This window comes from Paracoccus tibetensis (assembly GCF_900102505.1).
Taxonomy (GTDB): Bacteria; Pseudomonadota; Alphaproteobacteria; order Rhodobacterales; family Rhodobacteraceae; genus Paracoccus; species Paracoccus tibetensis.
The window spans coordinates 278,978-367,925 of sequence record NZ_FMVT01000003.1; the positions used below are offsets into that span (position 1 = coordinate 278,978).

Below are 88,948 nucleotides of genomic sequence, written 5' to 3' on the forward strand. Positions count from 1 at the left end.
GAATATCCTGGACGAGCGCCAGTTCCCGGTGGACGAGATCGCCGTTCTGGCCTCGCGCCGCAGCCAGGGAACCGAGGTCAGCTTCGGCGACAGAACGCTGAAGATCCAGGACATCGAGCAGTTCGACTTTGCCGAATGGGACATCGCCCTCTTCGCCATCGGCTCGGACGCGACCAAGATCCACGCCCCCCGCGCCGCCAAGGCCGGCTGCGTCGTGATCGACAACTCGTCGCTCTACCGCTACGACCCGCAGATCCCGCTGATCGTGCCCGAGGTGAACCCCGAGGCGATCCACGACTACAAGAACAAGATGATCATCGCGAACCCCAACTGCTCGACCGCGCAGATGGTGGTGGCGCTGAAGCCGCTGCACGACCGTGCCCGCATCAAGCGCGTGGTTGTCTCAACCTATCAATCGGTTAGCGGCGCCGGCAAGGAAGGCATGGACGAGCTTTGGGACCAGACCAAGGGCATGTATGTCCCCGGTCAGGAGAAGCCGGCCAAGAAGTTCCAGAAGCAAATCGCCTTCAACGTCATTCCCCAGATCGACGTCTTCATGGAAGACGGCACGACCAAGGAGGAATGGAAGATGGTGGTCGAAACCAAGAAAATCATCGACCCCTCGATCAAGGTCACCGCGACCTGCGTGCGCGTGCCGGTCTTCGTCGGCCATTCCGAGTCGATCAACATCGAGTTCGAGGATTTCCTCGACGAGGACGAGGCCCGCGACATCCTGCGCGAGGCGCCGGGCGTCATGGTCGTCGACAAGCGCGAGCCCGGCGGCTACACGACGCCCGTCGAATGCGTGGGCGATTTCGCGACCTTCATCAGCCGCATCCGCCAGGATTCCACGGTCGAGAACGGGTTGAACCTGTGGTGCGTCAGCGACAACCTGCGCAAAGGCGCGGCCCTCAACGCCGTCCAGATCGCCGAGCTTCTGGGCAACCGCGTCCTCAAGAAAGGCTGATCGGCCAGAGACTTGCTAAAAGGCGGCCCTCGGGCCGCCTTTTTTCATGGCCCTACAGCGTCACCCACCGCGCGCCGCGTTCCTCGGCCTGCAGCAGCGTGCCCTCGGTGATGTCATGGACCACCCCGTGCAGCGACAGATCACCCGACTCGACCGCCTTCTCGACGAAGGGAAAGGTCATCAGGTTGCGGATCGAGACCAGCACCGCCTCGCGCTCGAGCGCGCTCACCTGCTCTTCCACGGGCAGGTCCTTCACCCGCTCGTAGCCCGGCCGCAGGATGTCCATCCAGCGCCCGACGAAGCTGGTCTGCTCCTCCAGTTCGGGCGCATGGCCCGAACACATCGCGTGGCAGCCCTGCACCCCGCCGCAGAGCGTGTGGCCCATCACGATCAGATGCGCGACCTTCAGCGCCGTGACCGCGAACTCGATCGCGGCCGAGGTCCCGTGCTGCAGCCCGTCCGGCGCGTAGGGCGGCACGAGGCTCGCGATGTTGCGATGGATGAAGAACTCGCCCGAATCCGCTCCGAAGAGGCTGGTCACATGCACCCGGCTGTCGCAGCACGAGATCACCATCGCCCGCGGCCGCTGTCCCTCCAGCGCCAAGCGGCGGTACCAGGCGCGGTTCTCGGAATGCGAGGTCGCCTTCCAGCCCTGGTAGCGCTTGACCAGGTATTGCGGCAGCGGAGCCAGTTCGTACATGCGTATACCTCCTGTTGCCGCAGGTGTTAGGCCGTCATTGCCGCAAATTCGAGCCTTTTCTTCACCCCGCCCTCAAGCCTTTTTTCACCCGCCTCGCGCATCTTCGCCCTCGTGTGGGGACACAAATGTTGGAGGTGCAAATGGCACAAGTCACGGCCCTGGCCGTATCCGAGCCCGTTCGCGTCGATGGTCGACGCGTGGGGGACATCATTTCCGAACTGGGCGAGGGGCCGGCGCAGCACGTCATCGGCCTGGCGCTCGAACAGCTGGCGGCGGCCCTGGGCGCGGTCGAGCAGGCGCTGCGCGAGAATGACCGCGCCGCCGCCTGCGGCCATGCCGAGCGGATGTCGCGGCTCGCCTGGCAGATCGGGCTCCTGTCGCTGGCCGGCGTCGCCATGGACCTCGGCAGCTGCATCGAGCGTGGGGACGAGCCCGCCATCGCGGCGATCCGGGCCCGGCTGATGCGCGTCGGCAACCGCTCGCTGACCGAGATCTGGGAAGGGCCCGGCATCAACTGAGCCCGGCCGGGCTTGCGGGCGCCGTCGCAGCTTGTAGGCTGCGCGGGCATCTGACGGAGCCCGGACATGACGCCTGAATTCGCCGCAGCCTCGGACAGCGCCCGCCCGCTCTGGCTGGTCTGGAAGGACGACGCGCTGCCGCCCGAGGCCGGCGACTGGCCCGCGCAATGCGGCTTTTCGGCCAAGCCGGGCGAGATCTGCCTGCTGCCGGACGGGGCGGGCGCGCTGTCGGGCGCGATCATGGGCCTTGGTGCGCGCAGCGAGGCTGGGCGCAGCCGCTTCGCGCTCGCCCGCGCGCAGGCGCTGCCGAAGGGCGATTGGCGCCTCGCCGCCCTTCCGGAGGGGCTCGATCCGGACGAGGCCGCGCTCGGCTGGCTCTTCGGCCAGTACCGCTTCACCCGCTACAAGGGCGGGCCGAGCGACGGCCCGCACCTCGTCTGCCCCGAGGGGGCGGATGCGGACCGCCTGCTGGCCATCGCCCGCGCCGAGTTCCTGACCCGCGACCTGATCAACACGCCGGCCAGCGACATGGGCCCCGCGCAGCTGGAAGCGGCCGCCCGGACGCTGGCGGACCGCATCGGCGCCCGGATCGAGGTCACGACCGGCGAGGCGCTGCTCCAGCAGAACCTGCCGCTGATCCACGCGGTCGGCCGCGCCGCGGCCGAGGCTCCGCGCCTGATCGACATCCGCCTCGGGGACGAGGGCGCGCTGCTGGCGATCGTCGGCAAGGGGGTCTGCTTCGACACAGGCGGGCTGAACCTCAAGCCTGGCGCATCGATGGCGCTGATGAAGAAGGACATGGGCGGCGCCGCGACCGCGCTCGGGCTTCTGGCGATGCTGGCGGACACCGGCGCGGCCAAGGGGCTGCGCCTCCGCGTCCTGATCCCGGCGGTCGAGAACAGCGTGGCCGGCAACGCCTTCCGGCCGGGCGACGTGTTGACCAGCCGCAAGGGCTTGAGCGTCGAGGTGAACAACACCGATGCCGAGGGGCGGCTGGTCCTGGCCGACGCGATGGCCTTGGCCGCCGAGGAGGCGCCTGAGCTGATGATCTCGCTGGCGACGCTGACCGGCGCGGCCCGCGTGGCGCTCGGCCCCGACATCCCGCCCTTCTACTGCGACGACGAGCCGACCGCGGCCGCCCTGCAGGAGGCCGCAATGCGCGTCGCCGACCCGCTCTGGCGGATGCCCTTCTGGCAGCCCTACGAGCCGCAGATCGAACCCGCCATCGCCGATCTCGACAACGCCCCCGCGGGCGGCATGGCAGGCTCCATTACCGCCGCCCTCTTCCTGCGCCGCTTTGCCCAGGGCGCCGCGCGCTACGCCCATCTCGACATCTACGGCTGGCAGCCGGCCGCCGCGCCCGGCCGGCCCAAGGGCGGCGTCGGGCAGGGCGCCCGCGCGATCCTGGCCGCGCTGCCGCGGATCCTGCCTTGACGATGGACCGCCGCCTCACCCCCGCCACCGACCGCGTCGCGCACGAGCGCCTGCGCGGCCTGATCGACCGCCCCGCCTTCACCGCCGGCCATCTCGCGCGGCTCGCGGTGCCGCTGGCCGATCTCCTGACCGCGCCCGACGGCCGCCGCGACCGCCAGCTGCTCTTCGGCGCCGAGGTCACCGTGATCGAGACGCGCGGCGCCCACAGCTTCATCGAGGCCGCCCCCGACGGCTATTGCGGATGGGTGCAAAGCGCCGCGCTGAGCGCCGAGCGCCCCGCCATCACCCACCGCGTCAGCGCCCCGGCGACGCATCTCTACCCCGCGCCGGACATGAAGCAGCCCGAGATCGCCAGCCTCTCGCTCGGCGCGCGCCTCGCCGTCACGGCCATCTCGGGCCGCTTCGCCAGCCTGGCGACCGGCGGCCATGTGCCGCTCCAGCACATCTCGGACGCGCCCGCCACGGACCCGGTCGCCGTGGCGGAAAGCCTGCTCGGCACGCCCTATCTCTGGGGCGGCAACAGCCGGTCCGGCATCGACTGCTCGGGCCTCGTGCAGGCGGCGCTCACCGCCTGCGGCAAGGCCTGCCCCGGCGACAGCGATCTGCAGCGCGCCGCCTTCCCCGCGACCCCGACGATCCGGCGCGGCGATCTGCTGTTCTGGCCCGGCCATGTCGCGCTCGCCGCCTCGGAAACGCTGATGATCCACGCCACCGCCTTCGCCATGGCGGTCATCTGGGAGCCGATCCCGGACGCCATCGCGCGCATCGAGGCCGCCGGCGAGGGGCCGTTCCTCGGCGCGCACCGCCCCTGACATCTTCTGTGCCCAAATATCCCGGGGGAGTCGCCGTCAGGCGGCGGGGGCAGCGCCCCTTCTGCTAGAGGTTGAAGACCCGCTCCGGCTGGACCGTTCCGCCCTGGTAACGGCCGATGCAGACCGGCCCCGCCGCGTCCGCGACCCAGACCAGCTCGCCCCAATCGGCGCCGGTGGTCACCTCGCCCGGATTGCCGTTGCGGATGCGGATCGCCCCTTCCGGCGTCGCGCGCAGCATCGGCAGGTCGGCAAGCCCCGTCTCCAGCGGCTTCAGCTGCGCCTCCAGCCAGTCCTGCGCCTCCCGATCCACGCGGGCGAACTCGACCCCGTCGGCCGCCTCGAAGGGCCCGGACCAGGTCCGGCGCAGATGCGCGACATGGCCGAGGCAGCCCAGCTCGCGCCCGAGATCCCGCGCGATCGAGCGCACGTAGCCGCCCTTGCCGCAGACCATCTCCAGCCGCGCCCATCCCTCGCCCGTCTCGAGCAGCTTCAGGCTGTCGACCCAGAGCGGGCGGGCCGCCAGCTCCATCTCGACCCCCTCGCGCGCCAGGTCATAGGCGCGCTCGCCGTCGACCTTGACGGCCGAGAAGGCGGGCGGCACCTGCATGATCTCGCCGGTGAAGCCCGCCAGCGCCGCTTCGATGGCGGCGGCGGTCGGGCGCAGCTCGGAGGTCCGGACGACCTCGCCCGAGGCGTCGTCGGTGCTCGTCTCGGCGCCCCAGGTCACCTTGAAGTCGTAGCATTTCAGCGCGTTGGTCACGATCGGCACGGTCTTCGTCGCCTCGCCGAGCGCCACGGCCAGCACCCCCGTCGCATCCGGGTCCAGCGTGCCGGCATGGCCGGCCTTCTTCGCGTCCAGCGCCCACCGGACCTTGGCGACCACGGCCGTCGAGGTGACGCCCGCCGGCTTGTCGACGATCAGCCAGCCGTTGATGTCGCGACCCTTCTTGCGGCCCATGTCGCACCTTTATCTTCAGGAAAGCGGCGGCATAGCGGCGCCGCCCGGCCGGGTCAACACTCAGCCGCCCTGGCCGACCAGCCCGATGATCGGGCCCATGCTGCGGCCGAAATCCGCCCGCCCGACCGACGGCGCGTAGAGCCGCGAGATCGAGCCGTCGAAATAGAGCGCCTCGCGCACGCCCAGACCGTCGCGGAAGAAGCGGCCGAACTCGTGGAAGGTCACCGGCCGGTCCGAGATGGCGAACCAGGCCGTCTGCCCGTCCGGCGAGACGCCGACGCCGTTACGGATGTAGCGGCTGGTCGAATCGGGCAGGAAGCGCGGATGCAGCTCGCCCTCGATCACCAGCATGGGGCCGGACTGCGTCGCAAGGCGGCAATCCGGGCGCGTCGCCGCGAAGCTGCGGCTCTCGACCACCTGGAAGGGCCGGTCGCCGCCGGTGCAGAAGACGCCGTTCGGCAGCATCCCGAAATTGTCGCGGCTGCCGCCGGTGACGATGGGCGACAGCTCCTGCCCGTCGATGACCAGAAGGCCGACCGGCCGGAAGCCCGGATGGAACATGCCTGCGTTCATCGCGAAGCCCAGAGCCTCGCCCTCGTCCAGCATCCGGCGCACGTTGTTGAAGTTCCGCAGGGGCACGCCGTCGCTGCCGTCCATCCACAGCCGCAGCGCCGGCTCCTGCGCGGCCTCGACCTCGCAGAGGACATAGCCCTGCCCGTCATGCTGGACCCGCTCGCAGGCGGCGGCAGCGGCGGGCAGGGCCAGCGCCACCAGCGCGCCCAGGATCACCCCGAGCCGGCAGCCCCAGTCACCTGCCATCGTCGTCACCGGCCATCGTCGTCCCGGTCCTCGCGCTGCGCCCCGTCTTGCGCGCCGTCCTCGGCATCCTCGCCCGCTGCAACGTCGCGGCGGACCTGCTCGTTCTCGAACAGGCGGCGGGTGTGGTCCAGCCGGTCGAAGGTCTCGTCCAGCTGGAAGCGCAGCTGCGGCGCGTATTTCAGCGTCATCGCCTTGGCGACATGGTGGCGCAGCTCGGGCGTGTTGCGGCGCAGCGCTGCCAGCGCCTCTTCCGCGCCTTGACCGCCGAGCGGCAGGACGAAGGCCGTGGCCACCTTCAGGTCGGTCGAGGTCCGCACCTCGCCCACCGTGATCGAGTGGCGGTTCAGCTCGGGGTCGTGGACGTCGCCGCGCAGCAGCACGTCGGACAGGGTGCGGCGGATCAGCTCGCCCACGCGAAGCTGGCGCTGCGAGGGGCCGGAGCCTTGGGAATTGCGGTTCTGTGCCATGTCGCCCGATGTAGGGGGTCGCGGCCCGCGCCGCAACGGGATATGACGCGGCAAGGCCAGCAGGGGTGGGTGATGAGCGATCTTCAAAGCAGCGACATGCCGCAGCGGCCGGGTGTGGTCATCGCCGGCGCCTCCGGGCGCATGGGCCAGATGCTGATCCGCCTGGTGCTGGAGGAGGGCGGGCTGCGCCTCGTGGGCGCGCTGGAGCGGCCGGGCCATCTTTGGATCGGCCGCGACGCCGGGGCCTGCGTCGGCGCGCCCGAGGCGGGCGTTCCGGTGACGGACGACGCGGTGACGGCCATCGCGCAGGCGCAGGCGGTGATCGACTTCACCGCGCCCGAGGCGACGCTGGCCCTGGCCGAGCTGACCGCCCAGGCCCGCGCCGTCCATGTCATCGGCACGACCGGCCTTGACGAGACGCATCTGGCCGCGCTCAAGGCCGCCGCGCGCCACGCCCCGATCATCCGGGCCGGGAACATGAGCCTCGGCGTCAATCTTCTTGTCGGCCTGACCCGCCGCGTCGCCGCCGCGCTCGGCGAGGACTGGGACATCGAGGTGGTCGAGGCCCATCACCGCCACAAGGTCGACGCCCCCTCGGGCACCGCGCTGATGCTGGGCGAGGCCGCCGCCGAGGGCCGGGGCGCGACGCTCGCGGACCTGCGGACGCCGGCCCGCGAGGGGATCACAGGCGCGCGGCAAGCCGGCAGCATCGGCTTCTCGGCCATCCGCGGCGGCGACGTGGTGGGCGAGCATGACGTGATCTTTGCAGGCGCGGGCGAGCGGATCGTGCTGCGCCACCTCGCCACCGACCGCGCGATCTTCGCCCGCGGCGCCCTGCGCGCCGCCCTCTGGGGCCAGGACAAGGGGCCGGGCGAATACGACATGGCCGACGTGCTGGGACTTTGAGACAAGGCCGGGCGCGACGCCCGGCCTTCTTCCTTACTCGGCGGCCTCGGCATAGGCCTCGAGCGGCGGGCAGGTGCAGACGAGGTTCCGGTCGCCGTAGGCATTGTCCACCCGCCCGACCGGCGGCCAGTACTTGTCGACCCGGAAGGCGCCTGCCGGGAAACAGCCCTGCTCGCGCGTGTAGGGGCGGTCCCAATCGCGCACCAGGTCCTCGACGGTGTGCGGGGCGTGGCGCAGCGGGCTCTGCTCGGCCGCGATCCGCCCCTCGGCGACGTCGGTGATCTCGTCCCGGATCGCCAGCAGCGCGGTGATGAAGCGGTCGATCTCGGCCTTGGTCTCGCTTTCCGTCGGCTCGACCATCAAGGTGCCGCTGACCGGCCAACTCATCGTCGGCGCGTGGAAGCCGTTGTCGATCAGCCGCTTGGCAATGTCGTCAACCGTCACCCCATGCTCGGCGAAGGGGCGTGTGTCGATGATGCATTCATGCGCCACCCGGCCGCGGTTCCCCATGAAGAGGATCGGATAAGCCCCCGCCAGACGCGCCGCGATGTAGTTGGCGTTCAGGATCGCGACCCGCGTCGCCTGCGTCAGCCCCTCGCCACCCATCATCAGGCAATAGGCCCACGAGATCAGCAGGATCGAGGCCGACCCGTAGGGCGCCGCCGACACGGCCCCCTCGCCGCCCTCCTGCGGCACCCCCGGCAAGAACGGCGCCAGATGCGCCTTGACCCCGATCGGCCCCATGCCCGGCCCGCCGCCGCCATGCGGGATGGCGAAGGTCTTGTGCAGGTTCAGGTGGCTGACATCGCCCCCGATCTCTCCCGGCTTCACGAGGCCGACCAGCGCGTTCATGTTCGCGCCGTCGATATAGACCTGCCCGCCATGCTCATGCGTGATCTCGCAGACCTGCCGCACAGTGTCCTCGAAGACGCCATGCGTCGAGGGATAGGTGATCATCGCCGCAGCCAGCCGGTCGCCGGCCTTCGCCGCCTTGTCCGCGAAATCCTCAAGATCGATGTCCCCGTTCGGCGCCGACTTCACCACCACGACCTTCATCCCGCACATCTGCGCGGTGGCCGGGTTCGTGCCATGCGCGCTGACCGGGATCAGGCAGACGTCCCGCTCCTCCCCGCGCGAGCGGTGATAGGCGGCAATCGTCATCAGCCCGGCATACTCCCCCTGCGCCCCGCTGTTCGGCTGCATCGAGAAGGCGTCATAGCCGGTGATCCGGCAGAGCTTCTGGGTCAGGTCCGCGATCGCCTCATGATAACCCGCCGCCTGGTCGGCCGGCGCGAAAGGATGCAGCGCGCCGAACTCTGGCCAGGTGATCGGCATCATCTCGGCCGCCGCGTTCAGCTTCATCGTGCAGGAGCCGAGCGGGATCATCGCGCGGTCCAGCGCCAAATCCCGGTCCGAAAGCCGCCGCATGTAGCGCATCATCTCGGATTCGGCGCGGTTCATGTGGAAGACCGGATGGGTCAGGTAGTCGCTCTCGCGCAGCAGATCGTCGGGGATGGCGGGCGTGGTGGCCGCCTCGGCTCCCTCGGTGATGCCGAACGCCTCCAGCAGCCGCGTGATGACGCCCGCATCGGTCGTCTCGTCCACGCTGATCCCCACGCGGTCGCGCCCCACGGGCCGCAGGTTGATCCCCTGATGCCGCGCGGCCGCCAGAATGCCCTTCTGACCGACTCCGACCTTCACCGTGATCGTGTCGAAGAAGGCCTCGGGCGCCACTTCGGCCCCCGCCGCCCGCAAGGCGTCCGCGGTGGTCACCGCGTGCAGATGCACCCGCTGCGCGATGGCCCGCAGCCCCACCGGGCCATGAAAGACGGCATAGAACGACGCCATCACCGCCAGCAACGCCTGCGCCGTGCAGACGTTCGAGGTCGCCTTTTCGCGCCGGATATGCTGCTCGCGCGTCTGAAGCGCGAGGCGATAAGCCTGGTTTCCCGCCGCATCCACCGAGACGCCCACGATCCGCCCCGGCATCGCCCGCTTCAGCGCATCGCGGCAGGACATGAAGGCCGCGTGCGGGCCGCCATAGCCCATCGGCACGCCGAAGCGCTGCGCCGAACCCACGGCGATGTCCGCCCCCATCGCCCCCGGCTCCTTCAGAAGGCACAAGGCCAGCAGGTCCGTCGCCACCACGGCCAGCGCGCCCGAGGCATGCAGCGCCTCGATCTCGGGCGTCAGGTCGCGGACATGGCCGTAGGTGCCCGGATACTGGAAGATCGCCCCGAAGACCTCCTCCGCCTTCAGCGTGTCGATGGACCCCTTCACGATCCGGATGCCCAGGGGCGCCGCCCGCGTCTCGATCACCGCGATGGTCTGCGGGTGCAGGTCATGGGCGACGAAGAACGCATCGGCCTTCGACTTCGCCTGCCGCCGCGCCATGGCCATCGCCTCGGCCGCCGCCGTCGCCTCGTCCAGAAGCGAGGCGTTCGCCACCGGCAGCCCGGTCAGGTCCGCCACCATCGTCTGGTAGTTCAGCAAGGCCTCCAGCCGTCCCTGCGCGATCTCGGGCTGGTAGGGGGTATAGGCCGTATACCAGGCCGGGTTCTCCAGGATGTTGCGCTGGATCGCCGGCGGCGTGACGGTTCCGTAGTAACCCTGCCCGATCAGCGAGATCATCACCCGGTTCTTCGCCGCGACCTCGCCCATCCGCGCCAGCAGCCCCGCCTCGGACAGGGCCGGCCAGTCCAGCCGGTCCGCCTGCCGGATCGCCGCCGGCACCGTCTGCTCGATCAGCGCCTCGAGGCTGTCCGCCCCCACCGCCCTCAGCATCTCCTCCATCTCGGCCGGAGACGGGCCGATATGGCGCCGGTTGGCGAAGTCGTCGGGGTTGTAGTCGGTCGGGTTCCAGCGGCCCATCGCGCCTCCTCGCGGGGCGCATCCGGCCCCATCTTCTGTGCAGAAATATCCTCGGGGGGTCCGGGGGGCGAAGCGCCCCCGGCTTCCGCCGGGCCGACAAGGCCCGGCATCACATCAGCCGATCAGCGCCTTGTAGGCATCCTCGTCCATGAAGCCCTCCACCGCCCCGGCATCCGCCGGCTTCAGCTTGAAGAACCAGGCCGCCATGGGATCGCCGTTCACGTCGCCCGGCGCATCGGCCAAGGCGCTGTTCACCGCCGTGATCGTCCCCGCCACCGGCGCCACGATGTCCGAGGCCGCCTTGACCGATTCGATCACCACGACTTCCTCGCCCGCCGCGACCTCGCGCCCCTCCTCGGGCAGTTCGATGAAGACCACGTCGCCCAGCTGCTCGCTCGCGTGCTTGGTGATGCCGACGGCGATCTCGTCGCCGTCAGCGCGCAGCCACTCGTGATCCTCGGTGTATTTCAGCATGGTGATGCTCCTCAGCGTTTGAAGTTCGGGGAAACGAAGGGCAGGGCGGTCACGCGGACCGGCAGGCGCTTGCCGCGCAGCTCGGCATGCAGCACCGCGCCCTCGGGGATCTCGGCGGGGATCAGCGCCATGGCGACCGGCCCGCCCACGGACGGGCCGAACCCGCCCGAGCGGACGGTCGCCACCGGCTCGCCGCCCGCGGCTTCGGCATAAAGCGCGACGCCCTCGCGGATCGGCGCCCGCCCCTCGGGGCGCAGCCCGCGGCGGATTGCCGAGGCGCCCGCGGCAAGCTCGTCCAGCACCCGCTCGGCGCCCGGAAAGCCGCCCGCGCGGGCGCCGCCCGTCCGGCGGACCTTGGGGATCGACCACCCGAGCGCGGCCTCGACCGGTGTCACCTCGGCGTCCATGTCATGCCCGTAGAGCGGCATCCCCGCCTCCAGCCGCAGGCTGTCCCGCGCGCCGAGGCCGATGGGCGCCACGTCCGGCCGGTCCAGCAGCGCGCGGGCGAAATCCTCCAGCCGCGCGGCGGGAACCGAGATCTCGAACCCGTCCTCGCCCGTATAGCCCGAGCGCGAGATCCAGAGGCTCTCGCCCTCCCAGCCATGCGCAAGGCTGTCCATGAAGCGCATGCCGGCCGCGCCCGGCACCAGCGCGGCCAGCGCCGCCTCGGCCAGCGGCCCCTGCAGCGCCAGAAGGCCGCGATCGGTCACCTGCTCGACCCGCACGCCCGAGAGCGTGTGCAGCAGGTCGATGTCCTGCGCCGCGCAGGCCGCGTTCACCACCAGCAGGTAGTGATCGCCGCGATTGGCGAACATCAGATCGTCCAGCACCCCGCCGCGGTCGTTGGTGAAGAGCCCGTAGCGTTGCCGCCCCTCGGGAAGGCCCAGCACGTCGGCGGGTATCAGGCTTTCCAGCGCCAGCGCCGCCGTTTCCAGCCGCCCGTCCTCGGGCCAGACCAGCACCTGTCCCATGTGGCTGACATCGAACAGACCCGCCTTCTCGCGCGTGTGCAGATGCTCGGCCATCACGCCCATCGGGTATTGCACCGGCATCTGCCAGCCGGCGAAGGGCACCATGCGCGCGCCCAACTCCAGATGCAGGTCATATAGCCCGGTTCGGCGGGTTTCGGTGCGGCGGTCTTCGGCGGTCGTTTCGGCCATCGGGCCTCCTCGGGCATCTGCCGGGCAGCCGGCATCGGTTGGGCGGGGGGAGACCCCGCGTCCTGATGCCCCCTCTGTCCCTGCCTTCCCCCGCGGGATGGCGCCTGAGATCGTTATCCCTTCGGCGGGCGCGGCGCGCCACTCTCCAGAGTTTCGTGCGGAAAGCGGTCCTTTCGCCTGAGAGCTTGCCGGGGCGGCTTCTCCTTCGGCCCCGGCGCTGCGCCGGTGTCTCCCGAATTCCTGCCTCCACCGCTAGCCGCCCGCCGCGCCCGAGGCAAGACCTTTGTCGCAGGACGCACCCGAAGTGCCGCTTTCTGCCCGTGGGCCCGGCAGGGTCCGGCAGGACCGCCTCAGCGGCGCGGGAAGACGAAGCAGCGGTCGCGCCGCAGCATCAGCCACATGGGCGTACCCGGCGGCGGCAGGAAGACGCCCGGAACCGTGGCGTTCAGCCCGATGCCGCCTTCCATCGTGGCGAACTCGATCAGCGATTCGCGCCCGAGGTAGCGGGCGCGGACCACGCGAGCGCGGGCGGCGGTGCCGTTCTCGGCCGTGGGCGCGGGGCCCTGCCCGGCGCGGTCGAAATCGATCTTCAGGTGCTGCGGGCGGATGACGATGTCCACCTCGCTGCCATCCGGCACGCCGGGCGCGAGGAACTGCCCGAAGGGCGTTCCGGTCAGCGCCCCCTCGACCCGCGCGGTCAGCACGTTCACGTCGCTGAAGAAGGCCGCCGCCTGCCGGTCCACCGGCGCATTGTAGAGGTTGTAGGGCGCGCCCTGCTGCACGATGCGCCCGTCGCGCATCAACAGGATCAGGTCGGCCATCCGCATCGCCTCGTGCGGCTCGTGGGTGACCAGCAGGACGGCGGTGCCCTCGTCCTTCAGCAGGGCCAGCGTCTCGTCGCGGATGCCGTCGCGCAGCCGCTCGTCGAGGCCCGAGAACGGCTCGTCCATCAGCAGCACGCGCGGGCGGGGCGCCAGCGCGCGGGCCAGGGCGACGCGCTGCTGCTCGCCGCCCGACAGCTCGTGCGGGTAGCTCTCCAGATGCGGCGACATCTTCACCCGGTCCAGAAGCTCGGCCACCCGCGTACGGTTGGCGCGCCAGCCGCCCGTCAGGCCGAAGGCCACGTTCTCGGCGACCGGCAGATGCGGAAAAAGGGCGAAGTCCTGGAACATCAGCCCGATGGCGCGCCGCTCGGGCGGGATGCGGAACTGGGTGTCGCAGATCAGCTGCCCGTCCACTAGGATGCGTCCGGCGTCCTGCATGTCGACGCCCGCCACGATCCGCAGCGTCGTCGACTTGCCGCAGCCCGAGGGGCCCAGCAGGCAGGCCACCTGGCCCGCCTCGATGGCGAAGGAGACGTCGTCGACGACGCGGCGGCCCTCGAAGGCGCGGGTCAGGTTCTGGACTTCCAGGCGCGGCGGCTGCTTCACGGACAATCTAGTCTTTCGCTCGGGCTTTGCCTCGCCTAGCAAAGCCGCGCCGAGGCCGCAACCGGCCGGGTCAGATGGTCATGTTCGTCGCACCGCCGTCCAGAAGGATGTTCTGGCCGATGATGAACCGCGCATGCTGGCTGCAGAGGAAGGCGCAGGTGGCGCCGAAATCCTCGGCGGTGCCGTAGCTACCCGTGGGGATCGTCGCCTGCCGGCGCCGCCGCGCCTCGTCGATGTCGATGCCCTGCTGCTGCGATACCCCCCGGTCGAGGCTGTCCGCACGGTCCGTCGCATGAATGCCCGGCAGGATGTTGTTCACGCAGACGCCGCTGCCCGCGACCTGTCGCGACATGCCGGCGACGAAGCCCGTCAGCCCGGTCCGCGCCGTGTTCGACAGGCCGAGCGCGGGGATGGGCGCGCGCACCGATTGCGAGGTGATGTTGACGACGCGGCCCCAGCCCCGCTCCATCATGCCCGGCACCAGCGCCTGCATCAGCGCGACCGCGCTCAGCATGTTCGCGTCCAGCGCGCGGATGAAGTCCTCGCGGCTCCACGCGCGCCAGTCGCCCGGGGGCGGGCCGCCGGCATTGTTGACCAGGATGTCCGCCTGGCCCACCGCCGCCAGCACCTTGGCGCGCCCGTCCTCGGTGGTGATGTCGGCCGCGACGGGCGTGACGCTGACGCCGTGCCGGGCCGCGATCTCCTCGGCGGCGGCGGTGATGTCGGCCTCGGTGCGGCTGTTGATGACCAGATCGACGCCGGCCGCCGCCAGCGCCTCGGCGCAGCCCCGCCCCAGCCCCTTGGAGGCCGCGCAGACCAGCCCCCGCTTGCCCCTGATGCCCAGATCCATGTGCGTCCTCCTGCAATTCCCGCGCAGAAGACGCGGCGCCTGCGGCAATGTCAAACGTCGAGGCAGGCGGCGGGGCGTGCCCCGCGGCGCGCGAGGAGCCTCGACGGCCCCGATCGCGCCTGCCGCTCAAGGCTCTTTTCGTGCAGACCGAGGTCGTCCGCCGACATGTCCCAACTGCCTCTGCGCTACGGGCGGTACGCGAGGCCGCAAGCGCGTGGCGCCAGGATGAAACCTCGACTTGAGCGGCCTACCGCACTTCATGGCGTTGATGGAGACGCTTGCGACTGCGCCTCAACCGCCGTTGCCTTGGCACCATCGGTGGAGACGACTTACCGGATGCAAGCACTTCAGACTCTCTGCGAACGCAGGCTCGGGAACTGCCCGGAGCTACAAGGTCACGGCAGCTTCGCTGATCTATCGACAACCAACTTGCGCGTGCAATCTAATCAACGGTCACCGGGCAGATGCACCTGCCTCGCAGAGCGCAAGGGTGATCAGCTTGGGGCGGGATGCGCATATGGGTCGGGCGGCTGGGGGCGTGGGCTGCGCCTGGCAATCAGGACAAAGCCTCTCCTGAGCGCGTCAGCCGCTCGATGACCGGGCCTGAGGATACGCTTTTCGTTGCAATGCAAGATCCTGATTGCGCCTGCGGCGAGTTCCACTCTGCCTGCCGCAGCAAGAAGCCCTGCACCATGCTCACCTGGCCGCCGACACAGACCGTCCGCAGTCAGGTCAACTGTCCTGACGACGCTCCGCGCTCAGGCAGCGACGGCTTTGCGGATCGCGGCCATGTTCGCGCCATAGACCTGCGGTGAGGCCACGCTTCCGCCCCGGAAGACCGCCGAGCCTGCGACCAGCACGTCCGCGCCCGCCGTGACGACCAGAGGCGCGGTCGCCGCATCGACGCCGCCGTCCACCTGGATGTGGATGGGGCGGTCGCCGATCATCCCGCGCAGGCGAGCGATCTTGTCCAGTTGGCTGTGGATGAACTTCTGCCCGCCGAAGCCGGGGTTCACGGTCATCACCACCACCATGTCGCACAGGTCCAGCAGGTACTCGACCGCCTCGACCGGCGTGCCCGGGTTCAGCGCGATCCCGGCCTGCCTCCCCGTCGCCCGGATTGCCTGGAGCGTCCGGTGCGGGTGCGGGCCGGCCTCGACATGGGCGGTGATCATGTCGGCGCCGGCCTCGGCATAGGCCTCGATGAAGGGGTCGACAGGCGCGATCATCAGATGCACGTCCATGAAGGTCGTCACATGAGGGCGGAAGGCCTTCACCGCCGGCGGGCCGAAGGTCAGGTTCGGCACGAAATGCCCGTCCATGACGTCCACATGCACCCAGTCCGCGCCCTGATCCTCGATCGCCCGGATCTCGGCGCCGAAATCGGCGAAATCTGCGGAAAGGATCGACGGGGCGATCCTGATCTTGCGGTCGAACTCCATCGGCGCCCTCCTGCTGGCCACGCGCCTGCGCCCTGCCTTCTCGCGCCCGCCGCGTCAAGCCCGTAGCCGCGCCGCCCAGGTCGAGGCTTGCCGCGGCCACCTTGCTCATCGCCGTCTTCCGGACGCGGTCAGCGTGGATCCCGGATCGCCGTGATCTCGCGGGCAGGGGCCGCGCCGCCACCCTGGAAGATCAGGACCATGCCGTCATCCGCAAGCTCGGCCTCCACGATCCGGGCATAGACGCCGACCTTGCCTGTCGCGACTTTCGTGCCGTTGCTGTAGCTTTCGATGGTGAAGCTGTACTGCCCGTCCGGCAGCTTCTCGTCGAAGGAGTCGCGCCCGTACCACTCGATCTGCCCCGTCCCCGGTCCGATCTCCTCGCGGCCGATCTCTCGCCCGCGAGCGTCATGCGCGATCAGCTGCACGCTGTCCGCCATCCGGTCGGGCGCGATGTCGAGCGTCAGCGGCACGTTGCCGAACCAGACCGGCGCCGTCGTGCGCGCCTCCTTGCCGATGAACGAGGCCGCGCCGGCAAGACCCGCGCCCGACTGCCCCGCCATCTGCGTCAGCAGCTTGTTGGTCATGGCCTGCTGCTCGACCCCTGCGAACGTGGCAAGCTGCACCGCGAAATCCGTGCTCTGCATCGGATTTAGCGGGTCCTGGTTGCGCAGCTGCGCGGTCAGCATCCGCAGGAAGGTTTCGAAATCTGCTCCGGCGCCCGGGCCCGAGAAGCCGCCTTTCGCCTGGACGGCCGGCGCGGCCGCGTTTCCGATGGCGTTCACCATGTCCTTGGTCCTCACACTCTGATGTCGATGCGGCGCTGCGGGTCGATGTAGCGCCGGGCGGCGGCCAGCGGCGGCACGACCGCGAAATCTGTGTCGCCCGTCGCGGCGGCCTCGAACCGGACGGGCGCCTGCCATTCGCCGCCCTGCCGGAACTCCATCGAGGCCGAAGCCAGGCCCGCCTCCGCCAGATCGGCGGACAGAAGATCGGCGTTGCGCCGCAGCAGCTCCAGCGTCTCGGGGCGCTCGGCCCAGATCACCAACTGCGAGCGGTCGCTTCCCGTGACCACCATCCGCAGTCGGCCAAGCTCCTCGGGCGCCAGCAGGATTTCGGTCGCCTCGCCGCGGCTGACAAGCACCGCCTCGGCGATCTGCCGGCCGGGCGGAGGCGCCGCATGGGCACCCGGCCCGTGCTGCGCACCGAGGGGCGTGGGCAGCCGGATCTCGCGATCGAAAGCCGGTAGCGCAGGAAGAACCGCAAGCGCGTCAGCAGGCGCCGGAGGCGCGTTGCTCGCCGCGGCCTCGAAACCCGCGGGCAAGGCCGCTGCGCCGCGCGGGACGACTGCGGCCGGAGCCTCGGCCAGCGCCCGGGCGGCCTTCAAGATGCGGCGCTCGTCGCCCGCAGGCGTCTCGCCGGCAGTCGCCACGATGTCTGTCGTGCTTCCCGAAGATGATGACGGTGCCTTGCGCACCGCGTCCTGCAGGCTCTGCGGCACAGCAGCCGGCGCGGCCTGCAGCGGCTGATTCGCCATTGCGGCACTCGGCGCATCGGGTTGCGGTGCCGCGGCGGCCTCGAGCGGAGGCTGGGCGGGCAGCGAGGGCGCCGCCTGCGCGACGACGGGATGCGCCTGACGCTGCTCGGCCGGCATCTGCGGGATCGAGGCGTCCTCCGCCAGATGAGCCCCCTCCTCGACGGCAAGCTCCTTCACGACCTCTCGAGCCGGATCATTCTGAGGCTCCGGCTCCGGCGCGACGGTCCCGCCGTCGGACGCGTAGGCTGCTTCCGCAGGCGCAGCCTCCACGGAAACCTGCGGCGCGGCCTCGGCCGTTCGCGCGGGCGACGAAGCGGCGGCGCCAAGACCCTCGACCTCCGCCGTCTCGACGGGCGCCCGCGTGGATCCTGCCTCCTGCGCCAGCGCGGCCTCGCCCTGCGAATCATCCGAGGCAACCTCTGGTTCCGCGAGCTGCGCCGTCACCCCCGAGCGTGCCGCCAGCCAATCCTCCAGCGCATCCTCCACCGCGGCGGCTGGCGCAGGCGCGGCCCCATCCGCAAGCGGATCAAGCGTGAAGCCCGTACTTTCCGCCCGCTCGGCTTCACCCGGCTCGGCCGGCGCCACGGTGGCTGGCAGGACCGACAGGATCTGTGAAATCTCGCTCATGACAGGTACCCCTTTGGCAGCCGGGATAGCGCAAAAGGCTTACCAATTATTTACCTCGCCCCGCTATTTCTGCGCCATTCCCCCTGTCGCGGAGACCTGAATGGACCCCCTGCACCTTGCCGCCGCTCCCGTCGCGCGACCCGCGCCTCAATCAATGGCCAGCACCAGCCTCGCTGACCAGGTCGAGCAGATGTTCCTCGAGGAGATGCTGAAGCATTGCGGCCCCGGCGCCCTTGGCGGCAGCTTCGGCGGCGGCGCCGGAGAGGAGCAGTTCTCCAGCTTCCTGACGCGCGAGCACGCGGCGCTGCTGGCGCGCCGCCTCGACCTCGGCCTCGGCAACCTCGAGGCCAAGGCATGAGCCGCGCGGTGACCCGGCGGATCGAGGCCGTGCGCCAGGCGCTCCTCTCGGGCAATGCCGAGCAGGCGCTGGCGCGGCTGGACGACCTGACCGCGACGCTCGCGCGCGGCAAGATCGACGAGGCCGCCCGCGAATCGCTGGAGCCCGCGCTGGCCGACCTGCGCCAGCTGGCCGAGGCCTCGCTGCAGGGCGCCCGCGGCGCCGCCGAGGAGGTGCGCGCCATCGTCCTCGCCGCGCAGTCGCTGGCCACCTATGACAGCTTCGGCCGCCGCCAGCTGAAGCCGGTGGCCGCGCCGGCGCCGCGCCGGTTTTGATAAAATCCGACGCAAGCCGTGTTTGAGCGGAGGGGGGAAATTCACTACCCGTAAAGCACCGGCGGCCTAGACATCAGGCATGCCGCGAAAGGCAGGGCAGACGCCCGAACCGGTCAGAAGGCCATCAATGCGAACCGGGGCCAAAGCGCCCCTCTCATGGAGGACAACATGTCCAGCATTCTGACCAACCAAAGCGCCATCGTCGCGCTTCAGACCCTGAAATCGGTCAACAGCAACCTGAGCAAAGCTCAGTCCGAGATCTCGACCGGCAAGTCGGTCGCCAACGCCAAGGACAACGCGGCGGTTTGGGCGATCTCGAAGGTGATGGAAACCGACCAGTCCGCAAACAAGACCATGCAGAGCATGCTTAACGTGGCAGGACAGGCGATCTCCACAGCGCGCCTTGGTGCCGAGCGGATCACAGATGTCCTCGGGGAGATCAAGAACCTCGCGTTGGGCGCAAACAACAGCGTTACGGAGAGCGAGCGCGCGAAAATCCGCACGGACATCGAACTGAAGTTTAAGGAAATTGCGTCCGTAATCAACGGCACGCAAATGAACGGCGTGAACCTGCTGAAAGGACCTGCGGCAGAATTTGGTTCCGCCACCCCCAGCGACACGGAGGTGGCGGCGGTCAACGCGGTTAGCCTAACCGTTGTCGGTTCGCTTGATCGTGCCGCGGGCTCCGCTACGACTACCGTCAACAAGATCAACGTCGCCAATACCAGGCTACAGCATGTGCTGGGGATCAACCTTGGGACCGGTGTCGCCTCGATGTTTGGTGCCAACGCGCTGAACCTCGCGGATCCGACGGCTGCCTCGGCCGCGCCTACTGCTGTTAGCCGTGTCGGCCCTTACGGGGTTGCGAACAGCGCGAATGAGTTCATTGCCAACATTGAGGCTGCCATTAGCGTGGTCGTGGCAAAGACTGCCGAACTGGGTTCTGCAGGCAAGCGTATCTCTGACCAAACAGAGTTCATCGGTAAAATGGCCGACTCGCTAAAGGTCGGCATTGGCTCGCTTGTTGACGCCGACATGGAAGAAGCCTCTGCCCGCCTGCAGGCGCTGCAGACCCAGCAGCAGCTGGGCATCCAGTCGCTGTCGATCGCCAACCAGGCGCCCTCGGCGATCCTGTCGCTCTTCCGCTGATGACGAAGCGGGGCGCCCTACGCGGCGCCCCGTCCTTCGCCTGATGATCCAAATCCAGAACGGGACGCATGATCTTGAACGCGGTTACGCCACTCAAAACCCACGCCTACGGCTCGGCTGCTGTCCGCACCGCGCGCGACACCGAATACGACGCCTTCTCGCGCATCACCCGCCAGCTGCGCCAGACCGACCGCCGCTGCGCCACCATCGAAGCGATCCAGGCCGTCCACCTGAACAACGAACTCTGGACCGCCCTCGCCGCCGACCTCGCCGCGCCCGGCAACGCGCTGCCCGACGAGGTGAAGGCGGGCCTTCTCTCGCTTGCCGGCTTCAGCATCCGCCGCGGCCATGCCTGCCTGCAGGGCGAGGCGACGACCGACGCCCTCATCGACATCAATCTCAGCATCATGAAGGGCCTGCGCGGCGAGGTGCCGGCATGAGCGGCCTCGTCCTCAAGCTCGCCCCGAACGAGCGCATCCTGATCAACGGCGCGGTGATCGAGAACGGCGACCGACGCTCGCGAATCTCGATCAAGACGCCCAACGTCAATGTCCTGCGCCTGCGCGACGCGATCCACCCCGACGCGGCCAACACGCCCGTCGCCCGCGCCTGCTACATCGCGCAGCTGATCCTGTCGGGCGATGCCGATCCGGCCCAAGGCAGGCGGCAGCTGCTCAGCGCCATCGAGCAGCTGAGCCAGGTCTTCGACGACCGCGACAGCCGCATCCTCCTGGCCGACGCCACCAACTTCGCCATCGAGGACAACCCCTACCAGGCGATGCGCCGCCTGCGCGAGCTGCTCCCGCGCGAGGCCCGGCTCTTCGCCGCCACCCGCCAGTGAGGGGGCGATGACGCCGGCGATCAACCTCGGCCTCGGCGGCCTTCCGGGCTGGAAGATCCTGCAGCGGACCGAGGCCCGCCAGATCGAGGCGCTGCGCAAGGACAGCATCGTCCAGCGCAGCACCACCTACCTGCGCGAGAACATCGACAAGGTCCGCTCGCCCGAGGCGCTGGTGAAGGACTACCGGCTGCTCTCGGGCGTGCTCTCCGCCTTCGGCCTCGAGAACGACATCTCGAACAAGGCCTTCATCCGCAAAATCCTGGAATCCGATCCCGCGGACCAGAAGGCCTTGGTCAACCGCCTCAGCGACAAGCGCTATCTGCGGATGGCGCAGACGATCGGGACCGGCGGGACGCCCGCCGAGCTTGCCGATCGCCTGACCGAGGCCTTCGTCACGCGCGAGCATGAACGTCGCGTCGGCGGCGCCCATGAGGAGCTGCGTCTCGCGATGAACGGCCGGCGCGAGCTGCAGCAGTTCGCCGGCCGCACCGCGACCGACCGGACTCTGTGGTACGAGGTGATGGGCAACCCGCCGCTGCGCAAGCTGATGGAAGGCGCGCTCGGCCTCAGCCGCTCGCTGGGCAAGCTGCCGGTCGAGCGGCAGAACCAAGAGTTCATGGCCGCCGCGCAACGGACCTTTGGAACCACTTCCTTGGCAGCGCTCGCCGAGCCGGCCCAGACCGAGCGGGTGATCCAGAATTACCTCGCGCGCTCGCAGCTGACCGAGAGCCCCGTCGCGAACCGCTACAGCGCAGCGATGTCGCTTCTCGCGCCCCGCTGATGACGGGCCGTCAGCACGATCACCAGAGTGGCCGCGAACCCTGCTGGGCTTGCCAGGCTGCGCAGCGTCGTTCGGCCTGAAACTCCGCTCTCTGCCCGTCACAAACGCGGAGCAAGCCCGGATGCCACGGTCGCAGCGTCGCGCCAGGTCGCCGCTTTGTAGAGGCTCCTAGACGGAACGCACGCCCGCGAGCCACCGGGCGCCTCGCCCTTTTCGCCCTGCCGCTGTCCGGCGCACCTTGCGCCCAAGTCCCGCTTGACTATAACCCCGGTCGATTTGCGCACATCCAAGACAGCCGGGGCCCGACCATGCCGAAGAGAACCGATATCAAGTCCATCCTGATCATCGGCGCCGGCCCCATCGTCATCGGGCAGGCCTGCGAGTTCGACTATTCCGGCGCCCAGGCCTGCAAGGCGCTGCGCGAGGAAGGCTACCGGGTCATCCTGGTCAACTCGAACCCTGCCACGATCATGACCGATCCCGAGATGGCCGACGCCACCTATATCGAGCCGATCACCCCCGAGATCGTCGAGAAGATCATCGCGAAAGAGCGTCCCGACGCGCTGCTGCCCACGATGGGCGGGCAGACCGGCCTCAACACCGCGCTGGCGCTGGCCGACAGCGGGGCGCTCAACCGCTACGGGGTCGAGCTGATCGGCGCGCAGCGCGCCGCGATCGAGATGGCCGAGGACCGCAAGCTCTTCCGCGAGGCGATGGACCGGATCGGCCTCGAGAATCCAAAGGCCACCATTGTCGCCGCGCCGAAGCTGGCCAGCGGCAAGTACGACATCAATGCCGGCGTTCGCGAAGCGATGGATGCGCTGGAAGAGATCGGCCTGCCCGCCATCATCCGCCCCGCCTTCACGCTCGGCGGCACCGGCGGCGGCGTCGCATACAACCGCGACGACTACGAGCGGATCGTCCGCTCGGGCCTCGACGCCTCGCCCATGGCGCAGGTGCTGATCGACGAGAGCCTGCTCGGCTGGAAGGAATACGAGATGGAGGTCGTGCGGGATCGCAACGACAACGCCATCATCGTCTGCGCCATCGAGAACGTCGATCCGATGGGCGTGCATACGGGCGACAGCATCACCGTCGCCCCTGCGCTGACCCTGACCGACCGCGAGTACCAGATCATGCGCACCGCCAGCATCGCGGTCCTGCGCGAGATCGGGGTCGAGACCGGCGGCTCGAACGTGCAATGGGCGGTGAACCCTGCCGACGGTCGCATGGTCGTGATCGAGATGAACCCGCGCGTGTCGCGCAGCTCGGCGCTGGCCTCCAAGGCCACCGGCTTCCCCATCGCCAAGATCGCCGCGAAGCTGGCTGTCGGCTACACGCTGGACGAGCTGGACAACGACATCACCAAGGTCACCCCGGCCAGCTTCGAGCCCTCCATCGACTACGTCGTGACCAAGATCCCGCGCTTTGCGTTCGAGAAGTTCCCCGGTTCCAAGCCTGAACTCACCACCGCGATGAAATCGGTGGGAGAGGTCATGGCCATCGGCCGCTCCTTCCACGAATCGCTGCAAAAAGCGCTGGCCTCGATGGAGAACGGCCTGACCGGCCTCGACGAGATCGCCATCGAGGGCGCGTCCGAGCAGGGCAAGCCCGCCTTCATCGCCGCCCTCTCGCGCGCCACCCCCGACCGCATCCGCGTCATCGCCGAGGCCATGCGCTTCGGCATGACCGATGACGAGATCGGCCGCATCACCAGCTTCGACCCGTGGTTCCTCGCCCGCATCCGCGAGATCGTGGACGCCGAGCACAAGATCCGCCACGAGGGCCTGCCCCAGGACGAGGACGGCCTGCGCGCCCTCAAGATGATGGGCTTCACCGATGCCCGCCTCGCCCACCTGACCGGCCAAAGCGAAACCGAGATCCGCCGCGCCCGCCGCGCCAAGGGCATCCGCCCCGTCTTCAAGCGCATCGACACCTGCGCGGCCGAGTTCGAAGCCCAGACCCCCTACATGTATTCCACCTACGAATCCCCCGCGATGGGCGACGTGGAATGCGAATCCCGCCCGACGGACGCCAAGAAGGTCGTCATCCTCGGCGGCGGCCCCAACCGCATCGGCCAGGGGATCGAGTTCGACTACTGCTGCTGCCACGCCTGCTACGCGCTGACCGATGCCGGCTACGAGACCATCATGGTCAACTGCAACCCCGAGACCGTCTCGACCGACTACGACACCTCGGACCGCCTTTATTTCGAGCCGCTCACCCTCGAGCACGTCCTCGAGATCCTGCACACCGAGCAGCAGAACGGCACCCTCCACGGCGTCATCGTCCAGTTCGGCGGCCAGACCCCCCTCAAGCTCGCCAACGCGCTGGAGGCCGAGGGCATCCCCATCCTCGGCACCACCCCCGACGCCATCGACCTGGCCGAGGACCGCGAGCGCTTCCAGCACCTCTTGAACGACCTCGGCCTCAAGCAGCCCATCAACGGCATCGCCCACTCGGGCGACGAAGCCATCCAGATCGCCGGCCGCATCGGCTTCCCCCTCGTGATCCGCCCCTCCTACGTCCTCGGCGGCCGCGCGATGGAGATCGTGCGCGACATGGACCACCTGCGCCGCTACATCACCGAGGCCGTCTCCGTCTCGGGCAAGAACCCCGTCCTCCTCGACAGCTACCTCTCCGGCGCGATCGAGGTCGATATCGACGCCCTCTGCGACGGCGAAAATGTCCACGTCGCCGGCATCATGGAGCATATCGAGGAAGCGGGCGTCCATTCCGGCGACAGCGCCTGCTCGCTGCCCCCCCACACCCTCGACGCCGCCACCATCGCCGAGCTGAAGACCCAGACCGCCGCCATGGCCCGCGCGCTCAAGGTCAAGGGCCTCATGAACGTGCAGTTCGCCCTCAAGGACGGCGAGATCTTCGTGCTCGAGGTGAACCCCCGCGCCAGCCGCACCGTCCCCTTCGTCGCCAAGGCCACCGACAGCGCCATCGCCTCAATCGCCGCGCGCCTCATGGCCGGCGAGCCGATGTCAAACTTCCCCCTCCGCGCGCCCTATCCCGAAGGCGTCGGCCCGGAAGCCGACCTGCCCTTCGCCGACCCGCTGACCCTCGCCGACCCGATCACGCCGTGGTTCTCGGTCAAAGAGGCCGTGCTGCCCTTCGCCCGCTTCCCCGGCGTCGACACGCTGCTCGGCCCGGAAATGCGCTCCACCGGCGAGGTGATGGGCTGGGACCGCAACTTCGCCCGCGCCTTCCTCAAGGCGCAGATGGGCGCCGGCACCCACCTGCCGCACGAGGGCCGCGTCTTCCTGTCCGTCAAGGACGCCGACAAGACCCCCGCCCTGGCGCAGGCCGCCCGCGATCTGGTCGACATGGGCTTCTCGCTCGTCGCCACCGCCGGCACCGCCGATTTCCTTGACGCGCAGGGCGTGGCTTCGACCCGCGTGAACAAGGTCTACGAGGGGCGCCCGAACATCGTCGACCGCCTGAAGAACGACGACATCGCGATGGTCCTGAACACGACCGAGGGCGTCCAGGCCATCGCCGACAGCCGCGAGATCCGCGCCGTCGCCCTCTACGACAAGATCCCCTATTTCACCACGGCCGCGGGCAGCATCGCGGCGGTGGCGGCGATCAAGTCGCGCGAGGAGGGGGAAGTCGGGGTGAGGTCGCTGCAGGCTTAGCCGGAACCTCTTGCAAAGCGTTAAGCTTGCAGTTTTCTAGGTCGCTTAAACGCGGAGACTGTCGCTTTGAACGTCTTGATCTTTGACTTATATCCTGAAGCCCCTTCCGATAATCGACATAGCGAATTTGAAGATATCGTTTGCACCACTCTCAGATGCACCGTGCATCGACTTAAGAGGTTCCAGAATGGCGAGTCGTTTGACGTCTGGCTGGAGAGCGCGAGGAGCGCGATAAGGGATGCAAATCTAATCGTTCTGCTCACGCCTTGGCGAATGCTGCGTTATCTTTCAGAGCATGCAGATGAGCTATCGGGCATTATATGCGATAAACTCCGCGCTGGAACTCCTGCTATAGTCGAGTTAGGTAGGAACGATGCCATAGCTTTGCACCCGGCCTCGGTTGCCGAAAAAGCCGCAGAGCGGATCTATAGCGCATTAGGGATCAAGTTGTTTCCGATTCGCGTGTCGCTCCCAAGGGCTATCAACGAAAATGCAAATGAGTATTGCATCACCATCTCACCAGAGGACAGCGTTCTTCGGCCTGAGTACATCGATCCGGACGAAAAGCTGTATGTAAATCAGCCAATGTTGCTAAGCTGCAATGCTGGTACATATCCAATGGTAGAGGCTCCGCTTGGAGCAAAATTCATTACAGACCTAGACTTGCTTACTTCTAGTATTCCAGGAGTTCGCCCGACGATTATGGCATATAAGAAGTCCCGGAGCACATTCCAGTTCATTAGCTCGGCGGGAATTTTACACGATGGCTATGAGGCTCTCGGAGGTTTCTATGTTCGCGGCGCCGCGGAGAACAGGAATTTTATTGCCGCCATAGCATTGGAAGCTGGAAGAAGTGCAGACACGCTCGAAAACAGGGCGTTGCGAGCTTACGAACCATTCATACGCTGTGAAAGAGCCGCTGGACGCATCCTGTTGGCGATATCTAACGGTGATGTTGAAAAGGTGTTGGTAGGTAAGGTGAAAGTAAAGCTTAAAGAGATATATAAAGGCGACTTGGGTCGATTGACGCTTTTGGAAATGCTTGAAAGTTTCCGGGCCAAGTCGCAAGGACCCTGTTCAGTCAACTGTTCGACGGCGAAGGTGGCGTCTCGAGACAGGATCTTGCAAATCTCATAGAAACGGTCAACGGCGGGGCGAGGAATATTCTTGCCCACCCAGCCAAGACAGTATTAGGAAAATCCACTATCTCAGATGCCGATATAGAAAACCTAGAGGCGCTTGACCGAACTCTATGGAGAGCAGAAACGCGCGTGACGCTTTGATTCCGTATTGAGATACTGCACTTTGCGGTTTTACTCTGGCGGTAGCCTCACATCCCATTCCGCCTCATCATCTCCTCCAGCAGCGCCTTCTTCCCCCTCTCGCTGATCCGGCGGGGTCCCTCCATGGGCACCCCCGCCCCGAGGCCCAAAGGGGAACGCAGCGGCTCCTCGCCCATGCCCGCCAGCGCCGCATCCTCCTCGCGCTGCAGATCGCCGAATTCGGGGCGGCGGCCCTCCAGCCCCTCGGCCTCGCGGCGCCTCAGGTAGTCCATCGTCTCGGCCCCCTCGATCAGCCCCGCCAGCCGAGCATGCATCCAGCCCGCCACGATCCGGTTGACCCGCGCCTGCTAGTCCGGCCCCATCGACCGGAAGAACTTGACCACATCCGCATCCAGCCGCAGCGTGACGCGCGTCTTCGCGCACCGCCCCCGCTCAAGCGCGATCTGGTGCCATTCCTCGGGGATGCGCATCCGGGACAGGACCGTGCTGTGCAGGTCCCATTCCAGCATCCGCATCGCGTCCGCCATGTAGTGGTAATTCGCCCGCCGCACCTCGGCCGTCTTGCCCGCGCCCATGCCCGCACCCCGTTTCTGACCGGCTCCAGACTGGCGGCGGGTGGTTAACGGCGGCTTAAGGGGGCGTGCGTTGTCGGTGTACGTTCGGTGCACGCGCGGTGCACGCCCGGTGCCTACGCTGTGCGGGCCAGAAGATAGCAGTCCATGATCCACCCATGCGCTGCCCGCGCCCTTGCCCGAGCCTCGAAAATTCGCGCCCCCGCCTCGGCCAGAGGCCCCATGTCCAGCATTTCCTCGCCCATCCCCAGGTAAGCGCCCCACCAGATGAACAGCCCCTCCGGCGCCAGCGCCCGAAAGCTGCATTCCCCGTCCAGCATCACCACCACCCGGTCCGCATCAGCGGGAAACCCGCCCTCGCGCAGCCGCCGCCCGGTTGTGATAAGCACCTCATTTCCAACGGAGTTCAGAGGGATGACATGCGCCGCACACAGCGCCTGCACCGCTGTGATCCCCGGCACGACCTTGGCCGGCCAGCCCACCCGCGCCGCGATCCTGAGGCTGCTGTCATAGAGCGAAGGGTCCCCCCAGACCAGCATCGCCACCGTCCCGCCCTCCGGCAGCGCCGCCCGCACCGCGGCCTCCCACGCCGCCGCGATGGCGTCGTGCCAAAGCTCAACCCCCTGAAGATAGGGCAGATCCTGGTCCCGCACCGGCAGATCGACCTCGGCCACGAGGCCGCCCGGCCGGTGCCGCGCCAGCATGGCAAGGCGCAGATGCGCCAGGTCCTCCTTGCCCGCGCCCTTGCGGGGAAGCAGAACAAGATCAGCCTCTTGCAGGGCGCGGACGCCCTGCAGGGTCAGGTGGTCGGGATGGCCCGTGCCCGCCCCGACCAGAACCAGGTCGATCACGCGTAGAGCCGCGGCGTCACCAGCGCGCTGCCGCGCAGACCCCGCGCCGCCTTGGCGCCCGCAAGAACGGCCAGGTCCACCAGCGGCTCGATGGCGATGACCAGAAGGTACGCCGCGCCGAAGGTCAGGATCCCGCCCGTCGCTTCGACGCCTTGACCCCAGAGCGCCCAGAAGGCGACCCAAGCCACCACGCCCCCTTGGAAGGCCGTCGACAGCGCCAGCGCCTGGCCGTAGCGCAGGTCCACATAGGCCGTCCCCGGCGCGATCACCCGCCGCGCCAGCGCCGCCACCGCGAACAGCGGCACCAGCAGCGTGGTCACGTTCATCGCGTATTGCGGCAGGTCCGACGGCGCGAAGAGAAGGCTCTGCACCAGAAGCCCGAGCGCCAGCCCGAACGCCGCCGGCGCCGCGCCGAACAGCAGGAACAGAGTCGAGCCAAGGATCAGGTGCACCTCGGACACGCCCACGGGCGCGGTCGGCAGGACCTCGAAGAAGACGAAGGTCGCGGCCGTGGCGAGGCCCGTGCGCGCCAGCAGCGAGGTCGCGCCGCGCTCGCGCAGGGCGTCCCAGCCCAGCTTCAGCGCGTAAAGGCCGGCGGTGGCGGCGGTGGCGTAGCTCAGGATCAGTTTGGCACCGTTCACGATGCCGGGCTCGATATGCATATGCTCTCTCCTTGCCGTCACACCCGACGGCTTCCATGGGTTTCGCGCATGGCCGGTCTCCTGGCTCGCGGGTCAGGGCGCGGCGTCGGCCTTCCCGGGTCTCCCCAGTGGCATCACGTGACGCGCGCTCGCCGCATACAGTCGCGGGGGCGGCTGAGGCTTCGGGCGCCGCGATTGGGTCCGCCCTTCCTCATTCCCGATGAAGCCCGACGCTGCGCGTCTGGTGGGCACCATGCCGGATCACCTAAGGGTGAAGCGGGCCGCCGGGTCAAGTCGCCGCAGGCGCGATGAGGTGAAAGAAGGTGCCCGTAACGCTCCCGCCACCCGGCATCACCCGGTGGCTGCCGGTCTCGGGGACGGGCGCGCCGGTGGCGTCCGTCACCTCGGCCAGCGGCGCGTCAGGCTGGGCGGTGATCGAGGCGTAGTGGAACTCGTGCCCCCGCAGCGCCTGCCAGCCGAGGCCCGGCAGCGGCGCCAGCAGCGCCGCGCGGCGGTAGCCCAAATGCATCCGGCGCTTGGCGTAGCTGGTTTCCAGCCGCAGAAGGCCCAGCATCGGGTGGCGCACCCCCTCGGCATCCACCAGCCCCGCCCCGAGCGTCATGTAGCCGCCGCATTCGCCATGGACCGGCCGCGTCTCGGCGAAGCGGTGCATCGCGCGGCGGAAGCGGTCCGCGGCGGCGAGGCGGGGGGCGTGCAGCTCGGGATAGCCGCCGGGCAGCCAGCAGCAATCGGCGCTGTCGTCGGGGGCTTCGTCGGCCAGCGGCGAGAAGGGCAGGATGGTGGCGCCCGCGCGCCGCCAGGCGTCCAGCACATGCGGATAGGTGAAGCTGAAGGCCGCGTCGCGGGCCAGAGCGATGCGTCCGCCGGGCGGGGGCAGGGGGCGCGGCGCGGCGGCCTCGGGCAAAGGGCGTGCGGCGGCGGCGGCGATGATCGCGTCCAGGTCGCAATGGGCCGCGATGAAGGCGCCGGCATGGTCGAGGATGGCCTGCAGCCCCTCGGTCTCCTCCGCCTGGACAAGGCCCAGATGCCGCTCGGGCAGGGTGATGTTGCCCTGCCGCGGCAGCGCGCCGAGGACGGGGATGCCGGCCGCCGCCATGCCCTCGCGGATCAGCGCGTCATGCCGGGGCGAGGCGACGCGGTTCAGCACCACGCCGGCGAAGGGCAGGTCCGGGCGCAGGCTGGCAAAGCCCCGCGCGGTCGCGGCGGCCGATTGCGCCTGCCCGGAGACGTCGATGATCAGCACAACCGGCCAGCCCATCATCGCCGCGACCTCGGCGCTGGAGCCGATGCCGGTCTCGCCGGGCTTCGCCACCCCGTCGAAAAGGCCCATCGAGCCCTCGGCCAGGATCAGGTCGGCGGGCGGCTGGCTGGCGACGTGATGGATCAGGCGTCCCGGCTCCATCGCCCAGGCATCGAGGTTGAAGCTGGCCCGGCCGGAGGCGGCGCGGTGAAAGCCGGGGTCGATATAGTCGGGGCCGGACTTGAAGGGCTGCACGCTCAGCCCGCGCTGGCGCAGCGCCGCCAGCAGGCCCAGCATCAGGACGGTCTTGCCCGTCCCGGATGCGGGGGCCGAGATCATCAGGCCCGGGGTGAGTGGCGGGGTCATTCGGGAAACCTCGGCTCGTCGCCGACAGGGCGGTAGCGGCGGTCGTAATCGGCGGCGTAGAGGCGGCTGTCGTCGAAGCCCTCGGCAGCGAGCGCACGTCCGACGAGGATCAGCGCAGTGCGGTCGATGTCCCCGGCCTCGAGGCTGCCAAGCGTGCCCCGGATGACGCGCTGGTCGGGCCAGCTGGCGCGGAAGACGATCGCGGCGGGACAATCCGCGCCGTAATGGGGGATCAGCTCGGCGCGGACGGTCTCCAGCGCGTGGATCGACAGGTGGATCGCCAGCGTGGCGCCGGTGGCGGCGAAGGCGGCGAGGCGCTCGGTCTCGGGCATGGAGGAGGCGCGGCCGGGGGTGCGGGTCAGCACGACGGATTGCGCGAGGCCGGGCAGGGTCAACTCGACCTCCAGCGCGGCGGCGGCGGCGGCGAAGCTGGGCACGCCGGGGACGACGTTCACCGGGATCTGAAGCGCGCGCAGGCGGCGCAGCTGCTCGCCCATCGCGGACCAGATCGACAGATCGCCGGAATGGAGGCGCGCGACGTCATGGCCCGCCTCATGCGCGGCGGCGATGTCGGCGATGATCTGATCGAGGCTCAGCGGCGCCGTGTTCACGATGCGCGCGCCGGGGGGGCAATGGGTCAGCAGCGCGGGCGGCACCAAGCTGCCGGCATAGAGGCAGACCGGGCAGGCCGCGATCAGGTCGCGGCCGCGGAGGGTGATGAGGTCGGCCGCGCCCGGACCGGCGCCGATGAAATGGACGGTCATGGGACCTCTGCAATGGCGATGGTGACGGTGCCGAAGGCTTGGCGGGCCTGGATCAGGCGCCCGCCCGCGGCGATGGCGGCGGCCTCGGCGACCGAGCCGGTGCCGAAGGCGGCCGTGATGCGGGGCGATTGCGTGGGGGTCACGACGCCGGCGACCTCGACGAGGCGCAGGGGCAGGTTCAGCAGGGCCGCCACAGGGCGCAGCTCGGCCTCGCGCGCAGGGATGGTGGCGATCGCGTCGGGCTTGGCGCCCATGATGACGGCGGCCAGGATCTCGGGCGGGGTGCCGGGGCGGCAGCCGATGCCGGCTATGCGCATGTCAGGCTCCATTGCACCAGCGGCCGGGCGGGCTGCCAGCCGCGCATGGTGCCCAGGGGGGCGGCGCGGGCCAGCTCGATCCGCAGCAGCTCGCCGCCGTGGCGGGCGTGAAGCTGGGTCAGCAGCGCCTCGGTTTCCAGCGTGACGGCATTGGCGACGAGGCGTGTGCCAGGGGGCAGGGGCAGCAATGCGTTAAACAGCGCCGGGCTGGCGCCGCCGCCTATGAAGATGGCATCGGGTTCGGGGAGGCCGGTGAGTGCCTCGGGGGCGGTGCCATGGCGCGGCTCGATCCGGTGGGCGAGGCCGAAGCGGGCGCGGTTCTCCTCGATCAGGGCCAGGCGGTCCGCGCGCGGCTCGATGCAGATGGCGCGCCCGCCGGCCAGCGCCCATTCGACCGAGATCGCCCCCGAGCCGCCGCCGATGTCCCAGAGCAGCGCGCCGGGCCGGGGTTGCAGGGCGGCCAAGGTCAGGGCGCGGACAGGGGCCTTGGTAATCTGGCCCTCATGGGCGAACAGATCGTCGGGACGGCCAGGCGTGGCGGGCAGGCCATAGCCGCGCGGCAGGTCCGCGCCGTCGATGGCGACGGCGACGGGGGCGGCGCAGGTCATCTGGAACGCGTCGGCGCGGCTCTCGCGGAGCCGCTCGGCGGGGCCGCCGAGGCGTTCCAGCACGATCAGGCGCGCGGCCTCCGCGCCCTCGGCCAACAGCCACTCGGCCAGCGCGGCGGGGGCGTCCCCGTCCCGCAGCGTCGCGATGATCCGGCAGCCGCGCGCCAGGTGGGGGCGCAGCCGCTCGAACGGGGCGGCGTGGAGGCCGAGGGCCGTCACCTCCTCGATCCGCCAGCCGAGGCGGGCCGCCGCCAGCGACAGCGTGCCGGGGGTGGGCAGGGCGCGCCATTCCCCCGGCGCCAGCGCCGCGGTCAGCGTCCCGCCGGCGCCGAACCAGAAGGGATCGCCCGAAGCCAGCACCACCACGCGCCGGCCGCCAAGCGCCAGCACCGGGGCAATGTCGAAAGGGACGGGCCAGGCGCGGCCCCGTGCGCCGGCCTCGGCCAGCGTCAGGTGGCGGGGGGCGCCGAAGATGGTCTCGGCCCCGGCCAGCGCGCTGCGGCTTGCATCGGTCAGGCCGGCGAGGCCATCTTCGCCCAGACCGATGATGGTGAGCCAGGGATCAGCCATGACGCGCGTGCTTCTGCTGGGCGGCACGACCGAAGCGAGCCGCCTCGCCGCCCTTCTGGCGCGCGAGAAGGTGGCGGCCGTCTTTTCCTATGCCGGCCGGACGGCGGCGCCGGTTCCGCAGCCTTTGCCGACGCGGATCGGCGGCTTCGGCGGGCCCGAGGGGCTGGCGGCGTGGCTGCGGGCCGAGCGGATCACGCATGTGGTGGATGCCACCCATCCCTTCGCCGCGCAGATGAGCCAAAACGCCCATGCCGCCTGCGCCGCGCTGAACCTGCCGCTGCTGGCGCTCCAGCGGCCCGCCTGGCAGGCGGGGCCGGGCGATGACTGGCTCCACGTCCCCGACATCGCGGCGGCCGCGCGGGCGCTGCCCGAGGCTCCGGCGCGGGTCTTTCTGGCCATCGGCAAGCAGAACCTGCCGGCCTTCGCGCATCTGCCGCATCGCTGGCTGCTGCGCCTCGTCGATCCGCCCGAGGTGCCGCCCCTGCCGAACGCTGACATCGTCATCGCGCGCGGCCCCTTCACCAGCGAGGGCGACCGGGCGCTGATGGCGGCGCATAGGATCACGCATCTGGTCGCCAAGAACAGCGGGGGGGCGGGGGCCGAGGGAAAGCTGGCCGCCGCCCGCGCGCTCGGGGTCCGCGTCGTGATGATCGACCGCCCGGCGCTGCCGCCGCGCGCCGAGGTGGCGCGCCCCAAGGAGGCACTGGACTGGCTGCATCACACCGCCTCCGCGCTGCGGGGGGTGTAGACCCACCGGCCGACCCGGCGCGTCGCCGCGTTACCGACCAGCACGACGGTCCGCATGTCGGCCATCTCGGGAAGGGCCTCGTTGAGCGTGACCACCGTCAGCCGCTCGTCCGGCGTGGTGACGGCGCGGGCGAAGATCATCAGGCGCTGCGGGGCGCATTCCTCGCGCAGGATCTCCAGCACGCGGGCGAAGCCTTCGGGGCGGCTCGCCGAGCGGGGGTTGTAGAAGGCCATGGCGAAGTCGCCGCGCGCGGCGTGGCGCAGGCGATGCTCGATCAGGGCGAAGGGCTTGAGATTGTCCGACAGGTTGATCGCGCAGAAATCATGGCCCAAGGGCGCCCCGGCGCGGGCTGCTGCCGCCAGCATCGCGGTGATGCCGGGCAGGATGCGGATCTCGGGGTCCGCGTCCGGCCCAAGCGCCTCGAAGAGGGCCGAGGCCATCGCGAAGACGCCCGGATCGCCCGAGGAGACGACGATCACCCGCCGCCCCTCGGCTGCCAGCCGCAGGGCGAGGCGGGCGCGGTCCATCTCCACCCGATTGTCGGACGGGTGCAGGGTCAGCCCCTCCCGCGCCGCCACGCGGGCCACATAGGGGATGTAGCCGATCACGTCGGTCGCCTGCGCCAGCGCCTCGGTCACCTCCGGGGTCACCAGCGCGTCGGCGCCGGGGCCGAGGCCCGCGACGGCGATCCAGCCGCTCATTCGGCCACCGAGAGGGCGCGGGCGGGGCGGCGGCCCTGGCCGTGGACCAGCACGATGGCGAAATAGGGGCAGTCGGCGTCGTCGACCTCGGCCAGGCGGGCGATGCGCTGGCCGGGCATGGTGCCGCGCTCGATCAGCCACGCGTCCGGCAGGCGTCCAGCGGCAGCCAAGGCGCGGCGCACGCGGGGCAGGTTGCGGCCGGTCTTCATGATGACCAGCGCGTCGCTGCCGGCCATGTGGCGTGCCAACTCGGCCTCGGGCAGGGTGCCCATGAGGACCGTCATCACGTCGTCGCCCCAGGTGATCGGGGTCCCGCTGGCGTGCCAGCAGCCGGCCATGCCGGGGATGCCGGGGATCACATCGACCTGCGCCCGGTCCTTCAGGCGCACGTAGAGATGCATGAACGAGCCGTAGAAGAACGGGTCCCCCTCGCAGAGGACCACCACGTCGCCGCCCTCGGCCAGCACCGCGAGCCGCGCGGCCCAGTCATCGTAGAAGGCCGAGAGCAGGTCGTTGTAGAGCGGGCTGTCGAAGGGCAGCTCGGTCGTGACGGGGTACTCCATCGGGTGCTCGACGGCACCTTCGGCGAGCATCCCCTCGACGATGCGCCGCGCCTGGCCGGGGCGGCCGGGCTTGCGGAAATAGGCGATCTGGCGGGCGGTGCGCACCGCCCGATCGGCCCTGACCGAGATGAGGTCGGGGTCCCCCGGCCCGAGGCCCGCGCAGATGATGCGTCCCATGCGCTACTCCTTCCGGCTGGCAAGCGCGTTGATGGCCGCCACGGTGATCGCCGAGCCGCCAAGCCGGCCGCGCACGATCAGCGACGGGGCGGGCGGGGCTTCCATCAGCGCGTCCTTCGATTCGGCCGCGCCGACGAAGCCCACGGGGCAGCCGATGATGGCGGCGGGGCGCGGGCAGGCGGGGTCCTCGAGCATGTTCAGCAGATGGAACAGCGCGGTCGGCGCGTTGCCGATGGCAACGACGGCGCCGTCCAGATGCGGGCGCCACAGCTCCAGCGCGGCGGCGCTGCGGGTGTTGCCCATCTCGCGCGCGATCTCGGGGGTGCGGGGATCGTTCAGGGTGCAGACGACCGCGTTCGCGGCGGGCAGGCGCGGGCGGGTGATCCCCTCGCTGACCATGCGCGCATCGCAGAGGATCGGGGCGCCCGCCGCCAGCGCCACGCGGGCGGCCGTCGCCATGCCGGGGGTGAAGGCGATGTGACGCTCCAGCCCCACCAGCCCGGCGGCATGGATCATGCGAACGGCGACGGGCTCTTCGTCGGCATCGAAGCGCGCCAGATCGGCCTCGGCCCGGATGGTGGCGAAGGACTGGCGATAGATCGCGGCACCGTCCTTTTCGTAAACATGGGGCATCAGAGAACCTTGGGCAGCTGGTCGGGGTGCAGGCCCCGCAGGGTCGGAGCATCGGCGGCGCGGCCGTGGCGGATCAGGTCGAACCCGGCGGCCGTGGCGGTCAGGGTCAGGTCGGCGGGGCGTGGCCAGGCACAGCCCTTGGCGCAGCCCGACACATGCAGCACCGCGCCCTTTGGGACAAGCGGCGCCAGGCTGCGGGCGAGGTTTCGCGTCTCGGCCAGCGCGCTGGCGCAGGCCGGCGCACCGGGGCAGGCGCGCAGGGCAAGGCGCGGATCGGCCGGGTCGAGGATCAGCCCCGGCAGGTCCGGCAGCGCTTGGGCGCCGCTCGCCAGGATCATCCGCCACGGCGTCAGGCGCAGGGGCGCGAGGCGGGCAAGGCGGCGCAGCGTGTCCGGCGCGATCTGCCCGAATTCCAGCGCGGCGAGGATGCCGCTGGCATGGGCGCCCGGCGCGGCGGGCGGGGCGGGCGGATGGGGGGCGAGGCGGGTGCCGCACGGCACGCAGCCGCGCAGGATGAGCGCCCGCATGCGCCCGCGGCCATTCGTGGCGCCTCCCTGCCCGAGGAACCATCGCGCAAGATCCAGCGCGTCCTGCGGGCCGGAATAGGCTGTCCCGGCTTCCATCCTGTCGGCGCGGAGGATTGGGCCAGCCGGCCCACGCTCGATGCGGATATCGGCGGGGTCCTCGGACAGGACCGGGCCCGCGCCCGTGTCCACGGCAAAGCCGAACTTCGACGGCAGCTCGAGGTCGGAGGTCTCCAGCGCGGCCTCCAGCGCCTCGGCCAGGGCGTCGGCCTCGGGGTCGGCGAAGGGCGTCACCATCACGTTCCGCCGCCGCTCGACCGCGGCGTCCACGTCGAGCAGCCCTGCCGCCCGCAGGTCCATGAGCAGCGCCGGGTGGCCGGCCGTCGTCACGCCCCGAAGCTGCAGGTTCGCCCGGCCGGTCAGCTCGATCACCCTGTTTCCATGCGCCTCGGCGGCATCCGCGATGGCGCCCGCCTGCGCGGCATCCAGCCGCCCTCCCCGCGGCCGGACTCGAACCACCAGCCCGTCGCCGGATTCCATCGGCGCCAATGCGCCGGGGCACCAGCCGCGGACGGTCACAGGGCCACCGCGATGGAGTTGCGCCGCGTCGCCCACAGCCCCGCCTCGGCCAGCCGCCGGAAGAGGTCCCGCATGGCCGCCAGCGCGCCGGGATTGGCGCCTTCCATGAAGTCCACGATCTCGGGCCGGCCGAGCGTCGCGTCGTGATAGAGATCGAACAGATGCGTCGGCACGGCCCCCGCCAGATGGGCGAAGGCGGCCAGATGGTCCAGCGTCGCCGCGATCTCGGCCGCGCCGCGAAATCCGTGCCGGGTCATCCCGTCGGCCCAGGCCGGATCGGCGGCGCGGGCGCGGACGGTGCGCGCGATCTCCTCGGTCAGGCTGCGGGCGCGGGGGCGGTCCGGCTGCGTCGCGTCCAGATGATAGAGGCTCGCCTGCCCGCCAAGCCGCGCCATCGCGGCGGCAAAGCCCGCCTCGTGGGCGGCATAGTCGGCGGCCAGCAGCAGGTCGCTCTCGGGCAGGTCCTGGGCATGAACGAAGCTGTCCGCCCGGACCATCCGCGCCTTCAGCCCCGCGCGATCCTCGCGGCTGGCGCCGTCTGCGCCGATGGCCCAGCTGGAGGCGGCAAGCCAGGCCTCGCCCGCCGCCGCCCGCGCCTCGTCGGTGAAGGTATCGGCGGCGACGCCCATTCCCAGCCCGTACTGGCCGGGCCGCGGCCCGAAGACCCGCGGCCCGGCGCCGGCATAGGGGTTCATGTCGGCCGCCTCCTCCCGCCCGGCCAGCAGCGCCGCCCCGGTCTCGAACAGCTGCGCCAGCACCGGGAAGACGTCGCGAAAGAGGCCCGAGACCCGCAGCGTCACGTCGATGCGCGGCCGGTCCAGCAGCGCCAGTGGCACCGCCTCGACCCCCGAGACACGGCCCGAGCCAGCGTCCCAGACCGGCTTCAGCCCCGCCAGATGCAGCGCCATCGCGAACTCCTCGCCCGCCGTCCGCATCGTCGCGCTGCCCCACAGATCGACGACCAGCCCCTTAGGCCAGTCGCCGTGATCCTGCAGATGGCGGCGCAAAAGCTCCTCGGCCAGCTTCACCCCCTGCGCATAAGCGGCGGGCGTCGGCACGGCGCGCGGATCGACGGCAAAGAGGTTCCGCCCCGTCGGCAGTACATCGGACCGCCCCCGGTTCGGCGAGCCCGAAGGGCCGGGCGCCACGAACCGCCCCGCCAGCGCGCGCATCAGCCCCGCCCGCTCCTCGGCCCCGCAGGCGCCTTGCCCAAAGACATGCAGCCCGTCGCCGAACTGGCTCTCCTTGATGTCGCAGACGAAGCGGTCGATGCGGGTGATCGCCTCGGCCGCGCTGGCATCCGCTGGCAGACCCAGGTCATCCTCGACCCCAAGCGCCCGCGCCTCCGCCCGGATGCCGGCAATCAGCCGGTCGCGCCGCGCCGGGTCCAGCCCGTCGGCGGTGGAGTACTCGTCCAGAAGCCGCTCCAGCCCCGCCATGCCTTCGGGCAGGATTGAGGCCCGCATCGGCGGCGGCAGATGGCCAAGCGTCACCGCCCCGATCCGCCGCTTGGCCTGCGCAGCCTCGCCCGGATCGTTGACAATGAAGGGGTAGATAACCGGCAGATCGCCCACCAGCGCCTCGGGCCAGCAGTCCTCGGACAGGGCGACGGCCTTGCCCGGCAGCCATTCCAGCGTCCCATGCGCGCCCATGTGGACCAGCGCATCCGCCTGATCCCGCAGCCACAGGTAGAAGGCGATATAGGCGTGCCGCGGCACGCGGGTCAGGTCGTGATAGGCGTCCTCGCGACCGGCCCGATGCGCCCGCTCGGGCTGCAGCGCCAGCAGCAACTTCCCCCGCCGCAGCGCCCGGAAGCGGAAGACGCCGCCGGCGCAATCCGGGTCCGCCTCGGGCGCGCCCCAGGCCGCCGCCAGATCGTCCCGCAGCGCCTGCGGCAACCGCTCCAGCGCGGCACGATACGCCTCGAGCGGCCACGCCTCGCAAGCCTTGGCCAATCCTGCCGCATCGCCGGGAGCAACGTCATGACCCGCCTCCGCCAGCATCCGCATCATCGCCTCGGCCGAGGCCAGGGAATCCAGCCCCACCGCATGGGCCATCTGCCAATCCCGCCCCGGATAGGTCGACAGCACCAGCGCCACCCGCCGCGCCTCCGCCGGCATCCGCGCCAAACGGGCCCAACCCGCGATCCGCCGCACCGCCGCCCTCACGCGGTCCATGTCCGGCCGGTGCACGAAACGGCTGTATTGCAGCGCCGGATCGCGCGGCGCCACGCCCTTGAAGCTGACCACGCCCACGAAGATCCGCCCGTCCACCTCCGGCAGGACGACATTCATCGCCAGGTCCGAAGGCGACAGCCCCCGCTCCGCCTCCGCCCAATCCCGCCGCCGGTTGGTGGAGAAGGCCACCTGGAAGACCAAACAGGCCCAGCTGAACGGCGCAACGCCCCCATCTTCTGTGCGCAAATATCCCGGGGGGTCCGGGGGGCTGGCCCCCCGTCCGGCCTTGGCCACGATACCTCCGCCCGAGGAGAAGCCCGTCGCGTTCACCACGAAGGCCGGCTCGGGCAGCGAGGCCAGCAACGCCTCCACCCCCTCGGCCTTCAGCGAGGGCACGAAGACCCCGACGGCGGCGAAGCCATCGTCCCGCAGCGCCCGGATCAGCGCATCGACCGGGGCCACATCCGCCGCCGCCAGCCAGCTTCGGTAGAAGACCACGACGGCCTCGGCAGTCTCGGGCGGGGCGGCCAGAACGCCTGCGTCCGGGTCGTAGAACCCCATCTGCGGCAGCAGCTTCACGCCCGGCACCGGCGCCGCCTCCAGCCCCGCCGCCAGCGCCAGCTGCGCCAGGGCGGCTTGCGCGGCCACCGCGCCGCCTTGGTCGCAATGCCGCCGCAACACGCGCAGGACCGAGGCCGGCACCGTCGAGACCTCGTCCAGCCGCGGATCGTCCCGCCCGTCCGCCGGCAGCACCGCCAGCGCAATTCCGCGCCGCCGGGCCAGGTCCTGGACCGAGGCCAGCCCATAGGGCCAATAGGCCTCGCCCCCGATCAGCCGGATCAGGATGCCCTTCGCCCCGCTCAGCGTCTGCTCGAGATAGGTGTCGACCGAAACCGGGTGCCGCAGCGCCACAAGGTTGCACAGGCGCAGCGAGGGCAGCCCGCCCGCCGCCCGATGCCATCCTGCCGCGAACGCGCCGAGGTCGCTGTCCGAGAAGGACAGCACCACCAGATCCGCCGGCGTCTGGCCGGGGTCATAGGGGGCGTCCGTCTGGTCCAGACCGGCGCGTTCGCGGAAGATGACATGCATCAGGCGGGGACACCCTCAAGGACCGCTCGGATCGCGGCCTCGTTCACGTCGTCATGCTCGGCGATGACCACGAGGCGCGAGCGGCGCGGCGCCGTCCCCCAGGGCCGGTCGTACTGGTGCCGCACCCGCGCGCCGACCGCCTGCACCAGCAGGCGCATCGGCTTTCCGGCGACCGCGACATGGCCCTTTACGCGCAGGATGTTCTGCTCGGCGGCCAGCAGGGCGATGCGGTCGGCCAGATCGGCGGGGTCGGTGATCTCGGGCAGTTCGATCACCAGCGTGTCGAAATCCTCGTGCTCGTGATCGTCCGCGCCGTCGTGATGGCTGGGGCGGGCGTCGAGGTCATCCTCGGCCGCCTTGCCGAGGCCGAGGATCAGACGCGGGTCCACCGCCCCCTCGGTGATCGTCAGGATGGGCAGGGGACGCGGCGCCTCGGCCTCGATCACGCGGCGGGCGGCGGCGACGCCGGTCTCGCCCGCGAGGTCCGCCTTGGTCAGCAGCACCACGTCGGCGCAGGCGATCTGGTCCTCGAAGACCTCGGACAGCGGCGTCTCGTGGTCCAGGCTGTCGTCGGCGGCGCGCTGCGCGTCCACGGCCGCGACATCGGGGGCGAAGCGGCCGGCCGCCACGGCCTCGGCATCGGCCAGGGCGATCACCCCGTCCACCGTGATGCGCGAGCGGATCGCCGGCCAGTCGAAGGCCTTCAGCAGCGGCTTCGGCAGCGCGAGGCCCGACGTCTCGATCAGGATGTGGTCGGGCTTTTGCGGCAGCGCCATCAGCGCCTCGAGCGTCGGGATGAAGTCGTCGGCGACGGTGCAGCAGATGCAACCGTTCGACAGCTCCATGATGTTCTCGGCCGGGCAGCTTTCATCCGCGCAGCCCTTCAGGATGTCGCCGTCCACGCCCATCGTGCCGAATTCGTTGACGATGACCGCCAGCCGCAACCCCTGCGGATTCTGCATCAGGTGGCGGATCAGCGTTGTCTTGCCCGAGCCCAGAAAGCCGGTGATGACGGTGACGGGTGTCTTGACCAGATCGGACATGGCTTACTCCTGGGGGATCGTCAGAGGGGGAATGCGGGCAAGGCTCTGCTTGCGGAAGATGGCGGGACGCTCGCGCCAGGGGACGATCCCGTCGGCGCTGGCGGCATAGGCGGCCGCGCCCGACAGGATATCGGCGGCGTCCTCGAGGGTCAGGCGGCCGTAGACATAGGACCACTTGCCCGGACCCGTCAGCGCGACCGAGCAGCCCTGCGAGCAGGCCGAGAGGCATTCGACCCCCCGAAGCTCGACCGCGTCGGGAACGGCGCCGGCCAGCGCCTCCAGCAGCAGCGCGCCGGGGCGGCGGTCGTCGCCCGTCGGATCGTCGGGCCCGGGTTCGATCCCGCGGCAGGTGGTGCAGACATGCAAGACGGCGCGCATCGCGGCCCTTTCCGTAACGCTGAGGCGCATGGGGCTGGCCGAAGACACCGGCAGGCGCATTGCGCCCCGCCGCCATCTGCCGGTCGCGGAACACCCCGTCCGCCCGTTCAACTTCCGCGCTGGCAGGTCTCCCGGCTTGCGGATCAGACGGTCGGCCCGCCTTCCCGGCCTGCCCTTGCGGGCGGCGGCCAGTGGCATCGGGCGACCTCTCCGGTTACGGTCGCGGGGGCGGCTGCGTCGCGGGCCGAGACCCGTCGCATTCCCTCTTCGCCCGCCTTGCAGCGGGCACCAGCACGCGGCTACCAAAGGCCCCGCCGGCCGGATTTGTCAACCTCAAGGAGCCCCCGCCATGACCGAGCCCGACGCGACCCTGCCCGAGGACGAGGCCCGCCACGCCGCGAAGATGGCCAAGAAGAAGGCCGCCCGCGACCGGATGATGGATGCGAAGACGGGCGAGAAGGGGCTGATCATCGTCCATACCGGGCCGGGAAAGGGCAAGTCCTCCAGCGGCTTCGGGATGATCATGCGCTGCATCGCCCATCAGATGCCCTGCGCGGTCGTCCAGTTCATCAAGGGCGCGTGGGACACCGGCGAGCGGCGGCTGCTGACGACGCATTTTTCTGACCTCTGCCAGTTCCATTCCATGGGCGAGGGCTTCACCTGGGAGACGCAGGACAAGGCCCGCGACATCGCCGCGGCCGAGGCCGGCTGGCGCAAGGCGCAGGAGCTGATCCGCGACCCCTCGATTCGCATGGTGCTGCTGGACGAGATCAACATCGCCTTCCGCTACGGCTATCTGGATGCGGCCGAGGTGCTGGCCTTTCTTCAGGCCGAGAAGCCGCCCATGACCCACGTCGTCCTGACCGGCCGCGGCGCGCCCGAGGCGCTGGTCGAGGCGGCCGATCTGGTCACCGAGATGACGCAGGTCAAGCACCCGTTTCGCGCCGGAATCAAGGCGCAACCGGGAGTTGAGTTTTGATATGACGCGGAAAAAACTCGACGCGGGGTGAACCTGCCCCGCCGCTCGGGGGTTGAGCAGTCACGTCTTGGTGACGAAGGAGAGACGCTGCTCATGACCCCGCCGCCCCTTCCGCAGGATGCCGCCCTGTTCCTCGACTTCGACGGCTGTCTCGTGGACATCGCGCCGACGCCCGATTCCGTGACGGTCAGCCCCGAGCTGGCGGCGCGGCTCGACCGGCTTCATGCGCGGCTGGACGGGGCGCTGGCCCTGATCTCGGGCCGCAACGTCGAGGACCTGCGCGGCCGCTTCCCCGGCTTTCCCGGCGTCATCGCCGGCAGCCACGGCGCCGAGATGTCGCTGAAGCCCGGCCGGATCGACGCGGCGCATGGCATCGACTTCGACCTGCTGGCGCTGCACCGGCAGGCACGCGAGCTGGCCGCGCCCCATCCCGCCATCCTCGTCGAGGACAAGCCCCACGGCGTCGCGCTGCATTACCGGGCCGACCCTTCGCTGCGCGACGTGGTCGAGGACGCGATGCGCCAGCTGGCCGGGGCCTTCCCGGGGCTGGAGCTGCAACCGGCCAAGATGGCCGTCGAGCTGCGGCCCGCCGGCGTTCGCAAGGACGACGCCCTGGCCCGGCTGATGACCATGCCGCCCTTCGTCGGCCGCATGCCCGTCTATGCCGGGGACGATTTGACCGACGAGCCCGCGATGGCCGCGGCGCAGGACCAGGGCGGCTTCGCCATCAAGGTGGGCGAGGGGGACAGCGTGGCCCGTCACCGCCTGCCCGACCCGGCCGCGCTGTCGCGCTGGCTCGATGAAGCGCTGGCATAGGATGACCGCATGTCGCGCCTGATCGCCGTCTCGAACCGCCTGCCGCTTGGGGTCAACCCGTCCGGCGGCCTCGTCGTCGCGCTGGAGGATGCGCTGAAATCCTCGGGCGGCGTCTGGATCGGCTTTTCGGGCGAGCCGTCCGAATATCCGGCGGACCATCTTCACGAACATCCCGGCGCCGCCTTCCAGCGGCTGTCCTTCGACCTGAACGTCGAGGATTACGAGGCCTACTATCTCGGCTACTCCAACTCGATTCTCTGGCCGCTCTGCCATGGGCGGCCGAACCTGATGGAGATCCGGCCTGAATATCTCGAGGGATACCGGCGCGTGTCGGCGCGCGTCGCGGACCTGATGCTGCCCCATCTGCGCGAGGGCGACCGGATCTGGGTGCAGGACTACCAGCTCTTCCCCCTTGCGGCCGAGCTGCGCCAGCGCGGCGTGACGGTTCCGATCGGGTATTTCCTGCACATCCCCTTTCCCGGCCCGGCCGACTGCGCCGCGCTGCCGAACCCGGGCGAGCTGTTCGACTGGCTGTCCCATTACGACCTTCTGGGCTTTCAGGCGCAGCGCGACCTTGGCAACTTCGCCGAAAGCGCGCGGCAGCTGGCCGACCTGAAGCCGCTGTCCGACTCGCGCTTCCGCCTGTCCGGGCGCGAGGTGCAGGCGCAGGTCTTTCCCATCGGCATCGACGCCTCGGCCTTCATCGAGGAGGCCCGGCAGGCCCCGGACGAGGACCGGATGCGCAGCCTGACCGGGGCGCGGATGATGATCGGCGTGGACCGGCTGGACTACAGCAAGGGCCTGCCGCAGCGCTTCCGCGCCTTCCAGCTGCTGCTCGAGAGCAATCCCGACCTGATCGAGCAGATCTCGTTCCTGCAGATCGCCCCGCCGACCCGCGAATCGGTCGCCGCTTACCAAGACATTCGAGAAGAGACCGAGCATCTGTCGGGCCGCGTGAACGGGCAGTTCGCCACGCTGAACTGGACGCCGATCCGCTTCATCCACCGGCCCTTCCCGCGCAACGTGCTGGCCGGCCTCTACCGCCAGGCGCGGATCGGGCTGGTGACGCCGCTGGCGGACGGGATGAACCTCGTGGCCAAGGAATATGTCGCCGCGCAGGACGTGGTCGATCCGGGCGTGCTGATCCTGTCGCGATTCGCGGGCGCGGCCGAGACAATGACCGACGCGCTGATCATCAATCCCCACGATCCGCACGAGATGGCCGAGGCGATGGCCGAAGCCGTCCACATGACCCCGAAAGAGCGCCGCCGACGCCACTCGGCGCTGCTTCAGGGCGTGGTCGAGCAGGATGTCGGCTGGTGGTCCTCGACCTATCTCGCGGCGCTCGAGAAGGCCGCGCAAAGGCCGGTGGCGACGTCGGACGGATGAAATATGCCCGCCCGGTGATCATAGCTGGCAATCATCTGCACGGTTTCTGATCATTTCGCTGCGCCGCAGCACGATTGCGGCCGGAAGGGCTGCGAAAGGCCGTCGGGCTTGCTAGATTGAGGATGTGGACACTGGGTTGCGCCCTCCTCGACCCGCTCTGGTCCCAAGGCAGAAGACGAAGCCGCCGGACGCTGCCGCCCCTCCTCCCTGGCAGCGGGTCCGGCGGCTTTTTCTAGTCGACAAGGCCTTCAGGCTCCTCGCCGATCAACGCGGCGATCCGGCGGATGGCGGCAGCGTAGCCTTCAGGGCCGAGGCCCGCGATCACCCCGTCCGCGCGCATCGAGACATAGGAATGGTGCCGGAAGGCTTCCCGCTTGTGGACCTGGCTCAGATGGACCTCGATCACCGGCCCCTCGAAGGCGTTCAGCGCGTCCAGCACCGCGACAGAAGTGTGGGTCAGCGCCGCCGGGTTGATGACGATCCCCGCCGCCTCGTGCCGGGCCTCGTGGATCCAGTCGACGATCTGCCCCTCCCAGTTCGATTGCAGGAAGCGGATGGCGTGCGGGGCGGCGACGGCACGGCAGAGCGCCTCGACATCGGCCAGGGTCTCGCGGCCGTAGACCTCGGGCTGGCGCTGGCCCAGCAGGTTCAGGTTGGGGCCGTTCAGGACATGGATCAGGGGCATCGCGCTCTCCGGTGGCTCGGCCCGTCCTAGCGCAGGGGCGGGTCGCTGTCAGCAGGGCAGGGCGAGGATCGGGGCTTCGCGGTGGCTCGGATCGACCAGCATCAGGCCGGCGGCCGTCAGCACCGGCAGCGGCGCCTGGCCCGGCCCCGTCGCCAGCTCGGTCGCCGCGCCGTCCGGCGCCACCAGCACGAGGTGCGCGCCGCGCATCTCCAGCCGCCCCGGCCCCGGCGCCTGCCAGCCGGCAAGCCGCGGGCCGCTGTCCGGATCGTTCACCAGCTCGGCCGCCGCGTCCGCCGCCTGAAGCCGCATGCCGGGCAGAAGCGGCGCCTCCATGCGGTCCAGCGCCGCGCGCTCGCCAACGAGACTTCGGGTCATCAGGGCGGCAAGCGTCGCCAGGTCCCATCCGTGATGCGGCGCGGCGGCCGTCAGGACCAGCAGCTTCGCCACCGCCGCCACCGGGGTCATGTCGCCCGCACCGATGGCGCCGGTCTGCGCGATCCATGCGCCGGCGGCATAGTGGAAGGCGCCAGTTCGCCCGCCGACCGGCCGCGACGCGATCACCACGAGGACCGATGCCGCCCGCAAGGCCGCCTCCATCGCGCCGAGGCCTGCGGGGATGTTCCCCTCCCCAAATCCCTCCAGCACAAGGCCCGCGGCGCCGTCCAGCGCCGCCTCCACCAGCCGTGCCATCAGCGGCGCATCCGCCCGATGATCCGCCGGCACGGCCGAGATCAGCGGCACGCGCAGCGCGTCGATCCGCGCGGCCACCGCCTCCAGCTGCGCCCGCACCAGCGCGCGCGCATCCGGGTGATCCAGCGCCAGTTTCGGCGCGGCGGGACTGGGCAGGGGGCGCGCCGCGCCATGCCAGATGCCGATGCCGCTTTCCGCCAATGGCGGCAGGTGCGGGCTGTCGAAGGCGGCGAAGCGGCGGGTCGAGACCTTCAGCGCCCGGCTGCCGCGCAGGAGCCTGCCGTCGAAGAACACCCCCACCTCGGGCAGGCGCAGCGTCGCTGCCTGCAGCGCGCCCGAAAGGTTCGCAAAGGCGTCGCTGCCGGCGTTGAGGACCAGCCCCTCGGGCGCCTGCCGGAACAGGGGCAGCTGGGCGCCTGTCAGGATCAGGGGCTTGGACAGGGTCGCGCGCGGCAGGCCGAAAGGGCCGGGCACGTTCAGCAGCAGCGCCAGACCGGTGCCGCTGTAATCCATCGTGTCGGTGCCGTGCAGGATCACGAAGCCATCAAAGCTGTCATAAAGGTCCAGCACCCGCCCGGCGATCCGGCACCAGTCTGAGGGGCGCAGGTCGGTGCTGTCCAGCGCCGCCGCGCCTCCGGCGAAGCTCAGCGCGCCGTCATAGCACGCCTCCACCCCCGGCAGCGCCGCGCGCAGGGCGGGCCCGAGAAGCTCCTCGGCCGCGCGGGCGAAATCCGCGGGCGGCATCGGCGCCAGCGGCGCGCCAACCGACGAAATCGTGCCACCCGTGTTGATGATGCAGACCTTCATGCGCGCCCCCTTTTGGCCGAGCCATAGCCCGGCGAGGCGCGCATGATCCAGTCAGAAGCCGGAATGGGTCTTCAGGAACTCGGTTTCCTCGGGCGTGCTGTCGCGGCCGAGGATGGCGTTACGATGCGGGAAGCGGCCGAAGCGGGCAACGATGTCGCGATGCTCGCGCGCGAATTTTAGGCTGTTCTCGTCGCCGAGCGCCTCGTACAGCGCCACCGAACGCTCCTGATCGGCCAGATCTTCGCTGTGCATCAGCGGCAGGTAGAAGAACTGCCGCTCCTCCGCCGTGACCTTGGCGTCATGGCCGCGGTCCAGCGCGGTGTAGGCCACCCGCAGCGCCAGGTCGTTGCTTTCGAAGCTGCGGGCGTTGCCGCGGAAGATGTTGCGCGGGAACTGGTCCAGCACGATCGCCAGCGCCAGCGCGTCCCGCGGCCGGTCCATCCAGTGGTTCAGCTCGCCCGCATGGGCGGCCTCGTAGGTGGGGGTGAAGTCCTGCCGGATCGCGGCGTCGATCTCGTCGGATTTTGCGAACCAGCTGGGCCGCATCCGCTCCGAGAACCAGAAGTCCAGCACCTCGGCGGGGGTCTTGATCTGCATGACGTCCTCCTTTGCTGGCGTCAGGGTGGCCGCGCGGGCGGGGCAGGGCAAGGCCCGCGTCGTTCGGCCGCGCCGAACGCGGGGTTGGCGCGCGCGGCCGTGGCGCGAACGGGCGCGGCGCGTCATCTTGAGGCGCGAAAGGAGGGCGGATCATGACCCACGGATTGCACCACGTCACCGCCATCACCCGCGACGTCCAGAGCAACGTCGATTTCTGGATGGGCTTTCTGGGCCTGTCGCTGGTCAAGCAGACGGCCGGCTTCGAGGATGCGCAGCAGCTGCACCTGTTCTACGGCGATGCCGCCGGCAGCCCCGGCTCGCTGGTCAGCTTCCTCGTGTGGCAGGGCGGCGCGCCCGGCCGGGTCGGCCATGGGCAGGTCGCCGAAATCGCGCTGGAGATCCCGCGCGGCCGGATCGGCGACTGGCTGACCCGCGCGATGCAGCACGGGCTGCGGATCGAGGGCCCCTCGCGCGAGTTCGGCGCCCCGGTGCTGCGCCTGAAGGACCCCGACGGGATCATCGTCAAGCTGGTCGGCACGGACCTGCCCGACACCGGCTGGCCGGCCGCGCCTGCGCGGATGCACGGCGTCACCATCTGGTCCGAGGACGCGCCGGCCACCGCAGCCTTCCTCGGCCGCTTCGGCTTCACGCCTGCCGCGGCCGAGGGGAGCGTGCAGCGCCTGACGGCCGCGGCCGGGATCATCGACATCCGCGCGGCCGGGGGCTTCGTGCCGGGCATTCCGGGGACGGGGACGATCGACCATGTCGCCCTGCGCATGCCGGATGCCGCCGCCCTTGCGCCCTTCGCGGACGAGGGCACCCTGCACGACCGGCTCTACTTCACCTCGCTCTATCTGCGCGAGCCGGCTGGCATGCTGATCGAGCTGGCGACAGACGGCCCGGGCATGGCGGTGGACGAGCCTGCGAATGCACTCGGCCGCCGCCTGAAGGTGCCCCCGCATTTCACCGACGACATCGAGCTGCGGCTGCGCCTGCCGCAATTCGCCCGACCGGGCGAGGAAAGGAGACCCATGCGCGATCTGCCCTTCACCCACCGCCTCCACACCCCCGAGGAGCCGGACGGCAGCGTCATGCTGCTGCTCCACGGCACCGGCGGGAACGAGGCCGACCTGATGCCCCTGGCCCACCGCATCGCGCCCCGCGCGACGCTGCTGGGCGTGCGCGGTCGCTCGACGGGCGAGGGGGTGACCCGCTTCTTCCGCCGCCTGTCGATGACCGAGTTCGACCAGGACGACATCCGCGCCGAGGCCGAGGCTTTCGCCGCCTTCTGGGACGGCGCGGTGGCGGCCTATGATCTGGAACCGGCGCGAATCACGGTGCTGGGCTATTCCAACGGCGCCAACTTCGCCGGCGCGGTGATGGCGCTGCATCCGGCGCTGATGCGTCGCGCGATCCTGATGCGCCCGATGCTGGCGCTGAAGGCGCCAGCGCCGGCAGACCTCGCGGGCGTGTCCGTGCTGACGCTGCAGGGCGCGCGCGACCCCTATGGCGCCCACGCCCCGGCACTGAACGACTGGCTCGCGGTCTCCGGCGCGGCGCTGGATGCACGGGTGATCCCGGCCGGGCACGAGCTGGCGGCCGAGGATCTGGCGGCGGCGCAGGGTTGGCTGGCGGCGCAGTAGCGCCGCCGCCTCAGGCGAAGCGGAAGCGCGTGCCCCAGGGGTCGGTCAGCGACTGGCCGCTGCGGGCCGCGTCCGCCAGCGCCACCTCGGCCAGCCCGGCCATGTCCGGGTTCCGAGGGCCGGCGCCGCGGCTGTTCCAGATGTTGCCGGCCAGATGGTGGTGATAGCCGTTCCAGCCATACCAAGCCCCGCCCGGCGCGTCGAAGGTGCGCGTCATCCCCAGCCTGCCGCCGAAGAAGGCGTCCGCCGCGGCAAGATCGCCAACCTGCAGGTGGACATGACCGATCACCGTGCCCGGCGGCGCCCCGTGCCACGGCGCGTCCGCGCTGGCCGCCAGCGCGGCCAGGTCCAGCCGCTCGGTGGTCATGGCGATGCGGTCGCCTTCGCGCGGCCAAAGGGCGGGGTCGCGGTCGTGGTAGATCTCGATCCCGTTGCCCTCGGGGTCGTCGAGATAGAGCGCCTCGCTGACCCCGTGATCCGCCGCGCCGGACAGGCGGATGCCGCGCGCGGGCGCGTGGCGCAGCCAGCGACCCAAGGCGGCACGGTCCGGAAGCAGAAAGGCAGTGTGGAAGAGGCCCGCCTGCCGCGGATCGTGCGGCGCGGCGCCGGGCGCGGGGCGCAGTTCCAGCAGCAGCTTGTTTCCCGCGCCGAGGCGCGTCTCGTCCCCTGCCAGCGGGCGCAGGCCGAGCGCCGTCTGGTAGAACGCGCTGAGGCCCGGCAGGTGCCGGGCCAGAAGCGCCACATGGCTGATCGCGGTCATCTCGTCCTCATGGAAAAGCGGCGGCCGGGTGGTCCGGCCGCCGCGTGGGGTCATTTGAGGGGCTTCAAGCCCGCCTCGATCTGGGCGCGCTTGCCTTCAAGGAAGGGGGGCAGGGACAGGCCCTCGCCCATGCTCTCGGTCGGCTCGTCGACGTCGAAGCCCGGCCCGTCGGTCGCCAGCTCGAACAGCACCCCGCCCGGCTCGCGGAAATAGAGCGAGCGGAAGTAGTAGCGTTCCACCTCGCCCGAACTGGGGACGCGGAAGCCCTTCACGCGCTCGGTCCAGGCGGTCAGCGCCGCCGTGTCGGGCACGCGGAAGGCGACGTGATGGACGCCGCCGCGGCCTTGGCGGGCCTGCGGCAGGTCGGGCTGGACGGCGACGTGCAGTTCGGCCGCGGGGCCGCCCTCGCCCATCTCGAAGACATGGACATGGCCCTGCCCGTCGGGGCTGGCATAGTCGCGGACCTTCCGCATGTTCATGACCTGCGTGAGGACCGCCTCGGTCGGGGCCAGTTCGGGGACCGAGATGGTGATCGGGCCGAGGCCCTGGATCTGGTGCTCGGCCGGCACGTCCGTCCGCTCCCAGGGCTGGCCCTTGGGGTCCGGGCCGGCGATGAGGCGCAGGCGCTGGCCCTCGGGGTCCTCGACATCGAGGCCGAGGCGGATGTCCTGCGTGTCGATCTCGCCGACCGTGGCGCCGTGCTCGCGCAGGCGCGCGGCCCAGAAGTCGAGGCTTTCCTCGCGGACGCGCAGGCCGGTGCGGATGATCGAGTTCGTCCCGCGTTTCTCGGGGGCGGCGGGCCAGTCGAAGAAGGTGATGTCGGTGCCGGGGCTGCCGGCGCCGTCCGCGAAGAAGAGGTGATAGGCCGAGGTGTCGTCCTGGTTCACGGTCTTCTTCACCCGGCGCAGGCCGAGCGCCTGGGTGTAGAAGCGGTTGTTGGCCGCCGCGTTGGCGGTGATGGCGGTCAGGTGGTGGATTCCGGTCAGCTGCATGGCAGGCTCCTTTCCTCTGTCCCGCTCAATATGGCGCAGGCGGGTCGTTCGCGGCAGACGCGCGGGTGGGAATGCGGCGTTCGGTTCTTGCGAACGGCGGCCGTGGCGGTAGGGTGACGCCATGTGGACCATCGCCGACATTCGCACCTTTTTGGACGTCATGGATGCGGGCAGCATCTCGGGCGCGGCGGCGCGGGCGGATCTGTCCAAATCGGTCGTCAGCAAGCGGATCAGCGACTTCGAGGCGGCCATCGGCGTGCCCCTCTTCACCCGCCATGCCGGCCGCATCGCGCCCACCGAGAGCGCGCTGGCCTTGGCCGAGCGGCTGCGCCCGGCGCTGGCTGAGCTGGTCGCCGCGACCGAAAGCGTCGCCAGCCCCGAGGCGGGGCTGCGCGGACGGCTGTCCATCGCGGCGCCGATGAGCTTCGGCATCCGGCATCTGGGGCCGGTGATTGCCGGATTCGCGCGGGCGCATCCGGGGCTGGAGATCGTGCTGGATTACGACGACCGGCAGACGGACCTGGCGCGGACGGGCTTTGACCTGGGGCTGCGGATCGGGCATCTGAAGGACAGCAGCCTGATGGCGCGGCGGCTCTGCGAAGACCCGCGTGTGCTGGTCGCCTCGCCCGATTACCTGGCCGTGGCGGGGGATGTGGCGGCGCCCGAGGATCTGAAGCGGCACGAGGTCATCGGCTACCTGAACGCCCGGCTCGGCGAGACCTGGCCCTTTGCGGGCGAGGCGCCTCGGCCGGGGCGGATCATGGCGAACAATGGCGAGGCGATGCGGGACATGGCCATCGGCGGGCTGGGGCTGGCGCTGCTGCCGCTGTTCATCGTCCATGACGCGATCCGCGACGGGCGGCTCAGGCGGCTGCTGCCGGATCTGCCGCAGGAGCCGCTGCCGATCAGCCTCGTCTGGCCGCCGATCCGGCCGATGCCGCTGAAGACGCGGCTGCTGATCGATCATGTCGCGGGGGCGTTCAGCGGGGCGCCGCCGTGGCAGCGGGGGCTTTAGCCGGCGGGTCCGCCGGCGGTGGCCGAGGGGCTTTGCCCCCCGGACCCCCCAGGATATTTGAGGACCAAAGCAGGGGCAGGGGTGCCGCTGGCGAGGAGGGGTTTATGCTTGTCGATCCGAATGCACCGTTCTTCCGGCATCTTTGGGTGCGGGTGCTCTGCGTAGTGCTGCCGCTGGCCTGGGCGGGGATGGAGCTGGCGAACGGCAGCCCGTTCTGGGCGATCCTCTTCGGGGCGGCGGGCGTCTATCTGGCCGTCGCGCTGTTCGTGTGGCGGCGGCCCGAGTGAGCCGCCGCCCTTGCCTCAGGCGCTGAGCGCGGGGGCGCCCTGGAGCCAGGCGAAGCCGTGGCCCCGGAGGGTGAGGGTGCCGTGGCTCGCCTCTGCATCGGATGGGTCGAGAAGCTCGGCGCTGTCCGCCTGCAGCGTCACCGGGGTCTCGCCGAGGTTGAAGACGCAGGTCAGCACCTCGTCGCCCTTGCGGCGGCGGAAGGCGAGGATCGGCTCGGACAGGTCGAGGAACTCGGTCGTGCCGTGGCCGAGCGGTTCTTGGGCCTTGCGGAAGGCGATCAGGCGGCGATAGGCGGCGAGGGTGCTGTCCTCGCCCCCTTGCGTCGAGACGGCCCGGTCCAGCTGCGGCGCCTTGACGGGCAGCCAGGGGGCGGCGTCGGTGAAGCCGCCCTGCGGGGCCTGCGCGTCCCAGGGCATGGGAGTGCGGCAGCCGTCGCGGCCCTTGATCTCGGGCCAGTAGCGCAGGGCCGGGGGGTCGGTCAGCTCATGCCGCTCCATCACCGTTTCCGGCAAGGCCAGCTCCTCGCCCTGGTAGAGGCAGATCGTGCCGGGGAAGGACAGCAGCATCGCCGCCGAGAGGCGCGCGAGGCGGTCAGGGTCCGAGGTCTCGGTCTGCCAGCGGGTGACATGGCGCACGACGTCGTGGTTGGAGAAGCTCCAGCAGCTGTGCCCGTCGGCGGCGCTGTTCTGGACCTCTTCGATGCAGCGACGGAAATGGGCGGCGGTGAAGGTCCGGCCCAGCATCTCGAAGCTGTAGCACATGTGCAGCTTGTCGCCGCCCGAGGTGTATTCGGCCATGATGCGGATGCCGGTCTCGCCCTGGTCGCCGACCTCGCCGACCATCATGCGCCCCTCGTACTCGTCCGTCAGCGCCCGCATGCGCTTGAGGAAGGCGATGTTGTCCGGCTGGTTGCGCGATTCCACATGGCGCTGCCAGCTGTAGGCGTCCGGGCCGCGATAGTCGGGGTTGGGCGGGTTGTCGCGCAGATCGCCGTGGTGGAAGTAGTAGTTCACCGTGTCGAGGCGGAAGCCGTCCACGCCGCGCTCCAGCCAGAAGCGCATCGTGTCCAGAAGCGCGTCCTGCACGGCCGGGTTCCACAGGTTCAGGTCCGGCTGCTCGGTCAGGAAGTTGTGGAGGTAGTACTGCCTGCGCCGCGGCTCCCATTCCCAAGCCGGGCCGCCGAAGACCGAGAGCCAGTTGTTCGGGGGCGTGCCGTCGGGCTTAGGGTCGGCCCAGACATACCAGTCGGCCTTGTCGCCCTCGCGGCTGGCGCGGCTTTCGGCGAACCACGGGTGCTGGTCCGAGCTGTGCGAGAGGACCTGGTCGATGATGACCTTCAGCCCCAACTCATGCGCCCGCGCCACCATGGCGTCGAAATCCTCCATCGTGCCGAAGAGCGGGTCGATGCCGGTGTAGTCGGCGACGTCGTAGCCCATGTCCTTCATCGGCGAGGTGAAGATCGGCGACAGCCAGATCGCGTCCACCCCGAGGCTGGCGACATGGTCGAGCCGCCGGGTGATGCCGATCAGGTCGCCAATGCCGTCGCCGTTCGAATCCTGAAAGCTGCGGGGGTAGATCTGGTAGATCACCGCGTCGCGCCACCATTCCTGCATTCTGCGTCCTTTCCTTCGTGTCGGGGTCAATCAATCCCAGGTCGCGCCGGGATGAAAGGCCGACCCGGTGACAGGGGCGTGAGGATCAGCCAAGCCCGATCCGGCGCGCGGCCATCCGCTCGAGCGTCTGGAAGGTCTGGTGGATCAGGATGGCGATGATCCCGACGACCATGCCGCCCTGCAGGACGAAGGCGGTGTTGGAGGACAGGAGGCCGGCGATGATGACCTCGCCCAGGGTGCGGGCGGCGACGGTCGAGCCGATCGTCGCCGTGCCGAGCGAGATGACGGCGGTCAGGCGCATGCCCGTCAGGATCACCGGCAGGGCCAGCGGCAGATCGACCTGCCACAGGCGCTGGCGCGCGGTCAGGCCCATGCCGCGCGCGGCCTCGGCCACCTGCGCGGGCTGGCGGGTCAGGCCGGCCAGCGCGTTCTCGAAGACCGGCAGCAGTCCGTAGAGGAACAGCGCGACCAGCGTCGGACCCGCGCCGAAGCCCATCACCGGCACGGCCAGCGCCAGGACGGCGACCGGGGGCAGCGTCTGGCCGACGGCGGTGATCGTGCGCGCCAGCGGCAGGAACTCGCGCCCGGCGGGGCGGGTCACCAGCACGGCGAGGATCAGCGCCACGAGCGTCGAGGCGGAGACGGCCAGCGCGACCAGCGTCAGGTGCGACAGGGTCAGCGACCAGAGCGGGGTCTGCGTGTAGATCGCCGGCTGGTTCGGCCGGATCAGCGGCTGGAAGAGCCCGGCAAAGCTGTGCGGGCTGGCCAGGAAGGCCAGCAGGAACAGCAGCGCCGCGGCCAGCAGCAGCCGTCCCGTCACTCGGCCGCCCGTGCGGTGGGGGCGGCCTCGGCGCGCAGGGCGGCCAAGGTGACGATGCCCCCGCCCTCGACCGGGACCGCGTCGCGGCCGGACCAGAGGCACTCGGCCAGCGCGTCGCGCAAGGACGCCGTGCGCGGGATCGGCGCGCCATCGGCCTGCCCGGCGCGCGCGACGGCGCTGGCCGGGGTGAGCGAGAGCAGCCGGAACGGCCGCTCGGCCTGACCGACGAGATCGCGCACGAAGGGCGTGGCGGGCGCCGTCAGCACCTCGGCCGGCGGGGCGTATTGCACGAGCCGCCCCTTGTCCATGACCGCGATCCGGTCGCCCAGGGTCACGGCCTCTTCCATGTCGTGGGTCACGAGGATCAGCGTCGTGCCCAGCTGGCGCTGGATGTCGCGCAAATCGTGCTGCGCCTTGGCGCGGATCACGGGGTCCAGCGCGCCGAAGGGCTCGTCCATCAGCAGCAGGTCCGGGCGCGCAGCGAGGGCGCGGGCGACGCCGACGCGCTGCTGCTGGCCGCCCGACAGCTCTTGCGGCATCCGGTCGCGGAAGGCGGCGGGGTCCAGCTGGAACAGCTCGAGCAGCTCGTCCACGCGGGCGCGGATCGCCTCGGGCTTCCAGCCGAGCAGCTTCGGCACGGTGCCGATGTTGCGGGCGACGCTGTGATGGGGAAAGAGACCGTGGCCCTGGATCGCGTAGCCGATCCGGCGGCGCAGCAGGTGCGGGGCAATGTCCTGCGTGTCCTCGCCGTCGATCAGCACCTGCCCGTGCGTCGGCTCGACCAGGCGGTTGATCATCCGCAAGAGCGTCGTCTTGCCCGAGCCCGAGGTGCCGACCAGCGCCGCGATCTGGCCCTTCTCGACCGTCAGGCTGACATCGTCGACCGCCGCCGTGCCGTCATAGATCTTGGTGAGGTTCCGGATCTCGATCATCTCATGCCTCCTGCCGGCGTCGCGCCGTGCCCTCGACCACCAGGTCCATCGCGATCCCCGCGACCAGTGTCAGCGCGATGGTGGGAAGCGCGCCCAGAAGAACAAGGTCCATGGCCGTCTGGTTCAGGCCTTGGAAGACGAAGGTGCCGAAGCCGCCGCCGCCGATCAACCCGGCGATCACCGCAAGTCCGATGTTCTGGACCAGGACGATCCGCACTGCCGCCAGCAACACCGGCAGCGCCAGCGGGATCAGCACCCAGCCCAGCAGCTGCGGCCGCGTCAGGCCGAGGCCCATCGCCGCGTCGCGGGTCGAGGGGCTGACCCCGTCCAGGCCCGTCAGCGTGTTCGACACCACCGGCAGCAGGGAATAGAGAAACAGCGCCACCAGCGCGGGGAAGACCCCGATGCCGGACACGCCCGCCTGAGCGGCGCCGGGCACGGTCGCCGCGATCCAGCTGAAGATCGGGATCATGATCCCGAACAGCGCCAGCGAGGGGATGGTCTGCAGGATGTTCAGCACCGACAGCACCGGCCCGCGCAGGCGCCGCGCCCCGTAGAGCAGCATCCCGATCGGCAGCCCGACCAGCAGCGCAAGGCCGAGCGAGCCGAAGGCCAGCAGCAGATGCGCCCGCGCCTCGCGCAGGAACACCTCGCGCCGGACGCTGTATTCGCGCAGGGTCGAGACCTGGTCCAGCGCGCCCGAGGCGAGCAGGAACCAGGCGGCCGCGACCGCGCCGGCCAGCAGCAGCCCGCGCAGCATCAGGCCGGGCCGCAGCCGCGCGACCGCGTCGGCCAGCATCAGCACCAGCGCCAGCAGCAGAAGCCAGAAGCCGCTGGCCGGCGACACGCGGGCGAGCGTGTCGCCCTCGGGCGTCAGGTGGCGCGCCGCCGCGCCGATGGCCAGCAGCACCGCCAGCAGGGCCGCAAGCGCCGCGGTCAGCCGCAGAATCGCGGGCAGCCGGAAGACGCCCATCGCGAACATCGCAGCCAGCGCGAACAGAAGCGCGACCCCAAGCGGCAGGGCCGCGGCCAGCGTCGCGCCTTCACCGGCGAGGATGCGGTTCGGCTTGAACTCCGCGAAGGGCAGGATCAGCCCGGCCAGCCCGATCAGGGCGAACAGAAGACCCGGGCGATCCAGCCGCATCGGCTCAGTCCAGGAACCCGGCCGAGGTCAGCCATTCGCGCGCCACCGCGTCCGACGGCTCGCCGCCGACCTGGATGCGGCCGTTCAGCTCTTGCAGGGTCTCGAGGTCCAGCGCCTCGAAGATCGGGGTCAGCACGTCGCGGATCTGGGGATGGGCCTCCAGCACCTCGGCGCGGACGATGGGGGCGGGCTGGTAGACGGGCTGCACGCCCTGGTCATCCTCCATCACGACAAGGCCCGCCGGGGCGATGCCGCCATCGGTGCCGTAGACCATCGCCGCATTCACGCCCGAGGTCTGCTGCGCCGCCGCCGCGATCGTCGCCGCCGTGTCGCCGCCCGCCAGCTGCACCAGCTGGTTCGAGCTGAGCGTGAAGCCGTAGGTCTCCTGGAAGGCCGGCAGCGCGGCCGGTGAGGTCACGAACTCGGTCGAGGCGGCCAGCATGATCTCGCCGCCGCCCGCGATCCACTCGCCCATCTGCGACATCGTGGTCAGGCCATGCTCCTCGGCCAGGTCCTGGCGCAGGGCGATGGCCCAGGTGTTGTTGGCGGGCGAGGGGGTCAGCCAGACGATGTCGTTCGCCTCAAGGTCCAGCTCGGCCACGCGCTCATAGGCGGCGGTCGCGTCCTTCCAGACGTCGCTGTCCGCCTCGTCGAAGAAGAAGGCGCCGTTGCCGGTATATTCGGGATAGATGTCGATCTGGCCGGCCACGATGGCGTCGCGCATGATCGGGGTTCCGCCCAGCTGCAGCCGGTCCTGCGCCGGAAGCCCCGCGTCCTGGAGCGCCAGCAGGATCATGTTGCCCAGCAGCCCGCCCTCCGTGTCGATCTTGGAGGAGACGGTGATGTCCTGCGCGGACGCCGAATGTGCGGCAAGCGCAAGCGCCGCCGCCGCAAGGGTGGTGTAAGCCTTCATGCTGATCTCTCCAGTCGCCCATGTCCCTCGGCGCTTCGCGCCGGAAGTAGAAGGAGCCGATGCGCGGAATGGTTCCCGGGCGCCGAAAAAAATCAGCCGCCGAAGCTGCTGCGGCTGCCGCCGGTGTTGCCGAAGCCCCCGCGCGAGGCCGCGGTCGCGCGGCTCATCGGTGCCTGCCCCGCGGTGGCGGCCGGGCGGGCGAAGCTCTGCGTGCCCATCTGCGCGCGGCCCGCATTGCTGCCGAAGCTGGTGGTGCGCGCGGCGTTGGTGTAGCCGCCGGCGGCGTTGCGATACATCGGCTGCGCGGCGGCGGTGCCGGCCATCCCGCGGCCCAGCATGTTGCCGATCAGGTAGCCGGCCAGCAGCGGCATGAAGATGCTGCCCGAGCCGCCCGCCTGTTCCGCCTCGGAGCCGCAGGCGCCCTGGCCGTGCTGCTCCTCGCAGACGGCGAGGCTGTCATAGCGCGGCGCGGCCTCGACATGCAGCGCCTCGGCCTCGGCGAAGGCCTGGTCGCATTCGGCGGGGGTGAAAAGTCCGCCCGACGAAGCCGCCGCCTGGCAGCTGGCGAGGTCGGGGAAGGCCTGCGCCTCGACCTGCTCCTCGCGGCAGCCGGCGACGGTGAAGGCGGCGGCGCCGAGGATGGTCAGCGCGACGGTCCGGGAACGTTTCCTCATGTGGTCCTCCTGCGGTCAGTCCGCGATGAAATGCGGCTTGAACCGCGACAGATCCTGCGTGATGCGCGCCCGGTCCTCGCGGATGCCGATGCCGGCGCAGGCATGGCCGACGATCCACGCGCCGATGACCGGGCGAAAGCCGTCCATGACGGGCAGCGGGTGGTAGGCCTGGACGATGCGCGGGTGGCGGTCGTAGTCGCCGGCCTCCGTGGCCTCGCTCACATCGCCGTTCTCGACAATGGAGACGCCGGCCCCCTCGCGCGAGAAGATGGGCTTGACGACATGGCCCGCCGCCAGCTGGTCCTGCGCCAGCGCGAAGGCCTGCGCCACGGCGGGAACGGGCCGCCCGCCGGCCACCAGCGCGTCGGCGACGTCATCGGCGAAGAAGGCGGGCAGCAGGTTCGGATGGCCGGGGAACATCTGCCACAACACCGGCAGCAGCCCCTTGTTCGACACGACCGCCTTCCAGGCCGGCTCGAGGAACATGCAGCCCGATCCCGCGATGTGACGCGCGTAGTCGTCCGCCAGCAGGTCCTCCCACGGGTAGAGCTTGAAGAGCGTGCCGATCACCTGGCTCTCGCCGTCCAGGAACTGTCCCTCGGCGCTGACGCCGAGCTGCGCGAGATCCGTGAAATGCGCGCCCATCCCCGCCTCGCGCGCGGCCCAGGCCATCGCCTCGACCGTGGCGTAATCCTCGGGATTGTCCTCGGCGGCGGTGAAGTGGATGTCGGTGTCCTTTGGAAACAGCGCGCCGAAACGCTCGACCAGCGCCTCGTGAATGCCGTTGAACTGGTCTGCGCCCTCGGGCAGCACGCCCGCCTCAAGCTGGTCCTCGAGCCATTGCCACTGGAACGCCGCCGCCTCGTAGAGCGAGGTCGGCGTGTCGGCGTTGTATTCCAGCAGCTTCGCAGGCCCGTTCCCGTCATAGGCCAGGTCCATGCGGCCGTAGATCTCGGGCTCGCCCCGCGCCCAGCTGTCGGCCAGAAGCCCGTGATGCGCCGCGGGGATGCCCATGCGCGTCATCAGGGCGGGATCGGCCACGATCCGGTCGACGGCGTTCCTGACCATCGCGTGCAGCTCGGTCGCCGGGTCCTCGATGTCGGTCTCGACCTGGGCCAGCGTCAGCCGGTAGGCCGAGCTTTCGTCCCAGTAGGGCTCGCCATGCATATGGGCGAAGGTGAAGCCGACCTCGGCGGCCTTATCTGCAAGGTCGGGGCGTTCGGGGAGGGTGATCTTCTGCATGGTCCAGACATAGGGGCTGGATGCCCCGAGGGCCAGACCCTGACGTCCCGCGGGCAAGCGGCGCAGGGTCGCGGAACGGCGGCGCCGGGCCCCGCGTTCGCCAGGGGCGATCCGCCCGCGACATCCACGAAGGAGCCGCCATGTCCCGAACCGCCCGCCCCTGGGCCATCGCCGTCCTCGTGGCGGCAGTGGCCTTCGCGGCATCCCCGATCATCTTCCCCGAATTCGCGGGCTACCGGCCCGACCTCTTCCCGATCCCGCAAGAGGACCCGCCGGTCCAGCCGGCGGGCTGGGCCTTCTCGATCTGGGGGCTGATCTATGCCTGGCTGATCGCGGGGGCGGGCTACGGGTTGTGGAAGCGGGCCGATGCGCCGGACTGGCAGGCGATGCGCCCGCCGCTGCTGGGGAGCCTCGTGGTGGGCTTCTTCTGGATCCCGGTGGCCAACCGGATGCCGGGCCTTGCGACGCTGATGATCCTGGCGATGCTGGCGGGCGCGCTGGTCGCGATGCTGCGCGCGGGCGAGTCTGACCCGTGGTGGCAGCGGCGGCCGGTCGCGCTCTATGCTGGCTGGCTGACGGCGGCGTCGGGGGTCTCGATCGGCGTCTGGCTGGGCGGGCATGGCGTGATGTCGCCAGAGGCCGCCGCGGTGCTGTGCCTTCTGGGCGTCACCGCGCTGGCGCTGGCGGTGCAGGGGCGGCGGCCGCGGGAATGGGCCTATGGCGCCGCGGTCCTCTGGGCGCTGGTCGGGGTCATTGCCGCCAATGCGGGCGCCGGACGCTGGCTCATCGCGCTGCTGGCGGCACTCGGCGCGGCTGCGCTGCTTGGTCGCATCTGGACGAATCGCCGCCAAGCCTAGCCTGTTGTCCCAGCACGGAGAAACCTGATGGATCGCCGCGTCTTCCTGTCCCTTGCCACCATGCTGTCGGCCGTGGCCGCGGGCGTGACCACCCGCCGGGCCGAGGCCGGGCCTGCGCCCAGCTTCACCTTCCCCTCGATAGACGGCGGCATGATGGACAGCGCCGACTGGCGCGGCCGGCCGGTTCTGGTGGTGAACACCGCCTCGCTCTGCGGCTTCTCGGGGCAGCTTCGCGACATGCAGGCGCTGCACGAGCGCCACGGCCCGCGCGGGCTGGTCGTCCTGGCGGTGCCGTCGGACGACTTCAACCAGGAGCTGGCTTCGGGCAAGGAAGTCAGCGAGTACTGCCAGATGGAATACGGCATCACGCTGCCGATGACGGACATCCTGCACGTGGCCAAGGGCGAGGTGCATCCCTTCTATGGCTGGGTGCGCCAGCAGACGGGCTTCGTGCCGAAATGGAACTTCGGCAAGGTGCTGCTGGGACCGGACGGGCAGATCCTGGGCAGCTGGGGGTCCTTCACCAAGCCCGGCAGCCGCCAGATCGAGGCCGCCTTCGCGCCCTATCTCGCCGCCTGATCGCGCCGCCGCCTCACCAGGGCACGACCTGCCCTTTCCAGTCGCGGAAGCTGCCCGTGTCCTCGGGCGACAGCCCGTCGATCACCGCCAGCAGCGCCTCGGCGCTGCGCTCGGGCGTGATGGTCGGGTGACGGGCGGCGTATTTTCGGGTCAGCGGGGTCTCGACCGTGCCGGGATGAAGCGCGACGATCACCGCGCGCGGGTTGCGGCGGCGCCACTCGATGGCGGCGGTGCGGATGATCTGGTTCTGCGCCGCCTTCGCTGCGCGATAGGCGGCCCATCCGCCAAGCCCGTTGTCCCCGATCGAGCCGACCCGCGCCGAAAGCGAGGCAAGGACCGGCCGCCCCTCGCGCGTCAAGAGGGGCGCGAAGTGGCGGATGACGAGCGCGACGCCGGTGGCGTTCAGCGCGAATTGCGCGGCCATCGCCTCGGCCGTGACGGCGTCGAAGCTTTTTTCCGGCTCGCGTCCGTCGATGACCAGCGCGCCCGTGGCGTTGAAGATCAGATCGAAGCGCGTTTCGGCCAGCCGGGCCGCGTGGCGCTCGATGCTGCCGGGCTGCGTCAGGTCCAGCCCGTCGCGGCTGCGCGAGAGGCCCGTGACCTCGCAGCCCGCCGCCGCCAGCCGGTCCGCCAGCGCCGCGCCGATCCCGCCCGAGACGCCCAGCACCAGCGCCCGGCGCGGCGCCGTCATTGGCGCACCCGCTGATAGGCCTCCAGCGCCCGCTCGCGACCTTCGGCGAGCGAGAGGGACGGCTTGCGCCGTGCCGTCAGATCGACGCGCCAGGACAGCGGCGCGGCGGCGGCGAAGGCTTGCGCGCCCTCGGCCTCGGGGTCCAGCCAGTAGCGGCGGTAGCGCGCGTCGGCGTCGAACTTCTCGGCCTGCCCGTCGGGGTTGAAGACGCGGAAATAGGGCGAGGCGTCCGGCCCGCAGCCCGCCACCCACTGCCAGTTCATCGCGTTCGAGGCCGCGTCCCAGTCCACCAGGCACTCGGCGAACCAGTCGAGCCCGATCTTCCAGTGGGTCAGCAGGTGCTTGCAGAGATAGCTGGCCGCGATCATCCGCACCCGGTTGTGCATCCGTCCCGTCGCGTAAAGCTCGCGCATGCCGGCATCGACCATGTCGATCCCCGTCTCGGCCCGCCGCCAGGCATCGGCATCCGCACTCTCACCGCGCCACGGGAACTCGTCCCAGCCCTCGCGCCAGCAGCGCCGGTCCATCTGCGGGAAGTTGTGCATCAGCTCGCGCGCGAACTCGCGCCAGGCCAGTTCGGAGAGGAAGGTCTCGACCCCCGGCCGCCCCTCGTGCAGGGCGGGCTGGCAGCGGTGCCAGAAGCGGCGGGCGCTGATCTCGCCCACGGCCAGCGCCTCGGAGAGGGTCGAGGTGCCGGGCTTGCCGGGCAGGTTGCGGTCATTGGCATAGCCGGCCACGGCCTCGCCGAGGAAGCGGTCGAGGCGGGCCAGCGCCGCGTCCTCGCCCGGCTCGATCCGCGCGGCCAGCACGTCCCAGCCCCGGCGCATCGCGGCCCGCGCCTCGGGCCAGTCGGCATCGTCGCTTTGCGGCCAGCTGTCGGGCGCGCCCAGCTTCGGCGCGTCGAGGGGCGGCGCGATCTCGACGCGGCGCAGCGCCTTCCAGAAGGGCGAGAAGACCTTGAAAGGGCCGCCGGTCTGCGTGAGGACATGGCCGCGCGGCACCAGATCGGCCAAGGGATGAAGGTGAAGCTGCGCGCCGCCGCGGGCCGCCGCCTCGGACAGGCCGTCATCCGCGGCGAAGGGGAAGCCCTCGGTCGTGTGGATCGCGCTCGCCCCCGTCTCGCGGGCGATGGCCTCCAGCACGTCGGCGGGCGCGCCGCGGCGCAGGATCAGGCGGCTCCCGTGACGTTCCAGCGCGGCCTGCAGCGGCGGCAGGGACAGCGCCTGCCGCTCGGCGCTGGCGGGGTAGGCGCGCGCCTCGGCGGGATCGAGGATGACCAGCGGGATCACCGCCCCCTCGGCAGCGGCCGCGACCAGCGCGGGGTGGTCGTCGAGCCGCAGGACGCGGCGGAACCAGCAGATGACCGGCATCAAATCCTCCTTGCTGCCAGCACCAACCACGCGCAGGTCGGCCGAAAGTTTCCTCGCATCCGCCTGCCCGCCGGGCAACTTGGCCGCGCGCCATTGTCACACCCCGTGCGGCTGCTATAGCTGGACCTTCATCCGCCGCAATGCCCAAAGCCGTCCGAAAGCCCCGCCCGTGTCGTCACCCGAACCCAGCCCCGGCTTCGTCTCCCTGGTCTCGGCGGGACCGGGCGATCCCGAGCTGCTGACGCTGAAAGCCGCCCGCCGGCTGGCCGAGGCCGAGGTGGTGCTGTTCGACGACCTTGCCTCGGGCCCGGTGCTGGACCACGCGGCGGCGCGAGCCGAGCTGATCGCCGTCGGCAAGCGCGCCGGCCGCCCCTCGGCGCGGCAGGACGCGGTGAACCGGCTGATCGTGGACCATGCCCGGCAGGGCCGCCGCGTGGTGCGGCTGAAATCGGGCGATTCCGGCATCTTCGGGCGGCTGGAGGAGGAGCTGACCGCCCTCGTCGAGGCCGGCATCCCCTTCGAGATCATCCCCGGCGTCACCTCGGCCAGCGCGGCGGCGGCGGCGGCGGGGATGCCGCTGACGCGCCGCCTGACGGCGCGGCGCGTGCAGTTCGTCACCGGCGCGGACGTGACCGGCCACCTGCCCGAGGACGTCAACTGGGCCGCTTTGGCGGACCCGCACGCGACGACGGCCGTGTTCATGGGCCAGCGCAGCTTTCCCAAGCTGGTGACAGGGCTTCTGGCGCATGGCATGTCGCCGGACACGCCGGCCCTTTTCGCCGAGGCCATCGGCCACCCGCAGCAGCGGCTGGTCCACACCACCATCGCCGAGCTCGCCCGCGCGATGGAGACGGCCGAGGTCGTCCAGCCCGGCCTGATCCTCTACGGCCCGCTGGCCGGGCATCCGGGGCCCGACCCCGCCCTGCCGCTTCCCTAAAATCACGCGGAAACAGGCCCTTCCCAGAAGCGGCCCGGACCCCCATCCTCGCATTTCTCGGGCCCGCCGCCGTGGCCGCGATGCAGTGAAGCAGGATGATCGACCTTCGCCTCGTGACCACCTTCGGGGTCACGCAACAGACATGGCTGTCGGGCATCACCGACCTGACCGTCGTGGAGTCAGGCGGGCAAACCGTGCTGGTCGTCGGCACCCGGCTCGGCGGCGGCATCAGCAGCTACACGATCTCGGACCCGAACACGCCCCTCAGCCAGGTGGCGACGCGGCCCTATCTCGATACCTTCACCTATGGCGGCACCCCCGAGATCACGCTGGTCCAGCTGGGCGGGCGCAGCATCCTGCATCTGGGGCAGATGGCCGGCGCGGCGCAGCTGGGCATGGAGGTGACGGCGGCCACCGGCACGCTGGCGGGATTTGCGACGCTCTTTCCCTCGGGCCTGCCGCCCGGCACCGTCACCGCGCTCGAGCAGGTGCAGGCGGGGCAGGGTGAGTTCCTGGTCATCGCGCGGCAGGGCAGCCTCGAGCTGGGCGTTCACAGGCTGGGGCCGTCCGGCGGCCTGACCGCCCATTCCAGCGTCACGATCCCGACGCCGGCGGGCGCGATCCCGGGCGCGTCCATCGACAAGGTCCTGGCGCTCAGCGTCGACGGCCAGCAGGTGCTGGTCACGATCTCGGGCAGCGGCAACTTCATCTCGACGCACCTGCTGTCGGCGACCGGACATCTTGGTCCCGGCGCGCTGCACGTGGTCGGGCGCGGGGTCGGCTACGACCTGCCCTCGCAGCTGGAGGCGGTGCGCATCGGCGGCGAGACCTATGTCATCATCGGCTCGACCGGGTCGAACTCGCTGTCGGTCTTCCGGCTGGACGCGTCGGGGCAGCTGATCGTCACCGACCACATCATCGACGAGCAGACGACCCGCTTCCAGTCCGTCACCGCGCTGGAAACCGTCACCATCGGCGACCGCGCCTTCGTCTTCGCCGGCGGCGCGGATGACGGGATCTCGGTCTTCACGCTGCTGCCGGACGGCCGGCTGCTGCACCTGACGACCCTTGCCGACACCAACGGCATGACCCTGTCCGATGTCAGCAGCATCAAGGCGGTGGTGCGCGACGGCAAGATCATGCTCTTCGTGGGCAGCGCGACCGAGACGGGGCTGACGCAACTCGTGCTGGATCCCGGTCAGTTGGGGCTGACGGGGCGGGCCGGCGCGGGCGTGGTGCGGGGCGGATCGGGCGGCGATCTGCTGGTCGCGCAGGCGGGCACGACCCGGCTGGAGGGCGGGGCCGGCAACGACATCCTCGTGGCCGGTCCAGACTCGATCGTCCTGACCGGCGGGACCGGGGCGGACATCTTCGTCCCCTCGCGCGTCAGCGGCCGCATCACCATCACCGATTACGAGCACGGAGTGGACCGGCTGGACCTGTCGATGCTGGGCATGATTCGCAGCATCTGGCAGCTGAGCTTCATCCCGACCAGCTATGGCGTGCTGATCGTCTATGGCGAGACGCTTCTGGACATCTACACCCGCGACGGCCGCTCGCTGACCGCCGCCGACTTTTCGAACGCGGCCCTCTTCCCCATCGCGCATTACTGGATGCCCGACCTCGAGCCCGAGCGCGTCGCCCCCGACGACCGGCCGACCGATGCGCCGGCCTGGATCATCGGGACGGACGGGCATGACACGCTGGTCGGCACCGCCCGCCCCGAAACGATCGAGGGCCGAAACGGCAACGACTCGATCTCGGGCGGCGGCGGCAACGACACGATCAGCGGCGGCGCGGGCAACGACACCGTGCGGGGCGGCGAGGGCGATGATGTCATCCATGGCGGCGCGGGCCGCGACACGCTGTTCGGCGATGCGGGGGACGATCTGATCTTCGGCGGCGAAGCGGGCGACCTGATCTATGGCGGCGACGGCAACGACAGGCTGCATGGCGACGGCGGGGACGACCTGATCTATGGCGGGCTCGGCAACGACCGGCTGTTCGGCGGCAACGGCAACGACACCCTCTCGGGCGAGGAGGGCGACGACTATCTCGAGGCGCTGGCCGGCCACAACCGCCTGCTGGGCGACGACGGCAACGACACGCTGGTGGCGGGGTGGGGGACCGACTACCTCGCCGGCGGCACCGGGCGCGACAGCCTGCGCGGCGGGGCCGGCAACGACACGCTTCTGGGCGACGAGGGCGATGACACGCTTCTGGGCGAGGACGGGGACGACCTTCTGGAGGGCGGCGAGGGGGACGACCTGCTGAACGGCGGGACGGGCAACGACACCCTGCGCGGCGGCACCGGCCGCGACCGCCTGCATGCCGGCGCCGGCAACGACGTGCTCTGGGGGGACGAGGACGACGATTCACTCTGGGGCAATGACGGCGACGACCTCTTGAACGGCGGCGACGGCAGCGACCTGCTGCATGGTGGAAACGGTGCGGACACGCTCTACGGGGACGACGGGAATGACACCCTGTTCGGCGACGCCGGCGACGATTTCCTCTATGGCGGGACCGGCAATGACAACCTCTTCGGCGGCCTCGGCCACGACCAGCTCCGGGCCGAGGCCGGCAACAACCTTCTTTCGGGGGGCCTCGGCAATGACAGCCTCTGGGGCGGGACGGGTGAGGACACGCTTTACGGCGACGAGGGCGATGACTGGATCCAGGCGCTCGGCCCCGCCAGCCTGATCGACGGCGGGATTGGCAACGACACGCTTCTGGGCGGGATCGGCCTCGACCGCATCTTCGGCGGCGACGGCAACGACCTGATCCGCGGGGGCTCGGGCGATGACGTCCTCAGCGGCGGGGTGGGGGATGACACGCTCCATGGCGATAACGACAACGACCGCATCACCGGCGGGTCCGGCAACGACCTGCTCTATGGCGGCAACGGCGCGGACCGGCTGGACGGGGGCAGCGGCCATGATCGGCTCTGGGGCCATGCGGGCAACGACACGCTGCTGGGCGGCTCGGGCAATGACAGCTTGGACGGCGGGGCGGGCAACGACCTTCTGCAGGGCGGGTCCGGCAACGACCGGCTGCTGGGCCTCGATGGCGACGACCGGCTCGAGGGCGGGGCGGGCAACGACCTGCTGGACGGCGGCGCCGGGCGGGACGTGCTGCTGGGCGGGGACGGCAACGACACGCTGATCGGCGGCCTCGGCAATGACAGCCTCGACGGCGAGGCCGGCAACGACACGCTGCAGGGGGGGGACGGGAACGACCGGCTGCTGGGCTGCGCTGGCGACGACCGGCTGGACGGCGGGGCGGGGCACGATTTCCTCGACGGCGGCTCGGGGAAGGACCTGCTGATCGGCGGGACCGGTAACGACACGCTGCAGGGCGGCACGGGGAACGACAGGCTGCAGGGCGGCTCGGGCCGCGACCTGCTGATCGGCGGGGCGGGGGCCGACACGCTGGCCGGCGGCACCGGCGCGGACGTCTTCCGCTACCTGGCGCGCGGCGACAGCCTGCGCTCGGCCCCCGACCTCATCCAGGACTTCACCCGCGGCTCGGACCTCATCGACCTCAAGGCGCTCGGGGTCAGCTGGGCGGGCTCGGGCGGTCATTCCGGGGCGCGCTCGGTCCGCTGGCAGATCAGCGGCTCCGAGACCCATGTCTTCATCGACCTGAACGGCGACCGTCAGTCCGACATGCTGATCCGGCTGACCGGGCATCACCAGCTGGGCTCGGGCGACTTCCTGCTCTAGCCGCCGAGTCGCGCGACGGCCCAACGCGCCGCATCCGCCACGGCCGGGTCCGGGTCACCCACCAGCCCCGCCGCCACCTCGCGCAGACCCGCGCTGCCGCTGTTGCCGATGGCGTAGAGCACGTTGCGCACGAACCGGTCCCGCCCGATCCGCTTGATCGGAGAGCCGGAAAACCGCGCCCTGAACCCCGCATCGTCCAGCGCGGCCAACTCGGCCAGGGGCGGCGCGCCAACGATCCCGCGATAGCGCATCTCGCTGCCGGCCTGCGCGAACTTGTTCCACGGGCAGACGGCGAGGCAATCGTCGCAGCCATAGATGCGGTTGCCCATCAGGGGCCGCAGTTCGGGATCGACGGGTCCCTTGTGCTCGATGGTCAGGTACGAGATGCAGCGCCGTGCATCTAGTTGGAAGGGCGCCGGAAAGGCGCCGGTCGGGCAGGCGTCGAGGCAGGCGCGGCAGGACCCGCAATGCTCGCGCTCGGGCGTGTCGGCCGGCAGCGGCATGGTGGTGAAGATCGCGCCCAGGAAGAACCAGCTGCCCAGCCCGCGCGACAGAAGATTCGTGTGCTTCCCCTGCCAGCCAAGGCCCGCGGCGGCGGCCAGGGGCTTTTCCATCACCGGGGCCGTGTCGACGAAGACCTTGATCTGGTGGCCGGGCTCGGGCGCCGTCTCCAGCAGCCAGCGCCCGAGGCGCTTCAGCCGCTTCTTGACCAGGTCGTGATAGTCCTTGCCCTGCGCGTAGACGCTGATCGCGGCCTGCTCGCGCTGCTCCAGCACCGCCAGGGGATCGCTCTCGGGGGTGTAGAGCTCGGCCAGCATCACGACCGAGCGCGCCTCGGGCCAGAGCGCGGCCGGATCGCCGCGCCAGTGGCGCCGCTCGGCCATCCACGCCATCTGCCCGTGCCGCCCGGCCTCCAGAAAGGCCGCCAGCCGCTCGGCCAGCCCGGGCACGGCGTCGGGCCGCGTCACCCCCATGCCGGAAAAGCCGACGGCCTCGGCCTCGCTGGCCAAGGCCGCTTTCACCTGTGCCCAAATAGCCCGGGGGGGATCGCCGTCAGGCGATGGGGGGCTGGCCCCCCTTCCCTTATCCGAAGTCCAGCTCTGCATAATGCGGCGCGGGGTGGATGCCCGGGACTTGGTCCGCCAGCACCGCGCGGAAGGCCGGGCGCGACTTGATCGTCGCATACCAGTCGCGCAGCACCTCCGAGCGGTCCCAGTCCACGTCCGAGATGTAGTCGAGGCACGAGAAATGCGCCGCCGCGGTGAAATCGGCCAAGCTCAGCGTGTTCCCCGCCAGCCAGCGCCGCGTCTCGAGAAGCGAGGCGAGGTAGTCGATATGCTCCTTGATCGCCCGCAGCCCGTCCTTGACGATGCGGCTGTCGGGATAGCCGGTGCGGGTGATCTTCTTCCAGACCCGCTCGTTCAGGATCGGCTGCGTGACCTCGACATGGAACTTGTCGTCGAACCAGGCGCAGAGGCGGCGCACCTCGTGCCGCTCCAGCGGCGTCTGCGGCATCAGCGCCGGAGCGGGCACCGCCTCGTCCAGATACTCGATGATCGCCTGGCTCTCGGCCAGCATGTTCCCGCGATAGCGCAGCACCGGCAGCTTGCCAGCCGGGTTGCGGCGCTTGAGGTCGGGCGAGCCTTCCCAGTAGCGGTCCTCGACCAGCTCGACCTCGATCTTCTTCTCGGCCAGGACAAGCCGGACCTTCCGGCAAAAGGGCGACAGCGGCGTGTGGTAAAGTCGCGTTGTCTGGGTGTTGGTATTCATTGACTGCTCTTGACCCCTGGATTCGCAACCCGGCCTTGATACGCCCCGCCCTCGCGCCTTTCAACCGGGCCGGGCAACGGCTTACGGCTGAAAGCAGCCGGCCCGCCCGTCCCGGGCAATGGTGGCCGCCCCGTCCGCGATCTGGCGCGAGCGGTTCGAGGCCCGGTGCGGGCTGCGGCTCTTGGGGGCGGGCAGGATCGCGGCAAGACGCGCGGCCTGCGTCATCGTCAGCTGGTCGGGCGTGGTGCCGAAATGCTCGCGCGCGGCGGCGTGCACGCCGAAGATGCCCGGCCCGAACTCGGCGACGTTAAGATAGACCTCGAGGATGCGGCGTTTGGACCAGAGCGCCTCGATCACCGGCGTCAGCAGCGTCTCGGTCGTCTTCCTGAGCCAGCTGCGCTTCTGCCACAAGAAGGCGTTCTTTGCCGTCTGCTGCGTCAGCGTCGAGGCGCCCCGCGTCGAGCCCGATTCCACGACCTTGCGGATCTCGGACATGTCGAAGCCCCAATGCAGGCAGAAGTTCGCGTCCTCGGCCGCGACCACAGCGCGGCGCATCGCGGGGGAAATCTCCTCGAGCGGCGTCCAGCGGCGCTCGGCCAGGCCGTGGATGCGCTTCTGGCCGACCATCGTCCAGGTCAGCGGCGGGTTGACCACGGCGTAGATGGCGACCGAACCGATCAGGACAAGCGCCGCACGCAGGGCCCAGAGCCGCGCCGCGCCCTTCGCCCGGCCGAGAAGCCCGCGCCCGCCGTTAGCAGCGCTCTTCGGCGTGCCGGAGCGGTGGGACAGGGCAGGAGAACGCGGGCGCATGACCGTCCTCTGTCAGCGCCCGCGGCCTGCGTCAAGCGAACCGTCAGTGTTCGTGCCGCGGCAGTGCCTTGAGGTCTTCTGTGGTCCAGCGCGTCAGCCCGTGCACGGTACCGTCCTCGGCCCGCATCAGGTCCAGCTCGCGCGCGGGCACCATCACCGGCTTGCTGCCGATCCCCAGAAAGCCGCCGACATCGATCACGACCTTCGCGTCGGCGCCGCTGCCATGGGTATGCGCGATGCTGCCGACGGTCTCGTCGCCCGGGCCATAGATCGGCGCGCCGGTCAGGACGGCCTCGGTCAGCTCGTCCTCGCGCAGTCGAATATGCTTGGAATGGTCCATCTGGTCCTCCTGTGTGATGGAGAACGAACCCGGCGGCGCGGGCTTCCGTTCCGCCGGGATGCGGCCTCAGTTGGTGAAGGCGTTCACCAGCTCCAGCACCGCGAGGATGCGGTTCGTGTCCGGATCGACGCGATAGGCCTGGCGGTCGTCGCGGTAGTAGCGCCAGCCGTCGCGCGGCTCCAGCTGGTAGCGGACCGGGTCGCGGATCAGGCGGTAGTCGCCGATGCGCAGCACCTCGCCGACGCGGGTGCCGTGCTGGCGCTCGGCTTGGCGAGCCTGGCCGGGGGGCACGCAGGGCGGGTTCTTCTTGGCAAGGCCCGGCGGGCAGTGGCCGGCCTGCGCAACATGGTGCCGCGCACTCTTCTCCCTACCATGACCGCGCCCGGGATCGGCCGCCGCCGGCAGCGCGGCGGCGGTCGCGCCGGCCAACACAAGGGCCACGAGTTTCGTCTTCATCCTTACATCCTCCGGTTCGACGATGCGTCATATACCTGCGACATAACGCGGCAGACGGGGAAACTTCCCATCACATCCTCGCGCATCGCCCGTGCGCGCGGTCCGCCGGGCGGCGTGGCGGCATCCTCTGGAACCTTGTCTTCGGCCGCAGGTTGAGACGAACGGCCCGGATGCCAGGCGCCCCGCCCCAGCAGGAGTTTCCATGTCAGAGAATTGCGCCGCAAGGCTTACCGTGAACGGCAGCCCCGAGGATTTTCTGGGCGATCCGCGCCGCTCGCTTCTGGACTTCCTGCGGCTGGACCTGAAGCTGACCGGCACGAAGAAGGGCTGCGATCACGGCCAGTGCGGCGCCTGCACGGTGCTGGTGAACGGCCAGCGGATCAATTCCTGCCTCAGCCTCGCGGTCATGCATGACGGCGACGAGATCACGACGATCGAGGGGCTCGGCCCGGCTAGCGCGCTGTCGGAATTGCAGCGGGCCTTCGTGACCCATGACGGGTTCCAGTGCGGCTATTGCACGCCGGGGCAGATCTGCTCGGCCAAGGCGATGCTGGACGAGCTGGCGGCCGGCTGGCCGAGCGCGGTGACCAAGGACCTGACCTCAGGCCCGATCCCGTCGGACGAGGAGCTGTCCGAGCGGATGAGCGGCAATCTCTGCCGCTGCGGCGCCTATCCCAACATCATCGACGCGATCCGCGCGGTGATGCAGGCGGAGGAACCGGCATGAGGGCGTTCGACTATGCCCGCGCGACCGAGGCGGCCGAGGCGGTCGGCAGCGACGCCCGGCTTCTGGCGGGCGGCACCAACCTTCTGGACCTGATGAAACTGGAGGTCGAGACGCCCGCCCGGGTTCTGGACATCAACCGCACAGGCCTCGACCGGATCGAGGCCGATGGCGAGGGGCTGCGGATCGGCGCGCTGGTGTCGAACTCGGCCTGCGCGGCGGACGCGCGGGTGCGGGCCGACTGGCCGCTGCTGGCGCAGGCGATCCTGGCCGGCGCCAGCCCGCAGCTGCGAAACAAGGCCACGATGGCGGGCAACCTCTGCCAGCGCACGCGCTGCCAGTACTTCATGCGGACCGACACGCGCTGCAACAAGCGCGAGCCGGGCAGCGGCTGCGACGCGCTGGAGGGGGTGAACCGCAACCACGCGATCCTCGGCGCGTCCGAGGCCTGCATCGCCACCTATCCCGGCGACATGGCCGTGGCGCTGGCCGCGCTGGATGCCTGGGTCGAAATCGACAGCCCCTCGGGCCGCCGCAGCGTCGCCTTGCGCGAGTTCCACCGCCTGCCGAACGGCATCGCCCATCGCGACAACGTGCTGGAGCCGGGCGAGATCATCACCGCGATCACGCTGCCTGCGCCGGTGCGCGGCCGCCAGATCTACCGCAAGGTGCGCGAGCGGTCGTCCTATGCCTTCGCGCTGGTCTCGGTCGCCTTGGTGCTGCGGATGGATGCCGGCCGCATCGCGGCGGCGCAGCTGGCCTTTGGCGGGCTGGCGCACAAGCCCTGGACCGATTCCCGCGTCGCCGAGGCGCTGCTTGGGCAGAAACCCTCGCCCGCGCTCTTCGACAAGGCGGCCGACCTTCTGCTGTCGGGCGCGCAAGGGCAGGGCGAGAACGACTTCAAGATTCCGCTGGCGCGGCGCACGCTCGCCGCCGTCCTGCACGACGCGACGAAGGAATAGCCCATGCTGACCACCTATGACACGCCGGACCAGCGCAACCTTCTGGACCGAACCGGGCAGGGCATCATCGGCGCGCCGCTGGACCGGCCCGACGGCCCGCTGAAGGTCGCGGGGCAGGCGCCCTACGCGGCCGAATACGATCTGGTCGGCTGCGCCGAGGGCGTGCTGGTCGGCGCCGCGATCAGCAAGGGCAGCATCGCCGCGATCCATCGCGACGAGGTGCTGGCGATGCCGGGCGTCCTGCTGGTGCTGTCGGACAAGGCCATGCTGCGCCGGCCCGCGCAGGGCGGGGCGGCGCAGGCGCCGGCGCAGGACGTGCGCCAGATCGACTATCACGGCCAGCCGGTCGCGCTGGTCGTGGCCGAAACCTTCGAGCAGGCCACCGCCGCCGCCAAGGCGCTGCGGATCGACTATGACGACCAGTCCGGCTCGGGCCGCTTCGATCCCGACGCGCTGGACTTCGCCCCCGGCGAGGAGCCGACCGTCCTCGGCGACATCGACGAGGCCATGAGCAAGGCCGCGCATCGCGTGGACGAGACCTACCGCACCGAGGGCCATGCCAGCGCGGCGATGGAGCCTCATGCCGCCATCGCCCAGTGGGACGGGGACGATCTGACCTTGTGGGGCAGCCTCCAGATGGTCGCGCCGAACGTGAAGGAGCTGGCCGACAGCCTGCGCATCCCCGACGCCCGCGTGCGCATCGTCGCGCCCTATGTCGGCGGCGGCTTCGGCTCGAAGCTGGGCATCTCGCACGAGGGGGTGGCGGCGGCGCTGGCCGCGCTGGAGCTGCAGCGCCCGGTCCGCGTCACGCTGAGCCGCCAGCAGGTCTTCGAGACGGTCAACCGCCGATCCGAGACGCGCCAGCGCGTCCGGCTTGGCGCGGATGCGGGCGGGCGGCTTCTGGCGCTCGGCCACGAGGCCTGGATCAGCAACCTGCCCGCCGAGGATTTCGCCGAGCCGGTGACGCAGGCGACGCAGTTCCTCTATGGCGGCGACAACCGCTATCTGGCCGTCCTGAAGGGCGAGATCACGCGGCTCACCGCCGGATCGGTGCGCGCACCCGGCGAAGCGGTGGGGATGCAGGTGCTGGAATCGGTCATGGACGAGCTGGCCCACAAGATCGGCATCGACCCGATCGAGCTGCGCAAGCGCAACCTGCCCGCCCGCCTTCCGGGGCAGGACCTGCCCTATTCCTCGAGAAAGCTCTTCGAGGCGATGGACGAGGGCGGCGCCGCCTTCGGCTGGTCGAAGCGCAAGCCGAAGCCCTGCATGACGCGGGACGGCGAATGGTGGGTCGGCATGGGCATGGCCTCGGCCGCGCGGGTGAACATGATGCAGCCGGCCAGCGCGCAGGTGCGGCTGGAGGCCGATGGCCGCGTCATCGTCGAGACCGACCAGACCGACATCGGCACCGGCAGCTACGCCATCCTCGGCCAGATCGCCGGCGAGATGCTGGGCTGCCCGATGGACCGGGTCGAGGTGCGCCTTGGCGACAGCCGCTTCCCCGCCGGCGCAGGCTCGGGCGGCTCATGGGCGGCCAGCTCCACCGGCTCGGCCGTGTTCCGGGCCTGCGAGTCGATCCGGATCGAGCTGGCCGGCCGCCTGCGCATCGACAGCGAGGCGCTGGAGCTGTCCGGCGGCATCGCCCGCGGCGCCGGCAAGGAGGCGCCGGTGACCCGGTTGCTGGCCGGCGCGCCGCTGGAACGGATCGGCCGCATCAAGCCGGGCAAGACGGCCGACAACTACGCGCAGGCCAGCTATGGCGCCTTCTTCTGCGAGGCGGGCGTCAACGCCTTCACCGGCGAGGTGCGGGTGCGCCGGATGCTGGGCGCCTTCGGCTTCGGCCGGGTGCTGAACGCCAAGACGGCGCGCTCGCAATGCCTCGGCGGGATGGTCTGGGGCATCGGCGGCGCGCTCTCGGAAGAGCTGCAGTTCGACCCGCGCGACGGGCGGCTGATGAACCACGACCTGGCGGAATACCACATCCCGGTGAACCGCGACGTGCCGCCCATCGAGGTTCTGCTGCTGGAAGAGCGGGACGCGGCGGCCAGCCCGATCCAGGCCAAGGGCGCGGGCGAGCTGGGCATCTGCGGCACCGGCGGCGCCATCGCCAACGCGATCTTCAACGCCTGCGGCGTGCGCCCGCGTCACTTCCCGATCACCCCGGACAAGCTGCTGGCGCAGCTGCCCGACCCGTTCGCGGAGATCGCCTCGTGAAACCGCCGGTGCGCTATTCGGACGACCTGGAACAGGTCGATCCCGGCGAGGCCGAGGTCGCGCAGGAGATGCTGGAGGCCTTCGATCACATCCTGACCACCACCCATGCCGACATGAACCACGCCGTGCGCGCCGTTCATGCCAAGGCCCATGCCGTGCTTCAGGGCGAGCTGGCCATCGACAGCTTCCTGCCGCCCGAGCTGGCGCAGGGCGTCTTTGCCCGGCCGGGGCGGCTGAAGGCCTGGGTCCGCATCTCGACCAATCCGGGCGACATCATCAGCGACAAGGTCTCGCTGCCGCGCGGCCTTGCGCTGAAGGTCGGCGGCGTGCGCGGCGAGCGCCTGCCCGAGGCCGAGGGCGACACGCAGGATTTCCTGCTGGTCAACTCGCCCGTCTTCGGGGCGGCCAAGGCCAAGGATTTCGCCGGCCAGCTGAAGCTGATCGCGAAGACGACCGACCGGGCCGAGGGCGGCAAGATCGTGCTGTCGAAGCTGCTTCAGGCGGTGAACGGCGCGCTCGGCGCGGCGGGGCTGCACAGCAAGGCGCTGGACGCCATCGGCGGGGCGCCTCAGGTGCATCCCTTGGGCGAGACCTATTTCAGCGTGACCCCCTTCCGCTACGGGGACCATGTCGCCAAGTTCCGGCTGCGCCCGCTCAGCCCCTCGCTGACCCGGCTGACCGGAGAGAAGGTGGACACCAGCGAGGGCGAGAACCCGATCCGGCAGAGGATCCGGCAGGACATGGCGGCGCTGGACGGCGAATGGGCCTTCGAGGTGCAGCTGCTGCGGGACGTGGACACGCAGCCGGTCGAGGACCCGACCGTCGAATGGCCCGAGGACGAGGCGCCCTTCGTGCAGGTCGCCAAGCTCGTGGTGCCCGCGCAGGACAGCTGGGACGAGCGGCGGGTGATGCAGCAGGACGAGATGATGCGCTTCAGCCCCTGGACCGGCCTTGCAGCCCATCGCCCGCTCGGCAGCATCAACCGGGCGCGCCGCCCGGCCTATCCGCATTCGGCCGATTTCCGTGCCGCCATGAACGGGTGCCCCATCCATGAGCCGTGACCGATGAACACCTCCGATCTGGCAGCCCTGCGCCTTCTGGCGCGGCGGGACGGCGCGCTCTGCACGCTGGTCGGGATCGAGGGCAGCTTCTCGCGCGCGATCGGCGCCCATCTGGCGGTGGCGTGGGATGGCGAGATCGCCGGCTCGCTGGCCGATGGCTGTCTCGAGGCCGAGCTGGCGCTGCAGGCCCGTGCCATGCGCACGACCGGCCCGCAGGTCATCCGCTATGGCCGCGGCTCGCCCGTCATCGATTTCCGCCTGCCCTGCGGCAGCGGGCTGGATGTGCTGATCGACCCCGCCCCGGATCGCAGCGCGATCCGCCGCGTGATGAGCGCCCTGACCGAGCGGCGTCCGGCCGAGCTGCCGCTGCCCACCCGCAGCCTGCCGCGGCGCCCATGCCTGCCGCCGCTGCGCCTCGACATCTTCGGCAACGGCCCCGAGATGGAGGCGATGGCGCGGCTTGCCTCGGCCGCCGGGATCGAGCGCCGGCAGACCCCGCAGTCGCGGCTGCAGCTGGGCAAGCGCCCGGCGCTGACCCCGCCCGACGCCTGGACGGCGGTGGTGCTGCTGTTTCACGATCATGACTGGGAGATGCCGGTCTTGGACTGGGCGCTGGAAAGCCCGGCCTTCTACATCGGCGCCATCGGCGGCGCCCGCATCCGCCAGCGCCGGCAGGAGCGGCTGGCCCTGCGCTACAACCCGTCGCAGCTGTCGCGGCTGCGCGGGCCGGTGGGGCTGATCCCCTCGGCACGCGATCCCGCGACGCTGGCGATGTCGATCTTGGCCGAGATCATGCGCGACTTCGACAGGACCTATGCCGCGCAGAGCCCGCAGCCCCGCCTCAGCCACGTCACGACCTGAGCCGCCCGTGCGGCGTCAGGCGCGGCGGCTCGACAGGTCCTCGATCCCCATGACCTCCAGCACCTTGCGGACGATATGCGGGGCGCTGAGGCTGGAGGTGTCGTACATCGCCACCGGGCTGTCATGGTCCACGAAGAAGTCCGGAAGCACCATCGAGCGGAAGCGCAGCCCGCGGTCGAAGACGCCCTCGTCGGCCAGAAGTTGCGCGACATGGCTGCCGAAACCGCCGACCGCGCCCTCCTCGATGGTGATCAGCGCGTCGTGATCGGCCGCCAGTTTCAGGATCAGGTCCCGGTCCAGCGGCTTGGCGAAGCGCGCATCCGCGATGGTGGGCGTGATACCCTTCGCGGTCAGCGCCTCGCGCGCGGCCATGACTTCCGTCAGGCGGGTGCCGAAGGAGAGAATGGCGACGCCCTTGCCCTCGGCGATCATGCGGCCCTTGCCGATGGGCAGGACCTCGCCGCGTTCCGGCATCTCGACGCCCGTGCCCTCGCCGCGCGGGAAGCGGAAGGCGATGGGGCCGCTCTCATGCGCGACCGCGGTCGCGACCATGTGCTTCAGTTCAGCCTCGTCCGCGGCCGCCATGACGACAAAGCCCGGCAGGTTGGCGAGGAAGGCGACGTCATAGGCGCCCGAATGGGTCGGCCCGTCCTGGCCCACCAACCCCGCCCGGTCGATGGCGAAGCGCACCGGCAGGCCCTGCACGGCGACATCATGGACCACCTGGTCGTAGCCGCGCTGCAAGAAGGTCGAGTAGATCGCGCAGAAAGGCTTCATCCCCCCTGCCGCGAGACCGGCCGCGAAGGTCACCGCGTGCTGCTCGGCAATGCCGACATCGAAGCATCGGCGCGGGAAGCGCTCGGCGAACTGCTTGAGCCCGGTGCCGTCCGGCATGGCTGCGGTGATCGCCACGATCTTGTCGTCGCGCCCCGCCTCGTCGATCAGCGCCTTGGCGAAGACCGAGGTATAGCTGGGGGCATTGGACTTGGCCTTGGCCTGCACCCCGGTCAGCACGTCGAACTTGCCGGTCGCATGGCCCCTGTCGGCGGCCTCCTCGGCCGGCGCGTAGCCCTTGCCCTTTTTCGTGACGGCATGGATCAGGATCGGCCCGCTCGCCCGCGCCTTCACCGTCCGCAGCAGCGGCAGCAGCAGGTCCAGGTCGTGTCCGTCCACCGGGCCGACATAGGAAAAGCCCAGCTCCTCGAAGAGCGTGCCGCCGACGGCCATGCCCTTCAGCATCTCCTTAGCCCGCCGCGCCCCTTCCTGAAGCGCGTCCGGCAGCAGGCCCACGGCGTTCTTCGCAGCCGCCTTCAGCTCCTGGAACGGCCCGCCGGCATAGAGCCGCGTCAGATACGAGGACAGCGCCCCCACCGGCGGCGCGATGGACATCTCGTTGTCGTTCAGGATCACGATCAGCCGCTTGCCAAGGTGGCCCGCGTTGTTCAGCGCCTCGAAGGCCATCCCCGCGCTCATCGCGCCATCGCCGATCACGGCGATCGCATCCCCGGGATCGCCCCCCAGCTCGCGCGCCATGGCAAAGCCGAGCGCCGCGCTGATCGAGGTCGAGGAATGCCCAGCCCCGAACGGGTCATAGGGGCTCTCGGCCCGCTTGGTGAATCCGGCCAACCCGCCGCCCATCCGCAGCGTGCGAATGCGGTCGCGCCGCCCGGTCAGGATCTTGTGCGGATAGCACTGGTGGCCGACATCCCAGATGATCTTGTCGCGCGGCGTGTCGAAGACGGCATGCAGCGCCACGGTCAGCTCGACAACGCCAAGGCCCGCGCCTAGATGCCCGCCGGTGACGCTGACCGCGCTGATCGTCTCGGCCCGCAGCTCGTCGGCCAGCTGGTGCAGCTCGCGGTCGCTCAGCGCCTTGAGGTCCGAGGGCAGGGTGACGCGGTCCAGCACGGGCGTCTTCGGTCTGTCGGTCATGAATGTCCCTTCCTCCCCGGCGCGCACGCGATCAGGTGTCGCGCTCGATAACGAAGCGCGCCAAGGCCCGCAAGTTCCCGGCCGCCGGACCGTAACCCTCCAGCGCCGCTTCGGCTTCGGCGACATGTTGCCGCGCCGCCTCGCGCGCGCCGTCGAGGCCCAGCAGCGAGACAAAGGTCGCCTTGCCCGCGCCCTCGTCCTTGCCGACGCGCTTTCCGGTCCGCGCCTCGTCGCCGGTGACGTCCAGAACGTCGTCGGCGATCTGGAAGGCCAGACCCACGGCACTGGCATACTGGTCCAGCGCGGCCGGGTCATCGCCCGCAATCCGCGCCCCCGCCGTTGCGGCAAACCGGATCAGCGCGCCGGTCTTGCCGCCCTGCAGCCGGGTGATCGCCTGAAGGTCCAGCGGCTCCAGCGCCGTCTCGGCCGCGATGTCGAGGGCCTGCCCCCAGACCATCCCCGCCGCGCCCGAAGCGCGGGCCAGCGCCGCCACCAGCCGCAGCCGCGCCGCCTCGTCGCCAATAATTGAATCGGTCAGCAGCTCGAAGGCCAGCGTCTGCAGCGCGTCCCCGGCCAGGATCGCGGTGGCCTCGCCCCATTTGATATGCACCGTCGGCAGGCCCCGGCGCAGGTCATCGTCATCCATCGCCGGCAGGTCGTCATGCACCAGGCTATAGGCATGCAGCGCCTCGACCGCCGCGGCGACGGGCAGGGCGGCCGCCTCGGACACCCCATGCAGCCGCGCTGATTCCATCACCAGAAGCGCCCGCAGCCGCTTGCCGCCCGAGACGGCATAGCGCATCGCGTCGGTCAGATCGCCCGGCGGCAGCGCGTCGATGGCCTGGTCCAGCGCCCCCTGCACCCGCGCCTGCACCGAAGGAAGCGCGTCCAGCATCAGAACCCCTCGGCCGGCTCGGCGCCGGTGGCCTGCCCGCTGGCGGAGAGCGTGATCTTCTCGACCCGCGCCTCGGCCTCGCGCAGCCGCGCCTCGCAATGGGCGCGCAGGGCGGCGCCGCGCTCGTAGAGCGCGATGCTCTCTTCCAGCGTCGCCTCGCCAGTTTCCAGCTTGCCCACGGTGGCCTCCAGCTCGCGCATGGCCTCCTCGAAGGAGAGGGTGGTGATATCGCTCATTCGGCCTCCATCAGCGTCGTCACATGGGCACGAACGGACCGGCCCAGAGCCGGCAGATCATAACCACCTTCCAGAACGGATACCACCGGCGCCCCGGCGTCTCTCGCCATGTCGCGGATCATGCGGGTGAGGGCGGCGAAATCGTCCTCGTCCCAATCCAGCTGTGCCAAGGGATCGGCGGCATGCGCGTCGAAGCCCGCCGAGACGATCACGAGTTGCGGCCGATGCGCCGCCGCGCGTTCCAGAACCGCCTCCCATTCCCGCAGCGCCAGCGCGCCATCGCTGCCCGGCGGAAGCGGCACGTTCATCACCTGCCCATGCGCCCCCGTCTCCGAGGCCGCCCCCGTCCCCGGATAGAGCGGCATCTGGTGCGACGAGGCAAAAAACGCCCGCCCCTCGTCCCACAGAAGGTCTTGCGTCCCGTTCCCGTGATGCACGTCGAAATCCAGCACCGCCACGCGCCCCAGCCCGTGATGCTCCAGCGCCCGCTTCGCCGCGATGGCCGCCGTCCCCAGCAGGCAGAACCCCATCGCCGTCTCGCGCTCGGCATGATGCCCCGGAGGCCGCATGGCGACGAAAGCCGCCTCCGCCTCGCCCGCCAGCACGGCATCGACGGCCGCGCAGGCCCCGCCGACCGCGCGCAAGGCCGCCTCCAGCGAGCCCGGCCCCTGAAAGGTGTCCGGATCAAGCATCCGCGAGCCGCTCTCCCCGGCACGCAGCGCCTCCAGATAGCGCGCTGGATGGCAGCGCAGCACATCCGCATCCGCACCCAAGGGCGCCGCGCGCCGGTCCAGCGCCAGGCCCTCCAGCCCCGCCATGACGGCGCCGTAGCGCGCCACCTGCTCGGCATGCCCCTCCGGCGTCGCGTGCCCCGCCGCGCTGTCATGGCTGTAAAGGATCATCGCGCCCTCCGTTTCCCGCAGGCTGCCCCGCAAGACCCCGGCTCACAAGCCCCCATCTTCTGTGCCCAAATATCCCGGGGGGAGTCCGCAGGACGGGGGGCAGCGCCCCCCTGCGACCTCAGGCCAGCAGCCGCGCCCCGTCATGCGCGCGCGGGGCCAGCGCCATCAGCGCCCCCTCCGGCTGGTCCTCGGCAAAGGACACCTCGGTGAACTGCTCGGTCCGCCCAAGCCGCGGCCCCTCGGTCAAGACCCGGTGCACCCGCCCCACCTGCGCCTCCAGATGCCGCTGCAGGGCCGCATCCCCCGCCGCCCGCAGCCGCGCCGCACGCTCGCGGATCGCCCGGCCCGGCACCGCAGGCATCCGCGCCGCCGGCGTGCCCTTGCGCGCCGAATAGGGGAAGACATGCAGGAAGGTCAGCCTGCAGTCCTCGACCAGCTTCAGCGAGTTCTGGAACATCGCCTCGGTTTCGGTCGGAAAGCCTGCGATGATGTCGGCGCCGAAGACCATGTCCGGCCGCAGCCGCCGCGCCTCGTCGCAAAACGCTATCGCGTCGTCCCGCAGATGCCGCCGCTTCATCCGCTTCAGGATCATATCGTCGCCCGCCTGCAGCGACAGGTGCAGATGCGGCATCAGCCGCGGCTCGGTCGCAATTGCCAGCATCAGGTTCTCGTCCGCCTCGATCGAGTCGATCGAAGAAATCCGCAGCCGCGCCAGGTCCGGCACCAGCCGCAGGATGCGCATGACCAGATCGCCAAGCCGAGGCGTTCCTGGCAGGTCCGCCCCCCACGAGGTCAGGTCGACCCCCGTCAGCACCACCTCGTGAAAGCCCCGCCCGACGAGGCGCTTGATCTGTTCGACCACGACCCCGGCGGGCACAGAGCGGGAATTGCCCCGCCCGAAGGGGATGATGCAGAAGGTGCAACGGTGATCGCAGCCGTTCTGGACCTGCACATAAGCCCGGTGCCGCCCGAAGCCGTCGATCAGGTGGCCCGCCGTCTCGCGCACCGACATGATGTCGTCGACCAGCACCTTCTCGGTCTCGCCGATCAGGTCGGGGGCTCGCAGCGCCGCCCAGGTCTCGGGCTGCATCTTCTCGTGATTGCCAACGACCCGCGTGACCTCGGGCATGGCGGCGAAGGTCTCGGGCTCGGTCTGCGCCGCGCAGCCGGTCACGATCACCGGCGCGCCCGGATTCTCGCGCGCCAGCCGCCGAATTTCCTGCCGGGCCTTGCGCACGGCCTCGGCCGTCACCGCGCAGGTATTGACGACCACCGCGCCCGACAGGCCCGCCGCCTCGGCCATCTCGCGCATCGCCTCGGTCTCGTAGGCGTTGAGCCGGCAGCCGAGCGTGGAAAAGACCGGCGCGCTCACGATGCCATCCATTCCGGCGTCAGCACGCCCGAAAAGACGACCGAGGTCGCCCCTTCCATCCAGACCCCATCCTCGCGCCAGTCAATCATCAGGCTTCCGCCCGGCACATGTACGCGCACCCGCCGCCCGGTCAGCCCCCGCCGCGCCGCCGCCACCGCCGCCGCGCAAGAGCATGAGCCCGAGGCCAGCGTCGCCCCCGTCCCCCGCTCCCAGATCCGCAGCCGGATTTCGTCCCGCGACAGCACTTCGACCACTTCGACATTGGTGCGCTGCGGGTAAAGCGGGTGATGCTCCATCGCCGGCCCGAAGCTCGCAAGGTCCACCGCCTCCGCATCCGGCACGAAGAAGGTCACATGCGGGTTGCCCATGCCGGTCGCCACCGGATCGCCGTCGATGGGCAGATGGTCGATGTCCACCTCGCGCGCCAGCGGGATGACCTGCCAGTCCAGCACCGGCGGCCCCATGTTGACCCGCGTCAGCCCGCCGCCGGCATCCTCGGCCAGCAGCATCCCGTGATCCGTCCGCAGCCGCAGGCGCGTCGCCCCGGTCTCGTCCATCAGCCAACGCGCGATGCAGCGCGTCGCGTTGCCGCAGGCCGAGGACAGCGAGCCGTCCGCGTTCCAGAACACCAGCCGCGCATCGGCCTCCGCGTCATCCTCGATTGCCGCGAGCTGGTCGAAGCCGACGCCCCGGTTGCGGTCGGCAATGCGCGTGACAAGCCCTGCCGCAGGCCGGGGCAGGCCGCCGCGCAGGTCAAGAACCACGAAATCGTTTCCAAGGCCGTGCATCTTCAGGAAGGGCAGGCCGCCATCAGCTTGGGTCATGGCGGGCGATATAGGCCCCATGCGGCGATTCCGCCAGAAGCTTCATTTTTGCGCTTGACGCTCCCGGCCACCGCCCCTAGGTACCCCCTCGTGTTGGGCCCATAGCTCAGTTGGTAGAGCAACTGACTTTTAATCAGTGGGTCACAGGTTCGAATCCTGTTGGGCTCACCACTGAACCTCCTTTCTTCATGCATGCTCATGTCGGCGCGGGGTTGTGCCTGATGCGCTTTCGTGCAGACAGGGCGCGACGCTGGAAGGAGACCCGCACATGAAGACCATCCGCAGACTCGATCTGGACGACGCGCGCCGGCTGATCGCCGGTGCTGCCATCCGCGCGCAACAGATCGGCGTGCCGATGTGCATCGCCGTCACCGACGAATCCGGCCAACTGATCGCGTTCGAGCGGATGGAGGGCGGCAAGGTCACCTCGACCACCATCGCGATCGACAAGGCCTTCACCGCGGCGGCGGCGAAGAAGGCGACGCACGACTACGGCAGCGCAAGCCAGCCGGGCGCGCCGGCCTATGGCATCAACTCGGCCATCGGCGGCCGGTTGATGGTGGTGGGCGGCGGGTTGCCCGTTCTGTTCGAGGATGAGGTTGTGGGCGGGGTCGGCATCTCGTCGGGCACGCCAGCGCAGGATCAGGACGTGGCCGAAGCCGCCATCGCGCATTGGCGCCGCCAGGACTGAGGCAGACGAAGGCGCGGCGCCCTCGGCCGCGCCCCCCCGCAGGCGGGTGCCTGCTCAGGCGGGCAGCTCGATCTGGATCTTGACGTCCGTCTCGCGGCCCTCGGCGGCGCGGTCGAAGGCGGCGATGCTGTCCGCGAAGGGCACGGTCAACGAGATCAGCGGCTTCAGGTCCACCTTCCCCGACGCGATGAGCGCGATGGCGCGGTCGTAGACGTTGGCGTAGCGGAAGACCGTCTCGAGCCGCAGTTCCTTGGCCTGCAGCCCCACGATGTCCACCGGGACCGGATCGACCGGCATGCCCACCAGCACCACGGCCCCGCCGGGTCGGGCGAGCTTTGGCAGGCCGAGGATGGCGGGCGCGGCGCCCGAGCACTCGAAGACGACGTCGGCGCCCCAGCCTCCGGTGGCTTCGGCGATGGCGTCGGCGGCCGGGATGCCGCGGATGTTGATCGTCTCGATGCCGGGATAGGCGCCGATGATGTCCAGCTTGGGTTGGGCGAGATCGGCCACGTAGACGCGGGCGCAGCCGCCGGCGAGGGCGGCGAGGGCGGTCATCATCCCGATGGGGCCCGCGCCGACGACCATGCCGACATCGCCCGGCTGGATTCGGGCGCGCAGGGCGGCCTGCATGCCGATCGCGAAAGGCTCGACCATCGCGCCCTCGGCGAACGAGACGTTGTCGGGCAGGCGGTAGGTGTAGGCGGCCGGATGCACGACATGCGGCGTCAGGCAGCCGTGGACGGGCGGCGTCGCCCAGAAGGTCACGTCCGGGTCGACGTTGTAGATCCCCATCTTCGCGGCGCGCGAGGCCGGGTTCGGGATGCCCGGCTCCATGCAGACGCGGTCGCCGGGCTTGAGGTGGCGCACCTCGGCGCCGACCTCCACCACGGTGCCCGCCGCCTCATGCCCCAGCACCATCGGCGCGTTCACGACGAAGGGGCCGATCTTGCCATGCGTGTAGTAATGCACATCCGAGCCGCAGATGCCGACGGTGCGGACGGCGATCCGCACATCCGCCGGCCCCATCCGCTGCTCGAGCGGGAGGTCCCGCAGCGACAGCTCGCCCTTGCGCTCCAGAACCAGCGATGTCGGCATGTCGCCCTCCCTTGATCATGCTCACGGCCGGCGGTCAGCACCGCGAGTCGGCCAGGGCGCAAGGAACGACAGCGCGCGGCGCATGTAAATGATCTTGGAGGCTGACCTTCATGAAGGACCATGCGGAGATTGGCAGCGGCGATGGGGGCTGTGCCGGCCGTCAGACCAGGTAGGCGAGGCGCAGCCCGCCCCAGTGGCGACCATGGATCATGATCGGGGACGAGACGTCCTTCATCATCGCGAACTCGCCGTTGCCCATGTCGCGGCGATAGGCCTGCAGGAGGAACGGGTGGCGGTTGCGTCCCGCGCGCAGGCCCACACGGTCGTTGAAGATGCGGCGGTTGCGGGCATGCTTGGCGTTCCACTCGGCCTCGCCGGCACGCTGCGGCTGGCTGAACTTTAGGTTGTGGGTCGGGATGTAGCCGTTGCGGTCGATCGCCGCGCAGAAGACGACCCGGCGGTCGAGATCGAGCACCGGTTCCTGCAGGGGCGGCAGCAGCCGGTCCGTAAGATCGGTGAAGGCGGTCAGATGCTGCAGCGGTGCGCTGCCCCTGATCTCGCGGTAGTGGCTGTCGAAGAGCGCGCCCTCCGAGATGTCGCCGCGCGCCAGTGCCTCCTCGAAGGCGGACGAGATCCGCAAGGCGACGGCCTGGGCGGTCTTGATGAAGGTGCTGTCCACCGTCTCGACCCCGAGATGGGAGACGTCCATGATCAGCTGCTCGGACGTGTCCGTCAGCGTGGCCAGCGCGTCCGAGGCCTGCGCGATGGAGGATGCGGCCAGGGCCACGCTCCGCGTCATGGTCGAGACATCCGCATCCGCCCCCGCCATGTCCGTGCCGATCGTCCGGGCGGCGTCCAGGATTTCCTCCTGCACGCGGCGCATCTGGCTGAAGGTTTGCGGCAGCGTCTCGATGGTGTGGCTGACTGCGCCCGTCTCGGCGCGGATGGTTGCGGCCAGGGCGTCTGCATGGCTGGCGGTGGTGATCGCCTCGTGAACCTGGCCGCCGAGTTCCGCCAGGGTGTCGCCGATCTCGCTGGTGGCCTGCGCGGCCTGGTTCGACAGCTCCTTGACCTCGCGCGCGATGACCATGAAGCCGCGGCCCTGTTCGCCCGCCCGTGCCGCCTCGACCGAGGCGTTGAGCGACAGGAGGTTCGTCTGACGGGCGATGCGCGTCACATGGTCCGAGACCTTCGAGACCCGCGAGAGCGTGGTCGAGACCTCGCCGAGCCGCGTGGAGATCTCGGCCACCCGGTCGGTCAGCTTCGTGACGCAGGCAACGAGTTCCGTCAGCCGGAAATGGGTGTCGGCGGCACGCGTCTCGGCGGTGGCGGCGTTGTCGAGCGCATGGCCTGCCACCTGCGCGACCTGCGCGCCCGAGGCGGCGATGGAGGTGATCCGGCCCTGCATCACCTCGAAGAAGTCGCGGTTCTGGCTGACGAGGCGGCTGACATCCTGAACGTCGCCCGACACCTCGGCCAGAGTCACCGCCAGGCTGCCGACCGATTGCGCCACCGCCTTCACGCTGTCGCGCTGCGCGGCGTCCAGCTGCCACGCATCCGAGCCATCCTGCGCCACCCTGTCCACAGCCCCCAGGGAGTGATCGCCCCACTGCTCAACCGCTGCCTGCTGCATTTGCCGCGCTGTCCTTTTCTGACCTGCGACCGGTCCCACTGCCCCGGCCGATCCCAAGCGGTAGCGGGCCGGCATTGAGAAAGGATGAATTTGCCTGCGCGGCTAACAAAGATCAGGCGCCTGCTGAGGAGGCCGGCTGCGTTCTCGGCGCATCTTGAAGAAGCTGCTGCTGCTGCTATCTCTGCGTGCAGCTTCCAATCATGGGCGGCACGGTCCGGATGACCCAGAAGGCGCATCAGATGACGCGGATCCTGCCTGCCTTGGGCGCGGCGGTCGTGATCGTCCTGCTGGTCGCGCTCGGCCTGCGCGGTCCCGGACCTGCGCCGGTGCTGCCGGGCGGACTGGCCGCGCCGCATCACGATCTAGCCGAGCTTGCGCTGCCCGCCGGGCAGGCCGTGCTGGAGCGCGTCCTCGCCCCTGCAGGCCCGGACGGTCCGCTTCCCGACGGGGTCGCGCCAGTCCGGCAGCTGCGGCCTGCGCGCACCCGCCGCGCGAGCCTCGCCGCCCCATGCGCGCTTTCGCGGCGGCGCCACCTGACGGCGACGCCGCGCGCCCCTCCGTCACGTCCTGCCTGACAGACCTTACCGCCGCCGCGAACGTTGCGGGCGGCCGACCCGACCTGTCGTGCAAGGACGCAGACGATGACTCATGAGAACGAACCGACCCCGCCCGTGCCGCATCAGAGCATGCGCTGGACAGAGGTGCTGCTGCACTGGACGATCTTCATCGGCCTGATGACGGCCCTGATCGGAGGTGCCGCGCTGCTCTTTTAGCGGGCCGGCAGCAGCGCCTGCTGATAGCCCGTTGCCGCGACCTCGCCGCAAAGCTGCTGCCATTCGCAGCCGCCGCAGGCCGGCCGGAGGTCGCCCGCCGTGAAGGCGGCGCGCAGCCGGGCCAGCGTCGGGCCGTCAAGAACGATCCTGTCGCCGGGTGCGAGCGGACGGCGCAGCAGCGCCTCGATCCGGGCGCGGGCATGGGCGTCGCGTTCCAGCACCCCAGGCCCATCGCAATGGTCCTGCGGCGCGGCGTCCGGCGGGCGGCAGATGTCGTCCGCGCCCTCGACGATCAGCGCCGGCTCGCCGCCGGCCAGGCGCCGGGCGATCGCCGTCATGTTCCGTGTGAAGGCAGGGGAATATCCCCTGCCGACATAGGTCAGCACGCACAGAAGATGGTGCGCGCGCAGGCGGACCGTCATGCCTTGGACTTGCGGCCCTGGGTCATCACCCGCAGCGTCACGGCGGCAAGGCCCGACTTCAGGATGCCGCCGACGATGAAGGGCAGGACGCCGGCGATGATCGCCTGCTTCGGCCCGATGATCGTCGCAAGCCAGGCCGCCCCCACCACGAGGCAGAGCGCGTTGCCGACCAGCATCGAGACGAAGGCGAGGCCGACGCGCCGCCCGTTCCACCCGCGCTCGGCCAGCCAGCCGGTCACCATCGCAGCCAGCAGGAAGGCCAGAAGGTAGCCGCCGGTCGGGCCGAAGAAATGCGGCAGCCCGCCCGCGCCGCCGGCAAGCACCGGCAGACCGACCGCCGCCTGCCCCAGCCAAGCCAGAACGGTCGCAGCGCCGAGACGCCAGCCGTAGAGCGCGCCGATCAGCGTCACGGCGAAGGTCTGCATCGTCACCGGGACCGGCACCATGGGCACGACGATCCAGGACGACAGCGTCAGGATGAGGCTGCCGACACCGACAGCGAGGATCTTCCAGGCCGCCGAGCGGTGCTGAAGGTCCAGTGGGCTGAATTGCGGCAGGGCCGCGACATTGCTCTTCATGAGGTCCATCCAGATTATAGATAGTTTTCTTGTCCTATCTCTGGAAGAACGCATGGATCGGCCGCCGTGGCAAGACATCGCAGGCGCGGCCGCTGCCGACGCGTCAGCGCACCAGCGGCGGACGCCGCTTCGGGCCTTGCCCGATCCATTGCACATGCCGCGCCAGCACCGCCGTCGCCGCGGCCAGATCACCCTCGCGCAGCGCCGCGAGGATGGCGCGGTGGTCGCGGTCGGTCGGCGTCTCCCACTCGGCCCGCCAGCCGGCGAAGAGGAATCGGGCGCTTGCCGTTTGCAAGTCGTCGATGCTGCGCAGCAGGCGGGGCATGGCGCAGGGCGACAGGATCAGGCGGTGGAAGCGGCGGTTGGCCTCTTCCCAGGCCTGCACGTCCCCCGCCCGGTCGCCGGCGCGCGTCGCCTCCTCGGCCTCGTCGAGGATCGACTGCGTCAGGTGCGGCGCGGCGTGGCGCAGGGCCAGCACCTCCAGCGCGGCGCGCATCTCGGCGATCTCGCGCATCTCGTCCAAGCTGACGCCGCAGACCCGGACGCCGCGGCGCGGCTCGCTCTCGACCAGGCCCTGCGCCTCCAGCCGCCGGAAGGCCTCGCGCACGGGGACATGGCTGGTGCCGAATTCGACCGCGACATGGTCCTGCCGCAGTCGGCTGCCGGCGGCGATCTGCCCGGCGACGATGCGGTCGGCCAACTCTCGGCTGATGCGGGCGGCGATGGGTTCGGCAGGGGCGCGGCTCATGCCGGCAGGGATAGGCGGGCAGGGCGCGAAGCGGAAGTGGCAAGCTGCCGCAATGTCGTAACCTGCCCCTGCCGTGGTCGCAAACAGGCCGCCGCGCGGCCCGCCGATCCGGCAGAACGAGGCGATTGGCCCGAGGGGCCGCGCATCCGCAGTCAAGGAATCCGCCATGTCATCTTTTCCGTCTCGTGCCCGTGTCGTGATTGTCGGTCTTGGTGGGATCGTCGGTGCGTCGGTGGCGCATCACCTGGTGGAGAATGGCTGGGACGATATTGTCGGGATCGACAAGTCGGGGGTTCCGACGGATGTGGGCTCGACGGCGCATGCCTCGGACTTCTGCTATGCGACCAGCCACGATCTTCTGTCCTGCTGGACGACCATGTACTCGATGGATTTCTACGAGAAGATGGGCAACTACAAGCGCATCGGGGGCCTCGAGGTCGCGCGGGTCGGGGACGACGCGCGCATGGCCGAGCTGAAGCGGCGCGTGGACAGCGGCAAGGCGTTCGGGACCAATGTCAGCATCATCTCGGCGGCCGAGGCCAAGGCGAAGTTCCCGCTCTTGGAGGAGGACCAGATCCAGGGCG

General features: G+C 70.4%; 90 protein-coding genes, 1 tRNA gene and 3 riboswitches (1 of these 94 only partly in view). Of the genes, 34 read left to right on the top strand and 57 right to left on the bottom strand.

Annotated features, from left to right (window positions below):
• Window positions 1-967 carry the 3' portion of an aspartate-semialdehyde dehydrogenase gene (locus BLP73_RS05820; RefSeq protein WP_090741217.1) on the top strand. It extends 56 nt beyond the left edge of the window, so the window shows 967 of its 1,023 coding nt (coding positions 57-1,023); its start codon lies off the left edge, out of view; the stop codon is at window positions 965-967.
• 52 nt (window positions 968-1,019) lie between these two features.
• On the opposite strand, the gene BLP73_RS05825 is transcribed toward BLP73_RS05820, so the two are convergent.
• Window positions 1,020-1,667 carry a carbonic anhydrase gene (locus BLP73_RS05825; RefSeq protein WP_090741219.1) on the bottom strand — a complete coding sequence of 216 codons (648 nt, stop codon included), beginning with the start codon at window positions 1,665-1,667 and terminating at the stop codon, window positions 1,020-1,022.
• 140 nt (window positions 1,668-1,807) lie between these two features.
• Between BLP73_RS05825 and BLP73_RS05830 the strand changes: the two genes are divergently transcribed.
• The 3 genes from BLP73_RS05830 to BLP73_RS05840 all read left to right on the top strand — a co-directional run bounded on the left by BLP73_RS05830 (window position 1,808) and on the right by BLP73_RS05840 (window position 4,431).
• Window positions 1,808-2,185 (top strand): hypothetical protein, encoded by a 378-nt coding sequence (locus BLP73_RS05830; protein WP_245686562.1) that lies wholly within the window; start codon window positions 1,808-1,810, stop codon window positions 2,183-2,185.
• Between the two features lie 66 nt (window positions 2,186-2,251).
• A complete protein-coding gene (locus BLP73_RS05835) occupies window positions 2,252-3,619 on the top strand; it encodes a leucyl aminopeptidase family protein (RefSeq protein WP_090741222.1) in 1,368 nt (455 codons plus the stop codon).
• 2 nt (window positions 3,620-3,621) lie between these two features.
• Window positions 3,622-4,431, top strand: a complete 810-nt coding sequence (locus BLP73_RS05840; RefSeq protein ID WP_090741223.1) for a C40 family peptidase — start codon at window positions 3,622-3,624, stop codon at window positions 4,429-4,431.
• 64 nt (window positions 4,432-4,495) lie between these two features.
• Here the strand turns inward: BLP73_RS05840 and truB are convergent, their stop codons facing one another.
• The 3 genes from truB to rbfA are packed head-to-tail and all read right to left on the bottom strand — an operon-like array spanning window position 4,496 to window position 6,675.
• The gene (truB, locus tag BLP73_RS05845; protein WP_090741225.1) at window positions 4,496-5,389 is read right to left on the bottom strand and encodes a tRNA pseudouridine(55) synthase TruB; all 894 of its coding nucleotides are present in this window, start codon (window positions 5,387-5,389) and stop codon (window positions 4,496-4,498) included.
• A 60-nt stretch (window positions 5,390-5,449) separates the two neighbouring features.
• On the bottom strand, window positions 5,450-6,208 hold the full coding sequence (locus BLP73_RS05850) for a phosphodiester glycosidase family protein (RefSeq protein WP_090741228.1): 759 nt from the start codon (window positions 6,206-6,208) through the stop codon (window positions 5,450-5,452).
• Between the two features lie 5 nt (window positions 6,209-6,213).
• The gene (gene rbfA, locus BLP73_RS05855; RefSeq protein WP_090741230.1) at window positions 6,214-6,675 is read right to left on the bottom strand and encodes a 30S ribosome-binding factor RbfA; all 462 of its coding nucleotides are present in this window, start codon (window positions 6,673-6,675) and stop codon (window positions 6,214-6,216) included.
• A gap of 96 nt (window positions 6,676-6,771) precedes the next feature.
• Between rbfA and dapB the strand changes: the two genes are divergently transcribed.
• Window positions 6,772-7,581: a 4-hydroxy-tetrahydrodipicolinate reductase gene (dapB, locus tag BLP73_RS05860; RefSeq protein ID WP_090741471.1), complete on the top strand. Its 810-nt coding sequence runs from the start codon at window positions 6,772-6,774 to the stop codon at window positions 7,579-7,581.
• A gap of 33 nt (window positions 7,582-7,614) precedes the next feature.
• Here the strand turns inward: dapB and gcvP are convergent, their stop codons facing one another.
• The 8 genes from gcvP to fliK form a co-directional block, all read right to left on the bottom strand.
• Window positions 7,615-10,452 carry an aminomethyl-transferring glycine dehydrogenase gene (gcvP, locus tag BLP73_RS05865; RefSeq protein ID WP_090741232.1) on the bottom strand — a complete coding sequence of 946 codons (2,838 nt, stop codon included), beginning with the start codon at window positions 10,450-10,452 and terminating at the stop codon, window positions 7,615-7,617.
• 114 nt (window positions 10,453-10,566) lie between these two features.
• A complete protein-coding gene (gene gcvH, locus BLP73_RS05870) occupies window positions 10,567-10,923 on the bottom strand; it encodes a glycine cleavage system protein GcvH (protein ID WP_175453260.1) in 357 nt (118 codons plus the stop codon).
• A gap of 14 nt (window positions 10,924-10,937) precedes the next feature.
• Complete coding sequence (gene gcvT, locus BLP73_RS05875; RefSeq protein ID WP_090741237.1) at window positions 10,938-12,086, bottom strand: glycine cleavage system aminomethyltransferase GcvT; 1,149 nt, start codon at window positions 12,084-12,086, stop codon at window positions 10,938-10,940.
• A 155-nt stretch (window positions 12,087-12,241) separates the two neighbouring features.
• A riboswitch (glycine riboswitch) is annotated at window positions 12,242-12,331 on the bottom strand.
• A 105-nt stretch (window positions 12,332-12,436) separates the two neighbouring features.
• The gene (locus tag BLP73_RS05880) at window positions 12,437-13,516 is read right to left on the bottom strand and encodes an ABC transporter ATP-binding protein (RefSeq protein WP_090741240.1); all 1,080 of its coding nucleotides are present in this window, start codon (window positions 13,514-13,516) and stop codon (window positions 12,437-12,439) included.
• 70 nt (window positions 13,517-13,586) lie between these two features.
• A complete protein-coding gene (locus tag BLP73_RS05885) occupies window positions 13,587-14,366 on the bottom strand; it encodes an SDR family oxidoreductase (RefSeq protein ID WP_090741243.1) in 780 nt (259 codons plus the stop codon).
• A 758-nt stretch (window positions 14,367-15,124) separates the two neighbouring features.
• Window positions 15,125-15,808 (bottom strand): ribulose-phosphate 3-epimerase, encoded by a 684-nt coding sequence (gene rpe, locus BLP73_RS05890; protein ID WP_090741245.1) that lies wholly within the window; start codon window positions 15,806-15,808, stop codon window positions 15,125-15,127.
• A gap of 128 nt (window positions 15,809-15,936) precedes the next feature.
• Window positions 15,937-16,593, bottom strand: a complete 657-nt coding sequence (locus BLP73_RS05895) for a flagellar hook capping FlgD N-terminal domain-containing protein (protein ID WP_090741247.1) — start codon at window positions 16,591-16,593, stop codon at window positions 15,937-15,939.
• Between the two features lie 11 nt (window positions 16,594-16,604).
• Window positions 16,605-17,969 (bottom strand): flagellar hook-length control protein FliK, encoded by a 1,365-nt coding sequence (gene fliK / locus BLP73_RS05900; protein WP_090741249.1) that lies wholly within the window; start codon window positions 17,967-17,969, stop codon window positions 16,605-16,607.
• Window positions 17,970-18,069: 100 nt separating this feature from the next.
• Between fliK and BLP73_RS05905 the strand changes: the two genes are divergently transcribed.
• The 8 genes from BLP73_RS05905 to BLP73_RS18980 all read left to right on the top strand — a co-directional run bounded on the left by BLP73_RS05905 (window position 18,070) and on the right by BLP73_RS18980 (window position 26,196).
• Window positions 18,070-18,327, top strand: a complete 258-nt coding sequence (locus BLP73_RS05905) for a hypothetical protein (RefSeq protein WP_245686563.1) — start codon at window positions 18,070-18,072, stop codon at window positions 18,325-18,327.
• On the top strand, window positions 18,324-18,641 hold the full coding sequence (locus BLP73_RS05910) for a hypothetical protein (RefSeq protein ID WP_090741254.1): 318 nt from the start codon (window positions 18,324-18,326) through the stop codon (window positions 18,639-18,641). The genes BLP73_RS05905 and BLP73_RS05910 overlap by 4 nt, the downstream gene beginning before the upstream one ends.
• Window positions 18,642-18,809: 168 nt before the next feature.
• Window positions 18,810-19,790 (top strand): flagellin, encoded by a 981-nt coding sequence (locus tag BLP73_RS05915; protein WP_090741474.1) that lies wholly within the window; start codon window positions 18,810-18,812, stop codon window positions 19,788-19,790.
• Window positions 19,791-19,858: 68 nt separating this feature from the next.
• Window positions 19,859-20,230 carry a flagellar biosynthesis regulator FlaF gene (gene flaF / locus BLP73_RS05920; protein ID WP_090741256.1) on the top strand — a complete coding sequence of 124 codons (372 nt, stop codon included), beginning with the start codon at window positions 19,859-19,861 and terminating at the stop codon, window positions 20,228-20,230.
• Complete coding sequence (gene flbT / locus BLP73_RS05925) at window positions 20,227-20,631, top strand: flagellar biosynthesis repressor FlbT (RefSeq protein ID WP_090741258.1); 405 nt, start codon at window positions 20,227-20,229, stop codon at window positions 20,629-20,631. The genes flaF and flbT overlap by 4 nt, the downstream gene beginning before the upstream one ends.
• Window positions 20,632-20,638: 7 nt before the next feature.
• The gene (locus BLP73_RS05930) at window positions 20,639-21,412 is read left to right on the top strand and encodes a DUF1217 domain-containing protein (RefSeq protein ID WP_090741261.1); all 774 of its coding nucleotides are present in this window, start codon (window positions 20,639-20,641) and stop codon (window positions 21,410-21,412) included.
• A gap of 308 nt (window positions 21,413-21,720) precedes the next feature.
• Window positions 21,721-25,059: a carbamoyl-phosphate synthase large subunit gene (gene carB, locus BLP73_RS05935; RefSeq protein ID WP_090741263.1), complete on the top strand. Its 3,339-nt coding sequence runs from the start codon at window positions 21,721-21,723 to the stop codon at window positions 25,057-25,059.
• A 273-nt stretch (window positions 25,060-25,332) separates the two neighbouring features.
• Window positions 25,333-26,196, top strand: a complete 864-nt coding sequence (locus BLP73_RS18980) for a hypothetical protein (protein ID WP_139165901.1) — start codon at window positions 25,333-25,335, stop codon at window positions 26,194-26,196.
• A 193-nt stretch (window positions 26,197-26,389) separates the two neighbouring features.
• On the opposite strand, the gene BLP73_RS05940 is transcribed toward BLP73_RS18980, so the two are convergent.
• From BLP73_RS05940 to cbiE, 8 genes are all read right to left on the bottom strand, one after another.
• Entirely contained in the window at window positions 26,390-26,656 is a 267-nt protein-coding gene (locus BLP73_RS05940) for a hypothetical protein (RefSeq protein ID WP_090741265.1), read from the bottom strand.
• Between the two features lie 33 nt (window positions 26,657-26,689).
• Window positions 26,690-26,917 (bottom strand): BrnA antitoxin family protein, encoded by a 228-nt coding sequence (locus BLP73_RS05945; RefSeq protein WP_090741267.1) that lies wholly within the window; start codon window positions 26,915-26,917, stop codon window positions 26,690-26,692.
• A 113-nt stretch (window positions 26,918-27,030) separates the two neighbouring features.
• Complete coding sequence (gene cobF, locus BLP73_RS05950; RefSeq protein WP_090741269.1) at window positions 27,031-27,765, bottom strand: precorrin-6A synthase (deacetylating); 735 nt, start codon at window positions 27,763-27,765, stop codon at window positions 27,031-27,033.
• On the bottom strand, window positions 27,762-28,427 hold the full coding sequence (locus tag BLP73_RS05955) for an energy-coupling factor ABC transporter permease (protein WP_090741271.1): 666 nt from the start codon (window positions 28,425-28,427) through the stop codon (window positions 27,762-27,764). Before BLP73_RS05955 ends, cobF begins: the two co-directional genes overlap by 4 nt.
• Window positions 28,428-28,460: 33 nt before the next feature.
• Window positions 28,461-28,677, bottom strand: a riboswitch (cobalamin riboswitch).
• An 18-nt stretch (window positions 28,678-28,695) separates the two neighbouring features.
• On the bottom strand, window positions 28,696-30,033 hold the full coding sequence (locus BLP73_RS05960) for a cobyrinic acid a,c-diamide synthase CobB (RefSeq protein ID WP_090741273.1): 1,338 nt from the start codon (window positions 30,031-30,033) through the stop codon (window positions 28,696-28,698).
• Entirely contained in the window at window positions 30,030-30,797 is a 768-nt protein-coding gene (gene cobM / locus BLP73_RS05965; RefSeq protein WP_090741275.1) for a precorrin-4 C(11)-methyltransferase, read from the bottom strand. Before cobM ends, BLP73_RS05960 begins: the two co-directional genes overlap by 4 nt.
• Window positions 30,794-31,114: a cobalamin biosynthesis protein gene (locus tag BLP73_RS05970; protein WP_090741277.1), complete on the bottom strand. Its 321-nt coding sequence runs from the start codon at window positions 31,112-31,114 to the stop codon at window positions 30,794-30,796. The genes cobM and BLP73_RS05970 overlap by 4 nt, the downstream gene beginning before the upstream one ends.
• Window positions 31,105-32,292 carry a precorrin-6y C5,15-methyltransferase (decarboxylating) subunit CbiE gene (gene cbiE / locus BLP73_RS05975; RefSeq protein WP_090741279.1) on the bottom strand — a complete coding sequence of 396 codons (1,188 nt, stop codon included), beginning with the start codon at window positions 32,290-32,292 and terminating at the stop codon, window positions 31,105-31,107. The genes BLP73_RS05970 and cbiE overlap by 10 nt, the downstream gene beginning before the upstream one ends.
• On the opposite strand from cbiE, the gene BLP73_RS05980 reads away from it, so the two are divergent.
• Window positions 32,291-33,040, top strand: coding sequence for a cobalt-precorrin-6A reductase (locus BLP73_RS05980; protein WP_090741281.1), 750 nt, complete (start codon window positions 32,291-32,293; stop codon window positions 33,038-33,040). The two genes, cbiE and BLP73_RS05980, sit on opposite strands and share 2 nt — an antisense overlap.
• On the opposite strand, the gene cobJ is transcribed toward BLP73_RS05980, so the two are convergent.
• From cobJ to BLP73_RS06015, 7 genes are read right to left on the bottom strand one after another with little or no spacing between them, the layout of a single operon-like run.
• Window positions 33,010-33,741 (bottom strand): precorrin-3B C(17)-methyltransferase, encoded by a 732-nt coding sequence (cobJ, locus tag BLP73_RS05985; protein ID WP_090741283.1) that lies wholly within the window; start codon window positions 33,739-33,741, stop codon window positions 33,010-33,012. The two genes, BLP73_RS05980 and cobJ, sit on opposite strands and share 31 nt — an antisense overlap.
• Entirely contained in the window at window positions 33,738-34,481 is a 744-nt protein-coding gene (locus tag BLP73_RS05990) for a precorrin-2 C(20)-methyltransferase (protein ID WP_090741285.1), read from the bottom strand. Before BLP73_RS05990 ends, cobJ begins: the two co-directional genes overlap by 4 nt.
• A gap of 3 nt (window positions 34,482-34,484) precedes the next feature.
• Complete coding sequence (locus BLP73_RS05995; RefSeq protein WP_090741287.1) at window positions 34,485-35,114, bottom strand: precorrin-8X methylmutase; 630 nt, start codon at window positions 35,112-35,114, stop codon at window positions 34,485-34,487.
• Complete coding sequence (gene cobG, locus BLP73_RS06000; protein WP_342672082.1) at window positions 35,114-36,253, bottom strand: precorrin-3B synthase; 1,140 nt, start codon at window positions 36,251-36,253, stop codon at window positions 35,114-35,116. The genes BLP73_RS05995 and cobG overlap by 1 nt, the downstream gene beginning before the upstream one ends.
• Complete coding sequence (gene cobN / locus BLP73_RS06005) at window positions 36,214-39,483, bottom strand: cobaltochelatase subunit CobN (protein WP_090741291.1); 3,270 nt, start codon at window positions 39,481-39,483, stop codon at window positions 36,214-36,216. The genes cobG and cobN overlap by 40 nt, the downstream gene beginning before the upstream one ends.
• Window positions 39,483-40,526, bottom strand: coding sequence for a cobalamin biosynthesis protein CobW (gene cobW / locus BLP73_RS06010; RefSeq protein WP_090741293.1), 1,044 nt, complete (start codon window positions 40,524-40,526; stop codon window positions 39,483-39,485). The genes cobN and cobW overlap by 1 nt, the downstream gene beginning before the upstream one ends.
• Window positions 40,527-40,529: 3 nt before the next feature.
• Window positions 40,530-40,904: a DUF1636 family protein gene (locus BLP73_RS06015; RefSeq protein WP_090741295.1), complete on the bottom strand. Its 375-nt coding sequence runs from the start codon at window positions 40,902-40,904 to the stop codon at window positions 40,530-40,532.
• 104 nt (window positions 40,905-41,008) lie between these two features.
• Window positions 41,009-41,212, bottom strand: a riboswitch (cobalamin riboswitch).
• Window positions 41,213-41,253: 41 nt separating this feature from the next.
• Here BLP73_RS06015 and cobO point away from each other — a divergent pair.
• The 3 genes from cobO to BLP73_RS06030 all read left to right on the top strand — a co-directional run bounded on the left by cobO (window position 41,254) and on the right by BLP73_RS06030 (window position 44,088).
• On the top strand, window positions 41,254-41,883 hold the full coding sequence (gene cobO, locus BLP73_RS06020) for a cob(I)yrinic acid a,c-diamide adenosyltransferase (RefSeq protein WP_090741297.1): 630 nt from the start codon (window positions 41,254-41,256) through the stop codon (window positions 41,881-41,883).
• 93 nt (window positions 41,884-41,976) lie between these two features.
• Entirely contained in the window at window positions 41,977-42,699 is a 723-nt protein-coding gene (otsB, locus tag BLP73_RS06025; protein ID WP_090741299.1) for a trehalose-phosphatase, read from the top strand.
• Window positions 42,700-42,708: 9 nt separating this feature from the next.
• The gene (locus BLP73_RS06030; protein WP_090741301.1) at window positions 42,709-44,088 is read left to right on the top strand and encodes an alpha,alpha-trehalose-phosphate synthase (UDP-forming); all 1,380 of its coding nucleotides are present in this window, start codon (window positions 42,709-42,711) and stop codon (window positions 44,086-44,088) included.
• A gap of 232 nt (window positions 44,089-44,320) precedes the next feature.
• On the opposite strand, the gene aroQ is transcribed toward BLP73_RS06030, so the two are convergent.
• From aroQ to BLP73_RS06045, 3 genes are read right to left on the bottom strand one after another with little or no spacing between them, the layout of a single operon-like run.
• Window positions 44,321-44,773 (bottom strand): type II 3-dehydroquinate dehydratase, encoded by a 453-nt coding sequence (aroQ, locus tag BLP73_RS06035; protein WP_090741303.1) that lies wholly within the window; start codon window positions 44,771-44,773, stop codon window positions 44,321-44,323.
• Window positions 44,774-44,821: 48 nt separating this feature from the next.
• Window positions 44,822-46,270: an asparaginase gene (locus BLP73_RS06040; protein WP_090741305.1), complete on the bottom strand. Its 1,449-nt coding sequence runs from the start codon at window positions 46,268-46,270 to the stop codon at window positions 44,822-44,824.
• Between the two features lie 51 nt (window positions 46,271-46,321).
• On the bottom strand, window positions 46,322-46,867 hold the full coding sequence (locus BLP73_RS06045) for a DUF924 family protein (RefSeq protein WP_090741307.1): 546 nt from the start codon (window positions 46,865-46,867) through the stop codon (window positions 46,322-46,324).
• 152 nt (window positions 46,868-47,019) lie between these two features.
• On the opposite strand from BLP73_RS06045, the gene BLP73_RS06050 reads away from it, so the two are divergent.
• Entirely contained in the window at window positions 47,020-48,510 is a 1,491-nt protein-coding gene (locus BLP73_RS06050; protein WP_090741309.1) for a VOC family protein, read from the top strand.
• A 10-nt stretch (window positions 48,511-48,520) separates the two neighbouring features.
• Here BLP73_RS06050 and BLP73_RS06055 read toward each other — a convergent pair whose 3' ends face one another.
• Complete coding sequence (locus BLP73_RS06055) at window positions 48,521-49,324, bottom strand: VOC family protein (protein ID WP_245686564.1); 804 nt, start codon at window positions 49,322-49,324, stop codon at window positions 48,521-48,523.
• Window positions 49,321-50,262 carry a ring-cleaving dioxygenase gene (locus tag BLP73_RS06060; RefSeq protein ID WP_090741311.1) on the bottom strand — a complete coding sequence of 314 codons (942 nt, stop codon included), beginning with the start codon at window positions 50,260-50,262 and terminating at the stop codon, window positions 49,321-49,323. The genes BLP73_RS06055 and BLP73_RS06060 overlap by 4 nt, the downstream gene beginning before the upstream one ends.
• Before the next feature lie 121 nt (window positions 50,263-50,383).
• Between BLP73_RS06060 and BLP73_RS06065 the strand changes: the two genes are divergently transcribed.
• Window positions 50,384-51,277 carry a LysR family transcriptional regulator gene (locus BLP73_RS06065; protein WP_090741315.1) on the top strand — a complete coding sequence of 298 codons (894 nt, stop codon included), beginning with the start codon at window positions 50,384-50,386 and terminating at the stop codon, window positions 51,275-51,277.
• Between the two features lie 104 nt (window positions 51,278-51,381).
• Entirely contained in the window at window positions 51,382-51,564 is a 183-nt protein-coding gene (locus tag BLP73_RS06070; RefSeq protein WP_090741317.1) for a hypothetical protein, read from the top strand.
• Window positions 51,565-51,579: 15 nt separating this feature from the next.
• Here the strand turns inward: BLP73_RS06070 and BLP73_RS06075 are convergent, their stop codons facing one another.
• The 7 genes from BLP73_RS06075 to BLP73_RS06105 all read right to left on the bottom strand — a co-directional run bounded on the left by BLP73_RS06075 (window position 51,580) and on the right by BLP73_RS06105 (window position 58,903).
• Window positions 51,580-53,178, bottom strand: coding sequence for an alpha-glucosidase family protein (locus BLP73_RS06075; RefSeq protein WP_090741319.1), 1,599 nt, complete (start codon window positions 53,176-53,178; stop codon window positions 51,580-51,582).
• Window positions 53,179-53,263: 85 nt separating this feature from the next.
• Window positions 53,264-53,998 (bottom strand): ABC transporter permease, encoded by a 735-nt coding sequence (locus tag BLP73_RS06080; protein ID WP_090741321.1) that lies wholly within the window; start codon window positions 53,996-53,998, stop codon window positions 53,264-53,266.
• The gene (locus BLP73_RS06085) at window positions 53,995-54,930 is read right to left on the bottom strand and encodes an ABC transporter ATP-binding protein (protein WP_090741323.1); all 936 of its coding nucleotides are present in this window, start codon (window positions 54,928-54,930) and stop codon (window positions 53,995-53,997) included. Before BLP73_RS06085 ends, BLP73_RS06080 begins: the two co-directional genes overlap by 4 nt.
• Before the next feature lies 1 nt (window position 54,931).
• On the bottom strand, window positions 54,932-56,074 hold the full coding sequence (locus tag BLP73_RS06090; protein ID WP_090741325.1) for an ABC transporter permease: 1,143 nt from the start codon (window positions 56,072-56,074) through the stop codon (window positions 54,932-54,934).
• 4 nt (window positions 56,075-56,078) lie between these two features.
• Entirely contained in the window at window positions 56,079-56,987 is a 909-nt protein-coding gene (gene osmF, locus BLP73_RS06095; RefSeq protein WP_090741327.1) for a glycine betaine ABC transporter substrate-binding protein OsmF, read from the bottom strand.
• A gap of 92 nt (window positions 56,988-57,079) precedes the next feature.
• Window positions 57,080-57,661, bottom strand: a complete 582-nt coding sequence (locus BLP73_RS06100) for a DUF1190 domain-containing protein (protein WP_090741329.1) — start codon at window positions 57,659-57,661, stop codon at window positions 57,080-57,082.
• A 15-nt stretch (window positions 57,662-57,676) separates the two neighbouring features.
• Entirely contained in the window at window positions 57,677-58,903 is a 1,227-nt protein-coding gene (locus tag BLP73_RS06105; RefSeq protein ID WP_090741331.1) for a glutathionylspermidine synthase family protein, read from the bottom strand.
• Window positions 58,904-59,043: 140 nt separating this feature from the next.
• On the opposite strand from BLP73_RS06105, the gene BLP73_RS06110 reads away from it, so the two are divergent.
• A complete protein-coding gene (locus BLP73_RS06110) occupies window positions 59,044-59,760 on the top strand; it encodes a TspO/MBR family protein (RefSeq protein ID WP_090741334.1) in 717 nt (238 codons plus the stop codon).
• A gap of 27 nt (window positions 59,761-59,787) precedes the next feature.
• Window positions 59,788-60,339 (top strand): glutathione peroxidase, encoded by a 552-nt coding sequence (locus BLP73_RS06115; RefSeq protein ID WP_090741336.1) that lies wholly within the window; start codon window positions 59,788-59,790, stop codon window positions 60,337-60,339.
• A 13-nt stretch (window positions 60,340-60,352) separates the two neighbouring features.
• Here BLP73_RS06115 and BLP73_RS06120 read toward each other — a convergent pair whose 3' ends face one another.
• Window positions 60,353-61,030, bottom strand: a complete 678-nt coding sequence (locus BLP73_RS06120; protein WP_090741339.1) for an SDR family NAD(P)-dependent oxidoreductase — start codon at window positions 61,028-61,030, stop codon at window positions 60,353-60,355.
• The gene (locus BLP73_RS06125) at window positions 61,027-62,400 is read right to left on the bottom strand and encodes a cryptochrome/photolyase family protein (protein WP_090741341.1); all 1,374 of its coding nucleotides are present in this window, start codon (window positions 62,398-62,400) and stop codon (window positions 61,027-61,029) included. The genes BLP73_RS06120 and BLP73_RS06125 overlap by 4 nt, the downstream gene beginning before the upstream one ends.
• 169 nt (window positions 62,401-62,569) lie before the next feature.
• On the opposite strand from BLP73_RS06125, the gene cobA reads away from it, so the two are divergent.
• Complete coding sequence (gene cobA / locus BLP73_RS06130) at window positions 62,570-63,337, top strand: uroporphyrinogen-III C-methyltransferase (RefSeq protein WP_245686565.1); 768 nt, start codon at window positions 62,570-62,572, stop codon at window positions 63,335-63,337.
• 95 nt (window positions 63,338-63,432) lie between these two features.
• Window positions 63,433-67,062, top strand: coding sequence for a calcium-binding protein (locus tag BLP73_RS19890; protein WP_281179917.1), 3,630 nt, complete (start codon window positions 63,433-63,435; stop codon window positions 67,060-67,062).
• Here BLP73_RS19890 and queG read toward each other — a convergent pair.
• The 5 genes from queG to BLP73_RS06160 form a co-directional block, all read right to left on the bottom strand.
• A complete protein-coding gene (gene queG, locus BLP73_RS06140; RefSeq protein ID WP_281179918.1) occupies window positions 67,059-68,084 on the bottom strand; it encodes a tRNA epoxyqueuosine(34) reductase QueG in 1,026 nt (341 codons plus the stop codon). The two genes, BLP73_RS19890 and queG, sit on opposite strands and share 4 nt — an antisense overlap.
• 61 nt (window positions 68,085-68,145) lie before the next feature.
• On the bottom strand, window positions 68,146-68,832 hold the full coding sequence (fzlA, locus tag BLP73_RS06145; protein ID WP_090741344.1) for an FtsZ-binding protein FzlA: 687 nt from the start codon (window positions 68,830-68,832) through the stop codon (window positions 68,146-68,148).
• 81 nt (window positions 68,833-68,913) lie between these two features.
• Entirely contained in the window at window positions 68,914-69,642 is a 729-nt protein-coding gene (gene mtgA, locus BLP73_RS06150; RefSeq protein WP_090741346.1) for a monofunctional biosynthetic peptidoglycan transglycosylase, read from the bottom strand.
• A 43-nt stretch (window positions 69,643-69,685) separates the two neighbouring features.
• A complete protein-coding gene (locus BLP73_RS06155) occupies window positions 69,686-69,982 on the bottom strand; it encodes a photosystem reaction center subunit H (protein ID WP_090741348.1) in 297 nt (98 codons plus the stop codon).
• A gap of 66 nt (window positions 69,983-70,048) precedes the next feature.
• Window positions 70,049-70,438: a hypothetical protein gene (locus BLP73_RS06160; RefSeq protein ID WP_090741350.1), complete on the bottom strand. Its 390-nt coding sequence runs from the start codon at window positions 70,436-70,438 to the stop codon at window positions 70,049-70,051.
• A gap of 202 nt (window positions 70,439-70,640) precedes the next feature.
• Here BLP73_RS06160 and BLP73_RS06165 point away from each other — a divergent pair, with 202 nt between their 5' ends.
• The 5 genes from BLP73_RS06165 to BLP73_RS06185 are packed head-to-tail and all read left to right on the top strand — an operon-like array spanning window position 70,641 to window position 76,263.
• Window positions 70,641-71,165 (top strand): 2Fe-2S iron-sulfur cluster-binding protein, encoded by a 525-nt coding sequence (locus BLP73_RS06165; protein ID WP_090741353.1) that lies wholly within the window; start codon window positions 70,641-70,643, stop codon window positions 71,163-71,165.
• Window positions 71,162-72,124: an FAD binding domain-containing protein gene (locus BLP73_RS06170; protein WP_090741356.1), complete on the top strand. Its 963-nt coding sequence runs from the start codon at window positions 71,162-71,164 to the stop codon at window positions 72,122-72,124. Before BLP73_RS06165 ends, BLP73_RS06170 begins: the two co-directional genes overlap by 4 nt.
• Before the next feature lie 3 nt (window positions 72,125-72,127).
• Window positions 72,128-74,341 (top strand): xanthine dehydrogenase family protein molybdopterin-binding subunit, encoded by a 2,214-nt coding sequence (locus BLP73_RS06175; RefSeq protein ID WP_090741358.1) that lies wholly within the window; start codon window positions 72,128-72,130, stop codon window positions 74,339-74,341.
• A complete protein-coding gene (locus BLP73_RS06180) occupies window positions 74,338-75,402 on the top strand; it encodes a catalase family protein (RefSeq protein ID WP_090741360.1) in 1,065 nt (354 codons plus the stop codon). Before BLP73_RS06175 ends, BLP73_RS06180 begins: the two co-directional genes overlap by 4 nt.
• Window positions 75,403-75,405: 3 nt before the next feature.
• The gene (locus BLP73_RS06185) at window positions 75,406-76,263 is read left to right on the top strand and encodes an XdhC family protein (RefSeq protein ID WP_090741362.1); all 858 of its coding nucleotides are present in this window, start codon (window positions 75,406-75,408) and stop codon (window positions 76,261-76,263) included.
• Window positions 76,264-76,278: 15 nt separating this feature from the next.
• On the opposite strand, the gene dxs is transcribed toward BLP73_RS06185, so the two are convergent.
• The 6 genes from dxs to dapF all read right to left on the bottom strand — a co-directional run bounded on the left by dxs (window position 76,279) and on the right by dapF (window position 82,424).
• A complete protein-coding gene (dxs, locus tag BLP73_RS06190) occupies window positions 76,279-78,195 on the bottom strand; it encodes a 1-deoxy-D-xylulose-5-phosphate synthase (protein WP_090741364.1) in 1,917 nt (638 codons plus the stop codon).
• A gap of 31 nt (window positions 78,196-78,226) precedes the next feature.
• Window positions 78,227-79,090 carry a polyprenyl synthetase family protein gene (locus BLP73_RS06195; RefSeq protein WP_090741366.1) on the bottom strand — a complete coding sequence of 288 codons (864 nt, stop codon included), beginning with the start codon at window positions 79,088-79,090 and terminating at the stop codon, window positions 78,227-78,229.
• Window positions 79,090-79,326 (bottom strand): exodeoxyribonuclease VII small subunit, encoded by a 237-nt coding sequence (locus tag BLP73_RS06200; RefSeq protein ID WP_090741368.1) that lies wholly within the window; start codon window positions 79,324-79,326, stop codon window positions 79,090-79,092. Before BLP73_RS06200 ends, BLP73_RS06195 begins: the two co-directional genes overlap by 1 nt.
• Window positions 79,323-80,228: a histone deacetylase family protein gene (locus tag BLP73_RS06205; protein ID WP_090741371.1), complete on the bottom strand. Its 906-nt coding sequence runs from the start codon at window positions 80,226-80,228 to the stop codon at window positions 79,323-79,325. Before BLP73_RS06205 ends, BLP73_RS06200 begins: the two co-directional genes overlap by 4 nt.
• 118 nt (window positions 80,229-80,346) lie before the next feature.
• A complete protein-coding gene (gene mtaB, locus BLP73_RS06210; RefSeq protein WP_090741482.1) occupies window positions 80,347-81,600 on the bottom strand; it encodes a tRNA (N(6)-L-threonylcarbamoyladenosine(37)-C(2))-methylthiotransferase MtaB in 1,254 nt (417 codons plus the stop codon).
• Complete coding sequence (gene dapF / locus BLP73_RS06215) at window positions 81,597-82,424, bottom strand: diaminopimelate epimerase (protein ID WP_090741373.1); 828 nt, start codon at window positions 82,422-82,424, stop codon at window positions 81,597-81,599. Before dapF ends, mtaB begins: the two co-directional genes overlap by 4 nt.
• A 95-nt stretch (window positions 82,425-82,519) precedes the next feature.
• Between dapF and BLP73_RS06220 the strand changes: the two genes are divergently transcribed.
• A tRNA-Lys gene (locus tag BLP73_RS06220) sits at window positions 82,520-82,595 on the top strand.
• A 97-nt stretch (window positions 82,596-82,692) separates the two neighbouring features.
• Window positions 82,693-83,115, top strand: a complete 423-nt coding sequence (locus tag BLP73_RS06225; protein ID WP_090741375.1) for a GlcG/HbpS family heme-binding protein — start codon at window positions 82,693-82,695, stop codon at window positions 83,113-83,115.
• A 54-nt stretch (window positions 83,116-83,169) separates the two neighbouring features.
• Here BLP73_RS06225 and BLP73_RS06230 read toward each other — a convergent pair whose 3' ends face one another.
• The gene (locus BLP73_RS06230) at window positions 83,170-84,210 is read right to left on the bottom strand and encodes an NAD(P)-dependent alcohol dehydrogenase (protein ID WP_090741377.1); all 1,041 of its coding nucleotides are present in this window, start codon (window positions 84,208-84,210) and stop codon (window positions 83,170-83,172) included.
• A 160-nt stretch (window positions 84,211-84,370) separates the two neighbouring features.
• The gene (locus BLP73_RS06235; protein WP_175453252.1) at window positions 84,371-85,843 is read right to left on the bottom strand and encodes a methyl-accepting chemotaxis protein; all 1,473 of its coding nucleotides are present in this window, start codon (window positions 85,841-85,843) and stop codon (window positions 84,371-84,373) included.
• Window positions 85,844-86,028: 185 nt separating this feature from the next.
• On the opposite strand from BLP73_RS06235, the gene BLP73_RS06240 reads away from it, so the two are divergent.
• On the top strand, window positions 86,029-86,418 hold the full coding sequence (locus BLP73_RS06240; protein WP_090741382.1) for a hypothetical protein: 390 nt from the start codon (window positions 86,029-86,031) through the stop codon (window positions 86,416-86,418).
• Between the two features lie 66 nt (window positions 86,419-86,484).
• Window positions 86,485-86,616, top strand: a complete 132-nt coding sequence (locus BLP73_RS19895) for a hypothetical protein (protein WP_281179920.1) — start codon at window positions 86,485-86,487, stop codon at window positions 86,614-86,616.
• Here the strand turns inward: BLP73_RS19895 and BLP73_RS06245 are convergent.
• The 3 genes from BLP73_RS06245 to BLP73_RS06255 all read right to left on the bottom strand — a co-directional run bounded on the left by BLP73_RS06245 (window position 86,613) and on the right by BLP73_RS06255 (window position 88,364).
• Window positions 86,613-87,038 carry a DUF1284 domain-containing protein gene (locus BLP73_RS06245; protein ID WP_090741384.1) on the bottom strand — a complete coding sequence of 142 codons (426 nt, stop codon included), beginning with the start codon at window positions 87,036-87,038 and terminating at the stop codon, window positions 86,613-86,615. The two genes, BLP73_RS19895 and BLP73_RS06245, sit on opposite strands and share 4 nt — an antisense overlap.
• On the bottom strand, window positions 87,035-87,625 hold the full coding sequence (locus BLP73_RS06250; RefSeq protein ID WP_245686566.1) for a biotin transporter BioY: 591 nt from the start codon (window positions 87,623-87,625) through the stop codon (window positions 87,035-87,037). Before BLP73_RS06250 ends, BLP73_RS06245 begins: the two co-directional genes overlap by 4 nt.
• A gap of 94 nt (window positions 87,626-87,719) precedes the next feature.
• Window positions 87,720-88,364 (bottom strand): GntR family transcriptional regulator, encoded by a 645-nt coding sequence (locus BLP73_RS06255; RefSeq protein ID WP_090741486.1) that lies wholly within the window; start codon window positions 88,362-88,364, stop codon window positions 87,720-87,722.
• Between the two features lie 166 nt (window positions 88,365-88,530).
• Between BLP73_RS06255 and BLP73_RS06260 the strand changes: the two genes are divergently transcribed.
• A partial coding sequence (locus BLP73_RS06260; protein ID WP_139165903.1) for an NAD(P)/FAD-dependent oxidoreductase occupies window positions 88,531-88,948 on the top strand: 418 nt, incomplete at its 3' end.

Excerpts from the sequence above, each read along its gene's own strand:
- BLP73_RS05825 (WP_090741219.1), bottom strand. The coding sequence starts at position 1,667 with ATGTACGAACTGGCTCCGCTGCCGCAATACCTGGTCAAGCGCTACCAG.
- BLP73_RS05830 (WP_245686562.1), top strand. The coding sequence starts at position 1,808 with ATGGCACAAGTCACGGCCCTGGCCGTATCCGAGCCCGTTCGCGTCGAT.
- BLP73_RS05835 (WP_090741222.1), top strand. The coding sequence starts at position 2,252 with ATGACGCCTGAATTCGCCGCAGCCTCGGACAGCGCCCGCCCGCTCTGG.
- BLP73_RS05840 (WP_090741223.1), top strand. The coding sequence starts at position 3,622 with ATGGACCGCCGCCTCACCCCCGCCACCGACCGCGTCGCGCACGAGCGC.
- truB (WP_090741225.1), bottom strand. The coding sequence starts at position 5,389 with ATGGGCCGCAAGAAGGGTCGCGACATCAACGGCTGGCTGATCGTCGAC.
- BLP73_RS05850 (WP_090741228.1), bottom strand. The coding sequence starts at position 6,208 with ATGGCAGGTGACTGGGGCTGCCGGCTCGGGGTGATCCTGGGCGCGCTG.
- rbfA (WP_090741230.1), bottom strand. The coding sequence starts at position 6,675 with ATGGCACAGAACCGCAATTCCCAAGGCTCCGGCCCCTCGCAGCGCCAG.
- dapB (WP_090741471.1), top strand. The coding sequence starts at position 6,772 with ATGCCGCAGCGGCCGGGTGTGGTCATCGCCGGCGCCTCCGGGCGCATG.
- gcvP (WP_090741232.1), bottom strand. The coding sequence starts at position 10,452 with ATGGGCCGCTGGAACCCGACCGACTACAACCCCGACGACTTCGCCAAC.
- gcvT (WP_090741237.1), bottom strand. The coding sequence starts at position 12,086 with ATGGCCGAAACGACCGCCGAAGACCGCCGCACCGAAACCCGCCGAACC.
- BLP73_RS05885 (WP_090741243.1), bottom strand. The coding sequence starts at position 14,366 with ATGGATCTGGGCATCAGGGGCAAGCGGGGGCTGGTCTGCGCGGCCTCC.
- rpe (WP_090741245.1), bottom strand. The coding sequence starts at position 15,808 with ATGGAGTTCGACCGCAAGATCAGGATCGCCCCGTCGATCCTTTCCGCA.
- BLP73_RS05895 (WP_090741247.1), bottom strand. The coding sequence starts at position 16,593 with ATGGTGAACGCCATCGGAAACGCGGCCGCGCCGGCCGTCCAGGCGAAA.
- fliK (WP_090741249.1), bottom strand. The coding sequence starts at position 17,969 with ATGAGCGAGATTTCACAGATCCTGTCGGTCCTGCCAGCCACCGTGGCG.
- BLP73_RS05905 (WP_245686563.1), top strand. The coding sequence starts at position 18,070 with ATGGACCCCCTGCACCTTGCCGCCGCTCCCGTCGCGCGACCCGCGCCT.
- BLP73_RS05910 (WP_090741254.1), top strand. The coding sequence starts at position 18,324 with ATGAGCCGCGCGGTGACCCGGCGGATCGAGGCCGTGCGCCAGGCGCTC.
- BLP73_RS05915 (WP_090741474.1), top strand. The coding sequence starts at position 18,810 with ATGTCCAGCATTCTGACCAACCAAAGCGCCATCGTCGCGCTTCAGACC.
- flaF (WP_090741256.1), top strand. The coding sequence starts at position 19,859 with ATGATCTTGAACGCGGTTACGCCACTCAAAACCCACGCCTACGGCTCG.
- flbT (WP_090741258.1), top strand. The coding sequence starts at position 20,227 with ATGAGCGGCCTCGTCCTCAAGCTCGCCCCGAACGAGCGCATCCTGATC.
- BLP73_RS05930 (WP_090741261.1), top strand. The coding sequence starts at position 20,639 with ATGACGCCGGCGATCAACCTCGGCCTCGGCGGCCTTCCGGGCTGGAAG.
- carB (WP_090741263.1), top strand. The coding sequence starts at position 21,721 with ATGCCGAAGAGAACCGATATCAAGTCCATCCTGATCATCGGCGCCGGC.
- BLP73_RS18980 (WP_139165901.1), top strand. The coding sequence starts at position 25,333 with ATGCTGCGTTATCTTTCAGAGCATGCAGATGAGCTATCGGGCATTATA.
- BLP73_RS05940 (WP_090741265.1), bottom strand. The coding sequence starts at position 26,656 with ATGCATGCTCGGCTGGCGGGGCTGATCGAGGGGGCCGAGACGATGGAC.
- BLP73_RS05945 (WP_090741267.1), bottom strand. The coding sequence starts at position 26,917 with ATGGGCGCGGGCAAGACGGCCGAGGTGCGGCGGGCGAATTACCACTAC.
- BLP73_RS05955 (WP_090741271.1), bottom strand. The coding sequence starts at position 28,427 with ATGCATATCGAGCCCGGCATCGTGAACGGTGCCAAACTGATCCTGAGC.
- BLP73_RS05960 (WP_090741273.1), bottom strand. The coding sequence starts at position 30,033 with ATGACCCCGCCACTCACCCCGGGCCTGATGATCTCGGCCCCCGCATCC.
- cobM (WP_090741275.1), bottom strand. The coding sequence starts at position 30,797 with ATGACCGTCCATTTCATCGGCGCCGGTCCGGGCGCGGCCGACCTCATC.
- BLP73_RS05970 (WP_090741277.1), bottom strand. The coding sequence starts at position 31,114 with ATGCGCATAGCCGGCATCGGCTGCCGCCCCGGCACCCCGCCCGAGATC.
- BLP73_RS05980 (WP_090741281.1), top strand. The coding sequence starts at position 32,291 with ATGACGCGCGTGCTTCTGCTGGGCGGCACGACCGAAGCGAGCCGCCTC.
- cbiE (WP_090741279.1), bottom strand. The coding sequence starts at position 32,292 with ATGGCTGATCCCTGGCTCACCATCATCGGTCTGGGCGAAGATGGCCTC.
- cobJ (WP_090741283.1), bottom strand. The coding sequence starts at position 33,741 with ATGAGCGGCTGGATCGCCGTCGCGGGCCTCGGCCCCGGCGCCGACGCG.
- BLP73_RS05990 (WP_090741285.1), bottom strand. The coding sequence starts at position 34,481 with ATGGGACGCATCATCTGCGCGGGCCTCGGGCCGGGGGACCCCGACCTC.
- BLP73_RS05995 (WP_090741287.1), bottom strand. The coding sequence starts at position 35,114 with ATGCCCCATGTTTACGAAAAGGACGGTGCCGCGATCTATCGCCAGTCC.
- cobN (WP_090741291.1), bottom strand. The coding sequence starts at position 39,483 with ATGCATGTCATCTTCCGCGAACGCGCCGGTCTGGACCAGACGGACGCC.
- cobW (WP_090741293.1), bottom strand. The coding sequence starts at position 40,526 with ATGTCCGATCTGGTCAAGACACCCGTCACCGTCATCACCGGCTTTCTG.
- BLP73_RS06015 (WP_090741295.1), bottom strand. The coding sequence starts at position 40,904 with ATGCGCGCCGTCTTGCATGTCTGCACCACCTGCCGCGGGATCGAACCC.
- cobO (WP_090741297.1), top strand. The coding sequence starts at position 41,254 with ATGACCGAGCCCGACGCGACCCTGCCCGAGGACGAGGCCCGCCACGCC.
- otsB (WP_090741299.1), top strand. The coding sequence starts at position 41,977 with ATGACCCCGCCGCCCCTTCCGCAGGATGCCGCCCTGTTCCTCGACTTC.
- BLP73_RS06030 (WP_090741301.1), top strand. The coding sequence starts at position 42,709 with ATGTCGCGCCTGATCGCCGTCTCGAACCGCCTGCCGCTTGGGGTCAAC.
- aroQ (WP_090741303.1), bottom strand. The coding sequence starts at position 44,773 with ATGCCCCTGATCCATGTCCTGAACGGCCCCAACCTGAACCTGCTGGGC.
- BLP73_RS06040 (WP_090741305.1), bottom strand. The coding sequence starts at position 46,270 with ATGAAGGTCTGCATCATCAACACGGGTGGCACGATTTCGTCGGTTGGC.
- BLP73_RS06045 (WP_090741307.1), bottom strand. The coding sequence starts at position 46,867 with ATGCAGATCAAGACCCCCGCCGAGGTGCTGGACTTCTGGTTCTCGGAG.
- BLP73_RS06050 (WP_090741309.1), top strand. The coding sequence starts at position 47,020 with ATGACCCACGGATTGCACCACGTCACCGCCATCACCCGCGACGTCCAG.
- BLP73_RS06055 (WP_245686564.1), bottom strand. The coding sequence starts at position 49,324 with ATGACCCCACGCGGCGGCCGGACCACCCGGCCGCCGCTTTTCCATGAG.
- BLP73_RS06060 (WP_090741311.1), bottom strand. The coding sequence starts at position 50,262 with ATGCAGCTGACCGGAATCCACCACCTGACCGCCATCACCGCCAACGCG.
- BLP73_RS06065 (WP_090741315.1), top strand. The coding sequence starts at position 50,384 with ATGTGGACCATCGCCGACATTCGCACCTTTTTGGACGTCATGGATGCG.
- BLP73_RS06070 (WP_090741317.1), top strand. The coding sequence starts at position 51,382 with ATGCTTGTCGATCCGAATGCACCGTTCTTCCGGCATCTTTGGGTGCGG.
- BLP73_RS06075 (WP_090741319.1), bottom strand. The coding sequence starts at position 53,178 with ATGCAGGAATGGTGGCGCGACGCGGTGATCTACCAGATCTACCCCCGC.
- BLP73_RS06085 (WP_090741323.1), bottom strand. The coding sequence starts at position 54,930 with ATGATCGAGATCCGGAACCTCACCAAGATCTATGACGGCACGGCGGCG.
- BLP73_RS06090 (WP_090741325.1), bottom strand. The coding sequence starts at position 56,074 with ATGCGGCTGGATCGCCCGGGTCTTCTGTTCGCCCTGATCGGGCTGGCC.
- osmF (WP_090741327.1), bottom strand. The coding sequence starts at position 56,987 with ATGAAGGCTTACACCACCCTTGCGGCGGCGGCGCTTGCGCTTGCCGCA.
- BLP73_RS06100 (WP_090741329.1), bottom strand. The coding sequence starts at position 57,661 with ATGAGGAAACGTTCCCGGACCGTCGCGCTGACCATCCTCGGCGCCGCC.
- BLP73_RS06105 (WP_090741331.1), bottom strand. The coding sequence starts at position 58,903 with ATGCAGAAGATCACCCTCCCCGAACGCCCCGACCTTGCAGATAAGGCC.
- BLP73_RS06110 (WP_090741334.1), top strand. The coding sequence starts at position 59,044 with ATGTCCCGAACCGCCCGCCCCTGGGCCATCGCCGTCCTCGTGGCGGCA.
- BLP73_RS06115 (WP_090741336.1), top strand. The coding sequence starts at position 59,788 with ATGGATCGCCGCGTCTTCCTGTCCCTTGCCACCATGCTGTCGGCCGTG.
- BLP73_RS06120 (WP_090741339.1), bottom strand. The coding sequence starts at position 61,030 with ATGACGGCGCCGCGCCGGGCGCTGGTGCTGGGCGTCTCGGGCGGGATC.
- BLP73_RS06125 (WP_090741341.1), bottom strand. The coding sequence starts at position 62,400 with ATGCCGGTCATCTGCTGGTTCCGCCGCGTCCTGCGGCTCGACGACCAC.
- BLP73_RS19890 (WP_281179917.1), top strand. The coding sequence starts at position 63,433 with ATGATCGACCTTCGCCTCGTGACCACCTTCGGGGTCACGCAACAGACA.
- fzlA (WP_090741344.1), bottom strand. The coding sequence starts at position 68,832 with ATGAATACCAACACCCAGACAACGCGACTTTACCACACGCCGCTGTCG.
- mtgA (WP_090741346.1), bottom strand. The coding sequence starts at position 69,642 with ATGCGCCCGCGTTCTCCTGCCCTGTCCCACCGCTCCGGCACGCCGAAG.
- BLP73_RS06155 (WP_090741348.1), bottom strand. The coding sequence starts at position 69,982 with ATGGACCATTCCAAGCATATTCGACTGCGCGAGGACGAGCTGACCGAG.
- BLP73_RS06160 (WP_090741350.1), bottom strand. The coding sequence starts at position 70,438 with ATGAAGACGAAACTCGTGGCCCTTGTGTTGGCCGGCGCGACCGCCGCC.
- BLP73_RS06165 (WP_090741353.1), top strand. The coding sequence starts at position 70,641 with ATGTCAGAGAATTGCGCCGCAAGGCTTACCGTGAACGGCAGCCCCGAG.
- BLP73_RS06170 (WP_090741356.1), top strand. The coding sequence starts at position 71,162 with ATGAGGGCGTTCGACTATGCCCGCGCGACCGAGGCGGCCGAGGCGGTC.
- BLP73_RS06175 (WP_090741358.1), top strand. The coding sequence starts at position 72,128 with ATGCTGACCACCTATGACACGCCGGACCAGCGCAACCTTCTGGACCGA.
- BLP73_RS06185 (WP_090741362.1), top strand. The coding sequence starts at position 75,406 with ATGAACACCTCCGATCTGGCAGCCCTGCGCCTTCTGGCGCGGCGGGAC.
- dxs (WP_090741364.1), bottom strand. The coding sequence starts at position 78,195 with ATGACCGACAGACCGAAGACGCCCGTGCTGGACCGCGTCACCCTGCCC.
- BLP73_RS06195 (WP_090741366.1), bottom strand. The coding sequence starts at position 79,090 with ATGCTGGACGCGCTTCCTTCGGTGCAGGCGCGGGTGCAGGGGGCGCTG.
- BLP73_RS06200 (WP_090741368.1), bottom strand. The coding sequence starts at position 79,326 with ATGAGCGATATCACCACCCTCTCCTTCGAGGAGGCCATGCGCGAGCTG.
- BLP73_RS06205 (WP_090741371.1), bottom strand. The coding sequence starts at position 80,228 with ATGATCCTTTACAGCCATGACAGCGCGGCGGGGCACGCGACGCCGGAG.
- dapF (WP_090741373.1), bottom strand. The coding sequence starts at position 82,424 with ATGACCCAAGCTGATGGCGGCCTGCCCTTCCTGAAGATGCACGGCCTT.
- BLP73_RS06225 (WP_090741375.1), top strand. The coding sequence starts at position 82,693 with ATGAAGACCATCCGCAGACTCGATCTGGACGACGCGCGCCGGCTGATC.
- BLP73_RS06230 (WP_090741377.1), bottom strand. The coding sequence starts at position 84,210 with ATGCCGACATCGCTGGTTCTGGAGCGCAAGGGCGAGCTGTCGCTGCGG.
- BLP73_RS06235 (WP_175453252.1), bottom strand. The coding sequence starts at position 85,843 with ATGCAGCAGGCAGCGGTTGAGCAGTGGGGCGATCACTCCCTGGGGGCT.
- BLP73_RS19895 (WP_281179920.1), top strand. The coding sequence starts at position 86,485 with ATGACTCATGAGAACGAACCGACCCCGCCCGTGCCGCATCAGAGCATG.
- BLP73_RS06245 (WP_090741384.1), bottom strand. The coding sequence starts at position 87,038 with ATGACGGTCCGCCTGCGCGCGCACCATCTTCTGTGCGTGCTGACCTAT.
- BLP73_RS06250 (WP_245686566.1), bottom strand. The coding sequence starts at position 87,625 with ATGGACCTCATGAAGAGCAATGTCGCGGCCCTGCCGCAATTCAGCCCA.
- BLP73_RS06255 (WP_090741486.1), bottom strand. The coding sequence starts at position 88,364 with ATGAGCCGCGCCCCTGCCGAACCCATCGCCGCCCGCATCAGCCGAGAG.